Genomic DNA, 86075 nt, shown 5'->3' on the forward strand with positions numbered 1-86075 from the left:
CCCCCAGGTGGTTGGGGGCGCGGGGAACTGCGCGACCAGCCACAGACGTCCCGCGGACGAACGGGGGCCGGGGCGCAGTACCCGTAACCCACCCACCCTCGCGCGGGGTCCGGGGCGGAGCCCCGAAGCGGGTGCGGGGGCGCAGCCCCGGCGGGGGTGCGGGGGGCGAATCCCCGTGAGTGGGGTGCGGGGGCGTGCAGCTCCAGTGGGGGTACCGGGGGCGGAGCCCCGTAAGCGGGGCGCGGGGGCGTGCAGCTCCGGCGGGGGTGCCGGGGCGAAGCCTCCGTAAGCGAGGTGCGGGGGCGTGCAGCCCCAGCGGGGGTACCGGGGGCGGAGCCCCGTAAGCGAGGTGCAGGGGCGTGCAGCCCCAGGGGGTGCCGGGGGCGGAGCCCCGTAAGCGGGGTGCAGGGGCGTGCAGCTCCGGCGGGGTGCGGGGGCGAAGTCCCCGTAAGCGAGGTGCAGGGGCGTGCAGCCCCAGGGGGTGCCGGGAGCGAAGCCCCCGTGAGTGGGGTGCAGGGGCGTGCAGCTCCAGTGGGGGTACCGGGGGCGGAGCCCCGTGAGCGGGGTGCAGGGGCCGCAGGCCCCGCGACGGGGGCCGGGGGCGTAGCCCCCGGGAGAGCCACCTTTGCCCCCACCCACCCCCGGAGGGTTTCGGGAAGGGGCGGGGTGGGGGAAAACCCGCCGCACCACCGCTAGCGCGGCGCCTCCGGAGGGCGTTGGCGGGGCATGTTGGGGCGGGTGCCCGGGGGGAGGGGGAAGCGGCCGGGGCCGGGGGCCGCGTCCGGGCGGGGGGACGAGGACGCCAGGGACTGCGTCACCAAGGGAGCCGGGCCGGAGCGGAACTCCACCATCCAGTCCGCCGTCTCGGAGCGCACCAGCTCCGTGACGTCCTCCGAGAACCGACGGAGGACAGTGAGGCAGCGTTCCGCCGCCTCACTCGCCGTTCCCTCCGTCGGCCCCAGAACCTCCCGCACACTCTCCGACGCCCAGTCGAACTGCAGCCCCTGCAACCGCCGCTGCACCGCCTGCGCGGTCGCCACGTCCCGCATCCACCCGGACGTCAGTCCGAAGTACCGGTCGCAGGCCAGGCACGCCGCCCCCAGCAGCAGGGAGAAGTAGCCCCAGCCCGACGCGCCCGACAGCGCCTCCGTCACGTCGAGGAGCGGCAGCGTCGCCCCGGCGATCGCGCCCGCCGCCGTGCACACCCGCAGCACCCGCGCGCCCCGCCGTTTCCACAGCCGGTCCGCCAGGTACCACTCGGCCGTGCGCAGCGCGCCCGCCTCGACCCACCGGTACAGCTCGTCCAGCCGTTCCGCCGGCTCGCCCCAGTCGCCGAGCGGGAACGGGCGCCCGGTCAGGTCGCGCTCGTCCCGGGGCGGTCCCGGGGGCCCCTCGGGCTGCATCTCCGGCTGGCTCACCCGGCGCTCCCTCCGCGTGCGTATCGAAATCATCGGCATCCGTCCGACTCGGTGACGTAACGTACAGTTACGGTTCATCACCATGCGCGACGATCTCCGACCTCCCCCGAGACGTGACTGCCCTTCCTACCGCCGAATGGTGGGAGCGAAGACCGATATCGCGGCATTTCCCCCCGTAAGTGGGCCTTGATCAGGTAGGCAAACCTCCGTCGGCTCACTCGAAAGAGTTGCGGAGCAGGGCGCGGGTAGACCACGTAGGCTCGGAGTGCCGGAGCCTTCCGGCAGACGACGACGCTGAAGACGGAGTGCACCGTGATCCCTGGTGGTGGCCAGCCCAACATGCAGCAGCTGCTCCAGCAGGCGCAGCAGATGCAGCAGGACCTCGCCCGCGCGCAGGAGGAGCTCGCCGCGACCGAGGTCGACGGCCAGGCCGGCGGCGGGCTCGTGAAGGCGACCGTGACCGGCTCCGGCGAGCTGCGCGGCCTCGTCATCGACCCGAAGGCGGTCGACCCCGACGACACCGAGACGCTCGCGGACCTCGTCGTCGCCGCCGTACAGGCCGCGAACGAGAACGCGCAGCTGCTCCAGCAGCAGAAGCTCGGCCCGCTTGCGCAGGGCCTCGGCGGCATGCCGGGCCTGCCCTTCTGAGCCGAGGGGCGGGACCGCTCCTGAAGGCGCGCTCCTGAACAGTGGTGAACAACGCGGGTCCGCCCTTCTGTGGCGCCCGCCCACCAACTACCGTAAGCACCCAGACGACCCACGAGAGGCAGTCCGTTGTACGAAGGCGTGGTCCAGGACCTCATCGACGAGTTGGGCAGGCTGCCCGGCGTCGGTCCCAAGAGCGCGCAGCGGATCGCCTTCCACATCCTCCAGGCCGAGCCCACGGACGTGCGCCGGCTCGCGCACACCCTGCTCGAAGTGAAGGACAAGGTCCGGTTCTGCGCGGTCTGCGGCAACGTGGCGCAGGAGGAGCGCTGCAACATCTGCCGCGACCCGCGCCGCGACCCGGCCGTCATCTGTGTCGTGGAGGAGCCCAAGGACGTCGTGGCGGTCGAGCGGACCCGTGAGTTCCGCGGCCGCTACCACGTGCTCGGCGGCGCCATCAGCCCCATCGAGGGAGTCGGCCCGGACGATCTGCGCATCCGCGAGCTGCTCGCCCGGCTCGCCGACGGCACGGTCACCGAACTGATCCTGGCCACCGACCCGAACCTGGAGGGCGAGGCCACGGCGACGTACCTCGCCCGCATGATCAAGCCGATGGGCCTGCGGGTCACCCGGCTGGCCAGCGGACTCCCCGTCGGGGGAGATCTGGAGTACGCGGACGAGGTCACGCTGGGGCGGGCCTTTGAAGGAAGGCGACTTCTCGATGTCTGACGCAACGCTGCACGCGGTCAACCAGGATCCGGACGACTTCGCGGTCCAGATCGCGGACCAGATCGAGTCGTTCATCGTCGCGGTCACGGAAGTGGCCAGGGGCGACGAGCCGGACAGCGCGGTGCCGTTCCTGCTCCTGGAGGTCTCCCAGCTGCTGCTCGCCGGGGGCCGCCTCGGCGCGCACGAGGACATCGTCCCGGACGAGCGGTACGAGCCGGACCTCGGCCCCGAGCCGGACGTCGACGATCTGCGCGAGCGGTTCGCGGCCCTGCTCGAACCCATCGACGTGTACTCCGAGGTCTTCGACCCGTACGAGCCGCGCAAGGCGCCCGTGCCGTGCCGGATCTCCGACGACCTGGCCGACGTCGTCACCGACCTGCGCCACGGCCTCGCCCACTACCGCGCGGGCCGCACCACCGAGGCGCTGTGGTGGTGGCAGTTCTCCTACTTCTCCAACTGGGGCTCGACCGCCTCGGCGACCCTGCGCGCCCTCCAGGCCCTGGTCGCCCACGTCCGCCTCAACCAGCCCCTGCAGGAGCTGGACGGCCTCGACACGGACGAGGACCTGACCGAGGAGTCGCTCGCCGAGGAGGCGGGCCGCGTCATGGCGGAGGAGATCGCGGGCCCGCTGGGCCTGCGTACGGTCAAGTAGCCCTCGTACGGCCAAGTAGCCCTCGTACGGTCAAGTAGCCCTCGGACGGTCAAGTAGCCCTCGTACGGCCAAGTGGCCCCGGAGGATCCAAGCGGCCCCGTACGGTCAAGTGAGCCCGTGCACAAGGCCGTTCGGCGCCCCCCCCGCGGGCGCCCCGCCCTCTCCTCCGTCGGCGTCCGCCTGTGAGCCGCCCCACACCTCCGCGTACAACCCGCCCGGCCGGGCATGTGCCCCTTCACGAGCGGACCGGATCCGATCCCCCCACCCGGGGCAAGATCACATCGCGAGCGGGACATCTCACGATGTGGCACCTCCCGGGCGGATCCGGGCCGCTCGTTAGACTGTGCCGACCGTAGTAATGGACTGAGCGAGGAGCGCACGTGGGCCTTGTCGTGCAGAAGTACGGAGGCTCCTCCGTTGCGGATGCCGAGGGCATCAAGCGCGTCGCCAAGCGGATCGTGGAAGCCAAGAAGAACGGCCATCAGGTCGTTGTCGTGGTTTCCGCGATGGGCGACACGACGGACGAGTTGATCGATCTCGCCGAGCAGGTATCCCCGATGCCCACCGGCCGGGAATTCGACATGCTGCTGACCGCCGGAGAGCGGATCTCCATGGCCCTGCTGGCCATGGCGATCAAAAACCTGGGCCACAAGGCCCAGTCGTTCACGGGCAGCCAGGCCGGCGTCATCACGGACTCGGTCCACAACAAAGCGCGGATCATCGACGTCACGCCGGGCCGGATCCGTACCGCCCTGGACGAGGGCAACATCGCGATCGTGGCCGGTTTCCAGGGGGTCTCGCAGGACTCCAAGGACATCACCACGCTCGGGCGCGGCGGGTCCGACACCACGGCCGTCGCCCTCGCGGCGGCGCTCGACGCCGAGGTCTGCGAGATCTACACCGACGTCGACGGTGTGTTCACCGCGGACCCGCGTGTCGTCAAGAAGGCCAGGAAGATCGACTGGATCTCCTTCGAGGACATGCTGGAGCTGGCCGCGTCCGGCTCCAAGGTGCTGCTGCACCGCTGCGTCGAGTACGCACGCCGTTACAACATCCCGATCCATGTGCGGTCGTCCTTCAGCGGACTTCAGGGCACCTGGGTCAGCAACGAACCGCGAGGGGATCAGCAGGTGGAGCACGCCATCATCTCCGGAGTCGCCCACGACGTCTCCGAGGCGAAGATCACGGTGGTCGGGGTGCCCGACAAGCCGGGTGAGGCCGCGGCCATCTTCCGGACGATCGCCAATGCCGAGATCAACATCGACATGGTCGTCCAGAACGTCTCCGCCGCTTCCACCGGGCTGACGGACATCTCGTTCACCCTGCCCAAGGCCGAGGGCCGCAAGGCCATAGACGCCCTGGAGCGGGCCAAGGCGACCATCGGCTTCGAGTCGCTGCGCTACGACGACCAGATCGCCAAGATCTCGCTGGTCGGCGCCGGGATGAAGACCAACCCGGGCGTCACCGCCGGGTTCTTCGAGGCGCTCAGCGACGCGGGCGTGAACATCGAGCTGATCTCCACCTCCGAGATCCGTATCTCCGTGGTCACCCGCGCCGACGACGTCAACGAGGCCGTGCGCGCCGTGCACACCGCCTTCGGGCTGGACTCCGACTCCGACGAGGCCGTGGTCTACGGAGGCACCGGACGATGAACCGCAAGCCGGCGCTCGCGGTCGTCGGAGCGACCGGGGGCGCCGGCGCGGTGATGCTCCAGATCCTGTCCCAGCACGCGGACGTCTGGGGCGAGATCAGACTGATCGCCTCCCCGCGCTCGGCGGGCCGCAAGCTCGTCGTGCGCGGCGAGGAGACCGAGGTCTGGGCCCTGGGCGAGGAGGCGCTCGACGGCGTCGCCGTCGCCGTCTTCCTGGTGCCCGAGCAGGTCGCCGCCCAGTGGGCGCCGGTCGCGGCGGCCAAGGGCGCGGTGGTCGTCGACACTTCGTCGGCCTTCCGTATGGACCCGGACGTGCCGCTGGTGGTGCCCGAGGTCAACCCCCATGCCGTACGGCTGCGGCCGCGCGGCATCGTGGCCTCCCCGCACTGCGTCACCCTCGCGCTGATCGTGGCGGTGGGCGCGCTGCACGCCGAGTACGGCCTGAGCGGGCTCGTCGTCTCCACGTACCAGGCGGTCAGCGGCGCCGGGCGGGCCGGCGTCGCGACCCTACGCGAACAGCTCTCCCTCGTCGCGGGTACGGAACTGGGCACCGGTCCCGGCGATGTGCGCCGGGCCGTGGGCGAGGACACCGGGCCGTTCGCGGCGCCGGTGGCGCTCAACGTGGTGCCCTGGTCCGGGGACCCGGCCGACGGCGGCTGGTCCAGCGAGGAGCTGGGGCTGCGCGAGGAGACCCGCAAGGTGCTCGGCCTGCCGCGGCTCGCGGTGGCCGCGACCTGTGTCCGGGTCCCGGTGATCACCACCCACTCGGTCTCCGTGCACGCCACCTTCGAGAACGAGGTGGAGGTGGCGCGGGCCCACGAGATCCTGGCGACCGCGCCCGGCGTGGTGCTCCTGGACGACCCGGCGGCGGGGGAGTTCCCGACGCCCGCCGACGCGGTCGGCACCGACCCGGCGTGGGTGGGACGGGTGCGGCGTTCGCCCGACGATCCGTACGCGCTCGATCTCTTCGTCTGCGGAGACAACCTCCGCAAGGGCTCGGCTTTGAACGCCGCTCAGATCGCCGAGCTGGCGGCCGGGGAATTCAACGGCTGAATACCGGCGCGATTTCGCCGCCGAGAAGGCCACAGAGTTTGTAGGATCTGTGAACGCTCTGTGAGCAAGTCGCTGGTCTGTACCACTTGAACCGCGCTGTTGCCCTGTTACACGATTCATTTTCGTGTCCCTGCAACCGGCAGCCCGGCATGGAGCGTCTATGCGGTCGCCCATCAAGGTGCCGTAAATATTCGGGCATTGGGGAAGAGCGGGTACGCATGAGGACATTTGTCGCACTGCCAAAAACGGTGTCGTACGCGTACAACCCTGACGGGGGGAAGCGTGTCCAACTGGCGTGGCAGAGGTTCTCGACATCAGCGCTCTTCCGGTGCGCGGCGCAGTGGTCCGTCCGCTCCGGCGGCCCCGGCCGGCCGGCGGCATGCCGGTGATCGCCCCCATGCCGACCGCGCGCCCCACCCGCGTCCCCGCCCAGCCGACGTCGGCCCGCGAGGGCACTGACGACGCCATGGCCGTTGGTACCAGCGTCGACCACCTCACCGAGACCTACCGCGCGCACTACCGCTCGCTGCTCGGGCTGGCCGCGCTGCTGCTCGACGACACGGCCTCCTGCGAGGACGTCGTCCAGGAGGCCTTCATCCGCGTCCACTCGGCCCGTTCGCGCGTGCGCGAGCCCGAGAAGACGCTCGCCTATCTGCGCCAGACCGTCGTCAACCTGTCCCGCTCGGCCCTGCGCCGCCGCATCCTCGGGCTCAAGCTGCTCTCCAAGCCGATGCCCGACATGGCGAGCGCCGAGGAGGGTGCGTACGACCAGCTGGAGCGGGACGCGCTGATCAAGGCCATGCGTGGCCTCCAGCGCCGCCAGCGCGAGGTCCTCGTGCTGCGGTACTTCGCGGACATGACCGAGTCCCAGGTCGCCGAGACGCTGGGGATATCCCTGGGCTCGGTGAAGGCGTACGGCTCGCGCGGCATCGCGGCACTCCGGATAGCCATGGAGGCACCGGTATGAGCGCCAAGTGGAATGCGGGATTCGGGGACGGGGAGGAACGGCGGGGAGACGGCGAGGAGCGCGGTGACCACCGCGGCCGCCGGGACGACGGCACCCACGACACGTACGGCGCGGCCGAGGCCCGGGGGGAACACGGGCACCACGGCGAACACGGCGACCGCGGCCACGGACGCCGCCACGGGGAGAGCACATACGGGCCCGACCGCCCTCTGGACGACCGGACTGGAAACAGAACTGTGAACGACCCCTTCCCACCTGGCCTCACCCCGGACGAAGACGCGCTGCGCCGGATGCTGCACGGCGCGGTGGACGGCATGGAGCCGTCCGAGGGAGCCCTGGACCAACTGCGCCGGGCCGTCCCCGCCCGCCAGGCCCGCAAGAAGCAGGCGGTGGTCGGCGCGGCCGCCGCGGCACTGCTCATCGGCACCGCCATCCCCGCGTTCCTGCACGTCGCCAACACCGGCGCGGCCTCCGAGGACCGGCCCACCATCGCCGGGCACGGCCAGCAGGCCCACGGCGGCACCGGCGCCGCGCCGGGCGTGGAGGACGGTGAGCGGGGGGCCGACAGGCCCTCCGGCCGGAGCACCCGCACCCCGGCGCCGACCGGGACCGTGAAGCCCGAGGAGCCCGGCCGGACCGCCGTGGGCGGCACCGTGGGCGGCGAGACCGGACCCGTCGGCGGGCCCGTGGTGGTCGGCTCACCGGTCTGCGACGCGACCGAACTCGGCGTGAAGTCCGCCCGGATCAGCAAGCCCGACGCCGACGGCAAGGTCTACGGCACGTTCCGCGTCGCCAATGTCTCGCAGAAGCTCTGCCAGGTCAGCGGGGCCGGCAAGGTCGACTTCCAGGCGCTGGGAGCCGCCGACGCCTCCCGGATCACCGTCGTGGACCACTCCACCGGCGACCCGGCGGCCCGGCTGCCCGACCCCTCGCTCGAAGCCACCGGTCTGGTGCTCAAGCCGTCGGCCGCGTACGAGGTCAAGTTCGCCTGGGTGCCGTCCGAGACCTGTCCCAAGCCGCAGCCCTCGCCCGACCCCTCGCCGTCGACGGTCAGCGGCGGCGGGGCGACCACCGGCACCGGGACCGGTACGGCACCGACGGGCACCGAGCCCCAGATGGGCGCCGTCGACCCGGCGACGCCCGGTACCCGGACGGACGGCAAGGTCGCGGTGACCCATGTCGCCGAGCCCGGCGCGCCGACCGCCGAGGCGACCATCCCCAACGCCTGTGCCGGAACGATCTACCGCACGGGTGTCCTGGCGGCCCCGGCGCCCGCCCCGGCCACACCCTGACGGCTCCTCATCCGGAGGGGGCGGAGCACGAGGGGGCGGGGGCCGGTTCCAGCCCGGCCCCACTCCCTCGCACGTGGTGCGCCGCGGGTCCGTGCCCAGAGGGGCGTGGGGAACTGCGAGACAGCCCCCACCGGCCCGCAGAAGAACTCAGCCCGTACCGGTCGGCTCGGGCGCCAGGCCCAGCTCCGCGTCCTCCGCCGCCTCGGCCTCGCGCCGCAGCAGCCGGAACCACATGAAGACCACGAACCCGGCGAAGACGAACCACTCGCCGGTGTAGCCGAGGTTCTGGAAGGCCTTCAGGTCCAGGCCGGTGTTCTGCGGCTTGGCGGCGGGCACGGCCGTCATCCCCGAGTCGGCCTTGTTGAGCGTGATCCACGCGTCGTACACCTCGTACGGCACGAGGTTGACCAGCGACGCCGCGCTGATCATCCCGAGCTGACCCCGTGGGAGCCCGCCCGAGGCGTTCACCCCGTCCGTGCCGGGCGTCTCGGAGGCCTGGAGCGCGCCGTCGACGGTGACCTCGCCGGTGGGCGGGGCCGGTACCGGGCGCCCCTCGGGCAGCCAGCCGCGCACCACGGGCAGCGCCTTGCCGCCGTCGGTGCGCAGCAGGGTCAGCACATACGAGCCGCTCCTGCCGTCCACCTGCCGGTCCGGCACCAGGAACTGCTCCCCGTACCGCCCGGTCGCGCTCGCCGTGCGGCCCGAGGTCTTCTGGTCGACGGGCAGCAGCTCGCGCAGCGGTGCGGCCTTCAGCTCGGAGGCGTCGGGCTCCTTCTCGGCCGCGTTGTGCGACTGCACGCGGTCCTCGAAGCGGCCGAGCTGCCAGGACCCCATGAACACGCAGAAGGGGATGGCCAGCACGACGAAGACGTTGATCCCCCACCAGCGGGGCGTCAGCAGGAACCGGTACACACCACCACGGTACGGAATCCCTCCGGGGGTCCGGGCTGCGGGGTGCCCGCCCGTCTCCCCCGGGGCTGCGCCCGGAGCCCGCCCGCCGAGGCCGTCTGCTGGGGCCGTCTGCTGGGGGCGCTGCCCCCGGACCGGTGCCCCGGACCCCCGCTCCTCAATCGCCGGAGGGGCTTATTCGTTCAAGTGCCTCCCCGCGAAGTCCAGCTCCAGCCGCACCTGCTTGATCCGCTCCTCCACGACCAGCGAGCCGTGTCCCGCGTCGTAGCGGTACACCTCGTGCACCGCGCCCCGCGCGGCCAGGCGGTCCACATAGTTCTCGACCTGGCGGATCGGGCAGCGCGGGTCGTTGACGCCCGCCGAGATGTAGACGGGGGCCTTCACCGCGTCCACGTACGTCAGCGGCGACGACGCCTCGAAGCGCTCCGGGACCTCCTCCGGGGTGCCGCCGAGCAGCGTGCGGTCCATCGCCTTCAGGGCTTCCATCTCGTCGTGGTACGCCGTCACATAGTCGGCGACCGGCACCACCGCGAGGCCGAGCGTCCACGCGTCCGGCTGGGTGCCCAGGCCGAGCAGGGTCAGATACCCGCCCCAGGACGCGCCCGACAGGACCAGCTTGGAAGGGTCGGCGAGGCCGGAGGACACCGCCCACTCCCGGACCGCCGCCACGTCCTCCAGCTCGATGAGCCCGACCCGGTGCTTGAGCGCGTCCGTCCACTCCCTGCCGTATCCCGTGGAGCCTCGGTAGTTGACGCGCACCACCGCGTACCCGTGGTCCAGCCAGGCCGCCGGGCCCGCCGCGAACGCGTCGCTGTCGTGCCAGGTCGGGCCGCCGTGGAGCTCGAAGACGGTCGGGAACGGGCCGGATCCGGCCGGCTTCTGCACCAGTGCGTGGATACGGCCCCCGGGCCCCTCCACCCACGCGTCCTCCACCGGGACCGAGCCCGGTGCCTTGATCCCCGGCGGGTCGAGGACGACCGCGCCGGTGGTGGAGCGCACCTCGGAGGGGCGCGCCGCCGACGACCACAGGTACTCCACGGTCCCGTCGGGCCGGGCCGTGGCGCCCGAGACGGAACCGGCCGGGGTCTCCACCTCGACCAGCTCGGCCGCCGCCAGGTCGTACCGGAACAGCTCGCTGCGGGCCTCGAAGCTGTGGACGACGAGCAGCGCCGAGCCGTCCGGGTACCACTCCGCCGCGACGTCGCCCGGCAGTTCGAGCGCGAGCTCGGTCTCCTCGCCGGACGCCACGTCCCACACCATGGGCTCCCAGCGGCCCCGGCGCTGGTGCGCGATCAGCAGCCGGGTGTCGCCCGGCAGCGGCGCGAAGCCGAGCACCTCCAGGCCGAGCTCCTCCGCGCCGCCCTTGGTGTCGTCGAGCTCGGCGGCCGTGGAGCCGTCGAGCCGGAGCACGCGCAGCGCCGAGTGCATCGCGTCGCCGTGCTCGGTGTGCTCCAGGGCGATCAGCGCCCCGTCGTACGAGAGGTCGCCGACGCCCGCCGACTCGCGGTGCCGGTAGATCTCGGCCGGCGCGGCCCCGGGCCGTACGACGTGGACCGTCGTGCCGTCGTCGTCGGTGGAGCGGCCGACCACCGCCGTGCCGTCCCGGCCGAGGGCGAGGCCCGCCGGGTAGGACGGCTCCAGGCCGGGCACGGCGGGCTCGTCGTCACCGCCGCCGAACGGCTGGCGCATCCACACGCCGAACTCGTCCCCGTCCCTGTCGCTGAACCACCAGATCCATTCGCCGTCCGGCGTCAGCACCCCGTCCGTCGTCCCGTTCGGCCGGTCCGTCGCCTGGCGCTGGGCGCCGGTCGCCCGGTCCCATGCGTACAGCTCGTACGTCCCCGTCGCGTTCGACACGAACAGCGAGCGGTCCGGGGCGTCCTCCGCCCAGTCGGGGAGCCCGACCCTGGGCGCCCTGAACCGCTTCTCCCACTCCGGCATCTCGTTCATGGACCCCATCATGCGCCGCCCCGCCGACAAGCCGCCCACGTCGTCCTCAGCCTGTGGACAACTTGGCGCGTGTACATGCCGAGCGGGTGTCGTGGCGGCTATGGGCGCGGCGCGTCGGAGGGGTGCGGTGCGGGGGTCTGGGCGGCGGCGTGGGGCGTCTGGGCGGGGGCTGGGGTGGGCGTCTGGGCGGGGCCTGGGGTGGGGGTCCGGACGGCCACGCTCGGCGCCGCGACCCCCGGCTCGGCCTCCGGCCCGCCCCCCGGCTCGTCCTTCATCGCCCGCGTCTCGCTCTTGAGGATCCGCAGCGACTTGCCCAGCGCGCGGGCCGTGTCGGGCAGTTTCTTGGAGCCGAAGAGCAGGATCAGCACCACGGCAACGATCAGCAGATGCCAGGGCTCCAGGCCATTGCGCAGGAACATCCCGTCGTCCTTCCCTCTCGGCGGCTCTCTCAGAAAGACTTGCTACATTGCGCAACTGTACAACCAAACGGACACGGATGGGGCGTACGGATGGCAGGCAGCCACAAGGCGGGACACGCGCGCGGCGGGAGCCGGAAGGGCGCCGTCGGCGCGCCCCAGGCCCGGCGGCGCAGACGCAGCCGACTGCGCCTGGCGCTGGCCGCGCTGGTGTCCTTCCTGGTCCTCGCGATGGCCGGGGTCGGCTGGATCTACCTCCAGCTCAACGGCGACATCCGCACCTTCGACGACGGCGGGATCTCCGGCGACCGCCCGGCCCCCTCGGCCGAGGGCCAGAACGTCCTGGTCATCGGCTCGGACTCACGCGCCGGCGACAACGAGCGGTACGGCCACGGCGACGGTGACATCGGCCGTTCGGACACCGCGTTCCTGATGCACGTCCACGCCGACCACAAGCACGCCACGGCCGTCTCCATACCCCGTGACACCCTCGTCGACCTACCGCCGTGCAGGCTGCCGAACGGCAGCTGGACCAAGACGCAGCACAACGTGATGTTCAACTCGGCGTTCTCCGTGGGCGACACCGCCAAGGGCAACCCGGCCTGCACCCAGAACACCGTCGAGAAGCTGACCGGGCTGCGCGTCGACCACACCGTCGTCGTGGACTTCGCGGGCTTCGCCAAGATGACCGAGGCCGTCGGCGGCGTTCAGGTCTGTGTGCCCAAGGACGTCTATCAGGGCGACCTCAACCCCAACCTCCACGCGCGCGGGGAGCGGCTGTTCACCAAGGGCGTCCAAGAGGTATCCGGCCAGAAGGCGCTCGACTACGTACGCATCCGGCACGGCATAGGCGACGGCTCGGACATCGGCCGCATCCAGCGCCAGCAGGCGTTCATCTCCAGCCTCATGAAGAAGGTCAAGTCGGAGGGCCTCAGCCCGACCACCCTCTTCCCGCTCGCCAAGGCCGCCACCCGGTCCATGACCGTCGACCCCGGCCTCGGCTCGGCCGACAAGCTGATCTCCTTCGCCATGTCGATGAAGAGCATCGATCTGCACAACACCAAGTTCGTCACCCTGCCCTGGCGGTACGAGGGCGCGCGCGTGGCGATAGTGGAGCCGCAGGCCGACGAGCTCTTCGCGGCCCTGCGGGCGGACCGGACCGTCGACGGCAAGGACGCGGGCGGCAGACAGGAGCAGGACCGCGCCGCCTCATCGAGTCCGAGCCCCGGTCCGAGCGCCCCGCCGTCCGGCGCCGGGGTGTCCGTCGCCGTCTACAACGGCACCAGCACCAAGGGCCTGGCCGCCCGAGCCGCCGACTCCCTGAAGACGGGCGGCTACACGGTCACCGGCACGGCGACCGCCGCCACCCAGGACTTCGTCCACACGGTCATCGAGTACGGGCCGGGCGGCCGCACCCACGCCGACGCGCTCGCCCAGCGCTTCCCCGGCGCGCTGCTGCGCCCGGCCAAGGGCGCGGGGCTCAGCGTCATCCTCGGCTCGAAGTACGCGGCCGACCCCACGGCCGCCGCTCCCGCCGCCGTCCCCTCCGAAGTCGCGGACAAGGCCCGCTCGGCGGACGACGACATCTGCTCCGGCCTCTCGTACGGGTAAAGCGACACCACGGAGTACCACGTCCTACTTCGGAGACGCACCACTTTCGGAGCACCACCACGAAGCAACGCCATGGAAAGGCAAAGCCGTTCGTTCGCCGTACGCCCGCACCTCACAACTCGTTCATATTCGGCTCATAGCTTCGCGGCCATGAGATCCATGGGACACAAGCGCCGCAAGGCGCTGACGGTGGTGGCGCTGGCCTCCGCCGTCGCGGCGGGCAGCGCCGTCACGGCCAACTCCGCCCCGCAGCACGATGCCCGCCCGTTCCCGGGCCACGGCCAGGAGATACACAACGTCATCTACCTCCTCGGCGACGGCATGGGCCGCACCCATGTCACCGCCGGCCGCGAGCGCTACTACGGCGCCCAGGGCAAGCTGAACATGGAGCGCCTGCCCTACACCGGCGCGGTCGCCACGTACGCCGTCGAGAAGGGCACCGACCAGCCCGCGCTGGTCACCGACTCGGCCAGCTCCGCCACCGCCTGGTCGTCCGGCGTGAAGACGTACAACGCCGCGCTCGGCGTGGACGCGTACGAGAAGCGCCGCGTGACGCTGATGGAGCAGGCCAAGAAGGCCGGCTTCGCCACCGGCAACGTCTCGACCGCCGAGGTCACCGACGCGACCCCGGGCGCGCAGTTCAGCCATGTGCTGCTGCGCGGCTGCCAGGGCCCGGTGTACTCGGACGCGGCCTGCCTGCCGAAGAACGCGGACGGCTCGTACGAGAAGGCCCCCGAGGACAAGACCCTGATCACCCCGGTCGCCGAGCAGATCGCCCGCAACGGCACCGCCGACGTCGTCCTCGGCGGCGGCCTCGCCCGCTTCGAGCCGGACGACCAGAAGGCCCTCCAGGCCCAGGGCTACCAGGTGCTCGGCAGCTTCGGCGACGCGAACCTGCCCGCCCAGACCGCCGCCAGCCAGAAGGTCGCCACCAAGGCCGACCTCGACGGCTTCAAGGGCAAGAAGGTCGTCGGCCTCTTCAACCGCGGCAACCTGACCGTGGAGCAGGCCAAGGCCGGGCTCCCGGCGGACGCCCCGCAGAAGCAGGAGCCGACCCTCTCCGACATGGCGAAGAAGTCGATCGACCTGCTCAACGGCCGGTCCAAGAAGGGCTTCTTCCTCCAGATCGAGGGCGCCCAGATCGACAAGCGCTCGCACGCCAACGACGCCGCCCAGACGCTCGCCGAGGTCAAGGCGTTCGACGACGCGGTCAAGGCCGCGTACGACTTCGCCAAGAAGGACGGGCACACGCTGGTCGTCGTCACCGCCGACCACGAGTGCGCGGGCTTCAACATCATCGAGAAGGGCACGTACACCAACGCCGAGTCCGTCGCGCCCCCGGCCAACACGGACGCGGGCAACCCGGCGAACAACTCGACGCCGTCGCGCGACAAGTCGGGTGCCAAGGACCCGGTCCGCTCGTCCGGCATCCTCAACGGCGCCGGCTCCGGCGATGCCAAGAACTTCGCCCCGGCGACCTTCCGTACGCCGGACGACGCGGCGGGCGTCAAGGACGGCAGCCCCGACGCGAGCCTGTGGCTGACCTACCTCTCCGGCAACCACACCGGCGCCGACGTGCCGATCTTCGCGTACGGGCCGGGCGCCGAGAAGTTCGCGGCGAGCCAGATCAACACCGAGCTGTACGGCAAGATGTACCGCTCGCTGTTCGGCCGGGCGCCGCGCGGCTGACGCGGCAGGGCCGTTGGCGGCGCGACGTTTCACGTGAAACGCGCACTGTTTCACGTGAAACGTCGCTCCAACGGCCCGCTCCCGCCCGGCGGTTGATCCGCCGCGGCCAGCCACACCAGGGGCCGGGGGACCACCCTTCTCCCGGCCCCGCACCCGCCGACACAGGAGTACGCAGTGAACCGCTCGATCCGTCTGGCCGCCCTCGCCCTGACCGCCCTGGCCCTCACCACGGCCTGCGGGGGTTCCGACGGCGACAAGGCCGACGCCGGGCAGCGCCCCGCGCAGGCCGAGCAGGCAGCGGCCCCGGCCGTCACCTTCCCCGCGCCGAGCGGTGCACCGGCGCCCGCCGCGACCCTCGCCAAGATTCCGGCGACGGGTGAAGTACGGCTGGAACAGGGCCCGTTCACGGACCGGGTGCGGATCACGAAGCTCACGCTCTCGGAGAAGTCCGCAGAGAAGTCTTCAGAGAAGCCCTCCGGGAAGTCCTTCGAGAAGCCGTCCGTCACCGGCCACTTCGCCATCACCTCCGACGTGAGCGACGTGCTCGCGCTGGAGCTGCGCGCCGCGTTCTACGACGAGCGCGGCCACCTCGTCGGCACCGGCTCCTTCCAGTACGCGGAGGAGGGCGAGGTGGGCGAGGCAGCCCACGGCACCGCCGGGCACGCCGGGCCCCGTGCGGAGGGTGCCGGCATCGACTTCACCGCCGTACCGAAGGCTCCGCTGACGGGGAAGGCGGCGAGCGCGGTCCTGTCCGTGCCCGTGCTGGTCAACGAGTAGCTCTCAGAAGCGGGTTGGCCCCGCCGCTCTCACGCCAGCCGCCGCTTTCACGCCAGCCGCCGCGCCAGCGCCCGTCCGGCCGCCCGGCCCGAGAAGATGCAGCCGCCGAGGAACGTCCCCTCCAGCGCGTTGTAGCCGTGTACCCCGCCGCCGCCGAACCCGGCGACCTCACCGGCCGCGTACAGTCCGTCGAACGGGGTCCCGTCCGGCCGTACGACCTGCGACTCCAGAGTGGTCTCCAGGCCGCCGAGCGTCTTGCGCGTCAGCACGTGCAGCCGTACGGCGATGAGCGGCCCGTGTGCCGGGTCGAGCAGCCGGTGCGGCTTGGCGACCCGGGCGATGCGGTCCGGCCAGTACGCGCGCGCGTTGCGCATCGACATGACCTGGAAGTCCTTGCCGTACCCGTTGTCGATCTCGCGGTCGCGCGCCAGGATCTCCCGCTCCACCTGGCCGAGTTCGAGTGTGGGGCCGGGGGAGATCGCGTTCATGCCGTCGACGAGGTCGCGCAGGGTGCGGCGGACGACGAAGTCCTCGCCGTGGTCGAGGAACGCCTGCACGGGGCCGGGCGCGCCCTTGCGCACCCGCGAGAGCACCAGCTTCAGGTCCTTGCCGGTGATGTCGGGGTTCTGCTCCGACCCGGAGAGCGCGAACTCCTTCTCCACGATGGACCGCGTCAGCACGAACCACGTGTGGTCGTGGCCGGTCCCCACGATGTGCTTGAGCGTGCCGAGGGTGTCGTGGCCTGGGAACAGCGGCGCGGGCAGCCGCCGCCCGGTCGCGTCCAGCCAGAGCGAGGAGGGCCCGGGGATGATCCGGATGCCGTGGCCGGGCCAGATGGGGTCCCAGTTCTTCAGGCCCTCGGTGTAGTGCCACATGCGGTCGCGGTTGACGATCGAGCCGCCCGCGCCCTCGGTGATGCCGAGCATCCGCCCGTCGACGTACGCGGGCACACCGGTCACCATCGAGCGCGGCGCGGGCCCCATCCGTTCGACCGGCCAGTTCTTGCGGACCAGGTCGTGGTCGCCGCCGATGCCCCCGGAGGTGACGACGACGGCCTGCGCGCGCAGCTCGAACTCGCCGTCCGCCTCCCGCGAGGTGGCGACGCCGCGCGGCTCGGCCGACGCCACCAGGACGCTCCCGCGCACCCCGACCGCCGCCCCGCCCTCGACGATCAACGCGTCCACGCGATGGCGGTACTCGAAGGTCACGAGCCCGCGCGCGGCGGCCTCCAGGACCGGCTCGCGGAAGACCCGGACGACCTCGGGCCCGGTCCCCCACGTCAGATGGAAGCGGGGCACCGAGTTGCCGTGCCCGCCAGCCGTGCCCGCGCCGCGCTCGGCCCACCCGACGGTCGGCGTCACACGCAGCCCGAGCCCGTACAGATAGCTCCGCTTCTCCCCGGCGGCGAAGTTGACGTACGCCTTCGCCCACTGGCGCGGCCAGTGGTCCTCGCGCTCGCGGTCGAAACCGGCCGAGCCCATCCAGTCGGCGAGCGCCAGGTCGTACGAGTCCTTGACGCCCATCCGCCGCTGCTCGGGGCTGTCGACGAAGAACAGCCCGCCGAGCGACCAGAAGGCCTGGCCGCCGAGGTTGGCCTCGTTCTCCTGGTCGACGACGAGCACCTTGCGGCCCGCGCGGACGAGTTCGTACGTGGCGACGAGCCCGGCGAGGCCGGCTCCCACGACGATGACATCGGCGTCGTCACTCACGGCGGACTCCTGGGAGGTAGGGGTTAGGAGGTTGCGGTGCTGTAGGCCTGGAGCACATGCAGGAAAAGGGCTTCGCGGCGGGCCCGGGGGGCCTCGCTGCCGGGGTCGAGCAGGACCTGGACGGCGGTGCCGTCGTGGACGGCGACGAGCGCCTGCCCGAGCGCGTCCTCGTCGGTCACCCGGCGCCCGGTGCGCCCGAGCGCCGCCACGACCGCGGGCAGCACGGCGTCCTGGATCGCCTGCTCCCGGGCGGCCATCACCCGCCGCAGGGCGGGGTCGCGCAGGGCGTGCGCGGTGAACTCGGCGGTGACCCGGTACCAGGCGTCGTCCACCGGGATGGCCCGCAGCGCGGCCCGTACGGCGTCCTCGGGCGCGGCCGCCGACACCTCGTCGAGGGCGGCGCGCACATCCGCGAGCAGCCGGGTCGAACGCTCCTCCCACATGGCGAGGAACAGCTCGTCGAGCGAGGTGAAGTTCGAGTAGAAGGCGCCGCGGGTGTATCCGGCCCGCTCACAGATCTGCTCGACGGTGGACCGGCCGAACCCCTCCTCGGCGAACACTTCGAGCGCCGAGTCGAGGAGCCGCCGCCGGGTGCGGGCGCGACGCGTGGTGACGCGCTTGGGCGCGGGCGGCTGCGCCGGGGCGGTGGCTGTGGTCATGGACTGGGCTCCGGTCTCTCGGATACGTGAACGTATCCGATGCACCGATGTATCGACAAGGGGTCTGACCTGGACGTTCGGGTTGCTCACCGACCCGGCCGGGCCGGTCGGCCGGTGTGTCTCATATCCGTCCCCATCGATTCGGCCGCGTCGGCCTTTGTCGAGATTGCGTCCTGTACAGGTCGGGGTCCCCGCAGCAGGGTTCTCCCCGGCGGACGGGTGCCGACAGATGGATACCGACGGTGGATACCGACGGACGGATGGGAGTGGGAACCATGGGCGACTCGCTCGGCTCGGCTCGTTCGGCCGGCTCGGCCGGTTCGGCCGGGGCGCAGGACCCCGGGCCCGAGGGCGCGGGCTTCGCGTACCACCCGGTCGAGCGGGAGCTGATCGTGGTCGCCCGCCCCGAGCTCGCCGAGAGTGGCTCACCGTCCGGGAAGCCCCTGGAATCGTCGGCCCTGGACATGTTCCTGATGGACCAACAGCTGGCTCTGGAGCCGCTGTTCGGCAGTGAGGCCCGGGTGCGGGAGGCGCTGGCGCTGCTCCCCCGGCACGGCGTCGACGTACCCGACCTCACGCTCTTCCACCGGGTGCGCGGCGGCGAGGACCGCCTGGAGGAGCTCGCCTCCCGGCTCGCGGGGCTCCCCGGGATCGAGACGGCGTACGTGAAGCCGAGCGCGTTCCCGGCGACGGGCCCGTTCGGTGCGAAGGACGACGGGGACGACGGGGACGGGCGTACGGATGAGGGGCGGCGCGAGAAGGAAGGGCCCGCCACCCCTGACTTCAGCGGCCGCCAGGGCTACTTGGGGCCTGCCCCCCAGGGCGTGGACGCGGCCTGGGCATGGCTCCAGGCGGGCGGCTCCGGCGAGGGCGTGAGCATCGTCGACGTCGAGGCCGCGTGGCAGCTCGGCCACCGCGACCTCGGGCCCAGGCTCGCCGGGATCGTCGCGGGCACCCCCGTCGAGGACCTGGCCTGGCGCAACCACGGCACCGGCGTGCTCGGGGTGCTCGGCGGCAGCCGCACCGGCAGCGGCACGCTGGGCATCGCCCCGGAGGCCGTCCTCGCGCTCGCGTCGATCCACGGCATCGGCACGGCCCGGGCCATCACCTGCGCCGCCGACCGCCTCACCCCCGGCGACATCCTGCTGGTCCCGCTGCACCGCCCCGGCCCGCGCTTCGGGTACGCGGCCGACGACGACCAGCGCGGCCACATCCCGCTGGAGTGGTGGCCCGACGACTTCGCGGCCGTACGGTACGCGACGGCGCGCGGCGTGGTGGTCGTCGAGGCGGCCGGCAACGGCGCGGAGAGCCTGGACGACGCACTGTACGAGGCCCGCCCGGACGGCTTCCCGGCCTGGTGGCGCAACCCGTTCGACCCGGCCGCCCCCTCCTCCGGCGCGATCGTGGTCGGCGCGGGCGCCCCGCCCCCGGGCACGCACGGCCGCGACCACGGCCCCGACCGCTCCCGCCTCGGCTTCTCCAACTTCGGTACGCGGGTGGACGCCCAGGGCTGGGGCCACGAGGTCACCACGGCGGGCGGCTTCTGGAACCGGCCGGGCGAGCTGCAGGGCGGCCAGTCGGAGGACACCTGGTACACGGACGCCTTCTCCGGCACCTCACCGGCATCCGCGCAGGTCGCGGGCGTGCTCGCCTCGCTCCAGGGCATGCTGCGCACGGCGGGCCTTGCCCCGCTGGCGCCGGAGCCCCTGCGCGAGCTCCTGCGCCGCACCGGCTCGCCGCAGCGGGAGGCGCCGGGCCGCCCGTCCTCGCAGCGCATCGGCACCCGCCCGGATCTGCGCGCCGCGGTGGCCCACCTCGTACCGCGCCGGATCACGGAGGGCCTGGCGGAACGCTTCCGGGACGACCTGCTGCCCGACCCGCACGACAGCACCACATGCCTGCGCCTGTACGTGAACGGGGCGTGGCGCACCCTCGGCGACCCCGAGCCGCACGTCCGCCTGGCGGTCCACACCGCGTTCGCGGGCGGCCGCCACGCCGTACGCGTCCGCTACACCGATGACGACGAGGTCGTGGGCGTGACGGTGACGGGCGAGAGGTGAACCCCAACACGACGAAAGGGGAACAGAGATGACGTCCTTCGTACCGCAGCAGTTCGAGCAGGGCATGGGGCAGGGCCTGGGGATGAGCCAGGGTCAGGGTCAGGGCCAGGGCCAGGGCTTCGGCCAGAACCAGGGCCAGGGTCAGGGCTTCGGCCAGAACCAGGGCCAGGGTCAGGGCTTCGGCCAGAACCAGGGCCAGGGAATGGGCCAGGGAATGGGCCAGGGTCAGGGCCAGGGCGTACCGCAGCACCTCCAGCAGCAGCTGCACCAGCTGGGCCAGCAGCAGCCGTTCCAGTCGCTGCTCCAGCAGTTCGGCCAGCACCAGGGCGGCCAGGCGCACCCCCAGCCTCTGGCGCAACCCCAGCCCCAGCCCCAGCCCCAGCTCCAACCCCAACCCCACGCGCAGTACTTCGTGGCGTACGCCACGGCGGTGCAGGCCCCGATCGCCGCGTTCCCGGGGATCGAGGCGGCCATGACGCTGGTGGTCAACGGGCGTCAGGCGCGTCTGCCGCACCCGAGCCAGTTCGTGATCGAACGGGTCCTGAGCGCGTTCCGCCACGGCCAGTTCGTACGGGTCGCGTACGACGACCGGATGATGGTGAAGGGGATAGAGATAGAGGCGTCGAGGCCGATGCAGTAACCGGCCGACCGGGCGGCATGAACATCCGCTGCACCATGCAGAGCGGGAGGGACGACGACCAGCGGCCCCCGAAGATCAGCGTGTCCATGACCGGAAGCTGGCGGGCGGGGCGCGGGGGAGGGGGAGGGGGGAGCCGAGTGGGGGGGCGCGCTCGGGGGTGCCTCGGGAGGGGTACGGGACCCTTCACCAGCAGCAGGGCGCGCCCTCACTCGACGTCGCTCCCCTCCACATCCAGGTGGGGAAGCACGCGGTCGAGCCACCCCGGGGTCCACCAGGCACGTTTGCCGAGGAGGGTCATGACGGCGGGGACGAGGAGCAGTCTGACGACCGTGGCGTCGACGAGGACGCTCACCGCCAGGCCCAGGGCGAGCATCTTGACCACGATGTTCTCGCTGAGCAGGAAGGCCGCGAAGACGCTGGCCATGATCAGTGCCGCGCAGGTGATGACCCGGGCGGTGATCTCCAGGGCGTGCGCCACGCTGTCTCCGGGGTGGCCGGTGCGCAGCCACTGCTCGTGGACGCGGGAGAGCAGGAAGATCTCGTAGTCCATGCTCAGGCCGAACACGATGGCGAACATCATCATCGGCACATAGCTCTCGATGGGGACGGTGCCAGAGACGCCGAGCGCCGGGCCGCCCCAGCCCCACTGGAAGACGGCGACCACGACCCCGTACGAGGCGGCGATGGACACCAGGTTGAGCAGCGCCGCCTTCACGGCGACCAGCAGTCCGCGGAACACGATCAGGATGATGAGGAAGGCGAGGGCCACGACGGCGCCGATGATCAGGGGGAGGCGGCTGGCGATGACGTCGACGAAGTCGACCTGGGTGGCGGTCGTGCCGGTCACATAGCCGTGCGCGGCGGTGCCGGAGACCGCCTCGGGCAGGACGTCCCCGGTCAGGTGGTTCACGAGGTCGGTGGTCGACGCCGTCTGCGGCGCGGCCTTCGGGATCACGGTGGCGGCCAGGACCTGCCCGTCCGAGGTCGGTTTGAGCGGGGAGACCGAGGCCGTGTCGGGCAGACCGGTGAGGGCCTTGGTCACCGTCTGGGTGAGCGCCGACCGGTCGGCGTCCGGCACCTGGCTCTGGTCGACGACGATGGTCAGCGGCCCGTTCGAGCCGGGCCCGAACGCCTGCGACATGAGGTCGTAGGCACGCCGGTCGGTGAAGCTCGTGGGGTCCGCGCCGTCGCCGATGTGCCCGAGCCGCATGGAGAACACGGGGATGGCCAGGACGGCGATGACGAGGATGCCGCCGGCCAGGAACCACCAGGGACGCCGCTCCACGCGCCGCGCGTAGCCGCGCCAGCCGTGGGCGCCCTCGGTACCGGCTTCGGTACCGGCTTCGGTGCTGGGTTCGGCGATCGGCGTACGGACGCGCAGCGCGTCGATGCGCCGCCCCACCAGGCCGAGCAGGGCGGGCACGAGGGTGAGCGCGCCAAGCACCGCGGAGATCACCGTGACCATGGCCGCCACACCCAGCTTGCCGATGAAGCCGATGCCGGAGAACCACAGGCCCGCCAGGGCGACGATGACGGTGCAGCCGGAGACCAGCACCGCCCGCCCGCTGGTGGCCACCGCCCGCCCCGCGCTCTCGGCCGGATCCATCCCGTCCATGATCTGCTGGCGGTGCCGGGTGAGCAGGAACAGGGCGTAGTCGATCCCCACCCCGAGGCCGATCATCGTGGCCAGCGTCGGCGAGACGGTGGAGAGGGTGAACGCCGCCGCGAGCAGCCCCAGCACCCCCAGCCCGACGACCACCCCGACCAGCGCGGTCACCAGCGGCAGCCCGGCGGCGAGGACGCTGCCGAACGCGACGAGCAGCACCACGACCGCCACCGCGAACCCGATCAGCTCACTGACCAGGTCGTTGGGCTCCGGCCGGGCGAGCTCGCCCAGCGGCCCGCCGTACTCGACCTGCACCCCCGCCTGACGCAGCGGTGCCACGGCCTGGTCCACGCCGTCCAGGTAGGACGCGCCCAGAGTGGCCGGCAGGACATCGAAACGTACGGTGACGTAGCCGGTGGCGGCGTCCCTGGACAGCGGCCCGGTGTCCGGCTGCCCGGTGGGCGGCGGTGGCGCGGCCAGCGGATTCTGTACGGACACCACGTGCGGCAGCCGCCCCAGGCTGCTGACGACCCCGTCGACCTGGTCGCGGACGCCGGTCAACGGTGCCCGCGCGTCGTGCAGGACGATCTGCGTGCCGTATCCGCCGGCGGCCGGATCGTGCGCCTTGAAGACGGCGAAGCCCTTCTGCGACTGCGTGGAGGGCAGCGAGAAGTTGTCGGTGTACGTTCCGCCGAACGCGTGCTTCAGCCCCTGCACCCCGCCCAGCGCGACCAGCCACAGACAGATGACCACGACGAAATGCCGGGCACACCACTGCCCGAGCCTCCTCAGCCATCCCGGCGAGGACGGCGCGGAGGGAGAAGGTGCGGACATGGGCTCTCCACGGCAGCCGGTACTCACACAGCCGCTGCCAGGACCTCACTGGCCCCATCAGTCCGGCTCGTACACCCCCATCACAAACGACGCGGAGCGGAACGGCATGCCGGGCTACGGCATTTGCGGATACGAATGAGGTCCGTTCAGTGACCTTGCCAGTGCAGATGATGTTTCCCCTGGTCAGGGGACCGGGCCGGCGTGGTCGCGAAGGGGCTCGGGGAGCGGGATGGCCCCCAGACGGCTCTCAGTGTGCTCTCAGGCAACAGCCGTCGAGCCTCCCCTCCTGCCATCCCGGACCGGCGGTGCTTGTAAAGAACGCGCATTCAGTCAATCCCGGCTGTGAAGCGAGAAAACAGGCCACATCCCGTCCTGTCTGTTTGCTGGCACACGACTCAACGGCAGCATGGTCAGGCACTTGAGCGGCGCGCTGCCGCGGAGTGAGATCGCCGGGGGTGTTGGTGAATCAGGCATGGCCGCCGTCCACCTTTCTCGGCCGGTTACGCAACGCGACACGGGAAGAGCTCCTGGGTGAGGGCACCTCGATCACCTATCCGTCGCATCGCGCCCTGCTGCAACAGGGCGACGAGAGCCGCCATGTCCTGTTGATCACGAGCGGTGTCGTGAAGGTTGTTGCCAGCGCCGAGAGCGGCTACGACATGCTGCTCGCTGTGCGTATAGCGGGTGACCTGGTCGGCGAGATGGCGGCCTTCGAGGAGCGCCCCAGGTCCGGCACAGTGATCGCGTGCAGTGACGTGACCGCGCGGATCATCCAGGTGCGGGCGCTGGAGGCCTTCCTCGCCCGCCGCCCGGACGCCATGCGGGCCATCCTCCACATGCTGTGCGCCCGGCTGCGCTGGGCCAACCGGCGCCGGGTCGATTTCCAGGCCTACGACTCGCTCACCCGGCTGGCCCGGGTCCTCGCCGAGTTGTGCCAGGCGTACGCCCAGCTCGCGCCGGACAGTGATGGCAAGCGGTGCGACCTCGGTGTGACACTGACACAGAAGGAACTCGCGTCGCTGGCCGGCCTGAAACTCAACACGGCAGAAAAGAACCTGGCCGTGCTGACAGCTCATGGACTGGTGGAACGTCGTTACCGACGCATAACCATCTGTGACGTTCCGCAGTTGCTGAAATTCGCCAAAATCTTTGCTGACAACCCGTACTGATACGGGATCACTTCACGCACCGTCTCCTAGCCTCTCGGGCAGCACTTCGTGGGCAGTGTTTGCCCATCGCCTGCCCAGAGAGGAAATGATCGGGTGGCTGAGTGGCCTGACTTTTATCCCTGCACCTGCATAGCCGTGGACGCACAGGCATACGGGAGCAACAACGACCGTAGGCAGTCCGACATCCAGCACGATCTACCGCGCCTTCTCGACCGCGCTGCCAGGGGCGCAGGCCTGGACCGCGCGCAGTGGCAGATCCAGCGCAAGGGGGACGAGCAGCTGGCGGTGCGGCCCGTCGACGGCAAGGAACCGCGTCTGGTCGACGACTACGTCCGCCATCTCGTCGCTGAGCTGCGCGAGTACAACGCCCAGCGAGTTCCCGAGGCCCGCATGCGGCTGCGGGCCGTCATCCACCAGGGACTGGTGGAGCTGGCTGACAACGGCTTCGCCGGCACGGCCGTGGTGGCCACGGCGCGCCTGCTGAACGCACGTCCGCTCTACGACGCCCTGGCCGCGCACCCCGGGGTCGACCTGGCGCTGCTGCTGTCCGACGACGTCTTCCGGTCCACGGTGGCGGGCGGTCACACGACCCTGTCCACTGGCGACTTCAGCCGCGTCACCGTCCAGGTGAAGGAGTACGAGGCCACGGCCTGGCTCTGCGTGCCCGCGCTCGGCGCGCTGGCCGCCGCCTCGCACGAGCCCGTGGCCCCGGAGGCGGGGAAGTCCGCGGTCCCGGCGTCGGGGGAGCCCGCAGCGGACCGGACGGAGCGGGCTGCCGCGGGCGGAGTCGACAGCAGGACGGGAATCAGCAACGAGTACCGGGCCGACAAGATCAACGTCACCAACGTCGCCGGCTCCTTGGACGCCCGGGGCGCTGTCTTCGGCTTCGGGAGCGTCGGTGGCTGATGATTCGGACCCGGACGACGGGGCGGTGGTACCGCCTGTATCCGAACCCGACGTGGACGCCGCGTCGCCCCCACCGGAGGACGCCGACGGTGAGCCGGAGGCACCGGAGAGCGCCCGCGGCCCGGGTGCCGGACCGGACGTGGCCCCCGAGGGACGCAAGCGGGCGGACGAACGCGAGGAAGACGACCGGGGCTATGACGAACTGCGCCGCGTCCAGCAACTCGTCAACAACAACTTCTACGGCGTCGTCGACGCCTCCGGAGCGGCGTTCGGCTTCGGCGCCGCCTCATCTCTTGGTCTCGCACCCGGCACCATCGAGCCCGAGGAGGCGGACCGGACCCTGCAGTTCTACGCCCCGCCGCAGCCCTGCTTCGACGAGGCGCTCAGCAAACTGCGTGAGGACGCCCTCGTGGTGCTGATCGGCGACGACAACTGCGGCCGGGGCGCAGGCTCCCTCGCCCTGCTCAGGGAGACCCTGGGCGAGGAGGCCAGGCTGCGCAGCCTGTCGCCCGCCAACGCCCTGGCCGAGTTGGCCGTGTCGCGTGACCTCAAGCCGGGGCAGGGGTACGTCATCCTCGACTACGTCGGCGAGCTGCATGTCGAGGCCGTGCAGGCGTACGCGATCGCGCGGCTGAGCGAGGAACTGCGCCGCAAGGGGTCGTACCTGGTGATCACGGCGGGCGGCACGATCCGTCGGCGGCTGGCGCTGCGGGACCACTGTGTGCCGTGGCAGGCTCCGGACTCCGTGGAACTGTTCGAGCGCTGCCGGGAGAAGCTGCCGTACTCCGCCCTCAAGTCGGACACCGAGAAGGAGCTGCTGGAGCGGGTTGGCGAACTGAGGCGGCCGGCGGATGCCGTCGCCGCGGCCGTGGTCCTGTCCCGGGAGGGTGCGGAGAAGGCGCTGGACCACCTGCGGGACCGCCACCGGGAGCTGGTCCAGGAGCTGTTCCGCAAGCAGCCGTCCGCGGACGACCTGATCCCGCTCGCGGCCCTGGTCTTTCTGGAGGGCATCCCGGAGCGGACGTTCGAGAAGGAGTGCTCCGCGCTCACCGCTCACGTACGCAACTGGGAGCGGAGCGGCGAGACGCCGGTGGCGGAGCGGGACGACGAGGCCGCGGGGGTCTTGCGCGGTGCGGTCGCCCAGCAGTCCCGGGCCCGGTGGAGGGAACGGGCTGTGGGACTCGTGACGACCGAGCACCGGGCCGAGCCGGGTGGGTGCGCCGGGCGCAGCGAGCGTCGTCTGGTGTTCACCTCGCCGCGCGTCCGCGAGCTCGTCATCAAGGAGCTGCACGACCTGTACGGCTACGAGCTCTGGTACCCGCTGCGCCAGTGGCTGGGCGAGCTGGCCCTGCTGGGCGACCTGGACACCCGTACGGAGGTGGCCCGCGGCGTCGCGCTACTGGCCCGGCACGCGCTCGTCGAGGTCGACGAGAACATGTTGAAGGTGTGGTCCGAGGGGCTTGCCAGTCAGCGAGTCACCGCCGCGCTGACGCTGCAGTTCATGTGCGACGTCGAGCATCTCGCACCGCAGGCCCTGAACATCGCCATGAGCTGGACGGACAACAGCGGGCAGGGCCGCGCCGTGACAGCAGCCATGGCGTTCACGGGCCGCCTGGGCTCCCTCTACCGCCTGGAGGCGCTCAAATGGCTCTGGTTCCTGACGCAGCGCGGGGAGCGGATCGCTTTCGCGGCCCATCGTTCCCTGGTCCTGCTGCTGCAGACCGCCGAGCAGGACTCGGAACGCGTGCTGTTGATCCTCCGGTTCGTACGGACCGTGATCGCCAAGGCGGCCCCGGGATCCCGAGAGCGGTCGATCGCGCTGCGAACCGCCGTTCAGCTCCTGGAGGCCGACCGGCTCGAGGCCCCCGAACCCGTCACCGCGGAACTCCTGCGCACCGTCCCGGACAGCGCCCGCCACCTGGGGTCCCTGTGGGCGGATGTCCTGCACAGCAGCAACCGGAGCCGGGCGGTCAGCGGGCTGTGCCGGACGCTGGTGCAGCTGCGGGACGACCCGTCCGTCACCGGCGCTGTACGCGAACTCGGCGAGGCCATGCAGAGCGCCATGAGCGGACGCCAGTGGGCCGCGCTGCGCCACCACCTGTCCATCGCTCTGAGGCATCCCGACTATGCGATCCCCGGCGCCCACCAACTGGCTCAGGTACTCCTCGGATCACTGCGCGGCCGACCGCCGGCGGACTCCCGGCGCTCCACCTCGTCCCTCATATCCACCTCTCACTTCACTTCCGTTCAAGGAGGCCGAAGCAAGTGAACTACCCGGTCATCGCCGAGCACATCCTGGCCACGGTCCAGGGCACCTGGTGGTCTCGGCGTCGCCAACGCGACGACGTGCCAGAGCTACCGCCCGGCGCGGTCTACGTCTTCAGGGTCGGCGGGAACTACCGCACGTTTCCCGAGGGCATGGTGTTCGACCCGTCCCACCTCGACGTGCTCGACGCCTCCTCGGTCAGCCTGGTCGATACCCGCGCGCGCCTGGTCGAGGTGGAGCGCACGCTCCCGTCGGTGAGCGAGGCAGACAACTTCACGGTGCGGGCGTCCTTCACCTGCCAGGTGACCGATGCGGCCGTCATCGCCCGGCAGGGCATCATCGACGTCACCGTTCCGTTGCGCGCCTACCTGATGGGCGACGGCGACCTGCCGACGGTGAGCGCAGGGCACCGGGTGGAGGAGGTCAACGCGGTGCGGACCGAGGTCAGTCACCGAATGACCGCCTACAGCGTGATCGTGCCGCCGCGGGTCGCCGGCATGAGCGTGGAGTTCGTCAGCGCCGAGGTGCACGCGTCGGACGACCTGCGGGACTGGGAGCAGAAGCTGCGCGACGAGCGGCGCTCCTGGGAACTCCAGCGGGGGCAGCGGGACTTCGAGACCCAGGACGCACTCCGAATCGCGGAACTGCTCTCCCAGGGATCCGACCACGTGGACGCTTTCGGCATCGCCAGGAAGGAGATTGACGTCGTCGAGGCGGCGGCCCGCATCCATCGGAACACCGCGGAGGGGTCGGCCCGTCGGCACGAGACCGAGGTGTCGAACCGGACTCATGCCCAGGCGCGGGAGACGGCGGAGGCGCAGATGCGCCGCGACGCGCTGCTGACCCTGCTCCGGCAGGCGAGTGGGAACGAGTACATCGACTATGAGTTCCTGGAACAGGTCCTGCGGGAGTTGGGCGGCGGGGCCGCGCCCGGAGTCGGCACCGCCCGCATGGTCGAGTCGGGACCAGCTCGCCCGCGTCGCACGGAATCGGGCCGGGACGGCTCGCATGACCCGCAGGGTGGTTTCGTCAAGGACGAGGACGATCTCCTTGGCTGACATCTTGACGAACCACGTGACGGCTCCCGATGCGGGGGAGGGCCAAGGCACTGGCGATGCTGCTGCGCGTACTGCGCGCGGTCGGCGCACCGCCCGCACCACGGAGGGTGGGCCCGCTGCCCGCACCACCGGTGACGGGGCTCTTGCCCGTACCGCCCGCCGCCCCTTCGGCTTCGACGCCGCACGAGGGTTGCGCACTCTGACCGGCGTCGACGAGGAGCTTCTGGACAGGGTCAGGTACGAGCGGAGCAAGTACACGGCCCTCGGCGGGGTGGTGCTCGGCACCTCCGTCATCGCGGCGTTCTCCATGTGGAACTTTGCGACCGAGGCGCTCGGCAGGGTCTCTCTGGTTGCCCTCGTCCCGACGGGCATCTGGATGCTGTTCGTGCTCAACCTCGATCGCTGGCTGGTCACTCCGCAGCCGAACGCGCGGCGACAGACCGGCCCCCTCCTCGTGCGCCTGCTGATCGCCCTGATGCTCGGCGCGGTGATCGCTGAGCCCCTGGTGCTGCGCATCTTCCAGACGGCCATCGAAGAACGCGTCGCCGACGAACGTACGGATGCGATCGACCAGTTGCGTACGAATCTGGTGCGCTGCAACCCCGTACCGTCCACGACGCGGACCGTCACCCCGGAAGGCTGCGACAGGACGTACGTCCTCTCCTTCGGCATGACGCCCGGTGAACGCGCCGAGGAACTGGCCGCCTTGCGCTTGGATGCCGCCGCCCTGCAGAAGCGGGTGGACCAGGACACCACCAGGCTGGAAACCATCGACTCTGAGGTACGGGACGAGTGCCGTCGGCTGATCCGCACAGCCGCCACCGGCTTGTATCAGCGGACGTCCGAATGTCTGCGCCTTCGCGAGAAGGCGCAGGACTACCGGACGACCCACCGCACCGATGAGAACGAGAAGCGACTGGCCCGCATGAACAGCCGCGTCTCGGAGATCGAGACCCAGCAGACCGCGTCACGCGGCGCCTTCCTCAAGGCCCGGGCCGACGGCGTCGAGCGGCGACTGGAGGAGGAGCGCGCCAAGCAGAAGGAGATCGGTGTCCTGGAACGGATGCGGGCGCTTGAGCAACTTGCGACCGGAAACCCGGTGCTGTTCGTGGGCATCTGGCTGGTCCGCCTGCTGTTCGTCCTCCTCGACATACTCCCCGTGCTGGTGAAGTACCTGAGCGGCGAGTCCGCGTACGACCGGATGCTCACCAGCGCGAGCAACAGCGGGGTCAAGGTCCACGACGCTGAGGTCCGGCTTGCCGAGCATCGGGCCATGGCGGACATCGAGATCGCCCAGGATGCCATCGAACAGGAGGTCCGGCGTCACCGCGCTGAGTCGGAGGCGGCGCTCCGGGAACACACGGCAGCGATGAACATCCGAGTCCGGCAGGCGGTGAACGCATTGGAGGACGAGATCCGCCGCTCGCCGACGGTCTGACGCACCCGTCTGCACCAGCAACACAGCACCACGGCCGCCCCGCACACGGGGCGGCCGCCTGAATCCGACAGAACGGAGGGGGAAGCATGACCACACCCGGAGGCGACACCGACACGGTCCCGGATGTCGACACCACAGCCGACTGCGGCGCGGAACTCGCCAGGGTTCTGCTGTCCGAGGCACGCGAGGAGGTCATGAAGGCCGACAACAAGGCCGGCCTCCTGCTGGCGTCCCTGGGCGCGGCGCTGACCGCCCAGCTTGGCGCGATCGGCAGCGGCGATATCGCCCCACGGCAGTACGCCGTCGTTCCGCAGCTCCTCCTCTGGGTGGGCTGCGCTGCCTGCGTACCGGCACTCGTCCTGCTGGGCCTGGCCGTAACCCCACGGCTCGGAAATCCCCGCTACTACCGCACCCACTACTTCGGCGACGTCAGGCTCGCGATGTCGGTCGGGCACCTGGAGCGGACGGTCCGCCGCACCGACCTCGTGTCCCGGAACCTGAACCAACTGGCGACCCTGTCCCAGATCGCCTGGACCAAATACCGCTGCATACGCCACGCGCTGGCCTGGGGCACGGCATTCTTCGCGCTCACGCTGCTTGGCATAGTGACCGGAGTGTCGACTTAGAGGCACACCTGCTGAGGGATGGCGGGCTATCCGATCGAAATGCGCTCAGCGAGATCCGCCCACTGATGACGACCGAGGTGCGACCCGACCAGACCCGAAAATGCTGCCACAACCACTCAGGGGCCTGACCCGCTAAGCGGATCAGGCCCCTGACCTGGTGTTATAGCTGTCGGGGTGGCGGGATTTGAACCCACGACCTCTTCGTCCCGAATGAGGTCCGAACAAGATCGGCACCTGCATATCTGCTGAAAGCGCAGGTCAGGCGCATGGTCTGGGTTGGTGTGGCGGGGTCTTGGTCGGTCTCGGGAAGAAGATCATCTCCCAAATTTCTCCCAGAGCCTGGTGCTGGCGCGGTGACCGATCGGCGCGCAGCATCCGTAGGCCGCCTTGCGGTAGCAAGTTTGCGCGATGGTCAGGGCGACTCGGCTCCTGCAGGACGCACGAAGGCGGGTAGGCGCGCGGCGGGGCACTGACGACGAGGCCACGTCGGAGAGGAAGCCGGTGGTGAGGTGCGGACCAGAGTGTGGCGAGCCGTGGCACTGGATCCTGTTTTTGCTGGCCAGCGGCACGCACCCCAGACACACGCGCACATGGCTCGCGCCAGCCTGTCCGCTCACGCACGCTGAACGTTCCACCGCTTCGCCGCAGAGCATCTGGAGCATCTGGGCTCTCGTCGTTGTGTAGCGTTCCTGATCGGGGAACTGGGATGCTGGAACCCCACAGCACACAACCAGAATGGGAGGCAGCAGATGGCGTACTCGGCCCGCATGGCTGCCGCCCTCTCGGGAGCGACGGTAGGACAACTGCGCACGTGGAGGCAGGACCGTGGCAACGGGCCGATCCTTCAGCCCGAGCTGGCAGCCAGGCCGGCCCTGTACTCCTTCCGCGACGTACTCGCGCTGCGTGCGTTCGCCCACCTGCGCCAGGACGTGTCGCTCCAGAAGATCCGCGTAGCCCTGGCCACCCTGAAAAAGATCGGGGAGGTCGAGCACCTGTCCAGGTACTCCCTGGTGTCCGAGGGCGACTCGATCGTCCTCGCCGGCTACGATGACCACGGCACCGATCTGGTCAAACGCCCTGGCCAACGGGTTATCGCCACCATGGCCGACATTCTCCAGGAGTTCGCTCCCAGAGCTGGCGTCGTCGTCCCCCACCTGCTCCAGCCGAAGCAGCACGTCACTGTCGACCCGGAGACCCAGGGGGGACAGCCCGTGATCACGGGCACGAGAACCCCCTTCGACACCGTCGCGGAGTTGATTGAGGACGGCATCCCGCCGGAGGAGATCGCCGACTACTATCCGGGCGTCACCGCTGACGCAGCGCGTGACGCTGCTTCTTTCGCGCTATACGTGGACAGCTACAGCGCGGGAGCGCGCACTGCCTGATGCGGATCCTCATCGACGAGAACGTCCCCGTACAGGTGCTGGAGATGCTCAGGCGTCTCCTGCCCGGACACGAGGTCAAGCACGTCAGCGAGATCAAATGGGCAGGCAAGAAGGATCTCGCGCTCCTCCCCGATGCTGCGAGAAAAGGCTTCGACGCCTTCCTGACCAGGGACGCCCGACAGCTGGAGGACCCGTCAGAGACGGAGGCCATCAAGAAGTCGGGCATGCATCACATCCGCTTCAGCCAGGCACATAAGGGCATGGCTGGTCTGGGCTTGGCTATGGGCGCGGTAGTGGCAGCCATACCCTTGATCGTCAGCGAGCTCAACGAAGTAGAAATACAGCAGCTGATTCACATCAAGGGCTTGAATCCGGGGAGCAAGCACCGCTTCGAGCGTGTGGACCCGTCCGTCTCACCGCCGCCCTATTGGCCACGCTAGACAAAGGACGCCTTCCCTCACATGCCCGACGTGCGGCGTAAAGCCACGACGACCGCCCGACTCAGGGCCGGACAGGGGATCCTTCGTCCCTCCTCCGCCTGAAGGCAGAGGAGGGAGCCGAACGGTCAAAGGGCCAGCGACTTTCAGCCGATTAGTTCGGTGACCAGTTGATCCAGTTCTTCGGCGTCGGTAGAGCTGAGGAGAAAATTGCGCAGGGCTCGGCGGATCTGGATGTAGCTCTTGCCGCCTTCGAACTTCAGCTCCGCGATCCGCTGGGCCTCCGCCTCACCGATCTCCGCGATTCGTGCATGCTTGGCGTCCGCCGGATCGAAGTCCGGAATGGGCAGCTCCCATACGGCCTTGTCGATGTGCCGCTCGTCCTTGCCGTAGGACATCAGCGGGCGCACGGCTTCGGTGAGGCGGGGGGTATTGAGTAGCGCAAGGAGGTACATGCCCTCCTGCCGGGTTGCGACCGTAGCCCAGTACAGGGCGTGCTCAATAACTGCGTTCGGATCATCCACCAGCGCGGCGGACATGTGCATTCCAGAGGCGCCGTACACCACCCGTAGAGGCGCGCCGGGAAGCTGCTCGGTGAGCTTCTTCCGGAAGTTGAGCTGTTCGGCCAGGGAAAGCCGAGCGCTGGAGCGATTGTCATTCCAGAGACGTTCGGCGTCGCGCCACCATTTCGCCAGGTCCGGGTATCGGTCGAGGTGGTCATGCTCACCATCCATGATGGTATTCGTCCCCTCGATGGGCAGGACGACCTTGTCGGCACCCATGATCCTGTAGGGAACGATGTGCTCCCCGAGCAGGATGGGCCGAACGAACTGCTTCTCGACCGTTCCTTCCCGGTCGGGGAGTTCCTTCCAGGGCTTCTTCTCCATCGCGCTGCGCTGCGAGCGGACCGAGACGCGACCGCCTCCGAGCCCGAGAGGACTGGCAGTCTGTTCCCGGACGAAAAAAAGGACCTTGGGAACGACGGTAGCCCCCTGCCCAAACCGGTCCCGGTACGGCGAGCTGATCAGCCCGTCCTTGGGATAGCGCAGCTCACCTGCCTTCCGGGTGATCCAGCCCCTGGCGCGTTCCCAACGAGCGGCGCTCTTGGCAATCTTCCCGGTCCAGATTTCGGTCTGCCTGGGCAGTGCGACGGCGCTGTTGCCCTGTTGCCCGATGGCAAGGGAGCGGCGGCGCCCGAAAACGACGGCGGCGGCGCGGGGAAAGAAGTGTGGACGCAGTCGGCGCAGGTCCCAGGAACCAGTGAAGTTGACCTTGACGGGGTGGTCAGGGTCAGCCCAATCCCCGGTGCGGAAACCGGTCCAGTAGGGGCGGTCCAGCACTGGGTTGGGTACGACGAAAGCGAACGAACCGTCCACGCGCAGGTACTGCTGGACCGCGCGGGCGATGAAGAGACCTGACAGGTCCTGATGGGTGGCGACCTCGAACCCCTTCCACAGACCCCGGTCCCGCATCATCGCTTTGAAGGTCTTTTGCATGTCCTCGGGCATGTGCCGATATGACAGCCACGGCGGATTGCCAACGAGAACGTCAACACGGTTCTCGGCGCGGGATAGCCACATGGGGCGGGCGAGGTTTCGAACGTAGTAGGACCAGATGTGGTTCCGGTCCTCATCGACCAGATCGCATAGGACGCGAAAGTTATCTGTCAGTTCCTCCCGGTCGTCCGCGTTGGAGACCCCATGCCGGTTGAAGAGAGCAACAAGTGAGGGCAACTTCCCCTGACCCCGATGCGGGTCGGCCGCCTTATCAGCGAGCTCATTGACAATCGCGTCGAAACGACTGGCGTCATGCAGCAAGTCTTCCGAGAAACGCAGTTCGTTGGTGAAGAGCTGGTTGCCCGTACCGGTTTGGATGACAAGGTGGCCGTGGTCGATGAGGTCGGTGCGCTGGTCCCACTGGAGGCTGTCGCCCAGGTAGACGGGAACACTTATCGGTCCGCGCTCCTCGGAGGTAAGCGTCTCGCGGCCGATAGCGAGGAGGTAGGTGACGCGGGCCAGCGCCACGGCGACAGGGTGGAGATCGATGCCCGCAACATGGTCATGGAGGCCGTCCAGCGCTTCGCGCAATGGCAGCCCAGCTTCCTGCGCGGCGGCCAGGTAGCGGCGGACGCCGTGAAAGAGGAACGTGCCAGAACCACATGACGGGTCCATGATCCGCTGGTTCAGGGGGTCGGGGACAGCCTCGATCACCGTCGCTTCCGCCAGCCAGTCCGGTGTGTAGTACTCACCCTGCTTCTTACGGGTCTCCGCGCCGATCACCGACTCGTACAAAACCTTCAGTACGTCGTGCTCGACCCGTGACCAGTCAAAGCCGGCGAGGCGACGAGACACGTCTTGAACAAAGCCCTCGCCACCCTCGGTCTCCAGCGGCCAGCCGAAGAAGTCCGACTCGACCACACCCGAGATCCGCGCCTGCGTGAACAGCTGGCCGTGAACCAGTGAGGCAGGCGGGGTGTCCTTCACATCGATGCCCATCACCGCGTGGGCGATGATCGAGGCCATATTCACTAGGAGCGTGTGCTCGATGAATAGGTCATCGCTGTCCTCGAACTGGGCGCCCAGGGCGCTGCGTAGCAGACGCGCCCACAGATCGCGCTTCAGCCGGACGGTTGGCAGGCTTTTGTTCTCCTCGTACAGCGCGGAGAGGACCGCCTTGTCGATGGAGTGGGCGACGCTGTCCGCCCCAAGGCGGGCTGCGATGGCATCTGGCGTGGGTGCCGCACCCTCGGACGTCGCAAGGACGCCTTCGAGCCACCGGACCAGGTCCAACGTCTTAACGTTGCGCTCCCGCGCATCGAAATGGTTTACCTCGTTCAGCTCGTCGTTGACCAGCGTGTAGGCGCGCCAATCAGCGCCGTCGGTGAGGATGCCGACGTGCCGCCGCTCGCGCTGCTCAGTCCGGGCCCGCACGTACTTCGCCAGTTGCGCGACCGCATCCTTGCGGATCTTTGGGCGACTGATGTCCTTCTTGACCTCAATGACGGTCGCGCCCATCTCGATATCGATGCGGTGACCGGTGCCGTCGCCCACCTGCGCTTCCATCACGGGAGCCAGGAGATCCTGCTCGCCGAGGTTGAGATCCGCATCCAGCAGGAACTGGCGGATGTCCGCCTGCAGTGTTGCTTCGGCACGGACAGCCTTGCGCTCGATTACCCGCTTAAAAACGGTTTCGAGCGCGGTAGGCGAAGGAGGGGCAGAGAGCGTCACAGCGAGAGCTCCAAGAGCATCAAGGTATATAGGGCAACGAGAGGGGGCGTCTGGTCCCATTGGCCATTGTCGTGCAGGTGGTGCCTGTCGGCACAGCCCTGGTCGGCGAAGCCGCACTGTCGCCTCGGGCTCAGCGCGCTGCTCCCGGTGCCACCCCGTGTTCCAGGTAGGCAGTCACACCGTAAGCACGGGCCTCGACGCTGGCGACGATACGGTGTACGAGGCGGGGGATGGTGAGTTTTGGCAGCTCTTTTCGATGTCGTGGAAGGCGTGCCCGCTGAGCTCGTCGGCCTGAAGCTCGATGTGCCGACCCTCATCCGCGCTGAGGCGACCCCCATCGAAGAGGTAGAGGACCTTGTCACCCTCGCCTGGATTCGGTGCCCAGTCCACGACGAGCAGGCGGCCCATGGCGGGCTTGATGCCCAGCTCCCCGCGGACTTCGCGCACGCAGGCTTGCAGGGGCGACTCCCCGTGCTCGACGTATCCGCCGGGGGTGTCGCGTTAGTCCTTGTACGAGGGCTCGACGAGCAGCACCCGGTCGGCGTCGTCGAAGAAGGGGGCGCCAGCTGCCATGCGCGAGTGGGCCATCTTCGCTTCGTGGTCGTTCTCGCTCACAGGACGGACTCTAACCGCCGGTGACGCCGAGACTGCGGGCCAGCTCGGCCACGGACTGGGACGGTCGGCATCGGGTGCCGCGGATACAGCCGATGACGAGTTCCCAGCTCAGGTAGTGGTGGCGCACCTGCTCGGGCGCGGCCTGTTCTGCTTCCAGCAAGACGGCCAGGGCTTCGTCGGTGCTGTTGGAGCTCAGCGCCCTGGCGACTTCGAGGCTGTGTCGTATGCGTCGCTCCAGGGGCAGGGCGGTCGTGTCGATTCGTGAGCCCAGACCGAAGCCGTCCACAGGTGGTTGGCGTCGGTGCCCTGCCGTCGCACGGCTTCGTCGGCTTCCCAGTGGAAGGGCTGCGTCGTCGTCCGGTCCTCCGCTCGGGCGGCCGCCATGGCGCTGGCGAGGAAGAGCGGGCCGTAGACCGAAAGGGTTGCTTCCTGCCCGCGTCGGACCGTCTAACCTGCCGAACATGATTCGTGCAGTGGTGTTCGACGTCGGTGAGTGCCTTGTTGACGAGACCCGGGAGTACGGGACCTGGGCGGACTGGCTGGGAGTTCCGCGGCATACCTTCGCCGCGATGTTCGGGGCGGTCATCGCGCAAGGGCGGGACTATCGAGAGACCTTCCAGGAGTTCCGCCCCGGTTTCGATCTGACCGAGGAGCGGGAGAAGCGAGCGGCAGCCGGGAAACCGGAATGGTTCGGCGAAGACGATCTGTACCCGGATGTCCGGCCGACGCTGGCCGCCCTGCGGGAGGCTGGGCTTTGGGTGGGCATCGCCGGGAACCAGACCGTGCGGGCCGGCGGACTGCTGCGCGGCCTGGATCTTCCTTCCGACCTGATCGCCACCAGCGATGACTGGGGCGCGTCGAAGCCGGACGTCGCGTTCTTCGAGCACGTCATCGAAGCGACACCCGCCGAGCCGGGGGAAATCCTGTACGTCGGTGACCGGCTCGACAACGACATCCGCCCCGCCGTGCAGGCGGGACTGCTGACGGCCCTGATCCGACGCGGCCCCTGGGGCACGATCCAGCAGCGCGACCCCGAAGCGGACGCGATCACGACGATGCGCATCGACTCGCTCGCGGAGCTCCCGGAGAAGATCGCCAAGTTCAACGCTGAAGGGCGCTGACTGTCGTACCCCAGTCGTAGAGGCGGTTGTCGAGGTTCCGCACGCACTGCTCGTTCTGCCACGGTGCGAGCGTGCGGCGGACCTCACGGACGCGGTCCATGCCGGTGGCGTACCAGGTGATCGCCAACTGATCCAGGGCCTGGATGGCATATCGGCACGCCTCCTCCGGACGGCCGTCGGAGGCTTCGACCGCGGCGAGGTCTCCCAGGACGACGGTGCTTTGCTTGGCCGACTCGGGGGGCAAGGCGTCGAGTACCTCGTGGAGTGTCTGACGCGCCTGGGGGAGGTGGCCGGCCTTTAGCTGGGTATTCCCCTTGAACGCGGACAGGCGGACTGGGCTGAACCAGTCCAGCCAGTCAGGGGAGGCGTGGTCGGCGCCTTTGGACAGAGCGTCCTCGGCATGTCGGATCAAGCGCAGCGCCGCGTGAGGGTCTCCGCACAGAGTTTCGCACTCCGCCTCGACGGCATCCAGCCATGCCCAGAACTCCGCCGATGCTTCGCCGCGGCGGGCATACGTCCGGGCAGCTGTCATGCGTTCGATCGCCGCATCCCGCTCGCCTGTCCAGCCCGGTATGAAGGCCATGTGGGCGAGGATGGCCGCTCCGAGCAGGGGGTCGTCCGCTTCGCCCGCCGCTTGCAAGGACCGCAGGAGGGTATCGGAGGCCCGTTCAGGCTGTCGCAGATCGAAGAATTCGATGCGGCCGGCCAGCAGGTAGGACTCGGCCAGTGCGGCGGCGAGAGTCTGACGGGCCGGGTTCGCCGTCTCTGGGAGGAGGGCGCATCCAAGCCGGGTGTGCTCCAGGACCGCCGGGTGAAGGACTGCTGGGGCGACGGACCAGTACAGCTGGCGGTGTGACCGTGTGATGGCACCGAAGTCGCGCCCAATCGTTCCTGGTTGTGTCGTAGTCGTCTGCAGGGCGGGCACCGATGCCTGCCGCGCACCCGGCAGGGGAACGCGAGGGGCGGTATTGAGCGCCGTGCCTGCTTGGGAGCGCGTACCTCCCCACGGTGGAGTGAAGCCTAGGTCTTCCATGCTTTGTCCCAGGAGGTGGGCCAGGACCCTGTGCACATCGGGTTGTGGCCAGGGCGGCGTAGCGGACTCCCAACGCCGTACCTGCCGGACGCCGACAGCGAGACCTCTGATGCCGAGTGTCAATGCCGCCGTGGTGATGGCATCAGCCAGGGCTTGCTGGGAGCTGTAACCAGCGGCCAGGCGCGCGGCTTTGAGCCGCGTGTTTCCTGCGGGACGGGACATGAATCTCCTTCTGAACGAGCCCTCCCCTCAGAGTGACACGCAGTGTCCTCATGCGGCGAGAAACCGCCCGCCACACGGCAACTAGGTCCGGTGGAAGTCCTGTTGGAGACCCGTAGGAGTCCTCGAAGAGGACCCGCCGGAGTCCGCAAGATGGCGCCACGTAACAACGAGGTGTGCATCGTGACGTTGTTGCGCGCAAGACGCAGTGCGCCTGCCGCGACTCGGCGGGTGCAACTGGTTGCTCCAAGACCTTCCAACACCGAGAGAGGGCCAGTCATGCCTCAAGCCAGGCGAGAAAAGCAGGATCACCTCATCTACGCGGACGTCGTGGACTCCAAGGCCAAGGCGGGCGTGTGGATGGGCGAGCAGGCCGCCTTCCAAGAGAAGCAGGGCCGCATCATCGAGGCCCTTAAGGAACGGACCGACTGGGTAGAGCTGAAGGGCGCAGTCATGGTCATCAGCACCGCCCCGGCCGGCATCACGGTCATCGCACCGAACCCGACGCTCCCCGGAGTGATCGTCCTCGCCGACGGCGGTTCCCCGGCGGCCTCCGCGAAGCTCCAGGGCGCCGCTGAGGAGACGGTCCGCGCGGTCATGGGTGAGCTGGGGATCGCTGAAGAGGAAGCGGCGGCCTGACCACCATGGCCGCCCCCCGGATGATGTGGGGGAAGTACTTCCAGTACGAACGTGACGGGGAAGCGGTTCTCCTCGACCCGGTCGGCCTGGGCAGTGTGTTCATCGACCCCGGCGAGGTCCACGACCTCGCCGGGGTCCCCCCGACCGCGACTCATGAAGCCCTTGCTGGGCTCGGCTTCACCCCCGGCGGCCCTGTGGCCGACCGGCGCGAAGCACTCCGCCGGCGTCTCCGGCTCCTTGGCCTCGACGCCACCCCGCGCCGCATCAGTGGCCTGCGCGTGGTCCTCACCGACCGGTGCAACATGGCCTGCGACTACTGCTTCGTCCACACCAATTCTGGTAAGCCCGACATGACGCAGGAGGAGCTGTCGGAGGGACTGCGGTTCCTGTTCGAGCAGAACGCCGGGCAGGAGGAAGTCTCCATCCAGTGGTTCGGCGGTGAACCGACCATCCGGTTTGACCTCATGCGCTACGGTGATCAGCTCGCCGACACTCTCGCCGACCGCTATGACGTGGGCAGGGTACGGCGTACGGTCGTCACCAACGGTGCCCGGCTGACGGACGAGGCCCTCGACCACTTCATTGCGTACGAGTACGGGGTGGGCATCTCCATCGACGGCCCCCCGAGCATCAACTCGGCGAACCGCCTCCTGCTCGGGGGCCAGCCCGCCGACGACCGCATCCGCCGCAACGTCGCCCGCCTCGTCGAAGCCGACGGGCTGCATGTGGGGTGCAATCTCACCCCGACCACCGCGAACATCGGACGCCTCGCCGAGACTGTCCGATGGATCATCGGAACGCTCGGGCTGAAGTTCATCTACGTCAACACACCGATTCCGACGGGTGGAGCCTGGAGAGTCAGTGGCACTGAACTTGCCCACGAGCTGTACGAGGCTCGGGTGGCCGCCCTGGGACGGGGCGGGATGCTCTTCTCCGTCCTGGACCGCGCCTTCCAGGCACTCGACACCCGACGACCGATGCTGTTCGACCACATGCAGGGCGACCGCAGCCTCAACGCTGCCCTGCTCCCCGGCAGCCGGATCAGCCTCTGCGACATCAACTTCAGCGAACCCTCGTTCCTCCACACGCTCGACGAGTTACGAGCCGACCCTGGCCTCCTGGCTGGCGTAGCCAAAGAGATCGCGCCGATTCCCCAGTGCGGCGACTGTCCTGCAGTAGCCATCTGCGGTGGCCCATCCCGTAACGAGCAAGCTCTCGTCGGTGGCAGTACGCCCGACCCGGAGATGTGCGCGTTCTACACGAGCACCGTGGAGATCGCTGTGTGGGACAACACGGGGGTGCAATGAGTACCCGCGTCCGTACCGCCCTGATCTCCACTGCCGGGCACTGCAAAGTCGCCTGCGGGTTCTGCTTCCGCGCCGACCGCGCCCACGGCTTCCTGAACACGGCGACGTACACCCGCGCCCTGTCGCGCTTGAAGGAAGCGGGCGTCGAGGCGGTGTGCCTGAGCGGCGGCGAGCCGACACACCATCCTCAGCTCCGGCAACTCGTCCGCCTTTCGCGACAATTCGGCATGGCAGTGTCCATGGTGACCTCGGCCCGAACCGTGGCCGAGGTCATCGCCCTCTCGCAGGTGACACATCTGCTTACCAATGTGACCGTCTCCGCTGACTCACAGGGTGCGATGCGGCTTGGCCGCACGACCCGCAGTACGGCCTCCGGCATCGACACGCTGCGCACCGTCGGCACCGCAGCAACGATCTTGCACGTCACCTGCTGGGGTCTTCGGGACGAGGAGTGCCAGGACCTGGTCCGCCTCGTGTCCGAGGCCGGAGTGGAGGTCCAGTTCAGCCCCGTCGTGCTCGACGCGCGCACTCTGCGCCGTGAGGGCAAGTCGGTCCAGGAATACCTGGCGCAGCAGCGGCACGACGCCGACGTCCTCGGGCGCTACTTCGCCCTGTCCACCCGGTATAGGTCCTACCTCGAAGAGCTGGAAGATCTGCAACTTCCCACAGACGCTGTCGAGCGGTGGTCGTGCCGCTCGACAACCGCCTACGTCTCCGCAGAGGGCGATATCCGCCGCTGCCCCTACGGGCAGGCGGCGGTCAATGTGCACGCTCCCCGCGCCGCCATCAGACATCTCCTGACTGCTCCGGCACAGGACCTGGTGATCCCGGACTGCGCTGCCATCTGCCGCCCCGCGAGTACGTCCGAGGACGGCGCGCAGCGCACTGCCGTCTGACAGCGAATGGACGCCTCCCGACTCCCTGGAACGCTCTATGACGATCACGACGCCCGACGACTTCATCTTCCGTTGGAAGCAGCCGCCCAACTTCCCACTGGAGGTCCCCTTCGGCTACACGTTCGTGCCGGCCATCGATGTCCTCGACCACCTCCGCACCGACGACGAGGTCCGGTTCACCATCCTCGGAGAGGACGACTGGCAGGTGCGCATGGACCGCACCGCAGCTTTCCGTACCGCGCCGCTCGAAGAGATCATCACCTGGCCGTTCCGGCTGGTGCACTTCGACCTCACCCGCTTCTACGACAACCTCCTGCACAGCTTTCAGGAGGCAGTCATGATCCCCTGGCGCACCCACCTGTCCGCCCAGGGGTTCACCTGGCAGCGACTGGCTCCCATCCTGTTTGTGTCCACCCGAGGAGCCGCGTCGACCTACCACAACGACAACTCGCACGGACTGGTCTGGCAGGTCCACGGCACTAAGGCCTTCCACAGCTATCTCGTGCCCGACCAGCACCTATCGGCCGAAGCTGCGGTCATCGGCGCAACCACAGGCGAGGATCCACCCGAACACGACGCGGCAGATCGGCAGTCCGTCACCATGCGGCCAGGTGACCAGCTCTGGAGCCATGCGCTGACCCCCCACTGGGTCACCACCGAGTCGACGCTGGCAATGAGCGTCACCCTCTCCCACGGCGGCCTGTGCCACCAGGGCAGCTTCTCCGAGCGCGAGCTGGCACTGCGGGCCTACTGGGACAAGAACCCGGGCGAGGCGTGGACGCATGACCTGCGCAATGTCCGTTACTGAGCCTGCCTCCCACGGCACGAGGCACTTGCTCGTGCCGTGGGAGGCGGATCCCCGCTGGCTATGGGGTGAGCCGGTTCGGGCCGCGGAAGAGGAAGGTGGCCTCGCGGATCGAGTCCAGGCCGAGCATCACCATCAGCACGCGCCCCAAGCCCATGCCGAGTCCCCCATGCGGCGGACATCCGTAGCGGAACGCGTTCAAGTAGTCCTGCAACGGCTCGGGACTCATGCCCTTCTCGGCGGCCTGCTCCAGCAGTACTTCGTAGCGGTGTTCCCGCTGGGCGCCAGTGGTGACCTCCAGTCCCTTCCACAGAAGGTCGAAGCTCAAGGTCACGCTCGGGTCGTCGGCTGGCCGCATGTGGTAGAAGGGCCGGATGCCCACTGGATAGTGCGTGATGAACACGAACTCGTGCCCGGTGATCTCCTTGATGTGGGCCGACAGGCTCCGCTCGCCCTCCGGGTCGAGGTCCTCCTTGACTCCCTGCGGGTCCCAGCCGCCCTTGCGCAGGATCTCGTGTGCCTCGGCCATGCTGATACGGGGGAAAGGCGTCGTGGGAACCGTGATCTCGACACGGAAGTGCTCGGCGACCGCTGTCCCGTGCGCATCAGCGACTTTGCCGATGGCGTGGGCGAGCATCCGCTCCTCGAACACCATCACGTCCTCGACCCCGTCGATCCAGGCCAACTCAACGTCGACACCGGTGAACTCGGTGGCGTGCCGGGAGGTGAACGACGGCTCGGCACGGAAGACCGGCCCGATCTCGAAGACCTTGTCGATGCCCGCCGCGATCGCCATCTGCTTGTAGAACTGCGGGGACTGCGCCAGGTAGGCGCTGCGGTCGAAGTAACCGAGTTTGAACACCTCCGCTCCCGACTCCGAGGCAGTTCCCATGAGCTTGGGCGTGTGCATCTCCGTGGCCCCCTGCGCGTAGGCGTACTCGCGCATGCCCTGTTCCAGGGTGGTCTGTACGGCGAACAGCAGCTGGGCCGCGGGGCGACGGCGTACGTCCAGGAAACGCCAGTCAAGGCGCTGTTCCAGCCCGGTGTGCTCGTCGATCGGCAGGGGCGTGGCGGCCGGGTTCAGAACCTCGACCGTCTCGGGGACGATCTCAAGGCCGCCGAGCTTCACCTGGGCGGCGTCAATGACGCGCCCAGTTACGCGCACAGCGGACTCGGGGGTGAGGGCTTCGAGCAGGCCCTCCTGCGGCCCACCGTCGCGCTTGTGGGTCACCTGCACCATGCCGGTGCCATCCCGCACGATGACGAACTGCATCTTGCTCTGCAGGCGAAGGGTGTTCACCCATCCGCAGACGGTAACGGTACGGCCGACGTGTTCTCGCAGGTCGGAGATGTGAACGCGGCTGTGGATCATTTCGGTCCTCCTGAGGACGTCGTCATGATCCCTTGGGAGTGCGGGCGAGAAGGGAACTCGCGGTACCACCGCACTTTCACCGCCACCAGGTGGCGGCCTCATTCGGGCCTGATGACGGGGGCCGGCCGGCGGGGCATTGGACCACGAGGTCGTTCCTCCCCGCGCTCAGGAGGGTCTTCACCGTGGGGTGCGAGACCGCCTTCCCAGCTGCCGGCGGCTCTCTCTGCTCGCGTGATCCCTGGCTACTCGTCTCCGTCTACGCGTTGCCCGGAAGGGTACGGACCCCCTACCTGGGCCCGCAATCAAGTAGAGCCATTCGGCTGGCTCGCGCCTCATCCCGGCGTCTGGAAATCAACCCGGTCTTGGCCGCATCGACCACCTCTTCGAGGGAAGCGAGGCCAGGGCGCTGAGAGGCAACCGACGCGTCAGGCGGAAACGGACGGGGGCAGGAAGACATGAGAACGAGACAACTTCTTGACTCCCACCCCGCGCGCGACGACGAGGCGCTGCGACGAGTCCTGGAAGACGCCTCCATGGGCCGTTGGGAAGGCCCACGAGACCTGCTGGCTTCCACTGGATCTGACTGGGACCGTCGAATCTTCCGCCTCCAGGTCCTCGCCGAGGCCGGGGCGCGGCTCAGGTTCGCCGACACGTGGGCGAAGGCCGAACCACGCTCACCGCACGCGCTGGCCCTTCTCGCGAACGTGCAGGCTCTGCGCGCGATGATCGCCGGGCGCGACAGCGGCTGGGGACTGATGAAGGAAGCCTGGGCCACATGCCGCACCGTTCTGGATGTGTGGCCGCAGGATGTAGCCCCTCTCGTTGTCATGCTCGCGCTACTTCGTACCCACGCTCCCGACCGGGACACGCTCGGTCGCGTGTGGAAGGAGATCAAGCAGCGCGACCCGTGGAATCGCGAGGCGCACCACGAGGTCGTCACCTTCCTGTTCTCCCGCCATTACGGCAGGCCGGGCGAGGCGGCGTGGTGGGCCGACGAGGAGGCATCCACCGCTCCCCAAGGGCTGCCGATCGCTGTCCTGCCTTTGGTCGTCCTGGCGGAGGCGCACCGGTCCCGCCAGGAGCTGAACCAGCGGACGTACGGCTTGACGATCCACCCCTGGGTCGAGTGCCCGCAGATCGATCCCGTGCTGGAACGCTGGTGGCGCTACCGAGCCCCACAGCCGCACGCCTGCTTCGCCGATGACGCCAACTACCTCGCCCACGCTCTGTCATTCGCGGGCCGTCACAGCGAGGCGTTGGAGGTCTTCGACGCGATCGGCCCGTACGCCACCCAGGCCCCGTGGTCCTACTGCGGCCAGGCCGGCGATCTGTTCCTGCGCCACCGCGCCTGGGCCTACAGCCCGCCCCGGCGCCGGCACCCCTGAACCCTCGGCCCATCCCTCTCCCGTACGAAGGACGGATCCCTTATGCCTCTCGATGTCTCCCGCGTGTCCGACGAGGAACGCCTCAAGCAGCTCGGCTACCAGCAGACGCCACCCCCTTCGTGCCAGACGCGCGAAGAGCGCGGTCGTGATGAGCGGCGCCCTCGTTCCGATCCGATGCATCGGCTACAGGGTGGCGGGTGCCTTCTTATACCAGTTGGCGATAACGCTCACGAGATGGACGATGTTCTGCGTCCGCATGATCGGTGCCGAAGCGTTCGGCTCGAAGTCGACGTTGGCTGAGGTGGTACGCCAAATGCTGGTCTCGGGGACCGGCGTGGCCATGTGTGGGTCGAGTCGCTTGAAGAAGTCGGTGACGTCGTCGAGTTCGACCGGATTCTCGCCCGCCCGCAGCTCTCGGAACACGCCACCGAGAACGCGGAGCATACCCACCGATCCGAGGAGCGACGACCGGCGGACCTCCTGAGCCATGGTGAGCTCTCCAGGCTGACGCTCTGTCTCGGGATCGTCCTCGGTGAGGGAGGCGAGGTCGGTGAAGGCGTTGGAGATGACGTCGAGAAAGTCCTTGACCTGCTCGATCACCTCGCCATCGGTGAGAGTCTGCTCGGCTTTCTTGCTGATACGGCCGCCGGCACCGGCGATGACGGAGCGGGTGATGTCGGCGACGTGCTTGGCACCCATGAAGTTGGGGTTCTTGAGCGTCATGCGGTCCTGCTCGGCGTCGACTCGGCCCTTGAGCAACGGGTGGTCGATGACATCGGACAGGGTGCGGTTGGCAACCTTGTAGCTGTCGAAACGAGCGCGGACGGCGCTGCTGATGCCCTTGGCGTTGTCGGCAACATCCACGAACATCTGCTGAGACTTGATCGGGTCCGGTTCGACATAGATGTCTAGGCCGACGTACTCAGCCTTGAGGCGGTTCATCTGGCCGATGAGCTTCTCGCGTTCAGCCTCGAGTTTCGCGGCCTTCTCCGGGCTGACCTTGCGAGCCATTTCGCGATCGACAGCGGAGATGGCGTCAGTGATGCGCTGCTTCTCGATGGCGACGCCGAGCACGCGGTGCTGGCCGTCGATGGTCCGCAAGCTGGAGATGCCGCCAATCGCCCACGGAACGGTGATGTAGCCGACGGCGCCCTGGTCATCTACCTTCTCGAAGGTGCATCCACCGCCATCCCGGGCCAGCAGAGCGGGAGCGACCCAGTCCTGTTTGGCGTCGAGGTACTCGCCGAAGTGCTTGGCGTGAAGGCGGTCGACCTTGCGGTTGTCCTTGTCGACATTGTTGGGATCGGGGACGGGCAGGATCGTTGGCAAGTCGAGGAGGGGGACGCGCACGCTGTAGACCGTGCGGCCGCCCTGAGGGGTCTTGATGGCGAGATAGGTGCTGGAGTCTTGAGGCTTGGACAGTCGCAGCGGGTCGACGGCAATGCTCACGATAGGCCCCCAATGGGATCAGGTACGCACTCGGATGGCTTGGCAACAACCCGACGGTAGCGCGTAGTTGATAATCCGAGTGGATAACTTCTTATTTCTGCTAGAAGTTGGCGACATGTGACCTGAAGTCATGGGAGAGTGACCGAACTTGACTGTGGCTGACCTATTGTGGTCGTCGGTCTCGTCGGTCATAAGGCGCCAGGGACGCGAGGGCTTGCCTGGGTGGCATGACGGCAGTGCGGTTGCACGCACGCCCGTGGGCCGTCGCGGCGCGTGAAGGGTGTGTCGGCCCATGATCGAGCGCCTGCCCCAGTTGCTTCGGGATGAATCGTTGGCACGGCTCCGGGTGGCGCGGCGTCCAGTTCGCGGATGTGCACACGGGGGGATGCTGGCAGGTGGTGATCAGGAGGGGATGGCTGCTGCCCTTTGGGAGACCCCAACCAAGATCTTCTCCCAGATTTCTCCCAAACGATCACCGGAGACGCAGGAAGGGCCTGATCCTCAGTGAGGATCAGGCCCCTGACCTGGTCTTACTCTGTCGGGGTGGCGGGATTTGAACCCACGACCTCTTCGTCCCGAACGAAGCGCGCTGCCAAGCTGCGCTACACCCCGATGTCACCGGTTGTCGCGGCGACGTCGTTTACTTTAGCCCACCGGCGGCCGGAGACGAAATCCGGTTTCGGGGGGCGGTCAGGGGCGGGGCGTCAGGGTCAGCAGGGTTGCCTCCGGGGGGCAGGCGAAGCGGACCGGGGTGTAGCGGTTCGTGCCGCAGCCCGCCGAGACGTGCAGGTAGGCGCGGTTGCCGTCCGCCTCGTGGGTGGAGAGGCCCTTCACCCGGTCCGTGTCCAGGTCGCAGTTGGTGACCAGGGCCCCGTAGAAGGGGACGCACAGCTGGCCGCCGTGGGTGTGGCCGGCCAGGATCAGGGGGTAGCCGTCGGCGGTGAAGGCGTCTAGGGAGCGGATGTAGGGGGCGTGGACCACCGCGATCGACAGGTCCGCGTCCTTGTCCGGGCCGCCCTCCACCTTCGCGTACCGGTCGCGCTTGATGTGCGGGTCGTCCAGGCCGGTGAACGCGAGCTCCAGGCCGTCCAGCTTCAGCCGGCCCCGCGCGTTGCTGAGGCCGATCCAGCCCGCCGCGTCGAACGCGTCCTGGAGCTCCTCCCACGGGTTGTGGACGACGCCGACGGCGGGCGCGTTGCCGTTCAGGCCGTGCTTGCCCTGGACCTTCTCGATCAGATAGCGGGCCGGGTTGCGCAGCTTCGGGCCGTAGTAGTCGTTCGAGCCGAAGACGTACACCCCGGGGAAGTCCATCAGCGGGCCCAGCGCGTCCAGGACCTCCGGTACGCCCTCCGGGTCCGACAGGTTGTCGCCCGTGTTGACCACGAAGTCCGGGCGCAGCCCCGCCAGCGACTGCAGCCAGGCGCGCTTCTTGCGCTGGCCGCCGACCATGTGGATGTCCGAGACCTGGAGTACGCGCAGCGGCCGAGCGCCGCTCGGCAGCACCGGCACCGTCACCCGGCGGAGCCGGAAGGAGCGGGCTTCGAATCCGGCCGCATAGGCGATGCCGGCCGCGCCGATCGCCGTGATCGCCGCCGTTGTCTTCAGAGGAATCCCGTATCGCGCGCGCATGCGTCCATCGTTGCAGACGTACGTACGCCTACGGTCTTCGCGGGTGGCTCGCCGGCCTTCCGTACGCCCCCCGCCGCGCCCCGCGCACGCCCGTCCCCGTGCTCCCGGCGCGAAACTGGCACGCGCCCCGGGGGCGCCACCTGCCACACTGGGGCGCATGACCACGCTCAAGGCCACGCTCAAGGAACACCTCACCACCGCCATGAAGGCGCGCGACGAGATGCGCTCGTCGACGCTGCGACTGACCCTCACCGCCATCGCCAAGGAGGAGGTCGCGGGCAAGAGCGCGCGCGAGCTCTCCGACGACGAGGTGCTGCAGGTGATCGCCAAGGAGGCGAAGAAGCGGCGTGAGGCGGCCGAGGCGTTCGAGCAGGGCGGCCGGGCCGAGTCGGCCGCGAAGGAGCGGGCCGAGGGGGAGATCCTCGACGCGTACCTGCCCAAGCAGCTGTCCGACGACGAGCTGACCGCGATCGTCGGTCAGGCCGTCGAGGAGGCGAAGGCCGCGGGCGCGGCGGGGCCGCAGGCCATGGGCGCCGTGATGAAGATCGTGAAGCCGAAGGTGGCGGGGCTGGCGGACGGCGGGCGGGTAGCCGCCACCGTCAAGCGCCTCCTGGCGGGCTGACGCCCCCCACGTACAGATGTGAAAGGGGCGCCCGGGATCACCCGGGCGCCCCTTTCATCTGCCAGCCCTGAAGGACAAGGGCCAGGGCAGGGCTGCGGCTACGGGAAGTTTCCCCCGATCACCCCGTCCGTCGCCCCGCCGATCACTCCCGGAGGGATGGAGATGCCGGGGTTCGGCGGGACCGTGATGCCCCCGCCCGGCTTGTTGTCGCCGCCGCCGGGGCGGTGCTTCCTGCCGCCCTTGCCCTTGCCGTTGCCCCTGGCGTTGTCGCCCGCGTCGCCCGCCGGCGGGTCCTTGGGCTGCGGGTCGGGGATGTTGACCGTCACGAAGTTGGGGGCCGGCTGGCCTGAGAGGGCGCCCGTCATGGCGTCCTTCCAGATCGGTCCGGGGACCTCACCGCCGTACACCTTCTCCTTGTACACGCCGCCGATCGTGATGTTCTCCATCTCGACGCTCTGCGACGGGCTGCCGACCCACACCGCGCCCGACATGTTCGGCGTGTAGCCGACGAACCAGGCGTTCTTGCGCTGGTCGGTGGTACCGGTCTTGCCCGCGTTGTCGCGGTCCGACAGACCGGCCAGCGCACCCGTACCGGAGTCGGTCACGCCGCGCAGCAGCGTGTTGACGCTGTCCGCCGTGGTCTGGGACATCGCCTGGCTGCACGAGGACTTCGGCACCCGCAGCGCCGTGCCGTCCGCCTTCTTGATCGACTCGATGGCGACCGGAGTGCAGTACGTGCCCCGGTTGGCGAAGGCCGCGTACGCGCTCGCCATGTTCAGCGGGGAGATACCGGTGGAGCCCAGCGTCAGCGCGGACGGCACCATCGGGAGCTTCGCGCCGTTGCCCTGCACCACGTGCAGCTTGTCGGTCATCTGCGCGACCGGGCACATGCCGATCTCGCCGAGCATCTGCACGAAGTACGTGTTGACGGATTTCTCCATCGCCGTCTTCAGCGGGTACGGCCCGTTCTCGGACTCGTTCTCGTTCTCCAGGTGCTCGTCGCTGATGTTCACCCACGGCTTGCCGCTGCACGTCTGCACGGTCGCCGGGTAGTCCATCTCGTACGGCGACGGGTACTGCTGCGTCGGCGGCTTGCCGCCCTCGATCGCGGCGGCGGCCAGGAACGGCTTGAACGTCGAACCGACCGGGAAGCCGTAGTTCGATCCGCCCAGCTGCTTGTTCACCGAGAAGTTGATCTGCGTCTCGTGGCTGCCGAAGCCGTACGGCCGCGACTGGCCCATCGCCATGATCCTGCCGGTGCCGGGCTGGACCAGCGTCACGGCGGTGGCGACCTTGTCCGACTGGTAGACGTGGCCCTTGATGGAGGCCTGGGTGGACTGCTGGGCCTGCGGGTCCAGGGTCGTACGGACCGTCAGACCGCCCTGGTTCCACAGCTTGGCCCGCTCCTCCTTGGTCTTGCCGAAGACCGGGTCGGAGAGGAAGACCTCGCGCACGTAGTCGCAGAAGAAGCCCGCGCCGCTGACGGCCGTGATGCAGCCGTTCTTCGGCTTGGAGACCTTCAGCTTGATCGGCGCGGCCTTGGCGCGGTCCGCCTCGGCCTGCGAGACGTCCTTCATGTCGGCCATCCGCTGCAGGACCGTGTCGCGGCGCTTCTTGGCCTCCTGCGCGTCGTTGACCGGGTCGTACCGGCTCGGCGACTGGACGATGCCCGCCAGCATGGCGGCCTCCTCCAGCTTCAGGTCCTTGGCCGGCTTGGAGAAGTAGCGCTTGGCGGCGGCCTCGACGCCGTACGCCTGCTGCCCGAAGAACGTGATGTTGAGGTAGTTCTCCAGGATCTTCTTCTTGCCGAGCTCCTCCTCGACCTGGATCGCGTACTTGAGCTCCTTGACCTTGCGGCCGAGCGTCTGCTGGGTGGCCTCGGCGACCTTGTCGGGGTCGTCGCCGGCCTCCTCCACGAAGACGTTCTTCACGTACTGCTGGGTGAGGGTGGACGCTCCCTGGGCCACCCCGCCCGACGTGGCGTTCTTGTTGACCGCGCGCAGCACGCCCTTGAGGTCGATCGCGCCGTGCTCGTAGAAGCGCGAGTCCTCGATCGCGACGATCGCCTTCTGCATGTACGGCGAGATGTCCGCGAGCGGGACCACCGTGCGGTCGCGCGAGTACACCGTCGCGATCTGACCGCCCTTGGAGTCCAGGATCGAGGTGCGCTGACTCAGCGGCGGGGTCTTCAGATTGGCGGGGATCTCGTCGAACCCCTCGACCGTGCCCTTGGCCGCGAGCCCCAGCGCGCCGAACGCGGGCAGCGCGATGCCCGCGAGCACGGCTCCGGAGAGCACACTCACCCCGACGAACTTGGCGGCCTGCTGGGTCCCGGTCAGACCACCGCCCGAGCGCTTCTTTGCCATGGGGGCAGCCTACGTTCTGATTCGCCGGACACGGGTCAATGCTCTGGCCTAAGCTGCCCTCAACTGTCACAGCAGTGCGGTTGCGCATCAAGTCGATGTTTATTGCTGTTCGGCTCTCGCAAGAGGGCGGCCGTCCGGATTCGCCGCCCGTTTACGCCTCATGCGTCACCAGGCGTCCGTTGTGGCTCAACTGAAACGTCCCGCTTGGTCGGGTTTCTCACATTTGCCCCCAGCTCACTCCGTTGGGTGATCTGCCGCGTACGCATAGTCCGTTCGGGCCATTCAAGATTGGGCCCGAAGGGGGTGTTGCGCTGTGCCCACCTTCCGTAACGTCCTCAACTGGCAGCGGTGAATATGCCTCTGCCGCCGTGGGGGAGCCTCGATTCGGGAGAGGACGGCGCCGGCATGGGCTGGGTAACCGACTGGAGTGCGCAGGCAGCCTGCCGCACTACCGATCCGGACGAACTGTTCGTACAGGGTGCGGCTCAGAACAGGGCGAAGGCGGTGTGCACCGGATGTCCGGTGCGGACCGAGTGCCTCGCGGACGCACTGGACAACCGCGTCGAATTCGGCGTGTGGGGCGGAATGACGGAGCGGGAGCGTCGCGCACTGCTGCGCCGACGACCCACCGTCACGTCCTGGCGCCGTCTCTTGGAGACGGCGCGTACGGAGTACGAGCGCAGCACGGGCATCCTGCCCGTGGGCATGGACGACGAGGAGGCGTACGCCTACCGGCACGCCATGGATGAGACGTACGCGGCCGTGGGGTAGGCCCACGCACGTACGACACGTACGTAACCAGACGTATCAGAACGCTCCGGCCGGCTCTTCCTGGGCCGCGAGCCGTTCCCCGATGGCCCGGAGCCCGGCGAGATCGTGTACGTCGCCGGGCAGGGCGGCCACTTCGGCCACCGGGACTTCGGGGTGGAGCGCGGTGAAGCGATCACGCGTGCGCTGTTCGCGGGCGAGCACCTGCATCCGCTCGGCGTGCAGGCGCAGGAGACCGGCGGTCAGCCGACCGACCGACACGCCGTCTTCGGATCCGGTGGGGGAGGGAGCTTCGGGAGAGGAACCACCGGTGTCACGATCCTCAGCCTTCCCGCACCCCTGATCGACAATGCGGCCGTCGACAAGATTTTCCCCAGGCCCCTCGGTGGGCTCCTGGATGGCCTCCTGGACGGCCTCTTCCTCCAAATGCTCCGCCGCCGCGAGCGCCCGCTCGGCCGACAGCCGGGCCGCGCCGCTGCCGTGCACCCGGTTGAGCACCAGACCGGCCAGTGGCATCGAGTCGGCCGCCAGCCGCTCCACGAAGTACGCGGCCTCGCGCAGCGCGTCCCGCTCCGGCGCCGCGACCACGAGGAACGCGGTGCCGGGTGCCTGGAGCAGCCGGTAGGTGGCGTCGGCGCGGGTGCGGAAGCCGCCGAACATCGTGTCCATCGCCGCCACGAACGTCTGGACGTCCCGCAGCAGCTGGCCGCCGAGGAGTTTGCCGAGCGTGCCGGTCATCATCGACATGCCGACGTTGAGGAACTTCATCCCGGCCCGGCCGCCCATCTTGGCGGGGGCCATGAGCAGCCGGATGAACTTGCCGTCCAGGAACGACCCCAGCCGCTTCGGCGCGTCCAGGAAGTCGAGCGCCGAGCGCGACGGCGGGGTGTCGACGATGATCAGATCCCACTCGTCGCGGGCCCGCAGCTGGCCCAGCTTCTCCATCGCCATGTACTCCTGCGTGCCCGCGAAGCCGGCCGACAGGGACTGGTAGAAGGGGTTGGAGAGGATCGCCCGGGAACGCTCGGGGTCCGCGTGCGCCTCGACGATCTCGTCGAAGGTCCGCTTCATGTCGAGCATCATGGCGTGCAGCTCGCCGTCGCCCTCGACGCCCTTGACCCGGCGCGGGGTGTTGTCGAGGGTGTCGATGCCCATGGACTGGGCGAGCCGGCGGGCCGGGTCGATGGTCAGCACGACCACCTTGCGGCCGCGCTCGGCGGCCCGCAGCCCCAGCGCCGCCGCCGTCGTGGTCTTGCCCACCCCGCCGGATCCGCAGCACACCACGATCCGCGTCTTCGGGTCGTCGAGCAGGGGATCGATGCCGAGCGGCGCGGCCGAGTCCATGGTCACTTCCCCACCCCCTTCCCCACTCACTTCCCCACCCCGAGCCTTCGCAGTCGTGTGGCCAGGCGGTAGAGCCCGGCCAGGTCCATTCCCTCGCCGATCAGGGGCAGTTCGTACGCCGGAAGCCCCAACGAGCCGACCACCGCCCGCTGATCGCGCTCCAGCTCCACCCGCTCGGCGTGCTCGGCGGCCTCCTGGAGCAGCGGGGTGACCAGCTTGGCCGAGCCGGTGACCCCGGCGCGGGTGAGCGCCTTGGCGACCTCCTTGCGCCGGTCGCCGGTGACGCCCCGGACCGCCTCCTCGTCGAGCAGGTGCGGGCGGACCATGTTCACGATGACCGCGCCGGTCGGTAGCTCGGCTGCGCGCAGCTCGGCGATCCCGTCGGCGGTCTCCTGGACCGGCATCTCCTCCAGGAGCGTCACCAGGTGCACGGCCGTCTCGGGGGACTTGAGCACCCGCATCACGGCCTGCGCCTGATTGTGTATCGGGCCGATCTTGGCGAGCCCGGCGACCTCGTCGTTGACGTTGAGGAAGCGGGTGATCCGCCCGGTGGGCGGGGCGTCCATGACCACATGGTCGTACGCGTACCGCCCCTGCTTGTCCTTACGCCTGACGGCTTCGCACGCCTTGCCGGTCAGCAGGACGTCACGGACGCCCGGGGCGATGGTGGTGGCGAAGTCGATGGCGCCGAGCTTCTTCAGGGCGCGGCCCGCCGAGCCCAGTTTGTAGAACATCTGGAGGTAGTCGAGCAGGGCCCGCTCGGCGTCGATCGCCAGCGCGTGCACCTCCCCGCCGCCCGGCGCCACGGCGATCTTCCGCTCCTCGTACGGAAAGGCTTCCGTCTCGAAGAGCTGTGCGATGCCCTGTCTGCCCTCGACCTCGACGAGGAGCGTGCGCTTGCCCTCCGTCGCGAGGGCGAGCGCGAGGGCAGCGGCGACCGTGGTCTTGCCGGTACCGCCCTTGCCGCTGACGACCTGGAGCCTGCTCACGCCATCGAGCCTAACCAGTCCCCCGACGGCCTACGCATGAGGCTGCCTCCGGCAGCGGCTACAGTCGGCCCCATGACCAAGTGGGAATACGCGACCGTGCCCCTTCTCGTGCACGCGACCAAGCAGATTCTGGACACCTGGGGCGAGGACGGCTGGGAGCTGGTCCAGGTCGTTCCCGGGCCGAACAACCCCGAGCAGCTGGTGGCCTACCTGAAGCGGGAGAAGCAGGCATGAGCGGCGCGGTGGAGGCGAAGCTGGCCGAACTCGGCCTGACGCTGCCGGAGGTCGTGCCGCCGCTGGCCGCGTACCAGCCGGCCGTGCGTTCCGGTGTGTACGTGTACACGTCCGGGCAGCTGCCGATCGTCGAGGGCAAGCTCACACTGACCGGCAAGGTCGGTGCGGAGGTGACGGCCGAGGAGGCGAAGGACGCGGCGCGTATCTGTGCGCTGAACGCCCTCGCGGCCGTGAAGTCGGTGGCGGGTGACCTCGATCGCATCGCGCGCGTGGTGAAGGTCGTCGGTTTCGTGGCCTCCGCGAGCGACTTCACGGGGCAGCCGGGCGTCATCAACGGTGCGAGCGAGCTGCTCGGTGCGGTTCTGGGCGACAAGGGTGTGCACGCCCGCAGCGCGGTCGGCGTCGCGGTCCTCCCGCTGGACGCGCCGGTCGAGGTCGAGATCCAGGTCGAGCTGACGGACTGAGCCGGTCTCAGCCTGCGGACCGTGCTGGGCTGAGCGCGCAGTTCCGCGCCCCTGAAGGCCTGGGGCCGACCCGAGTCGTCAGGGTGCGGCGGACTGCCCAAGGGGCGCGGGGAACTGCGCGCTCAGCCCCCACGGGCTCGCAGGCGAAGACTGGGCCGGAGAGGCGCGCGGGGAACTGCGCGACCAGCCACGCACGGTCCGCAGCCGGAGCGCTGCCCTGGCGAAAGCTAGCCGCAGCCGGAGTGCTGCCCTGGCGAAAGCCACCCGCAGCGGGAGTGCTGCCCTGGCGAAAGCCACCCGCAGCCGGAGCGCTGCCCCGGCGAAAGCCACCCGCGGCCGGAGTGCTGCCCTGGCGAAGGCCACCCGCGGCCGGAGTGCTGCCCTGGCGAAGGCCACCCGCGGCCGGAGTGCTGCCCTGGCGAAAGCCACCCGCGGCCGGAGCGCTGCCCTGGCGAAAGCTAGCCGCGGCCGAAGTGCTGCCCTGGCGAAAGCCACCCGCAGCCAGAGCGCTGCCCCCGCGAAAGCTAGCCGCAGCCGCAGGACCGGCGGATCACCAACCGCGAAGGGAACTGCTTCAGGCGTTCCCGTCGTGAGCCCGCCACGCGGAGCGCGTCGTCCAGGACCAGGTCCACCGCCGCGCGGGCCATCGCGGGGCGGTCGGAGGCGACCGTGGTGAGGGGCGGGTCCGTGAGACCCGCCTCCTTCACGTCGTCGAAGCCCGCGACCGCCAGCTCACCCGGCACGTCGATGCGCAGCTCGCGAGCCGCGCGCAGCACGCCGATCGCCTGGTCGTCGGTGGAGCAGAAGATCGCCGGCGGCCGGTCGGGCCCGGCGAGGATCTCCAGCGCGACCTGGTACGCGTCGTACCGGTTGTACGGGGCCTGGAAAAGGCGCCCGTCCACCGAGCGCCCGGACTCCAGCATCGCCCGCCGCCAGCCCTCCACGTGGTCGGCCACCGGGTCGCCGACCGCCGGGGTCGACTCGACCCCGCCGAGGCACGCCACGTACGCGTGGCCGTGTTCGAGGAGGTGGCGGGTGGCCAGCTGGGCCCCGCCGATGTCGTCCGTGACGACGGCCACGTCGTCGATCGCCTCCGGCCGTTCGTGGAGGAGCACCACGCGCGCGTCCCAGGCGTCGATCTCGGCCGCCGCGCGCTCGCTGGGACCCTGGCTGACCAGGATCAGACCGGCGACCCGCATACCGAGGAACGCCCGCAGATAGTGGACCTCGCGGTCGTCCAGATAGTCGGAGTTGCCGACCAGGACCATTTTCCCGCGCTCGGCCGCCGCCTGCTCCACCGCGTGCGCCATCTCCGCGAAGAACGGCTGGCGCGCGTCCGGGACGATCATGCCTATGAGGTCCGTGCGCCGGGAGGCCATCGCCTGGGCAACCCGGTCGGGCCGGTAGCCCAGCTCTTTGATCGCGGCGAGTACCCGCTCGCGCGTGGCCGGGGCGACCGGCCTCGGTCCGTTGTTGATGACATAGCTGACGACCGCGGTCGACGTACCCGCAAGTCTCGCCACATCATCCCGCGTCACCTTGGCCACGAGCGGGAGTCTACGCGGGGTGACCTACCTCTGGGCAGGGCGTACGGAGGCTTCCTCCGGCTCCTCGGCGGCCGGGATCGGTGGTGAGGCCACGGATCCGGCGGCGGCCTTCGCCCTGGCCTCCTCGGCCGCCTTGGCCTTGGCCTCTTCGGCCGCCCGCTCGACCTTCTCGGGGGTGACGAACCGGTACCCGACATTCCGGACGGTGCCGATCAGCGACTCGTGCTCGGGGCCGAGCTTCGCCCGCAGCCGCCGTACGTGGACGTCGACCGTCCGCGTACCGCCGAAGTAGTCGTACCCCCAGACCTCCTGCAGCAGCTGCGCGCGCGTGAAGACCCGGCCGGGGTGCTGCGCCAGGTACTTCAGGAGCTCGAACTCCTTGAAGGTCAGATCCAGGACCCGGCCCTTGAGCTTGGCGCTGTACGTCGCCTCGTCCACGGAGAGATCGCCGTTGCGGATTTCCATGGGGGAGTCGTCGGAGGTGATCTGCTGGCGGCCCATGGCCAGGCGCAGCCGCGCCTCGACCTCCGCGGGGCCCGCCGTGTCCAGGAGCACGTCGTCGATGCCCCAGTCGGCGGTGACGGCGGCCAGACCGCCCTCGGTGACCACCAGGATCAGCGGGCAGCCGGGGCCGGTGGAGCGCAGCAGCTGGCAGAGGGAGCGGACCTGCGGCAGGTCGCGGCGGCCGTCGACGAGGATCACGTCGGCACCGGGGGTGTCCACGAGGGCCGGGCCCTCGGCGGGGGCCACCCGCACGTTGTGCAGCAGCAGGCCGAGCGCGGGAAGCACCTCCGTAGACGGCTGGAGGGCATTGGTCAGGAGCAGCAACGAGCTCATCGCGCCCCACCTGCCCAGGTCGTCGTCGGCTTCTTCGGATGATCGTGCACGGTCTGCTCGCCCATAACGTCGGTTCCTCCTCGGTCCCTGCGGAGGGGGCACCCCCTGCTCTTCAAGAGCTTGGGGGCGTTTACGGCACTGCTTTTCGCTACGGCTCCCGCGCCCTGAGAGCCTTTGTTCACCTGCTCGTAACAACGACCAGGAAACGCAAAAGGACCCGGGGGCCACGCTGCCCGGATCCTCTGCCCAGCAGAATAGCCCACATGAGTTCCGGGGCAGAGGGCCGATTTCACACTGTGGATGTTTCCTCGATCACCAGGGGACCGCGGCGCGCAACTCTTCGCACCTCGGACGGCGTGAGCGTCGAGGCGGTCCACGACCCCTGCGCGGCGGGCCGGACGGACACCGCGGTCGTGGTCGCGCACGGCTTCACGGGGTCGGCGGGGCGCCCGGCGGTACGGCGGGCGGCGGGGGTGTTCGCCCAGTACGCGGGTGTGGTCACGTTCTCGTTCCGGGGCCACGGCGGCTCCGGCGGGCGCTCCACGGTCGGCGACCGCGAGGTGCTCGACCTGGCGGCGGCCGTGGAGTGGGCGAGATCACTCGGCTACGCGCGCGTGGTGACGGTCGGCTTCTCCATGGGGGGCTCGGTGGTGCTGCGGCAGGCGGCGATGCACAAGGGGCTCACAGAGGCGCGCACCGATGCCGTCGTCTCCGTCAGCGCGCCGGCCCGTTGGTACTACCGGGGCACGGCCCCCATGCGGCGGCTGCACTGGATGGTGACCCGGCCCGCCGGGCGCCTGGTCGGGCGGCTCGGCTTCGCCACCCGGATCGACTCCAGACAGTGGTGCCCGGTGCCGCTCTCGCCGGTCGAGGCGGTCCCGCTGATCGCGCCGACCCCGCTCCTGATCGTCCACGGCGACCGCGACCCGTACTTCCCGATCGACCACCCCAGGATGCTGGCGGCCGCCGGACCTGCGCAGTTGTGGCTGGAGGAGGGCATGGGGCACGCGGAGAACGCGGCCGACGAGGTGCTGCTGCGCCGGATCGCGCAGTGGCTGTCGGTGGCGTAGCCCATCATGGGGGACGACGAAAGGAGGGTCGCCATGGCAGCGGGAACCATCCGCTTCTGGGCCGCGGCCAAGTCCGCCGCCGGTGTCGCGGAGGAGCCGTATGCGGCGGCCACGCTGGCCGAGGCGCTCGACGCGGTGCGCGAGCGCCACCCGGGCGAGCTGACCCGTGTACTGCTCAGGTGCTCGTTCCTGGTCGACGGTGACCCCGTCGGGACGCGCGAACATGAGACCGTACGGCTTGCCGAGGGCGGCACGGTCGAGGTGCTCCCGCCGTTCGCAGGAGGGTGACCCCCACGTCATGAGCGATCAGCAGTACCCGCATCCGTACGACGAGCAGTATCCGCGCTTCGACCAGTACGGACAGCCGGTCCAGCAGTACCAGCAGCAGTACGACGCGTACCAGCAGTACGACCAGTACGGGCAGCCGCTTCAGCAGCAGCCGGTCCAGCAGCAGCCGCTCCAGCATCAGCAGCCGCAGCAGCCCGCGCAGCAGCAGTTCCCGCACGATCCGTCGTACCAGGAGCAGCAGCAGTACACGCAGACGTGGGAGGGCCAGACCTGGGACACCCAGTACCAGCCCACGGTCCAGCCGCAGCCGGTCCAGCAGCCCGTGCAGCCGCAGCCGGTCCAGCAGCAGCCGGTCCAGCAGCAGCCCGTGCAGCAGCAGTACGCGCAGGCGTACGCGCAGCCCGCCGCCGACACCGCGTACCTGCCGCCCCAGACGGGGTCTGCTCCGCTGCCTCCGGAGACGGCGGGCCACGAACCCGTGCCCGCCGCGCCCGCCCCGGCCGACGGCCCCGCCTACAGCCCACCCACCACCGTCGGCAACACCCGGGTCACCGACGCCCAGCGGGCCCGCGCCGAGGGGCGCTCGCCCATCATCGCGCCGGGGATGCAGCCCGCCGCGCTCACCGCCGTCCTCGGCCTGCTGCTCGCGGCCGCCTCCGGCATCGGGCAGTACGCGCTGGTGGTGCCGCTGGTGCTGCTCCAGGCCGTGACGGCCGCGGGCTGGTTCCGGCTCAACGGGATGTGGCCCGCCCGGCAGGGCATCGCGCTCGCCTTCCTGGGCGGGCTGGTCGCGGACGCGGCGCTGCTCGCCGTCGGCGACGAACACGCGCCCGCGGCGATCCTGGGCACCCTCGGGGTGTGGGTGCTGCTCACGCTGGTGCTCCAGCTGCGCAGCCACGCGGACCCGGACGAGCGGATGTACGGCCTGATGGCGACCGTGGCCTCGGCGGCGCTCGCGATCCTGGCCGCCGGATACCTCGCGGCGATCCCGCACGCCGTGGCGGTGGGCGCGGCCGCGGTGGCCGTCGCCGTCCCGGCCCGCGCGCTGCCGTTGCCGGGGCCGGTCTCCGCCGTGGTCGCGCTGCTCGCGGCCGCGGGCGCGGGGATCGTGGCCGGACAGCTGACGGACGTGGGTTCCTCGGGCGCGCTGCTCGGGCTCGCGGCCGGGGTGTGCGCGCTGATCGGTCTGCGGGTGGCCAGTTATGACTACCCGTCGCGTTTCGTCCATATGACGGCCGGAGTGGCGCTGCCGCTCACGGCGGCTGTTCCCGCTTTGTATCTGATCGGTCGAGTGATCGGGTAATTCCGGGAGTTAGGCTCGCAGCGTCAACGACCAGTGTGGGGGGACTCGTACGCAATGCGCGCACTCCGGATATGGCTCATCGTCGCGGTGGTTCTCGGCGGCCTCTTCGTCGCCGCGGACCGCATCGCGGTGAACGTCGTCGAGTCGAAGGTGGCCGACAAGATCAAGAGCAGTCAGGGGCTGAGGGAGACCCCCGACGTCTCGATCAGCGGCTTCCCCTTCCTCACCCAGGCGATGGGCAAGGAGTTCGACGAGGTCGACGTCAAGCTGGGCGGGGTCACCGCCACGGCGGACGGCCACTCGGTCAACGTCACCGAGGTCCGCGCCAAGCTGCACGACGTGAAGGTCAACAGCAGCTACTCGTCCGCCACGGCGGTACGGGCGGACGGCTCGGCCCGTATCTCCTACGCCGACCTCACGAAGTCCGCGCCCAAGGGCGCCACGGTCGGCTACGCCGGGCCCGAGCGGGCCGCCAAGGGCCAGGTCCAGGTGAGCGGGCAGCTCGCCGACCTTCTGGAGGGCGCGGGCGTCCAGGTCCCCGCGAGCCTCAAGGTGCTGCTCGCGGGCCGCACGGTCAGCACGTACAGCACGGTCACCACCGACGGCGGCGCCACCGTCAAGGTCCGCTCCGAGGAGCTGCCGAAGCTGCCGGTGGCCGGCTTCGACGAGAAACTGCGCAAGGCGGTCGACTACGACCTGAAGATCGAGGGCCTGCCGTCCGGCATCAAGCTGGACAAGGTGACGGCGACGAAGGACGGGCTGCGGTTCTCGGGGACGGGCACGAACGTTTCTCTGGCGGGGTAAGCGGCCCCGCGGCCCCTGGGCGTACGGGGGCGGCCGCGTCGGGCGGGACCGGGGCCGGGCTGGGCAGGGCCGCGTCGGGCCGGGCGGGACCGGGGCCGGGCCGGGCCGGTCGGTTTCGGGCAGGGCCGGTCGGGTCGGGCAGGGCCGCGTCGGGCAGGGCCGGTCGGGCTGGGCAGGACCGGGGCCGGGCCGGGCCGGTCGGTTTCGGGCAGGACCGCGTCGGGTCGGGCAGGACCGGGGCCGGGCCGGGCCGGTCGGTTTCGGGCAGGACCGCGTCGGGTCGGGCAGGGCCGCGTCGGGCAGGGCCGGTCGGGCTGGGCAGGACCGGGGCCGGGCAGGGCCGCGTCGGGCAGGCCCGGGACCGGGTCGTAACCGCATGCTGAGACAGAGGCGTCCGCTGGGCAGATGGTGGGCGGCGGGGAGCCGTCCGGGCGGCGCCGGAAGAGCCCTTCCGGGCGATCACGTCTCACTATCCGGATGATCGTGTCTCAAAATACGACACACCGGTGACACGGCCGCCCGTCCGTCCCTACGATCGCCTCTATGAAGCGACAGGCGGATCTCACGAAGCGGCGGGCAGTCGACCTGTGCCGCGTCGCCGCCATGCTCTGTCGCCACGTCTGAGCGGGACCCGCCCCTCTCTGCGAAGAGACGGCAACTCCCGTGTTCCCCGGGCCCTTTGAACCTTATTCAGGGCCGCCCCCGGTGCCGAGGCAACGCCGCGCCCGCTCGCGCGGCGTACGCACCCGCACCCCGCACCACCCGCCGCACCTGCCCCGGAGGAGAACCGCATGAGCCGCAGCGACGTCCTGGTAGACGCCGACTGGGTCGAGGCCCACATCGAAGACCCCAAGGTCGCCATCGTCGAGGTCGACGAGGACACCTCGGCGTACGAGAAGAACCACATCAAGAACGCGATCCGGATCGACTGGACCAAGGACCTCCAGGACCCGGTCCGCCGTGACTTCATCGACCAGGAGGGCTTCGAGAAGCTCCTGTCGGCGAAGGGCATCGCGAACGACACCACCGTCGTCCTCTACGGCGGCAACAACAACTGGTTCGCCTCGTACGCCTACTGGTACTTCAAGCTCTACGGCCACGACAGCGTCAAGCTGCTCGACGGCGGCCGCAAGAAGTGGGAGCTGGACTCGCGCGACCTCGTCGACGGCTCGCAGGTGCCGGCCCGCCCGGCCACCGAGTACAAGGCCAGGGCGCAGAACACCGCGATCCGTGCCTTCCGCGACGACGTGGTGGCGGCCATCGGCGCGCAGAACCTGGTCGACGTGCGCTCCCCCGACGAGTTCAGCGGCAAGCTGCTCGCCCCGGCCCACCTCCCGCAGGAGCAGTCGCAGCGCCCCGGCCACGTCCCGTCCGCCCGCAACATCCCGTGGTCGAAGAACGCCAACGACGACGGCACCTTCAAGTCGGACGACGCCCTGAAGGAGCTGTACGCGGCGGAGCAGGTCGACCTGGCCAGGGACACCATCGCGTACTGCCGTATCGGCGAGCGCTCGGCCCTGACGTGGTTCGTGCTGCACGAGCTGCTCGGCGTCCAGAACGTCAAGAACTACGACGGCTCGTGGACCGAGTACGGCTCCCTCGTCGGCGTGCCGATCGAGCTCGGCGCCAACAAGTAACCCCGCACAGCCCCCTCAGACCGCAGACCGTAAGGAAGAACCATGTGTGGAGCGAAGGCAGGCGGCCCCGACGCCTCGACGATCAAGCCCGGTGAGACGACGATCCAGGGCCAGGTGACGAAGGACGGCGAGCCGGTGGTCGGTTACGTCCGCCTCCTGGACTCGACCGGCGAGTTCACCGCCGAGGTCCCGACCTCGGCGACGGGCCAGTTCCGCTTCTACGCGGCCGAGGGCACGTGGACCGTCCGGGCCCTGGTCCCCGGCGGTACCGCGGACCGCACGGTCGTGGCGCAGACGGGCGGGCTGGCGGAGGTCGCGATCGCCGTGTGACGACGGGCACCGATGTACCGGCCGGAGGGCCGCACCCCTGGGGTTGGACGCTTTGGGCGGGTGCGGTCCTTCGTGCCGTCCGTGGCCGTATCCGCCCGGCGGATACGGTCGTACGCTGGACGTATGTTGGCTCGGCGCCGGCGCGAGTACTTCTGGCTGATGGGCGGATGCCTGGTTCTGTTCGTGTCCGCCTGGAGCTTCGTGCGGCTGTGGTCGGTCCCGGCCGCGGTCGCCATGTGCGTGGTCGCGATGGTGATCCCGCCGGTCGCGGCGATGGTCGCGAACCGGCGCGGCCCGGACGACCGCTGGTGGGACGACCCGTCCGGGGACCAGAAGTCCGACGAATGGTGGGACGAGCTGGACGGCAAGAAGAAGTACTAGGGGCGGCAGCGCCCCAGCGGAGCGCTCAGTACACCAGCGCCTGCGTCTCCTCCGCCATCGCCTCCTGGACGAAGACCTGCGCGCCCGCGATCCGTGCGCCCTCGATCAGGTCCTTCTCGGTGATGTCGCGGCGGGCCGCGCACTGGGTGCAGACGGTGATCGTGCCGCCGCCCGTCAGGATCCCGTCGATCAGGTCCGGCAGCGGCGCCGCGTGCGGGAGCTCGAACTCGGCGGCCCGGCCCGGCAGCGCGAACCACGACGACTCGCCGGTCAGCCAGAGCGAGACCGCGACGCCGCTGGCGACGGCGACCGCCGCCACGGTGAACGCCTGCGAACACCGCTCGGGGGCGTCGGCCCCGGCGGTCACCTTGAGTACGAGCTTCTTCGCCATGTGCCGAACTGTAATGCGCACCCGCACAGCCCCTCCCGAAGGCGGCGGGTCAGTTCTGTGCACGGGTGGGGTGATCAGGCCCCGCCGGAGCGTCGGACGTCGACCGCCCGGCGGGACACGACGGCCGGCATGCGCCGCCGCGCCGTCGCGGCGGCGCACCTCACAGAGAAGGCCGTGGCTCAACCCATTAGGCTGGGGGGCGGCCCTTTACTGCCCACACGCTCATCCGAGGAGCACCCCGTGCTTGAGGCTTTCTTCGAAACCCTGCTGGTCCTGGTCTGCGTCGGTGTCCTCGCCTTCGCCGGTCTGGCCGTGAAGAAGCTGTACCAGGGCCAGCGCTGAACCGCGCCCCAGCCGCAGACGTAACGAAAGACTGATCGAAGCCTCATGATCGAGATCCCGTCCGACCTGAACCCGGACCTCGTCCCCCTCGCCTTCCTCCTCGGTACCTGGGAGGGCGCGGGCGTGACCGACTTCCCGGGCGCCGAGAAGGCCAATTTCGGCCAGTCCGTCACCTTCAGCCACGACGGCCGGGACTTCCTGGAGTACGTGTCGCACTCCTGGATCCTCGACGCCGAGGGCAACAAGGTGAAGCCGCTGGAGACCGAGTCCGGCTTCTGGCGCATCGACAAGGACCGCAAGGTCGAGATCGTCATGGTCCGTGACCAGGGCGTCGTCGAGATCTGGTACGGCGAGCTCGCCGCCCAGAAGCCGCAGATCGACCTGGTGACGGACGCCGTGGCGCGCACCGCCGCCTCCGGTCCGTACACCGGCGGCAAGCGTCTTTACGGATATGTGAAGAGCGATCTGATGTGGGTCGGCGAGAAGGCCACCCCCGAGGTCGAGCTCCGTCCGTACATGTCCGCGCACCTCAAGAAGGTCGTCACGCCCGAGGAGGTCGCGGCGATGGCCCGGGGTCTGGGTGACCTTCCGGACGACGGGATCGCCTTCTTCAAGTAGGGAGATCCGTTCTCCGAGCGGGTAATGCCGGGGTGGCTCCTACACTGGGCGTGTGGTGACCACCGACTGGCAGAGCGACCTCCGCAAGCGCGGGTACCGGCTGACCCCCCAGCGCCAGCTCGTGCTGGAGGCCGTCGACGTACTGGAACACGCGACGCCCGACGACATCCTCACCGAGGTGAGGAAGACGGCGGGCGGCGTGAACATCTCCACCGTGTACCGGACCCTGGAGCTCCTGGAGGAGCTGGGTCTGGTCTCGCACGCCCATCTGGGACACGGTGCCCCGACGTACCACCTGGCGGACCGCCATCACCACATCCACCTGGTCTGCCGGGACTGTACGTCGGTGATCGAGGCGGATGTGGACGTGGCGGCCGAGTTCACCGCGAAGCTCTGCTCGACGTTCGGCTTCACGACGGACATGAAGCACTTCGCGATCTTCGGGCAGTGCCAGAACTGCGCCAAGAACGCCGCAGGTGACGACTCAAACAACGGTCCAAGTACCGCGTCGTAGGCTTGCCCGTATGAAGAGCCCTCTGCTGTCCCTGCCCGGCGCCGTCCCCGCCGAGGGGCCCGACGAAGGTGTCGCCGCGCACTACGGCGACCTGTTCCGTGAGCAGCGCGCCCTCGCCGGCGGCACCGGCCTCGTCGACCTCTCGCACCGCGGTGTCGTCACCGTCACCGGCGAGGACCGGCTGAGCTGGCTGCACCTGCTGCTGACCCAGCACGTCAGCGACCTGCGGCCGGGCCTCGCCACCGAGGCGCTGATCCTCTCCGCGCACGGGCACATCGAGCACGCCCTCTACCTCGTCGACGACGGTACGACGGTGTGGGCGCACATCGAGCCCGGTACGCAGGACGACCTCGTCGCGTACCTGGAGTCGATGAAGTTCTTCTACCGCGTCGAGGTCGCGGACCGGACCGCGGACTTCGCGGTGGTGCACCTGCCCGCCGGGTCGATCGCCGAGGTGCCCGCGGGCACGGTGGTACGGGAGGCTCCGCACGGGCGGGACCTGTTCCTGCCGCGCGAGGAGCTGGAGGGGTTCGCCGCCGCGCACGGGCCCGCGATCGGGATCCTGGCGTACGAGGCGCTCCGGGTGGAGGCGCACCGGCCGCGGCTCGGCCTGGAGACCGACCACCGCACCATCCCGCACGAGCTGGGCTGGATCGGCACCGCCGTGCACCTCCAGAAGGGCTGCTACCGGGGTCAGGAGACGGTCGCGCGCGTCCACAACCTGGGGAAGCCGCCGCGCCGGCTGGTCTTCCTGCACCTGGACGGCAGCGATGTGCTGCTGCCGCCGCACGGGACGCCGCTGCGGGTGGCGGCGGACGGCGACGAGGGCCGCCAGATCGGCTTCATCACGACGTCGGCCCGCCACCACGAGCTGGGGCCGATCGCGCTGGCGCTGGTGAAGCGGAACGTGGCGGTGGACGCGGAGTTGCTGGCGGGGGGCACCGCGGCGGCGCAGGAGGTCGTGGTCGAGCCGTAGCCCCCACCCCGTCCCTTCCCGCTGCGACAGGCGCGCCTCCGCCGCGTGGCCTCCGGGGGCGGGTGGGGGCTCAGGCGGGTTTCCCGGTGCCTGCGCCCGCAGACCCCGTGCGGTGCCTGCGCCCCCGGGCCCCGTGCGGTGCCTGCGCCCCCGGGCCCCGTGCGGTGCCTGCGCCCCCGGGCCCCCGCGTTCGGGGCTCCGTCCCTGACCCCGTGCCCTCACACCTCCACCACCACCGTGAACGGCCCATGGTTCGTCAGCGACACCCTCATGTCCGCGCCGAACCTGCCCGTCTCCACGGTCGCCCCCAGCGCCCGCAGTCGGGCCACCACCTCGTCCACCAGGGGCTCGGCCACCTCGCCGGGGGCCGCCGCGTTCCAGGTGGGGCGGCGGCCCTTGCGGGCGTCGCCGTAGAGGGTGAACTGGGAGATCACCAGGAGCGGGGCGTTCACGTCCGAGCAGGACTTCTCGTCCTCCAGGATCCGTACCGACCACAGCTTCCGGGCCAGTTGCGCGGCCTTCTCGGGGGTGTCCCCGTGGGTGACCCCGACCAGGACGCACAGGCCCTCGCCGGTGATCTCGCCGACCGTCTCGCCCGCCACGACGACGCTCGCGCCGTCGACCCTCTGTACCACCGCTCGCATGGGCCCAACCTATTCCACGCACCAATCGGGTCCGACTGGGGCCGAACGGGTGGTGTGTGTCTGCGTATGCGCCACTGGGAGTGGCACGATGCTGACAGTCGGTGCGCCCTATCCCGCACCGGTCGAGGGGACGGTAAGACACATGAGCACTCCTGGCGCCGGGCAGCAGTCACCCGGCCCCGTTTCGCTGATCCGGACGAGTCCGTCGGCCGCGCGGGCGGCCGTCTCGCGACCGCCCGTACAGCGTGCCGGTGACCATCTGCCCGTACCGGAAGATTGCGATATGACCGCATTGCGACTGCCGGAGCTGCGGACCCTGCGGCGCCGGTCGCAGAGCGACGAGGCCGACCTCAGCTATGTGCGGCGGCTGCTGCACGGGCGTATCGACATCCTGCGGGCCGAGCTGGCCCGGCGCACCGGACCGCACACGCCCGTCGTGGAGCGGCTCTCCGAGATCCTGGCGGACGCGCCCTCCTCGCACCGCGCCTCCGCCCGTCACGTCACGCTCTCCACGCCGCGCAGCGCCGAGTACCGGCGGCTGGCGGCCGAGATGGACGCGGAGGTCCAGCTCTCCGACCTCGACGCCCGTACGGACGATGAGCTGCACACCGCGATGGGGCGGCTGATCCGCTACGAGCAGCAGGTCTCGCGGCGCCGTCAGCACCTCCAGCGGACGGCCGACGATTGCAGCGCGGAGATCGCCCGCAGGTACCGTGAAGGCGAAGCGCAAGTAGACGACCTGCTCATCTGACCACGGATTCTGACCACTGAATCGAAGGTCACGAGGCGGGTCCACGCCCGGAAGGCCCCCGCCATGACCACCGACACCCTCATACCGCCGGTCCTCGCCGAAGTCGTACGTTCCGGTTTCGTCGAGGGCCATCACCGGGGCTCGCTGGTGGTGCTGGCGGCCGACGGCAGCGTGGAGTTCGCGCTCGGCGACCCGGCGGCGCCCGTCTTCCCGCGCTCCAGCAACAAGCCCATGCAGGCCGCCGCCGTGCTGCGGGCCGGGCTCGACCTGTCCGGGGAGCGGCTGGCGCTCGCCGCCGCCAGCCACTCGGGCGAGGGCTTCCACCTCGACCTCGTCCGCAAGATGCTCGCCGAGCACGGGCTGACCCCGGACGACCTCCAGACCCCGCCCGACCTGCCACTGGACGCGGCCGAGGCCGAGACCTACCTGGCGGCGGGCCACGTCCGCGACCGGGTCACCATGAACTGCTCCGGCAAGCACGCGGCCATGCTCGCCGCCTGCCGCCTCAACGGCTGGGACGAGGCGACCTACCTGGACCCGGCGCACCCGCTCCAGCGGCTGGTCCACGACGGTGTGGAGGCTGCGGCGGGCGAGCCGGTCGCGTCGGTCGGCACGGACGGCTGCGGGGCGCCGCTGATGGCGATCAGCCTGACGGGCCTGGCGCGCGCGTTCCGTACGTTCGTGCTCGCCGGGCCGGGCACGCCGGAGCGCCGGGTGGCGGACGCGATGCGCGCGCACCCCGAGTACGTGGCGGGCACCCGCCGCCCCGACACCTGGTTGATGCGCGAGGTGCCCGGGGTGCTGTCGAAGATGGGCGCGGAGGCGGTCCAGGCGGTGGCGCTGCCGGACGGCCGCGCGCTCGCCTTCAAGGTCGACGACGGCGCCGCGCGCGCCCTCGGCCCGGTCCTGGCCCGCGCCCTGCGCCTGCTCGGCGTGGACGCCCCGGTGGTCGACCGCATCGGCAGCGCGCCGCTGCTGGGCGGGGCGGAGCGGGTGGGAGAGGTCCGGGCGGCGTTCTAGGGGCGGAGGGGGCGCCGGAAATTCGGGCGACAGCCGGGCCGGGGCGTGCCTAGCGTGGCGGTATGAGCCCGACCCGCCGCGACGCCGCCTCCGCCGATCCCGCCACCCCCTCCCTCGACCTCCGTACCGTCTCCGAAGCCGAGTTCGGCGACTGGCTCAAGGCCGTCAACATCGGCTTCCTGCGGCCGCCGGTGGTGGGCGAGAACGACCTGGCGAGCCGGCTGGCCAACAGCGATCTGGCGCGTACGCAGGGCGTGTTCGACAACGGCCGGTGCGTGGCGACCTGCCGCTCGTTCGCTCAGGAGCTGACCGTGGTGGGCGGCGCGGCCGTCCCCACCAGCGCGGTCACCAACGTCACCGTCTCCCCGACCCACCGCAGGCGCGGCCTGCTCAGCCGGATGATGGCGAACGACCTGGCGGCGGCGAAGGAGCGCGGCGAGGTGGCGGCGACGCTGATCGCCGCCGAGTACCCGATCTACGGGCGGTACGGATTCGGCCCCGCCAGCTGGACCGCCGAGTGGGAGGTCGACACCGGCCGGTCGGGCCTGGACCCGCGCTGGTCGGGACCGGACGACGGCGGCCGCATCGAGCTGGCCGGCTCCGAGGACGTACGCAAGCTGGGCCCCGAACTCTTCGAGCGCTTCCGGGCCGCCCAGCCCGGCGCGGTGAGCCGCTCCGCGCGCTGGTGGGACCTGAACACGGGGGCGGCCAAGCGGGACGACCACCCCTGGAAGGAGCCGTTCTGGGCGGTGTACCGCTCGGCGGCGGGCGAGGTGGAGGGTCTGGCGGACTACCACGCGGACGAGACGTGGACGGACGCCAAGCAGCCGCTGAACACGGCGACGGTACGCGGACTGCTCGGGCTGACCCCGGCCGCCGAGCGCGCCCTGTGGCACTTCATCTGCTCCGTCGACTGGATCACCAAGGTCCGCACCGGCTACCGCGCCCCCGACGACCTGCTCCCGCTGCTCCTCCCGGACCCGCGCGCGGCCCGGATGGTGACGCACGCGGACTTCCTGTGGCTGCGGGTGCTGGACGTCGTACGGGCCCTGGAAGCACGTACGTACGCGTCCTCGGGCACCCTGGTCCTGGAGGTCACGGACGCGTCCGGCCTCTCCTCGGGGCGCTACCGCCTGGACGCGGACCCGTCCGGCGCGGAGTGCGCACCGACGACCGGGCGGGCCGATCTGGCTCTGGACATACGGGAGTTGGGGGCGCTGTACCTGGGCGACGAGTCGGCGGTACGACTGGCCGCGCTGGGCCGGGCCGCCGAGGAGACGGCGGGGGCAGCGGCCCGGGCGGACGCCCTCTTGCGGACGTCGCGGCGGGCTTGGTGCCCGGACATGTTCTGAGGGCGGCGGCCGGGGCGGTTTCCGCTTGGCGGCCCCGGCGCTCCCGGATCACTTGTCCGCCTGCGGGATCAGTGCGGCCAGGATCGCCGCCGCGCCGATGACGATGAAGGTGTTGTCGTGGGTCTGGACGCCGACGGACAGCACCACGGCCCCCACGGTGCCCACGGCCCCGAGCTTGTGGTGGACCAGCTTCTCGGAGGCGACGACGGCTAGGGCGATGAACAGCGCGATCAATGGCATGGAGGTCCCTCCCCGTAGAGATCCGCCGGTGAAGCTCCCGAGCTCCCGCGCGAACTTCACCAAGTTGGCGGACAACTTGGTGAAGTTGTCCCGCCATCTGAAGACCCATAAACCAACTCGCGAACAACTCCCCTTGGCTGGCGGATAGTTGTAGCGTTCAGATGTGACTTCGGAACCTGAGGTGACCGACAGCGGGAACGCCAGGCGCACGTCCGACGACGTGGCGGCCTCCCTGCGGGCCCGGATCCGCGCGGGAGAGCTCAAGGTCGGCGCCAAACTGCCCACCCAGGCCTGGCTGGTGGAGCACTACGGCGTGGAGCGGACGGTGGTGCGCCAGGCCCTCCAGCAGCTGCACGGCGAGGGCCTGATCACCGAGGGCCGCAAGGGCGCCCCGGCGAAGATCGCCAGCGCCGTACCGGCCGCCTCCCGCCCGTCCGACGAGGAGCCGAAGCGTACGGCGGCGGTCCTCAGCCCCCGGGTGGCGGAGGCGTTCCGTGCGCGGGAGGTGCGGATCGACGCGGTCTGTCTGACCACGGAGACCCTCAACCTGGCCCTGGGTGAACCGCTCGGCGCGATCCACGCGGGCCTGTTCCGCCCGGACTCGGTCCATGTGCGGGTCCTGCTGCCGGACCGGGGCATCAACCTCGCCTTCCCCCGCCCGGTCCACCGCTCTGCGGACGGCGACCGGCTGGTCCACGAACGGTGGCTGAGCCAGCGCAACACCCAAGGGCTGGTCCTGCGGGACAACTTGGAGGCACTGCGCATCATCGAGGACATCGACGTCCGCATCGAGTTCCAGGCGCTCCCGCTGACCTCGCCGATCAAGCTGTACCTGCTCAACGGCTCCGAGGCGCTGTTCGGCTACTACGACATCACCGAACGCGAACAGGAGATCGCGGACACGTCCGTGGAGATCTATGACTCGCTGGGCAATCAGTCGATGCTGTTCCAGTACCTGTGCAGCGAGGGGGCGCGGGACGCGGCGTTCGTGGAGCGGTCGCAGCGGTGGTTCGACAACCTGTGGAAGACCATCACCACCAGCCTCGACCTCGGGCGCTGAGGAATGGAGCGTCGGGGAGGCAGGGCAGTATGGAAGGCGGGGCGACGCTATTCTGCCTTCTCCTCGACGGATGGAGCGATGTGGGCAACCCGCGCGATCTCCTCAATACTGCGAATTGCGTCATCTTCGACTTCGACGGGCCGGTGTGCAGCCTCTTCGCGAGCCACAGGGCCTCCGTTGTGGTGAGGGACCTGCACGCCTGGCTGGAAAAGGATCTCGAAGTCGCCGTACCGCCCGGCGAATTCGCGGCAGATCCCCTCGGATATCTCGGGCTGGTCGAGCAGAGCTATCCGGGAGACCCCTGTGTGGAGGAACTGGAGAAACGTCTCACCGAGCAGGAGGAACGGGCCGCCGAGTCGGCTCGACCGACGGAGGGCGCCGCTGAATTGATACGTGAGCTGGCTGCCGTACGGACCCGGCTCGGCATTGCCACGAACAATTCACCCGAGGCCGTCGTCGCGTATCTCAGGCGGATGGACCTCGCCGGGAGTTTCGGTGCGCACATCCATGGCCGGGGGCAGGACATCGCCAAGCTGAAGCCGGACCCCGACTCGTTGCTGCGCGTCCTCGACTCGACCGGGTCCAAGCCGGAGGAGTCCGTCATGATCGGGGACTCGAAGAACGATCTGAGGGCCGCCGACAGGCTCGGGGTGCCGTTCATCGCCTTCGTACCAGAACCCAGGGAAAGCCGCGCGTCAGGCGAACGGAATCGTGAACGCCGATGGTATGGCCGAGTGCCGGTCGTGGAGTCCCTCAGCGAGCTTTTGGGCAGGTGACGGCGTCGGCGGCGAGGTGGGGCGGAGAGGTTCCGGGCGACACCCGCGGTGAGAACAGCCGGATCTGCCCATTCCGGCCCGGCGGCCCGCTAGCATCCCGCTTCAGCTCGTCCGTCCCCCCGCGGCACCTCACCCGCGCCGCACCCCGAAGGCTCGACACGATGGCAACCGAAACGGCGTCCCCGGCCCGCCGGGCCGCGGTCGAGCTCAGCCGGGACGGCGACCGGGGGGTGACCGGGCCGCTCCAGGGGCACCACCACGAGGCGTACGCGATCGTGCTTCCGCCAGGAAATCCGCTCGGCGAGGGTTATGCGCGGGGAAAGCTGCGGGTGCGCCGGGAGGGGCTGCTCTGGTTCGACCGGCGTACTTTCGCCTCCGAGGACCAGTTGCTGATGGCGCTGAAGGGGCGCGTCTCCCGCATTCCGGAATGCGCCGAATTCACCGGGGAGGTGTTCCTCCAGGGTTTCGTCGAGGGCCGTACGCTCCGGGACGGGAGATTCTGGCCCGGCCGCCTCTCCGGGCGTCACGTCAGCCAACTCGGGGCATTATTCGGGCAGCTGGCCGCCATCAAGCACGGCGAGCTGGCCCTGGAAACGCTTCCCGAGGTCGAGTCCCGGCCACCGGTCCGGGACGGGGACACGTCCGGCTTCCTCGGCGGCCTGATCGACTTCACGCAGTACGAGGTCTACCAGAGGAACATCGGGGAGTTCGGCTCGCTATTCGACAGGCTGGGTGTTTCGGCCACTTCGCTGAATGGGCTGCGGGAGCGGGCCAGGGGACTGACCTCGCGGCCGTTCTCCCTCGTCCACGGCGATCTGCACCGGCGGAACCTGATCGTCGACTCTCGGGACGACCTCTGGTTCATCGACTGGGAACTCGCCATGATCGGGGACCCGTTGTACGACCTGGCGACCCATCTGCACCTCATGAACTACCCCGAGTGCGACGCGCTGCGGGTCAAGGAGGCGTGGCGGGGGGCGGTCGAGGCCGCGCGCCCCGGTGGCTGCGACGGCTGGGAGCAGGACCTTCCGCACCTGCTGGCGTTCAAGCAGGCGCAGTCCGTCTACACCGACGTCATCCGCACGGCCGTGGCACTGCTGCTTGGTGCGGGGGCGCTGGCGCTGGTGGCGGGAGCGGTGACGGTGGGTACGGGGGCGTGCCCGGGCGCCGACGGAGCTGCCGGACCGGGCCCTAGCCGGCTGCGCCTGGCTAGGGCCGCCCGCAAGGTCCAGCGGGTGCTGGCCGTGGCGAAGGACGCTCTCGGGCTGCCCACGGTCCCCACGCAGGGAGAGATCCGGGCGGCGTACGGGGAGTGGCTGCGGGAGCGGGCGGCGCGGCGGGGGTAGGGGGAGCGGGGCGCACCCCCTTTCGGGCCGGTGTGTGCCCGCGGGGTGTGTGGCTGGTCGCAGTTCCCCGCGCCCCTTGAATGCCGCCGCGCGGCATCCCCTTGGCGTCCCGGAGGGGCGCATTCAGGGGCGCGGGGCTGTGACGTTGTGCGGCTCCGCCACGTGGGCGCGACCAGCCGCACCGAGCGGCGGATGAACCGGGGTCCGGGCGGAGCCGCCTCGCCCCCTACACGCTCAACACCACCTTGCCCACCAGCCCCCGCCCCTCAATAGCCGCATGCGCCTCCCCCGCCCGCTCCAGCGGGTACACCGCCCCGATCACCGTGCGCAGGCGGCCCGCTGCCGCCTCCTCCAGGGCGCGGGTCGCCAAGGCCACGCGCCGCGAAGGGGTGAGTTGGACGTCCGCGATGCCCAGCACCGTGATGGCGCGGCGGCCGGCCTCATCGGCCGGCACCGCGGCGAAGCCGTGGCCCGTGGGGGCGCCGTGGGCCGAGAAGCGGCCGCCGTGGGCCGTCAGGGGGAAGGCCGCCGCGCCGAGTTCGCCGCCCACTCCGTCCAGGACCACGTCCGCGCCCGCGCCGCCGAGCGCCTCGGCGGCGTGACGGGGCCAGTCCGTGGACGCCGCGTCCACCACCTCGTGCGCGCCCAACTCCCGTACCAGAGCCACCTTTTCGGGGCCCCGCGCCACCCCCACCACCCGCGCGCCCCGCGCCCGCGCCAACTGCACCAGGAGCGTGCCCATGCCCCCCGACGCTCCCGTGATCAGGACCGTCTCGCCCGCCTTCAGGGCCGTGAGGTCCAGCAGGGCCAGGGCCGTCACGCTGTCGTGGACCAGTGCGGCCGCCTCGCGCAGGCCGAGGCCGTCGGGGACCGGGACCAGGTGGTCGACGGGAACGGCGGCCAGCGAGGCGTAGCTGCCGGGGTCGACGGCGGCGATCACCCGGCGCCCCGCCCACACCGCCGGGTCGACCTCCGCGCCGGTCGAGGTCACCGTGCCGGAGACGCCGCCGCCGGGCACGTACGGCGGCTTGACGTCGAAGTACTCCCCGAACGCCCCCGCCCGTATCTGCGTCTGCACGAAGAGCGTGTCGATGTGGTCGACCGCGACGACCACCTCGTCGGGCCCGGCCACCGGGTCCGGCAGCTCCGCCGGAATCAGTACCTCCGGGCCGCCGAACTTCTCCACCAGTGCCACGCGCATACCGATCACCCATCCCCGTCGTTCGCCGAAAGGCCTTGCCGAAAACGTTCTTGATCGGAGTCTTTTTCCTCAAGTGGGGTTGAGGTCAAGCGCCCGTCGTCCCGGCCCCTCCCGCGGCTCCCCGTACCCTCACCCCCATGGGCTTGCGGGAGCAGAAGAAGCAGCAGACGTACCAGGCCGTCTCGGACGTGGCGATCGCCCTGTTCCTGGAGAAGGGCTTCGACAACGTGCCGGTCGCGGAGGTGGCGGCCGCCGCCGGGATCTCCAAGCCGACCCTCTTCCGCTACTTCCCGGCCAAGGAGGACCTGGCCCTGCACCGGTTCTCCGACCATGAGGACGAGGCCGCCCGGGTGGTCGCGCAGGGGCGTACGGAGGGGATCGCGCCGCTCCCCGCCCTGCGCCGCCACTTCCTGGCCGGGCTCGACGGCCGCGACCCGGTGACGGGGCTGAACGACGATCCCCGGGTCCGCGCGTACCACGGGCTGCTCTACGGGACGCCGAGCCTGGTGGCGCGGCTGTTCTCGTACCAGGGCCGGGCGGAGGGCGCGCTCGCGGCGGCCCTGGGCACGGACATCGGGGCGCGCCTCGCCGCCGGGCAGATCATCGCCGTACAGCGGATCCTCGCGGACGAGAACTGGCGGCGGATCCAGGCCGGCGAGAGCGCCGAGGCGGTGCACGCGGACGCGGTCGTGGCCGCCGAGGAGGCGTTCGCGCAGCTGAGGGATGGGCTCGGGCGTTACGCCTGACAGGACGCCAAGGCCCCGCCCCATATTTCGTTACTGAGTTAAAAATGTAACTGAGTTGCGTTACGCTGGATTCCATGACGCCACTCGACCGCGAACTCAGCCAGGAACGGACCTACCACGAAGCCTGCCGCGCGGCCCTGGCCGGCATGGTCGAGGGCGCGGACGTCCGGGTCTTGACCGGTGAGAACGCGTTCGCCTCCGGCGCGGACGCCGAAGTGCTCGGCTATCAACTGCGCAGCTGGGCCAAGGAGTTGCGGCAGGAGCCGGAGAGTCCGCTGTTCTTCGGGCGGCTCGACTTCGAGGACGGCGGGGCGTCCGGCGGCCACGCCGGGCAGCGCTACTACATCGGCCGCCGCCGTATCAGCGAGCACCCCTCGGCGCCGCCGCTGGTCGTCGACTGGCGGGCGCCCGTCTCGCGGACCTTCTACCAGGCCGGAGCCCGCGACCCGCTGGGCGTCGCCGTCCGCCGCCGCTTCGGCTGGGCCCCGGGCAGCCGAGGCGCCCCCGAGGACCTCACGGGCATGGAGGACGAACGGCTGGGGGCCGGGCACGACAACGAGCGGAGCGGCGCCCCCGGCGGCATCCTCGCCGCCGAGATCGAGCGCCCCCGCGTAGGCCCCATGCGCGACATCGCCGCCACCATCCAGCCCGAGCAGGACGACCTCGTACGTTCCGGGCTCGGCCAGTCCCTCTGCGTCCAGGGCGCCCCCGGCACCGGCAAGACGGCGGTCGGGCTGCACCGGGCCGCGTATCTGCTCTACACCCATCCGCAGCGCATCCAGCGCGGCGGCCTCCTGGTCCTCGGCCCCAACCGGACCTTCCTCCACTACATCGCCCAGGTCCTGCCCGCCCTCGGCGAGATCGGCATCCGGCAGTCCACGGTCGACGACGAGGTCGCACGCGGGCCCGTCCGGGCGGTCGACGACGAGGCCGCGGCGGTCGTCAAGCACGACGCCCGGATGGCACGGGTGCTGCACCGGGCGCTGTACGTGCGGGTCGGCGCCCCGGCCGGGCGGTTCGGGCCGGTCGAGGTGCCCGACGGCTCGTACCGCTGGCGGGTGACCGGAGGCGAGCTGGCGGAGATCGTCGCGGAGGTACGGGCCGAGGCGCCCCCGTACGCCGTGGGCCGCGAGCGGGTCCGCAGCCGGGCCGTCCGCGTCATCCAGCTGGAGGCCGAGCGCCGGGCCGGGCCGATGAGCAACACCTGGCTGCACCGGATTTCACGGGCCCGCCCGGTCTCCGCGTTCGTGGACGCGGCCTGGCCGAAGGTCACGCCCGAGGAGGTCCTGGCGGCGCTCTTCACCGACCCGGACGCGCTGGCGGCGGCCGGCGACGGCGTGCTCGGTGCCGAGGAGCAGAAGCGGCTGCTGTGGAGCCGGGCGCCGCGCTCGTACAAGTCGGCCAAGTGGTCGGCGGCCGACCAGGTCCTGCTCGACGAGCTCGCGGGACTGATCGAACGCCCGCAGGGATACGGCCACATCGTCGTCGACGAGGCGCAGGACCTCTCCCCGATGCAGTGCCGCGCCGTCGCCCGCCGCTCCGGCTTCGGCTCGCTGACCGTGCTCGGCGACCTGGCGCAGGGCACCACCCCGTGGGCGGCCCGCGACTGGGCGGAGCACCTGGCGCACCTCGGTAAGCCGGACGCCCCGGTGGTCCCGCTGACGGCCGGCTTCCGGGTCCCGGCGGCGATCGTGGCCCTGGCGAACGGGCTGCTCGGGGCGCTCGACGTCGCCGTACCGCCGTCCCGCTCGCTGCGCCGGGACGGCGAGCTGTCGCTGCGGCGGGTGGAGGACGTGCGGTCCGCGCTTGTGGACTCGGTACGGGCGGCGCTCGCGCGGGAGGGCTCGGTGGGCGTGATCGCGTGTGACGCGGCCGTGCCGGAGCTGCGCGCGGCCCTCGCGGCGGCGGGCGTGGCGACGGCGGAGGCGGACGACCTGACGGCGGCGGCCCGGGTGACGGTGCTGCCCGCGACGGTGGCGAAGGGCCTGGAGTACGACCATGTGGTGGCCGTGGAGCCGGCGGCGATCGCGGAGGCGGAGGAGCGGGGGCTGCACCGGCTGTACGTGGTGCTGACGCGGGCGGTGTCCCGGCTGGAGGTCCTGCACAGCAGGCCGCTGCCGGACGCGCTTCGGTGACAGCGTTCAACATGCCGAGGGAATAAGGCAGTTGGGTGCGAGAGCGGCGCCGACTCACTATGTTGTGGGTTCAAGCAAGGGACCGAGCCCTACGCAGGGCAAGGCGGCGCAGGGCAGCACAAGGCAAGGCGAGCACTCGACCACCCGACCGCTTACGTCTTCTGGGGGCCTCACCAGCATGTCCACCTCCTCCACCTCTCCCGAGCCGGCCGTCTCGGCCGCCGATCTGCCCGGCTACACGCCCGGCATCTGGGCGATCGACCCGGTCCACTCCGAAATCGCCTTCTCGGTAAGGCACTTGGGCATCGCCAATGTGCGCGGCCGGTTCGACGAGTTCGAGGGCGAGATCGTGCTCGCCGAGAACCCGCTGGAGTCGTCGGTCACCGCGACGATCAAGATCGCCTCGGTCTCCACGGCGCATGACCAGCGCGACGTCCACGTACGGTCGGAGGAATTCCTGCACGCGGAGGAGTTCCCCGAGATGACCTTCCGCTCCACGGGGATCCGGCCGGGCAACGGCGACGGCTTCCTGGCCGACGGCGAGCTGACCGTCCGCGGCGTCACCCGGCCCGTCACCCTCGACCTGGAGCTGAACGGCTTCACCAAGGGCTACGAGGGCCGCGCGGTGGCGGGCTTCTCCGCGACCACCCAGATCAGCCGCAAGGCCTTCGGCGTCCACGGCGGCACGACGGGCGCGGCCCTCGGCGACACGATCAAGATCACCCTGGAGGTGGAGGCGAGCCAGGCCTGACGTGGGCGGGCCGGGTCCCCGGGCCCGGCGAGTCGGGCCCGACTCGCCGGGCCGACGTGGCGTCGCACACTTTTGCAAGCACGTGCTTGCAATAGTTAGCGGGGAGAGGGCAGTATCGGGGTATGGCATCGCTCAACGTCGGCAATCTCGGCGGGTTCCTGCGCGAGCAGCGGCGTAACGCCCAGCTCTCGTTGCGGCAGCTCGCGGATGCCGCCGGGGTGTCCAATCCGTATCTGAGCCAGATCGAGCGCGGGCTGCGCAAGCCGAGCGCGGACATCCTGCAGCAGCTCGCCAAGGCGCTGCGGATCTCCGCCGAGACGCTGTACGTGCAGGCCGGGATCCTCGACGAACGGGCGCCGGAAGCGGCGGAGACACGGAGCGTCATCCTCGCCGACCCTTCGCTCGACGAGCGGCAGAAGCAGGTGCTGATCCAGATCTACGAGTCCTTCCGCAAGGAGAACGGGCTCGACGCGGACGCACCTGCTTCGGCCGCGGGCCGGGACCGGGGCAAGGGCGAGGACGACGGCACGGGCGATGCCCCATCGGCTCCCAAGAGCTGAGCCACGTACTGATCGACGTACTGATCCGGGAGGAAACCAGCATGGCTGTCACCGATGAGCTGCGTAACGCCCTGACCGACCCCAAGCCCCTCTTCTTCGTCGCCGGCGCGCTCGACCTCGGCGCCAAGCAGGCCGCGAAGGTCCCGGAGAAGATCCCGGTGCTTGTCGAGCGGATCCAGACCGAGGTCCCGGCGCGGATCGAGGCCGTGCGCAAGACCGACCCCAAGGTCGTCCAGGACAAGGTCGTCGCCCAGGCCAAGGAGGCCCAGGCCGCCGTCACCGCGAAGGTGAACGAGGTCGTCGGCGCGCTCGACGGCGACGTGAAGAAGCTGGGCGACTCCGTCCAGCACCTCGCCCTCCAGGCGGTCGGCTTCGCCGCCGAGTCCCTGGTCAAGGCCCGCGAGGGGTACGACAAGGTGGCCGAGCGCGGCCAGGAGGTCGTCAAGGAGTGGCGCGGCGAGGCCGCCGAGGAGATCTTGCAGGTCGCCGAGGCCGTCGAGCCGGACCCGGAGCCCGCTTCCGAGGCCCCGGCCGCCGACTCCGCGGAGCCGTCCGACACGTCCGCCTCCGCCGAGGCCAAGCCCGCGGCCGCCAAGAAGGCGACCGCGCGCAAGAGCACGGCGAAGAAGACCGCGGCCAAGCCCTCGGAGTGAGCGGGGGCCGTCGCGGCGGCGGGCACCATTTCGGTGCCCGCCACGTTTGACGGGTACCTTGGCCGCGTAGGAGCGATTCCGGGAAAGGTGGTGGACGTACCGTGCTGATGCAGGGATTCACGGGGTTCATGTGGCTGCTGAGTACAGCCCTGACCGCATTGAGTCTGTTCGCGCTCGTGGATGCGGCCTTCCGCCGCGAGGACGCGTTCCGTGCGGTGGACAAGCAGACCAAGCCGTTCTGGCTGATCATCCTGGCCATCGCACTGCTGGTCAGCGTGCTGTTCCCGCTGCTCTCGTTCCTGCCGGTCATCGGCGCGGTGGCGGTGATCGTCTACATCGTGGACGTCCGCCCGGCGGTGCGCCAGATCAGCGGCGGCCGCGGGCGTGGGCGCGGCGGCCGTCGCGGCGGATCGAGCAGCGACGGTCCGTACGGGCCGTACAACGGCGGTCGCTAGCCCGTCTGTTCGCGCACGTACGGATCAGTCGCCCGGCCCGGCCCTTTCGAGCAGCAACACCGCCACGTCGTCGGTGAGTTCACCGCCGTTGAGCTCGCGGGCCTCGGTGACCGCCGCCTCCAGGAGTGACTCGCCGCGCAGGCCCGTGGTCAGCAGACGGTTGACCATCTCGGTCATGCCTTCCTGGCCCAGCCGCTGGTTGCCGACGCCGGTGTGGCCCTCGATCAGGCCGTCCGTGTACATCAACAGGCTCCACGCCCCGCCCAGTTCGACCCGGCGGCGCGGCCAGTGGGTCTGGGGCAGCAGCCCGAGCGCCGGGCCCCCGCTCTCGTACGCGAGCAGGCTCGCGGGGCTGCCCGCGCGGGTGATCAGCGGGGCCGGGTGGCCCGCCAGGCTCAGCTCGGCGCGGCGGCCGTCCGGGGCGATGTCGACCGTACAGAGCGTCGCGAAGATCTCGTCGCTGTCGCGCTCGTGCTCCAGGACCTGCTGAAGGGTCGTCAGAAGCGCGTCGCCGCACAGACCGGCCAGCGTCAATGCCCGCCAGGCGATGCGGAGTTCGACGCCGAGGGCGGCTTCGTCGGGGCCGTGGCCGCAGACGTCGCCGATCATGGCGTGGACGGTGCCGTCGGGGGTGCGGACCGTGTCGTAGAAGTCGCCGCCGAGCAGGGCGCGGGACCGGCCCGGCCGGTAGCGGGCGGCGAACCGCAGGTCGGAGCCGTCCAGGAGCGGTGTCGGGAGCAGCCCGCGCTCCAGGCGGGCGTTCTCCTGGGCGCGCAGCCGTGACTCCGCGAGCTTGTACTGCGCGGTGTCGGCGCGCTTGCGCTCCACCGCGTACCGGATGGCCCGGCTCAGCAGTCTGCCGTCCAGCTCGTCGCGGAAGAGGTAGTCCTGCGCGCCGACGCGGACGGCCTCGGCGGCGCGTTCGGCGTGGGTGGAGGCGGTGAGGGCGAGGACCGCGTGCCCGGGCGCCAGCCGCAGCAGGTGCCGCAGCGCGGCGAGCTCGTCGGCCGGGTCGCGGCCGGGCAGCGCGAGGTCGAGCAGGATGCAGTTCACATCATCGGTGAGCAGCCGCTCGGCCTCGGTGAGGTTGCGCGCGGTACGGATCCGCACCCGGGTCCCGGCGGTGTGCAGCAGCTCGGAGACGGTGAAGGGGCCACCGGGGTCGTCCTCGATGACGAGGAGGTTGAGGGCGGCGGTCGCGGTCGCGGCTGCCTGCGGCGCGGTTGCGTGCGGGCTCACCTCCAGCCCCGAACCGCTCGCACCGGACGCGCCCGGCGCCGTCGGCACGACGGCTCCACCCGCGCCCGAGAGGGCGTCAGGACCGCCCGCGCCCACCAGCCCGTCGGGCACACGCGTCCCCGGCAGGCCGGGGGACGGGGCCAAGGGGCCCGGGGCAGGCGGGGTTGCCGGGGACGGTTCACCCGGTCCCGGCGGGGGCGTCCGAGGGGACCACATATGCGGTGCGGGCATTCCGGTCTCCCTCCTCCCGAGGGCGCCGCGGAACGCCGGGCTGCGTTGCCGCCAGTCCGGGACCCTAGCGTCAGTGGACCGCGCAGCGGAATGGCGTTCGATGACTGTTCGGCAAATGGCTCATGGCATATGCCACATGCCGCACTTGTCCGGGCGCCTGACACCTCACTCGCCCGGGCGCATGCCCCATCGTCGTCCGGGTGGTCGACGTCTCACTTGTCCGGACGGACGACGTCTTACCTGTCCGGACGGACGACGTCTTACCTGTCCGGGCGGACGACCCCCAGGATCGGCATCGTGCCCGCACCCGCGACCGTCACGTTCCGCCCCGGCCGGGGCGCGTGCACGATCGCGCCGTCGCCGACGTACATCCCGACGTGCGTCGCGTCCGAGAAGTAGATGATGAGATCGCCCGGGCGCATGTCCTTGATGGCGACATGCGGCAGCTGCGCCCACTGCTCCTGCGAGGTGCGCGGAATGCCCCGGCCCGCCGCCAGCCACGCCTGGGAGGTCAGGCCGGAGCAGTCGTACGACTTCGGCCCCTCCGCTCCCCACACGTACGGCTTGCCGATCTGGTCGGTCGCGAACCTGACCGCCTTGCGGCCCTGCTCGCTCGCCCGGCCGTTGATCTCCTTCAATATCCCCGAACTGAGCCAGTCCGTCTGCGCCTTGTACTGCTGCTGCCGCTCCAGCTCCGCCAGCCGCTCGCGCTCCTTCGCCTCCAGCTGGGACTCCAGCTTCTCGGCGGCCGCGATCTTGCCGGTGATCTCCTTCTTGGCGGTCTCCTTCTTGACCCGGTTCGCCTCCAGCTTCCTCCACTGGGCGGAGGCGTCCTTCGAGTACTGCGCCAAGTCCTGTTGCGTACGGTTCAGTTCGGCCAGCATTCCCTGATTGGCCTGCTGGCCCTGGCGCAGCCGGTCGGCGCCGTCCAGGAAGCCGTCCGGGTTGCCGCTGAGCATCATCTGCGCGCCGAGCGGCAGCCCGCCCGTGCGGTACTGCAGCCGGGCCGCCGCCCCCGCCTGGTCCTTCAGCCGCTTGATCCGCTCCTCGCCCTTGACGATCTCCTGGGCGATCTTCACGATCTCCGCGGACTGGAGCTTGGTCTGCTCCTGGGCCTGGTTGTACGCCTCGGTCGCGACCGCCGCCTGCCGGTAGAGCTCGTCTATCTCCTTGCGCACGTCGTCGAGGCTCTTCGACGACACCGGCAGGGCCGGGGGAGCGGTCGACGTGGTCGGGTCCGGCTTCGGATTCGGCGCGGCGAACGCCGTGGCCGGCATCGCGAGCACGGTCAAGGCGCACACCACGGTGATCGCGGTGGCCAAGCGGCGCGGCTGCACTAAGTCTCCCCCTCCGGACAACCGGACAACACCAGGCAAAACGGTAGCTGATTTACCGTCAGTAACATTCTGGCAACGTCGTGATGGTGCCATGCCGTCCCCCAAAACGACAGGGGCGGACGGCACCTCACGGGTCACCCCCCGCGTGTGGGACGAACGGCAGGCGCGGTGCGTTCCCTTCGACGCCGACCGACCCCGGTATTCACCCGTGCGAGGTCAGCCGGCTCCGGAAGTCACCCTTCCTGCCGCCCCGCCTTCACCCCCGCGGCGCCAGCGCCCCCCACTCCACCGTGACCTCCCCCTGCCGCCACCGCCGCGGCCCGTCCCGCAGCGGCCAGTCCGCCGCCAGGTCCCGGACCGCCCGGATCCACCGCTGCCGCGCGCCCAGCGAGGCGTACGGGGCCGCCGCCGCCCACGCCCGGTCGAAGTCGCGCAGGAACGCGTGGACCGGCTCGCCCGGCACGTTCCGGTGGATCAGCGCCTTCGGCAGCCGCTCCGCCAGGTCGGAGGGGCGCTCCAGGGAGCCGAGCCGCGTCGCGAACGTCACCGTGCGCGGGCCCGACGCGTCGAGCGCCACCCACACGTGCCGCCGCCCGATCTCGTCGCAGGTGCCCTCGACCAGCAGCCCGCCCTCCGCGAGCCGCCCGCACAGCCGCGCCCACACCGCCGCGACCTCGCCCTCCTCGTACTGCCGCAGCACGTTGGCCGCCCGGATCAGCAGCGGCGCATGGGGCAGCGGCACCTCGAAGCCGCCGTGCAGGAAGGTGAGGCCCTCCCTCTCGTACGGCTTGGCGGCCGCGACCCGGGCGGGCTCGATCTCGATCCCCACCACCGAAACGGCGGGCGCGGCGGCCCGCAGCCGCCGCAGCAGCTCGACGGCCGTCCAGGGGGCCGCCCCGTACCCCAGGTCCACCGCGACCGGCGCCTCGGCACGGCGCAGCGCGGGCCCGTGGACCTCGGCGATCCAGCGGTCCATGCGGCGCAGCCGATTGGGATTGGTGGTGCCGCGCGTGACGGTGCCGACGGGTCGCTTGGGTGGAGCCATACGACGAGGGTAGGCGCCCCTGGTGAGGGCTGGTGGCGGGCAAGTTTTCGGCAAAAGTGCGGGGAAGCGGAAATGAAAGGAAGGGTTCCGGTGGTTACCGCTCACTGAGGGCGCGTACGTGCCCTCCGCAAGTCATGCCCAGCCCCACCAGAACCAGCCCCACCAGAACCAGCCCCACCAGAACCAGCCCCACCAGAACCCAGCCCCACCCGCCCTGCCCCCGGTCGAGAGGACGTCGACGTGAGCCAGTACGTGTCCCGGTTCACCGGCACCCTGGCGGGGCCGCCCCGGCTCAGGCTCCCCGGGGGCCACCGCAGGCCGCGGCGGATCGCCATGCTCAGCGTCCACACCTCCCCGCTGCACCAGCCGGGCACGGGCGACGCGGGCGGGATGAACGTCTACATCGTGGAGCTCGCCAAGCGGCTCGCCGCGATCAACATCGAGGTCGAGATCTTCACCCGGGCGACCACGGGCGGGCTTGCCCCGACCGTGGAGATGGCGCCCGGGGTCCTGGTCCGGCACGTCGACGCGGGGCCGTACGAGGGCCTGGCCAAAGAAGAGCTGCCGGCCCAGCTGTGCGCCTTCACCCACGGTGTGATGCAGGCCTGGGCGGGCCACCGGCCCGGCCACTACGACCTGGTCCACTCCCACTACTGGCTCTCCGGCCACGTCGGCTGGCTCGCCGCCGAGCGCTGGGGCGTGCCGCTGGTGCACGCCATGCACACCATGGCCAAGGTCAAGAACGCCGCGCTCGCCGACGGCGACACGCCCGAGCCCGCGGCCCGGGTGATCGGCGAGACGCAGATCGTCAACGCGGCGGACCGGCTGATCGCCAACACCGCCGAGGAGGCCGACGAGCTCGTCCGCTTCTACGACGCCGACCCCGGCAAGGTCGCGGTCGTCCACCCCGGCGTGAACCTGGACCGCTTCCGCCCCGCCGACGGCCGGGCGGCGGCGCGGGCCCGGCTCGGCCTGCCACAGGACGCCGTGATCCCGCTCTTCGCGGGCCGCATCCAGCCGCTGAAGGCGCCCGACATCCTGCTGCGGGCGGTGGCGGCGCTGCTCACCGAGAACCCGTCGCTGCGCTCGCGGCTCGTGGTGCCGGTGATCGGCGGCCCGTCGGGCAGCGGTCTGGCCAAGCCGGAGGGGCTGCACAAGCTGGCGGCCCGGCTCGGCATCTCGGACGTGGTCCGATTCCACCCGCCGGTGGGCCAGGACCGGCTCGCGGACTGGTTCCGGGCGGCGTCGGTGCTGGTCATGCCCTCGTACAGCGAGTCCTTCGGACTGGTGGCGATCGAGGCGCAGGCGGCGGGGACGCCGGTGGTGGCGGCGGCGGTGGGCGGTCTGCCGGTCGCGGTGCGGTCCGGCGAGACCGGCTTCCTGATCCCCGGCCACGACCCCGGCGACTACGCGCGCGCCCTGCGCCGCTTCCTGGACGACCCGTCGCTGACGGACCGGATGGGCGCGGCGGCCGCCCGGCACGCCCAGTCCTTCGGCTGGGGGACGGCCGCGTCGGCCACGGCGGACGTCTACACCGCGGCGATGCACGAACACCGCCGTCGCGTACGCTCGCACCATGGCTGACGCACTGGCTGTGATCGACGCGTACCTCAAGGACGCCGAGCTGGAGTGGGAGTCCCCTGAACCGGGCTCGTACGTGGTGAAGCTGCCGGGCACGCGAAAGCTGTCCACGACGTGCTCGCTGCGGGTCGGCCGCCACTCGTTGTCGGTCAACGCGTTCGTGGTCCGCCACCCCGACGAGAACGACGCGGGCGTCCACCGCTGGCTCCTTGAGCGCAACCTCCGCCTCTACGGGGTGAGTTACGCGGTCGACAACCTCGGAGACGTCTACCTGGCGGGCAAGTTCCCGCTCTCCTCGATCACCCCGGAGGAACTGGACCGCCTCCTGGGCACGGTCCTGGAGGAGGCGGACGGCTCCTTCAACACCCTCCTGGAACTGGGCTTCGCGTCGGCGATCCGGCGGGAGTACGAGTGGAGGGTGTCGCGCGGGGAGTCGACCCGAAACCTGGACGCGTTCACCAGCCTGACGCAACGCCCGCCGACCAGGCAGGATTAGCCCCACCTCGCCGGTTCCCGCTGTGACGTTTGCGGCTCCGCCGCGGTCCCGTTCGTCTGCGGGTCGTCTGTGGCTGGTCGCGCAGTTCCCCGCGCCCCTTAAGGCAGAACGGGGCCCGGCCGAAGTTCAGCCCCTCGGGTGCGAGGAGCAGGGCCCGGCCAAATTCAGCCCCTCGGGTGTGAGGGGCGGGGCCCGGCCAAATTCAGCCTCTCCGGTGTGAGGAGCGGGGCCCGGCCAAAATCAGCCCCTCCGGCGTTTGAGGAGCGGGGTCCGGGGCGGAGCCCCGAAGCGGGTGCAGGGGGCTGCGCTCTCAGGTAACCCACCCACCCCCGTGCCGGGGTCCGGGGCGGAGCCCCGAAGCGGGGTGCAGGGGCCGCAGGCC

At 70.3% G+C, this 86075-nt stretch carries 80 protein-coding genes, 1 tRNA gene and 1 pseudogene; 55 read left to right on the forward strand and 27 right to left on the reverse strand.

The window, feature by feature from the left end; genetic code table 11:
• Positions 1-692: 692 nt before the first annotated feature.
• Positions 693-1418, reverse strand: a complete 726-nt coding sequence (locus tag ACFWA7_RS13835; RefSeq protein WP_385544008.1) for an SLATT domain-containing protein — start codon at positions 1416-1418, stop codon at positions 693-695.
• 312 nt (positions 1419-1730) lie between these two features.
• Between ACFWA7_RS13835 and ACFWA7_RS13840 the strand changes: the two genes are divergently transcribed.
• The 7 genes from ACFWA7_RS13840 to ACFWA7_RS13870 all read left to right on the forward strand — a co-directional run bounded on the left by ACFWA7_RS13840 (position 1731) and on the right by ACFWA7_RS13870 (position 8407).
• Positions 1731-2066, forward strand: a complete 336-nt coding sequence (locus ACFWA7_RS13840; RefSeq protein ID WP_385544006.1) for a YbaB/EbfC family nucleoid-associated protein — start codon at positions 1731-1733, stop codon at positions 2064-2066.
• A gap of 126 nt (positions 2067-2192) precedes the next feature.
• A complete protein-coding gene (gene recR, locus ACFWA7_RS13845) occupies positions 2193-2792 on the forward strand; it encodes a recombination mediator RecR (RefSeq protein ID WP_385544003.1) in 600 nt (199 codons plus the stop codon).
• Entirely contained in the window at positions 2785-3444 is a 660-nt protein-coding gene (locus ACFWA7_RS13850) for a DUF5063 domain-containing protein (protein WP_385544000.1), read from the forward strand. Before recR ends, ACFWA7_RS13850 begins: the two co-directional genes overlap by 8 nt.
• Positions 3445-3824: 380 nt before the next feature.
• Positions 3825-5096 carry an aspartate kinase gene (locus tag ACFWA7_RS13855; protein WP_283142804.1) on the forward strand — a complete coding sequence of 424 codons (1272 nt, stop codon included), beginning with the start codon at positions 3825-3827 and terminating at the stop codon, positions 5094-5096.
• Positions 5093-6148: an aspartate-semialdehyde dehydrogenase gene (locus tag ACFWA7_RS13860; protein ID WP_385543997.1), complete on the forward strand. Its 1056-nt coding sequence runs from the start codon at positions 5093-5095 to the stop codon at positions 6146-6148. The genes ACFWA7_RS13855 and ACFWA7_RS13860 overlap by 4 nt, the downstream gene beginning before the upstream one ends.
• A 295-nt stretch (positions 6149-6443) precedes the next feature.
• Positions 6444-7115, forward strand: coding sequence for a SigE family RNA polymerase sigma factor (locus tag ACFWA7_RS13865; RefSeq protein WP_385543994.1), 672 nt, complete (start codon positions 6444-6446; stop codon positions 7113-7115).
• Positions 7112-8407 carry a hypothetical protein gene (locus ACFWA7_RS13870; protein ID WP_385822971.1) on the forward strand — a complete coding sequence of 432 codons (1296 nt, stop codon included), beginning with the start codon at positions 7112-7114 and terminating at the stop codon, positions 8405-8407. Before ACFWA7_RS13865 ends, ACFWA7_RS13870 begins: the two co-directional genes overlap by 4 nt.
• Positions 8408-8554: 147 nt before the next feature.
• Here ACFWA7_RS13870 and ACFWA7_RS13875 read toward each other — a convergent pair whose 3' ends face one another.
• From ACFWA7_RS13875 to tatA, 3 genes are all read right to left on the reverse strand, one after another.
• Positions 8555-9319: an SURF1 family protein gene (locus ACFWA7_RS13875; RefSeq protein WP_385543988.1), complete on the reverse strand. Its 765-nt coding sequence runs from the start codon at positions 9317-9319 to the stop codon at positions 8555-8557.
• A 171-nt stretch (positions 9320-9490) separates the two neighbouring features.
• Positions 9491-11257: a prolyl oligopeptidase family serine peptidase gene (locus tag ACFWA7_RS13880; RefSeq protein ID WP_385544012.1), complete on the reverse strand. Its 1767-nt coding sequence runs from the start codon at positions 11255-11257 to the stop codon at positions 9491-9493.
• A 107-nt stretch (positions 11258-11364) separates the two neighbouring features.
• Entirely contained in the window at positions 11365-11685 is a 321-nt protein-coding gene (gene tatA, locus ACFWA7_RS13885; RefSeq protein ID WP_385822973.1) for a Sec-independent protein translocase subunit TatA, read from the reverse strand.
• A 90-nt stretch (positions 11686-11775) separates the two neighbouring features.
• Between tatA and ACFWA7_RS13890 the strand changes: the two genes are divergently transcribed.
• From ACFWA7_RS13890 to ACFWA7_RS13900, 3 genes are all read left to right on the forward strand, one after another.
• Positions 11776-13293: an LCP family protein gene (locus ACFWA7_RS13890; protein ID WP_385822976.1), complete on the forward strand. Its 1518-nt coding sequence runs from the start codon at positions 11776-11778 to the stop codon at positions 13291-13293.
• A gap of 150 nt (positions 13294-13443) precedes the next feature.
• Positions 13444-14982: an alkaline phosphatase gene (locus ACFWA7_RS13895; RefSeq protein WP_385543979.1), complete on the forward strand. Its 1539-nt coding sequence runs from the start codon at positions 13444-13446 to the stop codon at positions 14980-14982.
• A gap of 174 nt (positions 14983-15156) precedes the next feature.
• Entirely contained in the window at positions 15157-15759 is a 603-nt protein-coding gene (locus ACFWA7_RS13900) for a hypothetical protein (RefSeq protein WP_385822978.1), read from the forward strand.
• A 47-nt stretch (positions 15760-15806) separates the two neighbouring features.
• Here ACFWA7_RS13900 and ACFWA7_RS13905 read toward each other — a convergent pair whose 3' ends face one another.
• Complete coding sequence (locus tag ACFWA7_RS13905) at positions 15807-17468, reverse strand: FAD-binding dehydrogenase (protein WP_385822981.1); 1662 nt, start codon at positions 17466-17468, stop codon at positions 15807-15809.
• Between the two features lie 23 nt (positions 17469-17491).
• The gene (locus ACFWA7_RS13910) at positions 17492-18127 is read right to left on the reverse strand and encodes a TetR/AcrR family transcriptional regulator (protein ID WP_385822983.1); all 636 of its coding nucleotides are present in this window, start codon (positions 18125-18127) and stop codon (positions 17492-17494) included.
• 260 nt (positions 18128-18387) lie between these two features.
• Here ACFWA7_RS13910 and ACFWA7_RS13915 point away from each other — a divergent pair, with 260 nt between their 5' ends.
• Entirely contained in the window at positions 18388-20187 is a 1800-nt protein-coding gene (locus tag ACFWA7_RS13915; RefSeq protein WP_385543966.1) for a S8 family serine peptidase, read from the forward strand.
• Positions 20188-20215: 28 nt separating this feature from the next.
• On the forward strand, positions 20216-20827 hold the full coding sequence (locus ACFWA7_RS13920) for a hypothetical protein (RefSeq protein ID WP_385822985.1): 612 nt from the start codon (positions 20216-20218) through the stop codon (positions 20825-20827).
• Positions 20828-21032: 205 nt separating this feature from the next.
• On the opposite strand, the gene ACFWA7_RS13925 is transcribed toward ACFWA7_RS13920, so the two are convergent.
• Entirely contained in the window at positions 21033-23267 is a 2235-nt protein-coding gene (locus ACFWA7_RS13925; RefSeq protein ID WP_385822987.1) for an MMPL family transporter, read from the reverse strand.
• A 455-nt stretch (positions 23268-23722) separates the two neighbouring features.
• On the opposite strand from ACFWA7_RS13925, the gene ACFWA7_RS13930 reads away from it, so the two are divergent.
• The 8 genes from ACFWA7_RS13930 to ACFWA7_RS13965 all read left to right on the forward strand — a co-directional run bounded on the left by ACFWA7_RS13930 (position 23723) and on the right by ACFWA7_RS13965 (position 32555).
• A complete protein-coding gene (locus tag ACFWA7_RS13930; protein WP_385822989.1) occupies positions 23723-24436 on the forward strand; it encodes a Crp/Fnr family transcriptional regulator in 714 nt (237 codons plus the stop codon).
• Positions 24437-24571: 135 nt separating this feature from the next.
• The gene (locus tag ACFWA7_RS13935; RefSeq protein WP_385822991.1) at positions 24572-25342 is read left to right on the forward strand and encodes a hypothetical protein; all 771 of its coding nucleotides are present in this window, start codon (positions 24572-24574) and stop codon (positions 25340-25342) included.
• Positions 25335-27611, forward strand: a complete 2277-nt coding sequence (locus tag ACFWA7_RS13940) for a hypothetical protein (RefSeq protein ID WP_385822993.1) — start codon at positions 25335-25337, stop codon at positions 27609-27611. Before ACFWA7_RS13935 ends, ACFWA7_RS13940 begins: the two co-directional genes overlap by 8 nt.
• The gene (locus tag ACFWA7_RS13945) at positions 27608-28666 is read left to right on the forward strand and encodes a hypothetical protein (RefSeq protein WP_385822995.1); all 1059 of its coding nucleotides are present in this window, start codon (positions 27608-27610) and stop codon (positions 28664-28666) included. Before ACFWA7_RS13940 ends, ACFWA7_RS13945 begins: the two co-directional genes overlap by 4 nt.
• The gene (locus tag ACFWA7_RS13950) at positions 28617-30104 is read left to right on the forward strand and encodes a DUF4407 domain-containing protein (RefSeq protein ID WP_385822997.1); all 1488 of its coding nucleotides are present in this window, start codon (positions 28617-28619) and stop codon (positions 30102-30104) included. The genes ACFWA7_RS13945 and ACFWA7_RS13950 overlap by 50 nt, the downstream gene beginning before the upstream one ends.
• An 86-nt stretch (positions 30105-30190) precedes the next feature.
• The gene (locus tag ACFWA7_RS13955) at positions 30191-30730 is read left to right on the forward strand and encodes a Pycsar system effector family protein (RefSeq protein ID WP_385822999.1); all 540 of its coding nucleotides are present in this window, start codon (positions 30191-30193) and stop codon (positions 30728-30730) included.
• 767 nt (positions 30731-31497) lie between these two features.
• Positions 31498-32115, forward strand: a complete 618-nt coding sequence (locus ACFWA7_RS13960; RefSeq protein WP_385823001.1) for a DUF433 domain-containing protein — start codon at positions 31498-31500, stop codon at positions 32113-32115.
• Positions 32115-32555 carry a DUF5615 family PIN-like protein gene (locus tag ACFWA7_RS13965; protein ID WP_385823004.1) on the forward strand — a complete coding sequence of 147 codons (441 nt, stop codon included), beginning with the start codon at positions 32115-32117 and terminating at the stop codon, positions 32553-32555. Before ACFWA7_RS13960 ends, ACFWA7_RS13965 begins: the two co-directional genes overlap by 1 nt.
• Before the next feature lie 143 nt (positions 32556-32698).
• Here the strand turns inward: ACFWA7_RS13965 and ACFWA7_RS13970 are convergent, their stop codons facing one another.
• From ACFWA7_RS13970 to ACFWA7_RS13980, 3 genes and pseudogenes are all read right to left on the reverse strand, one after another.
• Complete coding sequence (locus ACFWA7_RS13970; RefSeq protein ID WP_385823006.1) at positions 32699-35779, reverse strand: N-6 DNA methylase; 3081 nt, start codon at positions 35777-35779, stop codon at positions 32699-32701.
• Positions 35780-35909: 130 nt separating this feature from the next.
• Positions 35910-36367: pseudogene (locus tag ACFWA7_RS13975) on the reverse strand (NUDIX domain-containing protein).
• 37 nt (positions 36368-36404) lie between these two features.
• Entirely contained in the window at positions 36405-36680 is a 276-nt protein-coding gene (locus ACFWA7_RS13980) for a hypothetical protein (RefSeq protein WP_385823008.1), read from the reverse strand.
• A gap of 175 nt (positions 36681-36855) precedes the next feature.
• Here ACFWA7_RS13980 and ACFWA7_RS13985 point away from each other — a divergent pair, with 175 nt between their 5' ends.
• Positions 36856-37515 (forward strand): HAD family hydrolase, encoded by a 660-nt coding sequence (locus ACFWA7_RS13985; RefSeq protein WP_385823053.1) that lies wholly within the window; start codon positions 36856-36858, stop codon positions 37513-37515.
• Here ACFWA7_RS13985 and ACFWA7_RS13990 read toward each other — a convergent pair.
• Positions 37496-38770: a tetratricopeptide repeat protein gene (locus ACFWA7_RS13990; protein WP_385823010.1), complete on the reverse strand. Its 1275-nt coding sequence runs from the start codon at positions 38768-38770 to the stop codon at positions 37496-37498. The two genes, ACFWA7_RS13985 and ACFWA7_RS13990, sit on opposite strands and share 20 nt — an antisense overlap.
• Before the next feature lie 276 nt (positions 38771-39046).
• Between ACFWA7_RS13990 and ACFWA7_RS13995 the strand changes: the two genes are divergently transcribed.
• The 4 genes from ACFWA7_RS13995 to ACFWA7_RS14010 are packed head-to-tail and all read left to right on the forward strand — an operon-like array spanning position 39047 to position 42417.
• A complete protein-coding gene (locus ACFWA7_RS13995; protein WP_385823012.1) occupies positions 39047-39406 on the forward strand; it encodes a hypothetical protein in 360 nt (119 codons plus the stop codon).
• A gap of 5 nt (positions 39407-39411) precedes the next feature.
• Positions 39412-40713 (forward strand): radical SAM protein, encoded by a 1302-nt coding sequence (locus tag ACFWA7_RS14000; protein WP_385823014.1) that lies wholly within the window; start codon positions 39412-39414, stop codon positions 40711-40713.
• On the forward strand, positions 40710-41609 hold the full coding sequence (locus ACFWA7_RS14005; protein WP_385823016.1) for a radical SAM protein: 900 nt from the start codon (positions 40710-40712) through the stop codon (positions 41607-41609). The genes ACFWA7_RS14000 and ACFWA7_RS14005 overlap by 4 nt, the downstream gene beginning before the upstream one ends.
• 37 nt (positions 41610-41646) lie before the next feature.
• Positions 41647-42417 carry a hypothetical protein gene (locus ACFWA7_RS14010; RefSeq protein WP_385823018.1) on the forward strand — a complete coding sequence of 257 codons (771 nt, stop codon included), beginning with the start codon at positions 41647-41649 and terminating at the stop codon, positions 42415-42417.
• A 58-nt stretch (positions 42418-42475) separates the two neighbouring features.
• Here the strand turns inward: ACFWA7_RS14010 and aspS are convergent, their stop codons facing one another.
• Positions 42476-43786, reverse strand: coding sequence for an aspartate--tRNA(Asn) ligase (aspS, locus tag ACFWA7_RS14015; RefSeq protein ID WP_385823020.1), 1311 nt, complete (start codon positions 43784-43786; stop codon positions 42476-42478).
• Positions 43787-44241: 455 nt separating this feature from the next.
• Between aspS and ACFWA7_RS14020 the strand changes: the two genes are divergently transcribed.
• Positions 44242-45171 carry a hypothetical protein gene (locus ACFWA7_RS14020; protein WP_385823022.1) on the forward strand — a complete coding sequence of 310 codons (930 nt, stop codon included), beginning with the start codon at positions 44242-44244 and terminating at the stop codon, positions 45169-45171.
• A 183-nt stretch (positions 45172-45354) separates the two neighbouring features.
• Here ACFWA7_RS14020 and ACFWA7_RS14025 read toward each other — a convergent pair whose 3' ends face one another.
• The 3 genes from ACFWA7_RS14025 to ACFWA7_RS14035 form a co-directional block, all read right to left on the reverse strand.
• Positions 45355-46620 (reverse strand): DNA sulfur modification protein DndB, encoded by a 1266-nt coding sequence (locus ACFWA7_RS14025; protein WP_385823024.1) that lies wholly within the window; start codon positions 46618-46620, stop codon positions 45355-45357.
• A gap of 538 nt (positions 46621-47158) precedes the next feature.
• Positions 47159-47232: transfer RNA gene (locus ACFWA7_RS14030), tRNA-Pro, on the reverse strand.
• Positions 47233-47310: 78 nt separating this feature from the next.
• Positions 47311-48249 (reverse strand): metallophosphoesterase, encoded by a 939-nt coding sequence (locus ACFWA7_RS14035; RefSeq protein ID WP_385823026.1) that lies wholly within the window; start codon positions 48247-48249, stop codon positions 47311-47313.
• Positions 48250-48406: 157 nt separating this feature from the next.
• Here ACFWA7_RS14035 and ACFWA7_RS14040 point away from each other — a divergent pair, with 157 nt between their 5' ends.
• On the forward strand, positions 48407-48871 hold the full coding sequence (locus ACFWA7_RS14040; RefSeq protein WP_371653484.1) for a GatB/YqeY domain-containing protein: 465 nt from the start codon (positions 48407-48409) through the stop codon (positions 48869-48871).
• A gap of 98 nt (positions 48872-48969) precedes the next feature.
• Here the strand turns inward: ACFWA7_RS14040 and ACFWA7_RS14045 are convergent, their stop codons facing one another.
• On the reverse strand, positions 48970-51237 hold the full coding sequence (locus tag ACFWA7_RS14045) for a transglycosylase domain-containing protein (RefSeq protein WP_385543012.1): 2268 nt from the start codon (positions 51235-51237) through the stop codon (positions 48970-48972).
• 405 nt (positions 51238-51642) lie between these two features.
• On the opposite strand from ACFWA7_RS14045, the gene ACFWA7_RS14050 reads away from it, so the two are divergent.
• Positions 51643-52008 (forward strand): WhiB family transcriptional regulator, encoded by a 366-nt coding sequence (locus ACFWA7_RS14050; protein WP_371653482.1) that lies wholly within the window; start codon positions 51643-51645, stop codon positions 52006-52008.
• A gap of 36 nt (positions 52009-52044) precedes the next feature.
• On the opposite strand, the gene ACFWA7_RS14055 is transcribed toward ACFWA7_RS14050, so the two are convergent.
• Both ACFWA7_RS14055 and ACFWA7_RS14060 read right to left on the reverse strand, forming a co-directional pair.
• Positions 52045-53349, reverse strand: a complete 1305-nt coding sequence (locus tag ACFWA7_RS14055; RefSeq protein WP_385543105.1) for an ArsA family ATPase — start codon at positions 53347-53349, stop codon at positions 52045-52047.
• A gap of 26 nt (positions 53350-53375) precedes the next feature.
• On the reverse strand, positions 53376-54338 hold the full coding sequence (locus tag ACFWA7_RS14060) for an ArsA-related P-loop ATPase (RefSeq protein ID WP_385543015.1): 963 nt from the start codon (positions 54336-54338) through the stop codon (positions 53376-53378).
• A 72-nt stretch (positions 54339-54410) separates the two neighbouring features.
• On the opposite strand from ACFWA7_RS14060, the gene ACFWA7_RS14065 reads away from it, so the two are divergent.
• Positions 54411-54572: a DUF4177 domain-containing protein gene (locus ACFWA7_RS14065; RefSeq protein ID WP_003975360.1), complete on the forward strand. Its 162-nt coding sequence runs from the start codon at positions 54411-54413 to the stop codon at positions 54570-54572.
• The gene (locus ACFWA7_RS14070; protein WP_385543018.1) at positions 54569-55036 is read left to right on the forward strand and encodes a RidA family protein; all 468 of its coding nucleotides are present in this window, start codon (positions 54569-54571) and stop codon (positions 55034-55036) included. The genes ACFWA7_RS14065 and ACFWA7_RS14070 overlap by 4 nt, the downstream gene beginning before the upstream one ends.
• A gap of 524 nt (positions 55037-55560) precedes the next feature.
• On the opposite strand, the gene ACFWA7_RS14075 is transcribed toward ACFWA7_RS14070, so the two are convergent.
• Together ACFWA7_RS14075 and ACFWA7_RS14080 are read right to left on the reverse strand one after the other, a co-directional pair.
• Positions 55561-56583, reverse strand: a complete 1023-nt coding sequence (locus ACFWA7_RS14075; RefSeq protein WP_385543021.1) for a LacI family DNA-binding transcriptional regulator — start codon at positions 56581-56583, stop codon at positions 55561-55563.
• Between the two features lie 24 nt (positions 56584-56607).
• Complete coding sequence (locus ACFWA7_RS14080; RefSeq protein WP_385543024.1) at positions 56608-57420, reverse strand: winged helix-turn-helix domain-containing protein; 813 nt, start codon at positions 57418-57420, stop codon at positions 56608-56610.
• 263 nt (positions 57421-57683) lie between these two features.
• Between ACFWA7_RS14080 and ACFWA7_RS14085 the strand changes: the two genes are divergently transcribed.
• The 8 genes from ACFWA7_RS14085 (at position 57684) to ACFWA7_RS14120 (ending at position 63233) form a co-directional block, all read left to right on the forward strand.
• Positions 57684-58490 (forward strand): alpha/beta hydrolase family protein, encoded by an 807-nt coding sequence (locus ACFWA7_RS14085; protein ID WP_385543027.1) that lies wholly within the window; start codon positions 57684-57686, stop codon positions 58488-58490.
• 33 nt (positions 58491-58523) lie between these two features.
• On the forward strand, positions 58524-58778 hold the full coding sequence (locus ACFWA7_RS14090) for a MoaD/ThiS family protein (protein ID WP_283142830.1): 255 nt from the start codon (positions 58524-58526) through the stop codon (positions 58776-58778).
• A 10-nt stretch (positions 58779-58788) separates the two neighbouring features.
• Positions 58789-60081, forward strand: coding sequence for a hypothetical protein (locus ACFWA7_RS14095; protein ID WP_385823029.1), 1293 nt, complete (start codon positions 58789-58791; stop codon positions 60079-60081).
• Between the two features lie 54 nt (positions 60082-60135).
• Positions 60136-60885: a DUF2993 domain-containing protein gene (locus ACFWA7_RS14100; protein ID WP_385543033.1), complete on the forward strand. Its 750-nt coding sequence runs from the start codon at positions 60136-60138 to the stop codon at positions 60883-60885.
• A 543-nt stretch (positions 60886-61428) separates the two neighbouring features.
• A complete protein-coding gene (locus ACFWA7_RS14105; protein ID WP_359104787.1) occupies positions 61429-61509 on the forward strand; it encodes a putative leader peptide in 81 nt (26 codons plus the stop codon).
• Between the two features lie 167 nt (positions 61510-61676).
• Positions 61677-62522 carry a sulfurtransferase gene (locus ACFWA7_RS14110; protein WP_385823031.1) on the forward strand — a complete coding sequence of 282 codons (846 nt, stop codon included), beginning with the start codon at positions 61677-61679 and terminating at the stop codon, positions 62520-62522.
• 42 nt (positions 62523-62564) lie between these two features.
• Positions 62565-62852, forward strand: a complete 288-nt coding sequence (locus tag ACFWA7_RS14115; protein WP_033324392.1) for a DUF1416 domain-containing protein — start codon at positions 62565-62567, stop codon at positions 62850-62852.
• 123 nt (positions 62853-62975) lie between these two features.
• Entirely contained in the window at positions 62976-63233 is a 258-nt protein-coding gene (locus ACFWA7_RS14120; RefSeq protein WP_371653472.1) for a DUF3099 domain-containing protein, read from the forward strand.
• 25 nt (positions 63234-63258) lie between these two features.
• Here the strand turns inward: ACFWA7_RS14120 and ACFWA7_RS14125 are convergent, their stop codons facing one another.
• Complete coding sequence (locus ACFWA7_RS14125) at positions 63259-63624, reverse strand: DsrE family protein (RefSeq protein ID WP_385543039.1); 366 nt, start codon at positions 63622-63624, stop codon at positions 63259-63261.
• Positions 63625-64011: 387 nt separating this feature from the next.
• Here ACFWA7_RS14125 and ACFWA7_RS14130 point away from each other — a divergent pair, with 387 nt between their 5' ends.
• From ACFWA7_RS14130 to ACFWA7_RS14140, 3 genes are read left to right on the forward strand one after another with little or no spacing between them, the layout of a single operon-like run.
• On the forward strand, positions 64012-64584 hold the full coding sequence (locus ACFWA7_RS14130; protein WP_385543042.1) for an FABP family protein: 573 nt from the start codon (positions 64012-64014) through the stop codon (positions 64582-64584).
• A gap of 52 nt (positions 64585-64636) precedes the next feature.
• Positions 64637-65098, forward strand: a complete 462-nt coding sequence (locus ACFWA7_RS14135) for a Fur family transcriptional regulator (RefSeq protein ID WP_385823033.1) — start codon at positions 64637-64639, stop codon at positions 65096-65098.
• Positions 65099-65108: 10 nt separating this feature from the next.
• Positions 65109-66074 (forward strand): YgfZ/GcvT domain-containing protein, encoded by a 966-nt coding sequence (locus ACFWA7_RS14140; protein ID WP_385543048.1) that lies wholly within the window; start codon positions 65109-65111, stop codon positions 66072-66074.
• 218 nt (positions 66075-66292) lie between these two features.
• On the opposite strand, the gene dtd is transcribed toward ACFWA7_RS14140, so the two are convergent.
• Positions 66293-66718, reverse strand: coding sequence for a D-aminoacyl-tRNA deacylase (gene dtd / locus ACFWA7_RS14145; protein WP_385543051.1), 426 nt, complete (start codon positions 66716-66718; stop codon positions 66293-66295).
• Between the two features lie 142 nt (positions 66719-66860).
• Here dtd and ACFWA7_RS14150 point away from each other — a divergent pair, with 142 nt between their 5' ends.
• The 3 genes from ACFWA7_RS14150 to ACFWA7_RS14160 all read left to right on the forward strand — a co-directional run bounded on the left by ACFWA7_RS14150 (position 66861) and on the right by ACFWA7_RS14160 (position 69841).
• On the forward strand, positions 66861-67469 hold the full coding sequence (locus ACFWA7_RS14150) for an ABC transporter substrate-binding protein (protein ID WP_385823035.1): 609 nt from the start codon (positions 66861-66863) through the stop codon (positions 67467-67469).
• 63 nt (positions 67470-67532) lie between these two features.
• Positions 67533-68489: an asparaginase gene (locus ACFWA7_RS14155; RefSeq protein ID WP_385823037.1), complete on the forward strand. Its 957-nt coding sequence runs from the start codon at positions 67533-67535 to the stop codon at positions 68487-68489.
• Positions 68490-68551: 62 nt separating this feature from the next.
• The gene (locus ACFWA7_RS14160; protein ID WP_385543060.1) at positions 68552-69841 is read left to right on the forward strand and encodes a GNAT family N-acetyltransferase; all 1290 of its coding nucleotides are present in this window, start codon (positions 68552-68554) and stop codon (positions 69839-69841) included.
• Between the two features lie 48 nt (positions 69842-69889).
• On the opposite strand, the gene ACFWA7_RS14165 is transcribed toward ACFWA7_RS14160, so the two are convergent.
• Positions 69890-70081: a hypothetical protein gene (locus tag ACFWA7_RS14165; protein ID WP_385543063.1), complete on the reverse strand. Its 192-nt coding sequence runs from the start codon at positions 70079-70081 to the stop codon at positions 69890-69892.
• Positions 70082-70244: 163 nt separating this feature from the next.
• Between ACFWA7_RS14165 and ACFWA7_RS14170 the strand changes: the two genes are divergently transcribed.
• From ACFWA7_RS14170 to ACFWA7_RS14180, 3 genes are all read left to right on the forward strand, one after another.
• Positions 70245-71141, forward strand: coding sequence for a winged helix-turn-helix domain-containing protein (locus tag ACFWA7_RS14170; protein WP_385543066.1), 897 nt, complete (start codon positions 70245-70247; stop codon positions 71139-71141).
• Positions 71142-71170: 29 nt separating this feature from the next.
• Complete coding sequence (locus ACFWA7_RS14175; RefSeq protein ID WP_385823039.1) at positions 71171-71917, forward strand: HAD family hydrolase; 747 nt, start codon at positions 71171-71173, stop codon at positions 71915-71917.
• A 161-nt stretch (positions 71918-72078) separates the two neighbouring features.
• Positions 72079-73263 carry a phosphotransferase gene (locus tag ACFWA7_RS14180; RefSeq protein ID WP_385823041.1) on the forward strand — a complete coding sequence of 395 codons (1185 nt, stop codon included), beginning with the start codon at positions 72079-72081 and terminating at the stop codon, positions 73261-73263.
• 226 nt (positions 73264-73489) lie between these two features.
• Here ACFWA7_RS14180 and ACFWA7_RS14185 read toward each other — a convergent pair whose 3' ends face one another.
• On the reverse strand, positions 73490-74464 hold the full coding sequence (locus ACFWA7_RS14185; protein ID WP_385823043.1) for a zinc-binding dehydrogenase: 975 nt from the start codon (positions 74462-74464) through the stop codon (positions 73490-73492).
• A gap of 137 nt (positions 74465-74601) precedes the next feature.
• On the opposite strand from ACFWA7_RS14185, the gene ACFWA7_RS14190 reads away from it, so the two are divergent.
• The 6 genes from ACFWA7_RS14190 (at position 74602) to ACFWA7_RS14215 (ending at position 79764) form a co-directional block, all read left to right on the forward strand.
• Positions 74602-75210, forward strand: a complete 609-nt coding sequence (locus ACFWA7_RS14190; RefSeq protein WP_385823045.1) for a TetR family transcriptional regulator — start codon at positions 74602-74604, stop codon at positions 75208-75210.
• Between the two features lie 74 nt (positions 75211-75284).
• Positions 75285-77345: a HelD family protein gene (locus ACFWA7_RS14195; protein WP_385823047.1), complete on the forward strand. Its 2061-nt coding sequence runs from the start codon at positions 75285-75287 to the stop codon at positions 77343-77345.
• A gap of 178 nt (positions 77346-77523) precedes the next feature.
• Positions 77524-78096 (forward strand): YceI family protein, encoded by a 573-nt coding sequence (locus ACFWA7_RS14200; RefSeq protein WP_385823049.1) that lies wholly within the window; start codon positions 77524-77526, stop codon positions 78094-78096.
• Between the two features lie 122 nt (positions 78097-78218).
• Positions 78219-78656, forward strand: coding sequence for a helix-turn-helix domain-containing protein (locus ACFWA7_RS14205; protein WP_385543085.1), 438 nt, complete (start codon positions 78219-78221; stop codon positions 78654-78656).
• 41 nt (positions 78657-78697) lie between these two features.
• A complete protein-coding gene (locus tag ACFWA7_RS14210; protein ID WP_385543087.1) occupies positions 78698-79309 on the forward strand; it encodes a hypothetical protein in 612 nt (203 codons plus the stop codon).
• Between the two features lie 101 nt (positions 79310-79410).
• Complete coding sequence (locus ACFWA7_RS14215) at positions 79411-79764, forward strand: DUF2516 family protein (protein ID WP_385543090.1); 354 nt, start codon at positions 79411-79413, stop codon at positions 79762-79764.
• Positions 79765-79788: 24 nt separating this feature from the next.
• Here the strand turns inward: ACFWA7_RS14215 and ACFWA7_RS14220 are convergent, their stop codons facing one another.
• From ACFWA7_RS14220 to ACFWA7_RS14230, 3 genes are all read right to left on the reverse strand, one after another.
• On the reverse strand, positions 79789-81234 hold the full coding sequence (locus ACFWA7_RS14220) for a PP2C family protein-serine/threonine phosphatase (RefSeq protein WP_385823051.1): 1446 nt from the start codon (positions 81232-81234) through the stop codon (positions 79789-79791).
• A 260-nt stretch (positions 81235-81494) separates the two neighbouring features.
• On the reverse strand, positions 81495-82511 hold the full coding sequence (locus tag ACFWA7_RS14225) for an NlpC/P60 family protein (protein ID WP_385543109.1): 1017 nt from the start codon (positions 82509-82511) through the stop codon (positions 81495-81497).
• A 316-nt stretch (positions 82512-82827) separates the two neighbouring features.
• Positions 82828-83616 (reverse strand): class I SAM-dependent methyltransferase, encoded by a 789-nt coding sequence (locus ACFWA7_RS14230; protein ID WP_385543096.1) that lies wholly within the window; start codon positions 83614-83616, stop codon positions 82828-82830.
• A gap of 240 nt (positions 83617-83856) precedes the next feature.
• Between ACFWA7_RS14230 and mshA the strand changes: the two genes are divergently transcribed.
• Together mshA and ACFWA7_RS14240 are read left to right on the forward strand one after the other, a co-directional pair.
• Positions 83857-85200 (forward strand): D-inositol-3-phosphate glycosyltransferase, encoded by a 1344-nt coding sequence (gene mshA, locus ACFWA7_RS14235; RefSeq protein WP_385543099.1) that lies wholly within the window; start codon positions 83857-83859, stop codon positions 85198-85200.
• The gene (locus ACFWA7_RS14240; protein WP_385543102.1) at positions 85193-85693 is read left to right on the forward strand and encodes a YbjN domain-containing protein; all 501 of its coding nucleotides are present in this window, start codon (positions 85193-85195) and stop codon (positions 85691-85693) included. The genes mshA and ACFWA7_RS14240 overlap by 8 nt, the downstream gene beginning before the upstream one ends.
• Positions 85694-86075: the final 382 nt, after the last annotated feature.

Source organism: Streptomyces sp. NPDC059994, from assembly GCF_042737755.1.
Taxonomy (GTDB): Bacteria; Actinomycetota; Actinomycetes; order Streptomycetales; family Streptomycetaceae; genus Streptomyces.

Excerpts from the sequence above, each read along its gene's own strand:
- ACFWA7_RS13955 (WP_385822999.1), top strand. The coding sequence starts at position 30,191 with ATGACCACACCCGGAGGCGACACCGACACGGTCCCGGATGTCGACACC.
- aspS (WP_385823020.1), bottom strand. The coding sequence starts at position 43,786 with ATGATCCACAGCCGCGTTCACATCTCCGACCTGCGAGAACACGTCGGC.
- ACFWA7_RS14225 (WP_385543109.1), bottom strand. The coding sequence starts at position 82,511 with ATGCCGGCCACGGCGTTCGCCGCGCCGAATCCGAAGCCGGACCCGACC.
- ACFWA7_RS14190 (WP_385823045.1), top strand. The coding sequence starts at position 74,602 with ATGGGCTTGCGGGAGCAGAAGAAGCAGCAGACGTACCAGGCCGTCTCG.
- ACFWA7_RS13920 (WP_385822985.1), top strand. The coding sequence starts at position 20,216 with ATGACGTCCTTCGTACCGCAGCAGTTCGAGCAGGGCATGGGGCAGGGC.
- ACFWA7_RS14120 (WP_371653472.1), top strand. The coding sequence starts at position 62,976 with ATGTTGGCTCGGCGCCGGCGCGAGTACTTCTGGCTGATGGGCGGATGC.
- ACFWA7_RS14095 (WP_385823029.1), top strand. The coding sequence starts at position 58,789 with ATGAGCGATCAGCAGTACCCGCATCCGTACGACGAGCAGTATCCGCGC.
- ACFWA7_RS13990 (WP_385823010.1), bottom strand. The coding sequence starts at position 38,770 with ATGTCCCGTCCCGCAGGAAACACGCGGCTCAAAGCCGCGCGCCTGGCC.
- ACFWA7_RS14055 (WP_385543105.1), bottom strand. The coding sequence starts at position 53,349 with ATGGACTCGGCCGCGCCGCTCGGCATCGATCCCCTGCTCGACGACCCG.
- ACFWA7_RS13985 (WP_385823053.1), top strand. The coding sequence starts at position 36,856 with ATGATTCGTGCAGTGGTGTTCGACGTCGGTGAGTGCCTTGTTGACGAG.
- ACFWA7_RS14080 (WP_385543024.1), bottom strand. The coding sequence starts at position 57,420 with ATGAGCTCGTTGCTGCTCCTGACCAATGCCCTCCAGCCGTCTACGGAG.
- tatA (WP_385822973.1), bottom strand. The coding sequence starts at position 11,685 with ATGTTCCTGCGCAATGGCCTGGAGCCCTGGCATCTGCTGATCGTTGCC.
- ACFWA7_RS14020 (WP_385823022.1), top strand. The coding sequence starts at position 44,242 with ATGAGAACGAGACAACTTCTTGACTCCCACCCCGCGCGCGACGACGAG.
- ACFWA7_RS13910 (WP_385822983.1), bottom strand. The coding sequence starts at position 18,127 with ATGACCACAGCCACCGCCCCGGCGCAGCCGCCCGCGCCCAAGCGCGTC.
- ACFWA7_RS13995 (WP_385823012.1), top strand. The coding sequence starts at position 39,047 with ATGCCTCAAGCCAGGCGAGAAAAGCAGGATCACCTCATCTACGCGGAC.
- ACFWA7_RS14085 (WP_385543027.1), top strand. The coding sequence starts at position 57,684 with ATGAGTTCCGGGGCAGAGGGCCGATTTCACACTGTGGATGTTTCCTCG.
- ACFWA7_RS13890 (WP_385822976.1), top strand. The coding sequence starts at position 11,776 with ATGGCAGGCAGCCACAAGGCGGGACACGCGCGCGGCGGGAGCCGGAAG.
- ACFWA7_RS13870 (WP_385822971.1), top strand. The coding sequence starts at position 7,112 with ATGAGCGCCAAGTGGAATGCGGGATTCGGGGACGGGGAGGAACGGCGG.
- ACFWA7_RS14090 (WP_283142830.1), top strand. The coding sequence starts at position 58,524 with ATGGCAGCGGGAACCATCCGCTTCTGGGCCGCGGCCAAGTCCGCCGCC.
- ACFWA7_RS14065 (WP_003975360.1), top strand. The coding sequence starts at position 54,411 with ATGACCAAGTGGGAATACGCGACCGTGCCCCTTCTCGTGCACGCGACC.
- ACFWA7_RS14195 (WP_385823047.1), top strand. The coding sequence starts at position 75,285 with ATGACGCCACTCGACCGCGAACTCAGCCAGGAACGGACCTACCACGAA.
- ACFWA7_RS13960 (WP_385823001.1), top strand. The coding sequence starts at position 31,498 with ATGGCTGCCGCCCTCTCGGGAGCGACGGTAGGACAACTGCGCACGTGG.
- ACFWA7_RS14185 (WP_385823043.1), bottom strand. The coding sequence starts at position 74,464 with ATGCGCGTGGCACTGGTGGAGAAGTTCGGCGGCCCGGAGGTACTGATT.
- ACFWA7_RS14115 (WP_033324392.1), top strand. The coding sequence starts at position 62,565 with ATGTGTGGAGCGAAGGCAGGCGGCCCCGACGCCTCGACGATCAAGCCC.
- ACFWA7_RS13915 (WP_385543966.1), top strand. The coding sequence starts at position 18,388 with ATGGGAGTGGGAACCATGGGCGACTCGCTCGGCTCGGCTCGTTCGGCC.
- ACFWA7_RS14180 (WP_385823041.1), top strand. The coding sequence starts at position 72,079 with ATGGCAACCGAAACGGCGTCCCCGGCCCGCCGGGCCGCGGTCGAGCTC.
- ACFWA7_RS14005 (WP_385823016.1), top strand. The coding sequence starts at position 40,710 with ATGAGTACCCGCGTCCGTACCGCCCTGATCTCCACTGCCGGGCACTGC.
- ACFWA7_RS14210 (WP_385543087.1), top strand. The coding sequence starts at position 78,698 with ATGGCTGTCACCGATGAGCTGCGTAACGCCCTGACCGACCCCAAGCCC.
- ACFWA7_RS14105 (WP_359104787.1), top strand. The coding sequence starts at position 61,429 with ATGAAGCGACAGGCGGATCTCACGAAGCGGCGGGCAGTCGACCTGTGC.
- ACFWA7_RS14050 (WP_371653482.1), top strand. The coding sequence starts at position 51,643 with ATGGGCTGGGTAACCGACTGGAGTGCGCAGGCAGCCTGCCGCACTACC.
- ACFWA7_RS14175 (WP_385823039.1), top strand. The coding sequence starts at position 71,171 with ATGGAAGGCGGGGCGACGCTATTCTGCCTTCTCCTCGACGGATGGAGC.
- ACFWA7_RS14150 (WP_385823035.1), top strand. The coding sequence starts at position 66,861 with ATGAGCACTCCTGGCGCCGGGCAGCAGTCACCCGGCCCCGTTTCGCTG.
- ACFWA7_RS14010 (WP_385823018.1), top strand. The coding sequence starts at position 41,647 with ATGACGATCACGACGCCCGACGACTTCATCTTCCGTTGGAAGCAGCCG.
- ACFWA7_RS13860 (WP_385543997.1), top strand. The coding sequence starts at position 5,093 with ATGAACCGCAAGCCGGCGCTCGCGGTCGTCGGAGCGACCGGGGGCGCC.
- ACFWA7_RS13965 (WP_385823004.1), top strand. The coding sequence starts at position 32,115 with ATGCGGATCCTCATCGACGAGAACGTCCCCGTACAGGTGCTGGAGATG.
- ACFWA7_RS13850 (WP_385544000.1), top strand. The coding sequence starts at position 2,785 with ATGTCTGACGCAACGCTGCACGCGGTCAACCAGGATCCGGACGACTTC.
- ACFWA7_RS14220 (WP_385823051.1), bottom strand. The coding sequence starts at position 81,234 with ATGCCCGCACCGCATATGTGGTCCCCTCGGACGCCCCCGCCGGGACCG.
- ACFWA7_RS14130 (WP_385543042.1), top strand. The coding sequence starts at position 64,012 with ATGATCGAGATCCCGTCCGACCTGAACCCGGACCTCGTCCCCCTCGCC.
- ACFWA7_RS14165 (WP_385543063.1), bottom strand. The coding sequence starts at position 70,081 with ATGCCATTGATCGCGCTGTTCATCGCCCTAGCCGTCGTCGCCTCCGAG.
- dtd (WP_385543051.1), bottom strand. The coding sequence starts at position 66,718 with ATGCGAGCGGTGGTACAGAGGGTCGACGGCGCGAGCGTCGTCGTGGCG.
- ACFWA7_RS14035 (WP_385823026.1), bottom strand. The coding sequence starts at position 48,249 with ATGCGCGCGCGATACGGGATTCCTCTGAAGACAACGGCGGCGATCACG.
- ACFWA7_RS13925 (WP_385822987.1), bottom strand. The coding sequence starts at position 23,267 with ATGTCCGCACCTTCTCCCTCCGCGCCGTCCTCGCCGGGATGGCTGAGG.
- ACFWA7_RS14110 (WP_385823031.1), top strand. The coding sequence starts at position 61,677 with ATGAGCCGCAGCGACGTCCTGGTAGACGCCGACTGGGTCGAGGCCCAC.
- ACFWA7_RS14140 (WP_385543048.1), top strand. The coding sequence starts at position 65,109 with ATGAAGAGCCCTCTGCTGTCCCTGCCCGGCGCCGTCCCCGCCGAGGGG.
- ACFWA7_RS13895 (WP_385543979.1), top strand. The coding sequence starts at position 13,444 with ATGAGATCCATGGGACACAAGCGCCGCAAGGCGCTGACGGTGGTGGCG.
- ACFWA7_RS13880 (WP_385544012.1), bottom strand. The coding sequence starts at position 11,257 with ATGCCGGAGTGGGAGAAGCGGTTCAGGGCGCCCAGGGTCGGGCTCCCC.
- ACFWA7_RS14240 (WP_385543102.1), top strand. The coding sequence starts at position 85,193 with ATGGCTGACGCACTGGCTGTGATCGACGCGTACCTCAAGGACGCCGAG.
- ACFWA7_RS14000 (WP_385823014.1), top strand. The coding sequence starts at position 39,412 with ATGGCCGCCCCCCGGATGATGTGGGGGAAGTACTTCCAGTACGAACGT.
- ACFWA7_RS14100 (WP_385543033.1), top strand. The coding sequence starts at position 60,136 with ATGCGCGCACTCCGGATATGGCTCATCGTCGCGGTGGTTCTCGGCGGC.
- ACFWA7_RS14045 (WP_385543012.1), bottom strand. The coding sequence starts at position 51,237 with ATGGCAAAGAAGCGCTCGGGCGGTGGTCTGACCGGGACCCAGCAGGCC.
- ACFWA7_RS14040 (WP_371653484.1), top strand. The coding sequence starts at position 48,407 with ATGACCACGCTCAAGGCCACGCTCAAGGAACACCTCACCACCGCCATG.
- ACFWA7_RS13950 (WP_385822997.1), top strand. The coding sequence starts at position 28,617 with ATGACCCGCAGGGTGGTTTCGTCAAGGACGAGGACGATCTCCTTGGCT.
- ACFWA7_RS14160 (WP_385543060.1), top strand. The coding sequence starts at position 68,552 with ATGAGCCCGACCCGCCGCGACGCCGCCTCCGCCGATCCCGCCACCCCC.
- ACFWA7_RS14230 (WP_385543096.1), bottom strand. The coding sequence starts at position 83,616 with ATGGCTCCACCCAAGCGACCCGTCGGCACCGTCACGCGCGGCACCACC.
- ACFWA7_RS14125 (WP_385543039.1), bottom strand. The coding sequence starts at position 63,624 with ATGGCGAAGAAGCTCGTACTCAAGGTGACCGCCGGGGCCGACGCCCCC.
- ACFWA7_RS14200 (WP_385823049.1), top strand. The coding sequence starts at position 77,524 with ATGTCCACCTCCTCCACCTCTCCCGAGCCGGCCGTCTCGGCCGCCGAT.
- ACFWA7_RS14070 (WP_385543018.1), top strand. The coding sequence starts at position 54,569 with ATGAGCGGCGCGGTGGAGGCGAAGCTGGCCGAACTCGGCCTGACGCTG.
- ACFWA7_RS14155 (WP_385823037.1), top strand. The coding sequence starts at position 67,533 with ATGACCACCGACACCCTCATACCGCCGGTCCTCGCCGAAGTCGTACGT.
- ACFWA7_RS14205 (WP_385543085.1), top strand. The coding sequence starts at position 78,219 with ATGGCATCGCTCAACGTCGGCAATCTCGGCGGGTTCCTGCGCGAGCAG.